At 72.8% G+C, this 112,841-nt stretch carries 100 protein-coding genes, 1 tRNA gene and 2 pseudogenes (1 of these 103 running past the window's edge); 32 read left to right on the top strand and 71 right to left on the bottom strand.

Annotated features, from left to right (window positions below; all coding sequences use genetic code 11):
- Positions 1-175 precede the first annotated feature (175 nt).
- Positions 176-1,537 (bottom strand): Pup--protein ligase, encoded by a 1,362-nt coding sequence (pafA, locus tag ACIQ9G_RS26875; RefSeq protein WP_403614278.1) that lies wholly within the window; start codon positions 1,535-1,537, stop codon positions 176-178.
- 9 nt (positions 1,538-1,546) lie between these two features.
- Complete coding sequence (locus tag ACIQ9G_RS26870; RefSeq protein ID WP_403614275.1) at positions 1,547-2,806, bottom strand: MFS transporter; 1,260 nt, start codon at positions 2,804-2,806, stop codon at positions 1,547-1,549.
- A gap of 125 nt (positions 2,807-2,931) precedes the next feature.
- Here ACIQ9G_RS26870 and ACIQ9G_RS26865 point away from each other — a divergent pair, with 125 nt between their 5' ends.
- Positions 2,932-3,948, top strand: coding sequence for a LacI family DNA-binding transcriptional regulator (locus tag ACIQ9G_RS26865; protein ID WP_403614272.1), 1,017 nt, complete (start codon positions 2,932-2,934; stop codon positions 3,946-3,948).
- 146 nt (positions 3,949-4,094) lie between these two features.
- On the opposite strand, the gene prcA is transcribed toward ACIQ9G_RS26865, so the two are convergent.
- The 6 genes from prcA to arc form a co-directional block, all read right to left on the bottom strand.
- A complete protein-coding gene (gene prcA, locus ACIQ9G_RS26860; RefSeq protein ID WP_403614269.1) occupies positions 4,095-4,847 on the bottom strand; it encodes a proteasome subunit alpha in 753 nt (250 codons plus the stop codon).
- Between the two features lie 59 nt (positions 4,848-4,906).
- A complete protein-coding gene (prcB, locus tag ACIQ9G_RS26855) occupies positions 4,907-5,752 on the bottom strand; it encodes a proteasome subunit beta (RefSeq protein ID WP_403614267.1) in 846 nt (281 codons plus the stop codon).
- On the bottom strand, positions 5,704-6,309 hold the full coding sequence (locus ACIQ9G_RS26850; protein ID WP_403614265.1) for an endonuclease VII domain-containing protein: 606 nt from the start codon (positions 6,307-6,309) through the stop codon (positions 5,704-5,706). The genes prcB and ACIQ9G_RS26850 overlap by 49 nt, the downstream gene beginning before the upstream one ends.
- Before the next feature lie 49 nt (positions 6,310-6,358).
- The gene (locus tag ACIQ9G_RS26845) at positions 6,359-6,577 is read right to left on the bottom strand and encodes a ubiquitin-like protein Pup (RefSeq protein WP_121888496.1); all 219 of its coding nucleotides are present in this window, start codon (positions 6,575-6,577) and stop codon (positions 6,359-6,361) included.
- 189 nt (positions 6,578-6,766) lie between these two features.
- Entirely contained in the window at positions 6,767-8,278 is a 1,512-nt protein-coding gene (gene dop / locus ACIQ9G_RS26840; RefSeq protein ID WP_403614262.1) for a depupylase/deamidase Dop, read from the bottom strand.
- Positions 8,279-8,511: 233 nt separating this feature from the next.
- Positions 8,512-10,278, bottom strand: coding sequence for a proteasome ATPase (arc, locus tag ACIQ9G_RS26835; RefSeq protein ID WP_356189955.1), 1,767 nt, complete (start codon positions 10,276-10,278; stop codon positions 8,512-8,514).
- A 250-nt stretch (positions 10,279-10,528) separates the two neighbouring features.
- Between arc and ACIQ9G_RS26830 the strand changes: the two genes are divergently transcribed.
- A complete protein-coding gene (locus ACIQ9G_RS26830; RefSeq protein WP_403614258.1) occupies positions 10,529-10,828 on the top strand; it encodes a ferredoxin in 300 nt (99 codons plus the stop codon).
- A gap of 59 nt (positions 10,829-10,887) precedes the next feature.
- Here the strand turns inward: ACIQ9G_RS26830 and ACIQ9G_RS26825 are convergent, their stop codons facing one another.
- The 3 genes from ACIQ9G_RS26825 to ACIQ9G_RS26815 all read right to left on the bottom strand — a co-directional run bounded on the left by ACIQ9G_RS26825 (position 10,888) and on the right by ACIQ9G_RS26815 (position 14,314).
- Positions 10,888-11,463 (bottom strand): hypothetical protein, encoded by a 576-nt coding sequence (locus ACIQ9G_RS26825; protein ID WP_403614255.1) that lies wholly within the window; start codon positions 11,461-11,463, stop codon positions 10,888-10,890.
- 218 nt (positions 11,464-11,681) lie between these two features.
- Positions 11,682-12,584 carry a tRNA (adenine-N1)-methyltransferase gene (locus ACIQ9G_RS26820; RefSeq protein ID WP_030179604.1) on the bottom strand — a complete coding sequence of 301 codons (903 nt, stop codon included), beginning with the start codon at positions 12,582-12,584 and terminating at the stop codon, positions 11,682-11,684.
- A 194-nt stretch (positions 12,585-12,778) separates the two neighbouring features.
- Positions 12,779-14,314 carry a site-2 protease family protein gene (locus ACIQ9G_RS26815; protein ID WP_403614253.1) on the bottom strand — a complete coding sequence of 512 codons (1,536 nt, stop codon included), beginning with the start codon at positions 14,312-14,314 and terminating at the stop codon, positions 12,779-12,781.
- Between the two features lie 188 nt (positions 14,315-14,502).
- Here ACIQ9G_RS26815 and ACIQ9G_RS26810 point away from each other — a divergent pair, with 188 nt between their 5' ends.
- Together ACIQ9G_RS26810 and ACIQ9G_RS26805 are read left to right on the top strand one after the other, a co-directional pair.
- A complete protein-coding gene (locus ACIQ9G_RS26810) occupies positions 14,503-15,519 on the top strand; it encodes a RecB family exonuclease (protein WP_403614250.1) in 1,017 nt (338 codons plus the stop codon).
- 14 nt (positions 15,520-15,533) lie between these two features.
- Positions 15,534-16,205, top strand: coding sequence for a response regulator (locus ACIQ9G_RS26805; RefSeq protein ID WP_403614247.1), 672 nt, complete (start codon positions 15,534-15,536; stop codon positions 16,203-16,205).
- Between the two features lie 23 nt (positions 16,206-16,228).
- On the opposite strand, the gene ACIQ9G_RS26800 is transcribed toward ACIQ9G_RS26805, so the two are convergent.
- From ACIQ9G_RS26800 to metH, 4 genes are all read right to left on the bottom strand, one after another.
- Entirely contained in the window at positions 16,229-17,809 is a 1,581-nt protein-coding gene (locus ACIQ9G_RS26800; protein WP_403614245.1) for an ABC transporter substrate-binding protein, read from the bottom strand.
- A gap of 92 nt (positions 17,810-17,901) precedes the next feature.
- Positions 17,902-19,509, bottom strand: a complete 1,608-nt coding sequence (locus ACIQ9G_RS26795; protein ID WP_403614242.1) for an ABC transporter substrate-binding protein — start codon at positions 19,507-19,509, stop codon at positions 17,902-17,904.
- Positions 19,510-19,928: 419 nt separating this feature from the next.
- Positions 19,929-20,630, bottom strand: a complete 702-nt coding sequence (locus ACIQ9G_RS26790) for an HAD family hydrolase (RefSeq protein ID WP_403614239.1) — start codon at positions 20,628-20,630, stop codon at positions 19,929-19,931.
- Positions 20,631-20,773: 143 nt separating this feature from the next.
- Complete coding sequence (metH, locus tag ACIQ9G_RS26785) at positions 20,774-24,286, bottom strand: methionine synthase (protein WP_403614236.1); 3,513 nt, start codon at positions 24,284-24,286, stop codon at positions 20,774-20,776.
- A 367-nt stretch (positions 24,287-24,653) separates the two neighbouring features.
- Here metH and ACIQ9G_RS26780 point away from each other — a divergent pair, with 367 nt between their 5' ends.
- The 6 genes from ACIQ9G_RS26780 (at position 24,654) to ACIQ9G_RS26755 (ending at position 32,226) form a co-directional block, all read left to right on the top strand.
- Positions 24,654-25,418, top strand: coding sequence for an IclR family transcriptional regulator (locus tag ACIQ9G_RS26780; RefSeq protein ID WP_403614233.1), 765 nt, complete (start codon positions 24,654-24,656; stop codon positions 25,416-25,418).
- Positions 25,419-25,873: 455 nt separating this feature from the next.
- Positions 25,874-26,668, top strand: coding sequence for an MIP/aquaporin family protein (locus ACIQ9G_RS26775; protein ID WP_403614230.1), 795 nt, complete (start codon positions 25,874-25,876; stop codon positions 26,666-26,668).
- Positions 26,669-26,751: 83 nt separating this feature from the next.
- The gene (gene glpK / locus ACIQ9G_RS26770) at positions 26,752-28,287 is read left to right on the top strand and encodes a glycerol kinase GlpK (RefSeq protein ID WP_403614227.1); all 1,536 of its coding nucleotides are present in this window, start codon (positions 26,752-26,754) and stop codon (positions 28,285-28,287) included.
- An 8-nt stretch (positions 28,288-28,295) separates the two neighbouring features.
- Positions 28,296-29,912, top strand: coding sequence for an FAD-dependent oxidoreductase (locus ACIQ9G_RS26765; RefSeq protein WP_392193658.1), 1,617 nt, complete (start codon positions 28,296-28,298; stop codon positions 29,910-29,912).
- Positions 29,913-30,191: 279 nt separating this feature from the next.
- A complete protein-coding gene (locus ACIQ9G_RS26760) occupies positions 30,192-30,857 on the top strand; it encodes a FadR/GntR family transcriptional regulator (protein ID WP_403614223.1) in 666 nt (221 codons plus the stop codon).
- A 352-nt stretch (positions 30,858-31,209) separates the two neighbouring features.
- Positions 31,210-32,226, top strand: a complete 1,017-nt coding sequence (locus tag ACIQ9G_RS26755; RefSeq protein ID WP_403614221.1) for a PAC2 family protein — start codon at positions 31,210-31,212, stop codon at positions 32,224-32,226.
- Between the two features lie 137 nt (positions 32,227-32,363).
- Here ACIQ9G_RS26755 and mshC read toward each other — a convergent pair whose 3' ends face one another.
- The 4 genes from mshC to ACIQ9G_RS26735 form a co-directional block, all read right to left on the bottom strand.
- Positions 32,364-33,593, bottom strand: coding sequence for a cysteine--1-D-myo-inosityl 2-amino-2-deoxy-alpha-D-glucopyranoside ligase (gene mshC, locus ACIQ9G_RS26750; RefSeq protein WP_403614218.1), 1,230 nt, complete (start codon positions 33,591-33,593; stop codon positions 32,364-32,366).
- Between the two features lie 379 nt (positions 33,594-33,972).
- Positions 33,973-34,791 (bottom strand): SCO1664 family protein, encoded by an 819-nt coding sequence (locus ACIQ9G_RS26745; RefSeq protein ID WP_403614216.1) that lies wholly within the window; start codon positions 34,789-34,791, stop codon positions 33,973-33,975.
- Positions 34,755-35,345, bottom strand: a complete 591-nt coding sequence (locus ACIQ9G_RS26740) for a DUF3090 domain-containing protein (RefSeq protein WP_356189917.1) — start codon at positions 35,343-35,345, stop codon at positions 34,755-34,757. Before ACIQ9G_RS26740 ends, ACIQ9G_RS26745 begins: the two co-directional genes overlap by 37 nt.
- 100 nt (positions 35,346-35,445) lie before the next feature.
- A complete protein-coding gene (locus ACIQ9G_RS26735) occupies positions 35,446-36,132 on the bottom strand; it encodes a histidine phosphatase family protein (RefSeq protein ID WP_403614213.1) in 687 nt (228 codons plus the stop codon).
- Between the two features lie 62 nt (positions 36,133-36,194).
- On the opposite strand from ACIQ9G_RS26735, the gene ACIQ9G_RS26730 reads away from it, so the two are divergent.
- The gene (locus ACIQ9G_RS26730; protein WP_403614210.1) at positions 36,195-37,199 is read left to right on the top strand and encodes a magnesium and cobalt transport protein CorA; all 1,005 of its coding nucleotides are present in this window, start codon (positions 36,195-36,197) and stop codon (positions 37,197-37,199) included.
- Positions 37,200-37,233: 34 nt separating this feature from the next.
- Here ACIQ9G_RS26730 and ACIQ9G_RS26725 read toward each other — a convergent pair whose 3' ends face one another.
- Both ACIQ9G_RS26725 and ACIQ9G_RS26720 read right to left on the bottom strand, forming a co-directional pair.
- Positions 37,234-38,022, bottom strand: coding sequence for a ferritin-like domain-containing protein (locus ACIQ9G_RS26725; RefSeq protein ID WP_403614207.1), 789 nt, complete (start codon positions 38,020-38,022; stop codon positions 37,234-37,236).
- Positions 38,023-38,236: 214 nt separating this feature from the next.
- Complete coding sequence (locus tag ACIQ9G_RS26720) at positions 38,237-39,292, bottom strand: LLM class F420-dependent oxidoreductase (RefSeq protein ID WP_403614204.1); 1,056 nt, start codon at positions 39,290-39,292, stop codon at positions 38,237-38,239.
- Positions 39,293-39,467: 175 nt separating this feature from the next.
- Between ACIQ9G_RS26720 and ACIQ9G_RS26715 the strand changes: the two genes are divergently transcribed.
- Together ACIQ9G_RS26715 and ACIQ9G_RS26710 are read left to right on the top strand one after the other, a co-directional pair.
- On the top strand, positions 39,468-40,451 hold the full coding sequence (locus ACIQ9G_RS26715; RefSeq protein WP_403614201.1) for an aldo/keto reductase: 984 nt from the start codon (positions 39,468-39,470) through the stop codon (positions 40,449-40,451).
- On the top strand, positions 40,448-42,823 hold the full coding sequence (locus tag ACIQ9G_RS26710; RefSeq protein WP_403614199.1) for an ATP-binding domain-containing protein: 2,376 nt from the start codon (positions 40,448-40,450) through the stop codon (positions 42,821-42,823). Before ACIQ9G_RS26715 ends, ACIQ9G_RS26710 begins: the two co-directional genes overlap by 4 nt.
- A gap of 68 nt (positions 42,824-42,891) precedes the next feature.
- On the opposite strand, the gene ACIQ9G_RS26705 is transcribed toward ACIQ9G_RS26710, so the two are convergent.
- Positions 42,892-43,668 (bottom strand): hypothetical protein, encoded by a 777-nt coding sequence (locus ACIQ9G_RS26705; protein ID WP_403614197.1) that lies wholly within the window; start codon positions 43,666-43,668, stop codon positions 42,892-42,894.
- A gap of 47 nt (positions 43,669-43,715) precedes the next feature.
- Between ACIQ9G_RS26705 and ACIQ9G_RS26700 the strand changes: the two genes are divergently transcribed.
- The gene (locus tag ACIQ9G_RS26700; RefSeq protein WP_392193645.1) at positions 43,716-43,904 is read left to right on the top strand and encodes a DUF5703 family protein; all 189 of its coding nucleotides are present in this window, start codon (positions 43,716-43,718) and stop codon (positions 43,902-43,904) included.
- Between the two features lie 107 nt (positions 43,905-44,011).
- Here ACIQ9G_RS26700 and ACIQ9G_RS26695 read toward each other — a convergent pair whose 3' ends face one another.
- The 3 genes from ACIQ9G_RS26695 to ACIQ9G_RS26685 form a co-directional block, all read right to left on the bottom strand.
- On the bottom strand, positions 44,012-44,797 hold the full coding sequence (locus ACIQ9G_RS26695; RefSeq protein ID WP_403614193.1) for a chaplin: 786 nt from the start codon (positions 44,795-44,797) through the stop codon (positions 44,012-44,014).
- Between the two features lie 191 nt (positions 44,798-44,988).
- Positions 44,989-45,222, bottom strand: coding sequence for a chaplin ChpH (gene chpH / locus ACIQ9G_RS26690; protein ID WP_403614191.1), 234 nt, complete (start codon positions 45,220-45,222; stop codon positions 44,989-44,991).
- A gap of 148 nt (positions 45,223-45,370) precedes the next feature.
- Positions 45,371-46,696, bottom strand: coding sequence for a M20/M25/M40 family metallo-hydrolase (locus tag ACIQ9G_RS26685; RefSeq protein ID WP_403614188.1), 1,326 nt, complete (start codon positions 46,694-46,696; stop codon positions 45,371-45,373).
- Between the two features lie 201 nt (positions 46,697-46,897).
- Here ACIQ9G_RS26685 and ACIQ9G_RS26680 point away from each other — a divergent pair.
- Positions 46,898-46,985: transfer RNA gene (locus ACIQ9G_RS26680), tRNA-Leu, on the top strand.
- On the opposite strand, the gene ACIQ9G_RS26675 is transcribed toward ACIQ9G_RS26680, so the two are convergent.
- The 17 genes and pseudogenes from ACIQ9G_RS26675 to ACIQ9G_RS26595 form a co-directional block, all read right to left on the bottom strand.
- The gene (locus ACIQ9G_RS26675; RefSeq protein WP_403614184.1) at positions 46,964-48,700 is read right to left on the bottom strand and encodes a peptide MFS transporter; all 1,737 of its coding nucleotides are present in this window, start codon (positions 48,698-48,700) and stop codon (positions 46,964-46,966) included. The two genes, ACIQ9G_RS26680 and ACIQ9G_RS26675, sit on opposite strands and share 22 nt — an antisense overlap.
- A gap of 5 nt (positions 48,701-48,705) precedes the next feature.
- Positions 48,706-49,524 (bottom strand): SAM-dependent methyltransferase, encoded by an 819-nt coding sequence (locus ACIQ9G_RS26670; RefSeq protein ID WP_403614182.1) that lies wholly within the window; start codon positions 49,522-49,524, stop codon positions 48,706-48,708.
- Positions 49,525-49,631: 107 nt separating this feature from the next.
- On the bottom strand, positions 49,632-50,996 hold the full coding sequence (locus ACIQ9G_RS26665) for a cytochrome P450 (protein ID WP_403614180.1): 1,365 nt from the start codon (positions 50,994-50,996) through the stop codon (positions 49,632-49,634).
- Position 50,997: 1 nt separating this feature from the next.
- Positions 50,998-51,339, bottom strand: a complete 342-nt coding sequence (locus tag ACIQ9G_RS26660; RefSeq protein WP_403614177.1) for an antibiotic biosynthesis monooxygenase family protein — start codon at positions 51,337-51,339, stop codon at positions 50,998-51,000.
- Entirely contained in the window at positions 51,336-51,671 is a 336-nt protein-coding gene (locus ACIQ9G_RS26655; RefSeq protein ID WP_403614174.1) for an antibiotic biosynthesis monooxygenase family protein, read from the bottom strand. The genes ACIQ9G_RS26660 and ACIQ9G_RS26655 overlap by 4 nt, the downstream gene beginning before the upstream one ends.
- A gap of 1 nt (position 51,672) precedes the next feature.
- Complete coding sequence (locus ACIQ9G_RS26650) at positions 51,673-52,422, bottom strand: SDR family NAD(P)-dependent oxidoreductase (RefSeq protein ID WP_403614171.1); 750 nt, start codon at positions 52,420-52,422, stop codon at positions 51,673-51,675.
- Between the two features lie 32 nt (positions 52,423-52,454).
- Positions 52,455-53,165, bottom strand: a pseudogene (locus tag ACIQ9G_RS26645) (SDR family NAD(P)-dependent oxidoreductase); the annotation flags it as partial.
- Between the two features lie 36 nt (positions 53,166-53,201).
- Positions 53,202-53,651 (bottom strand): annotated as a pseudogene (locus ACIQ9G_RS26640) (SRPBCC family protein); the annotation flags it as partial.
- The gene (locus tag ACIQ9G_RS26635) at positions 53,651-53,914 is read right to left on the bottom strand and encodes an acyl carrier protein (protein ID WP_402433643.1); all 264 of its coding nucleotides are present in this window, start codon (positions 53,912-53,914) and stop codon (positions 53,651-53,653) included. The pseudogene ACIQ9G_RS26640 and the gene ACIQ9G_RS26635, both read right to left, overlap by 1 nt.
- A 38-nt stretch (positions 53,915-53,952) precedes the next feature.
- The gene (locus ACIQ9G_RS26630) at positions 53,953-55,239 is read right to left on the bottom strand and encodes a ketosynthase chain-length factor (protein WP_403614167.1); all 1,287 of its coding nucleotides are present in this window, start codon (positions 55,237-55,239) and stop codon (positions 53,953-53,955) included.
- Positions 55,236-56,561 (bottom strand): beta-ketoacyl-[acyl-carrier-protein] synthase family protein, encoded by a 1,326-nt coding sequence (locus tag ACIQ9G_RS26625; protein ID WP_403614165.1) that lies wholly within the window; start codon positions 56,559-56,561, stop codon positions 55,236-55,238. Before ACIQ9G_RS26625 ends, ACIQ9G_RS26630 begins: the two co-directional genes overlap by 4 nt.
- Positions 56,558-56,986, bottom strand: coding sequence for a cupin domain-containing protein (locus ACIQ9G_RS26620; RefSeq protein ID WP_356194449.1), 429 nt, complete (start codon positions 56,984-56,986; stop codon positions 56,558-56,560). The genes ACIQ9G_RS26625 and ACIQ9G_RS26620 overlap by 4 nt, the downstream gene beginning before the upstream one ends.
- Positions 56,983-57,354, bottom strand: a complete 372-nt coding sequence (locus tag ACIQ9G_RS26615) for a TcmI family type II polyketide cyclase (protein WP_392193633.1) — start codon at positions 57,352-57,354, stop codon at positions 56,983-56,985. The genes ACIQ9G_RS26620 and ACIQ9G_RS26615 overlap by 4 nt, the downstream gene beginning before the upstream one ends.
- Positions 57,355-57,877: 523 nt before the next feature.
- Entirely contained in the window at positions 57,878-59,809 is a 1,932-nt protein-coding gene (locus tag ACIQ9G_RS26610; protein ID WP_403614161.1) for a BTAD domain-containing putative transcriptional regulator, read from the bottom strand.
- A gap of 402 nt (positions 59,810-60,211) precedes the next feature.
- Complete coding sequence (asnB, locus tag ACIQ9G_RS26605; protein WP_403614158.1) at positions 60,212-62,086, bottom strand: asparagine synthase (glutamine-hydrolyzing); 1,875 nt, start codon at positions 62,084-62,086, stop codon at positions 60,212-60,214.
- Positions 62,083-62,643, bottom strand: a complete 561-nt coding sequence (locus tag ACIQ9G_RS26600; protein ID WP_403614156.1) for a hypothetical protein — start codon at positions 62,641-62,643, stop codon at positions 62,083-62,085. Before ACIQ9G_RS26600 ends, asnB begins: the two co-directional genes overlap by 4 nt.
- A complete protein-coding gene (locus tag ACIQ9G_RS26595) occupies positions 62,640-63,089 on the bottom strand; it encodes a DUF1772 domain-containing protein (RefSeq protein WP_403614153.1) in 450 nt (149 codons plus the stop codon). The genes ACIQ9G_RS26600 and ACIQ9G_RS26595 overlap by 4 nt, the downstream gene beginning before the upstream one ends.
- A 211-nt stretch (positions 63,090-63,300) precedes the next feature.
- Here ACIQ9G_RS26595 and ACIQ9G_RS26590 point away from each other — a divergent pair, with 211 nt between their 5' ends.
- Positions 63,301-64,905 (top strand): FAD-dependent monooxygenase, encoded by a 1,605-nt coding sequence (locus ACIQ9G_RS26590; protein ID WP_403614151.1) that lies wholly within the window; start codon positions 63,301-63,303, stop codon positions 64,903-64,905.
- Between the two features lie 79 nt (positions 64,906-64,984).
- On the opposite strand, the gene ACIQ9G_RS26585 is transcribed toward ACIQ9G_RS26590, so the two are convergent.
- From ACIQ9G_RS26585 to ACIQ9G_RS26555, 7 genes are all read right to left on the bottom strand, one after another.
- Positions 64,985-66,592 carry an FAD-dependent oxidoreductase gene (locus tag ACIQ9G_RS26585; RefSeq protein WP_403614148.1) on the bottom strand — a complete coding sequence of 536 codons (1,608 nt, stop codon included), beginning with the start codon at positions 66,590-66,592 and terminating at the stop codon, positions 64,985-64,987.
- Entirely contained in the window at positions 66,589-67,635 is a 1,047-nt protein-coding gene (locus ACIQ9G_RS26580; protein WP_403614145.1) for a methyltransferase, read from the bottom strand. The genes ACIQ9G_RS26585 and ACIQ9G_RS26580 overlap by 4 nt, the downstream gene beginning before the upstream one ends.
- Positions 67,636-67,986: 351 nt before the next feature.
- A complete protein-coding gene (locus tag ACIQ9G_RS26575) occupies positions 67,987-69,567 on the bottom strand; it encodes an MDR family MFS transporter (protein ID WP_403614143.1) in 1,581 nt (526 codons plus the stop codon).
- A gap of 230 nt (positions 69,568-69,797) precedes the next feature.
- On the bottom strand, positions 69,798-70,775 hold the full coding sequence (locus ACIQ9G_RS26570; protein ID WP_356194424.1) for a zinc-binding dehydrogenase: 978 nt from the start codon (positions 70,773-70,775) through the stop codon (positions 69,798-69,800).
- Between the two features lie 160 nt (positions 70,776-70,935).
- Complete coding sequence (locus ACIQ9G_RS26565) at positions 70,936-71,913, bottom strand: zinc-binding alcohol dehydrogenase family protein (protein WP_403614140.1); 978 nt, start codon at positions 71,911-71,913, stop codon at positions 70,936-70,938.
- A 304-nt stretch (positions 71,914-72,217) separates the two neighbouring features.
- Positions 72,218-73,219, bottom strand: coding sequence for a methyltransferase (locus ACIQ9G_RS26560; RefSeq protein WP_403614138.1), 1,002 nt, complete (start codon positions 73,217-73,219; stop codon positions 72,218-72,220).
- A gap of 42 nt (positions 73,220-73,261) precedes the next feature.
- The gene (locus ACIQ9G_RS26555; RefSeq protein ID WP_403614135.1) at positions 73,262-74,782 is read right to left on the bottom strand and encodes an FAD-dependent monooxygenase; all 1,521 of its coding nucleotides are present in this window, start codon (positions 74,780-74,782) and stop codon (positions 73,262-73,264) included.
- A gap of 124 nt (positions 74,783-74,906) precedes the next feature.
- On the opposite strand from ACIQ9G_RS26555, the gene ACIQ9G_RS26550 reads away from it, so the two are divergent.
- A complete protein-coding gene (locus ACIQ9G_RS26550; protein WP_392193620.1) occupies positions 74,907-75,398 on the top strand; it encodes a MarR family winged helix-turn-helix transcriptional regulator in 492 nt (163 codons plus the stop codon).
- 133 nt (positions 75,399-75,531) lie between these two features.
- Here ACIQ9G_RS26550 and ACIQ9G_RS26545 read toward each other — a convergent pair whose 3' ends face one another.
- The 10 genes from ACIQ9G_RS26545 to ACIQ9G_RS26500 form a co-directional block, all read right to left on the bottom strand.
- Entirely contained in the window at positions 75,532-77,157 is a 1,626-nt protein-coding gene (locus ACIQ9G_RS26545) for an FAD-dependent oxidoreductase (RefSeq protein WP_403614133.1), read from the bottom strand.
- Positions 77,158-77,202: 45 nt separating this feature from the next.
- Positions 77,203-78,072: an ester cyclase gene (locus ACIQ9G_RS26540; RefSeq protein WP_403614130.1), complete on the bottom strand. Its 870-nt coding sequence runs from the start codon at positions 78,070-78,072 to the stop codon at positions 77,203-77,205.
- Positions 78,073-78,119: 47 nt separating this feature from the next.
- The gene (locus tag ACIQ9G_RS26535) at positions 78,120-79,082 is read right to left on the bottom strand and encodes a GNAT family N-acetyltransferase (RefSeq protein ID WP_403614127.1); all 963 of its coding nucleotides are present in this window, start codon (positions 79,080-79,082) and stop codon (positions 78,120-78,122) included.
- A gap of 80 nt (positions 79,083-79,162) precedes the next feature.
- Positions 79,163-79,357 (bottom strand): ferredoxin, encoded by a 195-nt coding sequence (locus tag ACIQ9G_RS26530; protein ID WP_392193616.1) that lies wholly within the window; start codon positions 79,355-79,357, stop codon positions 79,163-79,165.
- 11 nt (positions 79,358-79,368) lie between these two features.
- The gene (locus tag ACIQ9G_RS26525) at positions 79,369-80,598 is read right to left on the bottom strand and encodes a cytochrome P450 (RefSeq protein WP_403614124.1); all 1,230 of its coding nucleotides are present in this window, start codon (positions 80,596-80,598) and stop codon (positions 79,369-79,371) included.
- Positions 80,599-80,708: 110 nt separating this feature from the next.
- Positions 80,709-81,482, bottom strand: coding sequence for an SDR family NAD(P)-dependent oxidoreductase (locus ACIQ9G_RS26520; protein ID WP_403614121.1), 774 nt, complete (start codon positions 81,480-81,482; stop codon positions 80,709-80,711).
- Complete coding sequence (locus tag ACIQ9G_RS26515; protein WP_403614118.1) at positions 81,479-82,918, bottom strand: FAD-binding oxidoreductase; 1,440 nt, start codon at positions 82,916-82,918, stop codon at positions 81,479-81,481. The genes ACIQ9G_RS26520 and ACIQ9G_RS26515 overlap by 4 nt, the downstream gene beginning before the upstream one ends.
- Positions 82,918-83,286: a hypothetical protein gene (locus ACIQ9G_RS26510; RefSeq protein WP_403614116.1), complete on the bottom strand. Its 369-nt coding sequence runs from the start codon at positions 83,284-83,286 to the stop codon at positions 82,918-82,920. The genes ACIQ9G_RS26515 and ACIQ9G_RS26510 overlap by 1 nt, the downstream gene beginning before the upstream one ends.
- Positions 83,286-83,546 carry a hypothetical protein gene (locus ACIQ9G_RS26505; protein ID WP_403614114.1) on the bottom strand — a complete coding sequence of 87 codons (261 nt, stop codon included), beginning with the start codon at positions 83,544-83,546 and terminating at the stop codon, positions 83,286-83,288. The genes ACIQ9G_RS26510 and ACIQ9G_RS26505 overlap by 1 nt, the downstream gene beginning before the upstream one ends.
- Before the next feature lie 144 nt (positions 83,547-83,690).
- Complete coding sequence (locus ACIQ9G_RS26500; protein ID WP_403614111.1) at positions 83,691-84,248, bottom strand: O-methyltransferase; 558 nt, start codon at positions 84,246-84,248, stop codon at positions 83,691-83,693.
- A gap of 365 nt (positions 84,249-84,613) precedes the next feature.
- Here ACIQ9G_RS26500 and polX point away from each other — a divergent pair, with 365 nt between their 5' ends.
- Positions 84,614-86,341, top strand: a complete 1,728-nt coding sequence (polX, locus tag ACIQ9G_RS26495; RefSeq protein WP_403614108.1) for a DNA polymerase/3'-5' exonuclease PolX — start codon at positions 84,614-84,616, stop codon at positions 86,339-86,341.
- 76 nt (positions 86,342-86,417) lie between these two features.
- Here polX and ACIQ9G_RS26490 read toward each other — a convergent pair whose 3' ends face one another.
- On the bottom strand, positions 86,418-87,548 hold the full coding sequence (locus ACIQ9G_RS26490; RefSeq protein WP_403614105.1) for a CapA family protein: 1,131 nt from the start codon (positions 87,546-87,548) through the stop codon (positions 86,418-86,420).
- Positions 87,549-87,685: 137 nt separating this feature from the next.
- On the opposite strand from ACIQ9G_RS26490, the gene ACIQ9G_RS26485 reads away from it, so the two are divergent.
- Positions 87,686-88,486: a sigma 54 modulation/S30EA ribosomal C-terminal domain-containing protein gene (locus tag ACIQ9G_RS26485; RefSeq protein WP_403614102.1), complete on the top strand. Its 801-nt coding sequence runs from the start codon at positions 87,686-87,688 to the stop codon at positions 88,484-88,486.
- Positions 88,487-88,525: 39 nt separating this feature from the next.
- Entirely contained in the window at positions 88,526-88,768 is a 243-nt protein-coding gene (locus tag ACIQ9G_RS26480) for a hypothetical protein (RefSeq protein ID WP_403614099.1), read from the top strand.
- Positions 88,769-88,926: 158 nt separating this feature from the next.
- On the opposite strand, the gene ACIQ9G_RS26475 is transcribed toward ACIQ9G_RS26480, so the two are convergent.
- Both ACIQ9G_RS26475 and ACIQ9G_RS26470 read right to left on the bottom strand, forming a co-directional pair.
- Positions 88,927-90,225, bottom strand: a complete 1,299-nt coding sequence (locus ACIQ9G_RS26475) for a phosphoribosyltransferase family protein (RefSeq protein WP_403614096.1) — start codon at positions 90,223-90,225, stop codon at positions 88,927-88,929.
- A gap of 65 nt (positions 90,226-90,290) precedes the next feature.
- Positions 90,291-90,602: a dsRBD fold-containing protein gene (locus ACIQ9G_RS26470; RefSeq protein WP_356195389.1), complete on the bottom strand. Its 312-nt coding sequence runs from the start codon at positions 90,600-90,602 to the stop codon at positions 90,291-90,293.
- Between the two features lie 121 nt (positions 90,603-90,723).
- On the opposite strand from ACIQ9G_RS26470, the gene ACIQ9G_RS26465 reads away from it, so the two are divergent.
- Positions 90,724-91,098 (top strand): YchJ family protein, encoded by a 375-nt coding sequence (locus tag ACIQ9G_RS26465; protein ID WP_403614093.1) that lies wholly within the window; start codon positions 90,724-90,726, stop codon positions 91,096-91,098.
- Positions 91,099-91,126: 28 nt separating this feature from the next.
- Here the strand turns inward: ACIQ9G_RS26465 and ACIQ9G_RS26460 are convergent, their stop codons facing one another.
- Positions 91,127-91,828 (bottom strand): FadR/GntR family transcriptional regulator, encoded by a 702-nt coding sequence (locus ACIQ9G_RS26460; protein ID WP_403614091.1) that lies wholly within the window; start codon positions 91,826-91,828, stop codon positions 91,127-91,129.
- Between the two features lie 129 nt (positions 91,829-91,957).
- Between ACIQ9G_RS26460 and ACIQ9G_RS26455 the strand changes: the two genes are divergently transcribed.
- Positions 91,958-92,485 carry a gluconokinase gene (locus ACIQ9G_RS26455; protein ID WP_403614089.1) on the top strand — a complete coding sequence of 176 codons (528 nt, stop codon included), beginning with the start codon at positions 91,958-91,960 and terminating at the stop codon, positions 92,483-92,485.
- 132 nt (positions 92,486-92,617) lie between these two features.
- Entirely contained in the window at positions 92,618-94,015 is a 1,398-nt protein-coding gene (locus tag ACIQ9G_RS26450) for a GntP family permease (protein ID WP_403614086.1), read from the top strand.
- A 124-nt stretch (positions 94,016-94,139) separates the two neighbouring features.
- On the opposite strand, the gene ACIQ9G_RS26445 is transcribed toward ACIQ9G_RS26450, so the two are convergent.
- The 4 genes from ACIQ9G_RS26445 to ACIQ9G_RS26430 form a co-directional block, all read right to left on the bottom strand.
- A complete protein-coding gene (locus ACIQ9G_RS26445) occupies positions 94,140-94,766 on the bottom strand; it encodes a cytochrome b/b6 domain-containing protein (RefSeq protein ID WP_403614084.1) in 627 nt (208 codons plus the stop codon).
- Positions 94,750-95,475, bottom strand: coding sequence for a molybdopterin-dependent oxidoreductase (locus ACIQ9G_RS26440; RefSeq protein ID WP_403614081.1), 726 nt, complete (start codon positions 95,473-95,475; stop codon positions 94,750-94,752). The genes ACIQ9G_RS26445 and ACIQ9G_RS26440 overlap by 17 nt, the downstream gene beginning before the upstream one ends.
- 152 nt (positions 95,476-95,627) lie before the next feature.
- Positions 95,628-97,175 carry an APC family permease gene (locus tag ACIQ9G_RS26435; RefSeq protein WP_403614078.1) on the bottom strand — a complete coding sequence of 516 codons (1,548 nt, stop codon included), beginning with the start codon at positions 97,173-97,175 and terminating at the stop codon, positions 95,628-95,630.
- Between the two features lie 71 nt (positions 97,176-97,246).
- Positions 97,247-98,200 carry a hypothetical protein gene (locus ACIQ9G_RS26430; protein ID WP_403614075.1) on the bottom strand — a complete coding sequence of 318 codons (954 nt, stop codon included), beginning with the start codon at positions 98,198-98,200 and terminating at the stop codon, positions 97,247-97,249.
- Positions 98,201-98,649: 449 nt separating this feature from the next.
- Here ACIQ9G_RS26430 and ACIQ9G_RS26425 point away from each other — a divergent pair, with 449 nt between their 5' ends.
- The 6 genes from ACIQ9G_RS26425 to ACIQ9G_RS26400 all read left to right on the top strand — a co-directional run bounded on the left by ACIQ9G_RS26425 (position 98,650) and on the right by ACIQ9G_RS26400 (position 103,501).
- Positions 98,650-99,543, top strand: coding sequence for a DMT family transporter (locus ACIQ9G_RS26425; protein WP_403614072.1), 894 nt, complete (start codon positions 98,650-98,652; stop codon positions 99,541-99,543).
- Between the two features lie 42 nt (positions 99,544-99,585).
- Complete coding sequence (locus ACIQ9G_RS26420; protein WP_403614069.1) at positions 99,586-100,101, top strand: NUDIX hydrolase; 516 nt, start codon at positions 99,586-99,588, stop codon at positions 100,099-100,101.
- Between the two features lie 222 nt (positions 100,102-100,323).
- The gene (locus tag ACIQ9G_RS26415; protein ID WP_403614066.1) at positions 100,324-100,716 is read left to right on the top strand and encodes a YidH family protein; all 393 of its coding nucleotides are present in this window, start codon (positions 100,324-100,326) and stop codon (positions 100,714-100,716) included.
- Positions 100,704-101,045, top strand: coding sequence for a DUF202 domain-containing protein (locus ACIQ9G_RS26410; RefSeq protein ID WP_403614836.1), 342 nt, complete (start codon positions 100,704-100,706; stop codon positions 101,043-101,045). The genes ACIQ9G_RS26415 and ACIQ9G_RS26410 overlap by 13 nt, the downstream gene beginning before the upstream one ends.
- A 200-nt stretch (positions 101,046-101,245) precedes the next feature.
- The gene (locus ACIQ9G_RS26405) at positions 101,246-102,280 is read left to right on the top strand and encodes a phosphotransferase family protein (protein ID WP_403614833.1); all 1,035 of its coding nucleotides are present in this window, start codon (positions 101,246-101,248) and stop codon (positions 102,278-102,280) included.
- Positions 102,281-102,286: 6 nt separating this feature from the next.
- The gene (locus tag ACIQ9G_RS26400; RefSeq protein WP_356190263.1) at positions 102,287-103,501 is read left to right on the top strand and encodes an acyl-CoA dehydrogenase family protein; all 1,215 of its coding nucleotides are present in this window, start codon (positions 102,287-102,289) and stop codon (positions 103,499-103,501) included.
- Positions 103,502-103,579: 78 nt separating this feature from the next.
- Here ACIQ9G_RS26400 and ACIQ9G_RS26395 read toward each other — a convergent pair whose 3' ends face one another.
- Genes ACIQ9G_RS26395 through ACIQ9G_RS26385 form a run of 3 tightly spaced genes read right to left on the bottom strand, consistent with a single transcriptional unit; the run spans position 103,580 to position 106,664 of the window.
- A complete protein-coding gene (locus ACIQ9G_RS26395; protein ID WP_356190261.1) occupies positions 103,580-104,173 on the bottom strand; it encodes a TetR/AcrR family transcriptional regulator in 594 nt (197 codons plus the stop codon).
- A gap of 26 nt (positions 104,174-104,199) precedes the next feature.
- Entirely contained in the window at positions 104,200-105,918 is a 1,719-nt protein-coding gene (locus ACIQ9G_RS26390; RefSeq protein ID WP_403614062.1) for a class I adenylate-forming enzyme family protein, read from the bottom strand.
- Entirely contained in the window at positions 105,900-106,664 is a 765-nt protein-coding gene (locus ACIQ9G_RS26385; protein ID WP_403614059.1) for an SDR family oxidoreductase, read from the bottom strand. Before ACIQ9G_RS26385 ends, ACIQ9G_RS26390 begins: the two co-directional genes overlap by 19 nt.
- Before the next feature lie 194 nt (positions 106,665-106,858).
- On the opposite strand from ACIQ9G_RS26385, the gene ACIQ9G_RS26380 reads away from it, so the two are divergent.
- Positions 106,859-108,106 carry an exo-beta-N-acetylmuramidase NamZ domain-containing protein gene (locus ACIQ9G_RS26380; protein ID WP_403614056.1) on the top strand — a complete coding sequence of 416 codons (1,248 nt, stop codon included), beginning with the start codon at positions 106,859-106,861 and terminating at the stop codon, positions 108,104-108,106.
- Positions 108,107-108,242: 136 nt separating this feature from the next.
- Positions 108,243-109,571 carry a serine-threonine protein kinase gene (locus ACIQ9G_RS26375; RefSeq protein ID WP_403614053.1) on the top strand — a complete coding sequence of 443 codons (1,329 nt, stop codon included), beginning with the start codon at positions 108,243-108,245 and terminating at the stop codon, positions 109,569-109,571.
- 18 nt (positions 109,572-109,589) lie between these two features.
- Here ACIQ9G_RS26375 and ACIQ9G_RS26370 read toward each other — a convergent pair whose 3' ends face one another.
- The gene (locus ACIQ9G_RS26370; protein WP_403614050.1) at positions 109,590-112,373 is read right to left on the bottom strand and encodes a penicillin acylase family protein; all 2,784 of its coding nucleotides are present in this window, start codon (positions 112,371-112,373) and stop codon (positions 109,590-109,592) included.
- Positions 112,374-112,644: 271 nt separating this feature from the next.
- On the opposite strand from ACIQ9G_RS26370, the gene ACIQ9G_RS26365 reads away from it, so the two are divergent.
- Positions 112,645-112,841, top strand: partial view of a hypothetical protein gene (locus ACIQ9G_RS26365; protein WP_403614047.1) — the beginning only. The gene runs 406 nt beyond the window's last position; only the first 197 of its 603 coding nucleotides appear in the window; it begins with the start codon at positions 112,645-112,647; its stop codon lies beyond the right edge, outside the window.

The following is a 112,841-nucleotide window of genomic DNA, read 5'->3' as shown; positions in this document are numbered from 1 at the left end:
CGTGCGCGCCACCTTACTGATCCACCGGCGCCCATGCGGGTTACGGCCCGCTCGAGTCTCCGCCGGGGGCCCGGGGGTTGTCCCCCGGACCAGCACCGTCGGCGTGAGAAGGGCGCCGCACGTGAAACGTACGGCGCCCGTGTGACGTTCCTGCGACCGGCCGGGAACTCGCCCCTCACATACCGGCGATCAGCTTCTCCACCCGGTCGTCCACCGAACGGAACGGGTCCTTGCACAGGACCGTCCGCTGGGCCTGGTCGTTGAGCTTGAGGTGCACCCAGTCGACGGTGAAGTCCCGCCGCTGCTCCTGGGCCCGCCGGATGAAGTCGCCGCGCAGCCGCGCCCGAGTGGTCTGCGGCGGCACCGACTTGCCCTCGAAGATCTTCAAGTCGTTGCAGATCCGGGCCGCTTGGCCCTTCCTCTCCAGCAGGTAGTACAGGCCACGACGGCGGTGGATGTCGTGGTACGCGAGGTCTATCTGGGCGACCCGCGGGTGGGACATGGTCATGTTGTGCTTGGCCCGGTACCGCTCGATGAGCTTGTACTTCATCACCCAGTCGATCTCGGTGCCGATGCGGTCGAGGTCCTCGGTCTCGATCGCGTCCAGCGTGCGGCCCCACAGCTCCAGGACCTGCGCGACCGTACCGGTGCGGATGCCGCGGCGGTCGCAGAAGTCCACCGCCTTCTCGTAGTACTCGCGCTGCACCTCCAGCGCCGAGGCCTCCCGGCCGCTGGCCAGGCGCACCTTGCGGCGGCCGGTGATGTCGTGGCTGACCTCGCGGATCGCCCGGATCGGGTTCTCCAGCGTCAGGTCGCGCATCACGGTGCCCGCCTCGATCATGCGCAGCACCAGGTCGGTGGCGCCGACCTTCAGCAGCATCGTCGTCTCGGACATGTTCGAGTCGCCGACGATCACATGCAGCCGGCGGTAGCGCTCCGCGTCCGCGTGCGGCTCGTCACGCGTGTTGATGATGGGCCGCGAGCGGGTCGTCGCCGAGGAGACGCCCTCCCAGATGTGCTCGGCCCGCTGGCTGACGCAGTACACGGCCCCGCGCGGCGTCTGCAGGACCTTCCCCGCCCCGCACAGCAGCTGCCTCGTGACCAGGAACGGGATGAGGATGTCCGCGAGGCGCGAGAACTCCCCGTGCCGGGCCACCAGATAGTTCTCGTGGCAGCCGTAGGAGTTTCCCGCCGAATCGGTGTTGTTCTTGAAAAGGTAGACGTCGCCCGCGATTCCCTCCTCGTGCAGGCGTCGCTCCGCGTCCACCAGGAGTCCCTCGAGAATGCGCTCGCCGGCCTTGTCGTGGGTGACCAGTTCGGTCACGTTGTCACATTCGGGTGTCGCGTATTCCGGATGTGACCCCACGTCGAGATAGAGCCGGGCGCCGTTTCGCAGAAAGACATTGCTGCTTCGGCCCCATGACACGACACGGCGGAAGAGGTACCGCGCCACCTCGTCAGGCGACAGGCGGCGCTGTCCCCTGAACGTGCACGTGACGCCGTACTCGTTCTCCAGCCCGAAAATGCGGCGGTCCATGAGGGAACATTACGCCCGATCACCCGAGCTGAAACGGGGTTCGACGGCACGATTTGGATCATTTTCCGATGAAGCCGCAACGACCGCCCGTCCGGCGGGAGCTGCGAGGACCCCTCCGGTGGCCAGCAGAACCAGCAGCGACACCGCCCCCGCCGCCCCCGGCACGGCGAAGCCCCACAGGGCACCACCCGCCTGGACCACCGGGCCCGCGACCCCCGTTCCCACCGAGGCACCCACGGTGAACGTCGTCACCAGCCAGGAGAACGCCTCCGTGACCGTCCCGCCCGGCGCGTGCCGGTCCACGATGACGAAGGCGCAGGCGATGCAGGGCGCCAGGAACACCCCGGACAACGCCGCCAGCAGCACCATGGCCACCACGCCCGGCATCAGCGCCAGCGGCAGATAACACACCGCCAGAAGGGCGACCAGCACCCGCAGTCGCCGCTCCGGCGCCCCGGCCCACTGCCGCGCCCCGTAGACGGTGCCGCCGAGCAGCGCGCCCAGACCCAGCGCCGCCATCAGCCAGCCGTACACCGCGTCCCCGCCGTGCCCGTCCGCGTAGGGCACCGCGGCGACCGTGATGGAGCCCAGCGCGAGACCGACGAACAGGAACGCGCCGAGCAGGACCAGCAGGCCGGGCGAGCGCAGCGCGCCCAGCCAGTGTGCCTCGCGGGGCGCCGAGCGCCAGGCCCGCGAGGGCGGCGAGAGGACCACCGAGAGCGCCCCCAGGACCCCGACGACCTGCAGCACCACCAGCGCGGCCGCCGCCGACCACAGCGACACGCACAGCGTCACCAGCAGGGGGCCGACGGTGAACATGACCTCCTGGGCCACCGCGTCCATGGCGTACGCGGTGTGCACCTGGTCCTCCCGGCTCAGCACACTCGGCCACAGGGCCCGCAGACCGCCCTCCAGCGGCGGCGTGAAGAGCCCGGCGGCCGCCACGGCCGCGCACGCCAGGGCGGGCGGCTCGGTGCCGGCCAGGGCGAACACGGTCATCGCCAGGGCCGACGCGAGCGCGGCCGGCAACTGGACGCGGGGCTGACCGTGCAGGTCGACCAGACGCCCGAGCACGGGCTGCCCCACCGCGTTGGCCACGCCGTACACGGCCGCCAGCGCCCCGGCCAGGCTGTACGTGCCACCCTCGGCACGCACGAACAGCACGATCGCGATGGCCGCGGTGGCGTTGGGCAGGCGCCCCACGAGCGTGCCGGTCAGCAGCCGGGCCGCGTGCCTCGCCCTGAGGATCTCCAGGTAGCCCGTGGCCATCGCCCCGCCCTTCACCGGCTCGTCCGAGACGCTTCGCAGGCCTCGATGGAGTGTTACGTATAACGCCCGTCGTCATACGTACCATGTGCGCTGTTCACACGTCCAGACGAAGGAGCACGCCCCCGGTGGCACGAGGTAGCACGCGCCCGACCAGCCGTGACGTCGCCCGGGCCGCCGGGGTCTCCCAGGCCGCCGTCTCACTCGTCCTCGGCGACAAATGGCGCGGCCGGGTCTCCGAGACCACCGCCGAACGGGTACGCCGGGCCGCCGCCGACCTCGGCTACCGGCCCAACCTCGCCGCCCGCAACCTGCGCCTCGGCCGCACCCGCACGGTCCTGCTCGTCGTCCCCGCCCTCACCACCGAATTCTTCGCCGGCGTCTACACCGGCGCCGCCCGCGTCGCCGCCGAACACGGCTTCGGCGTGGTCCTCTACCCCTCCCCCGAAGGCATCGGCCCCGCCAGGAACCCCTTCGCCTCCGCCCAGGCCGCCCTGGACGGCGTGCTCGCCTCCTCCATGGCCGCCGACGCCCTCACCGCCATCCGCGGCGACCAGCTCCCCCTGGTCATGCTCGACAGCGACCCGGAGGGCAGCCTCGGCGCCGCCACCGTGAACCTCGACATCGCCGACGGAATGCGCCAGATCGCCGAACACCTGCTCGGCCTCGGCCACCGGCGCTTCCTGCACCTGGCGGCCGACGTACCGTCCTGGACCTTCGAGGTACGCGCCCGGGAACTCGCCACACGCGCCGCCGCGGTCCCGGGCACCTCGATCCACACCACCCGAGCCCCCATCTCCATCGAGGGCGCCCGGGCCGCCGCCGAGGCCGCGCTCGGCCTGCCCGGCCCCCGCCCCACCGCCCTGGTCTGCGACGACGACAAGCTCGCCGCCGGCGCCTACAAGGCACTGCGCCGCCTCGGCCTGCGCGTCCCGGACGACATCTCCGTCACCGGCGTCGACGACCTCGCCCTCGCCACCGCCCTCGACCCCGAGCTCACCACCGTACGGCTGGACGCGGAACTCTTCGGCGAACGCGGGATGCGCGCCCTGCTGGCCGTCCTGGAGGGCCGCACACCCGAAGGCGGGGACATCCCCGTGGAACTGGTGGTACGGGCCTCCACAGCCCCGCCGGGCGCCCCCTGAGAGCCATGTCTCCTCAGCCCCCTACCCCCGAGAGCCCTGAGCCCCTCCTGCGGCGCCCCGCGCCCCGCCTCCCCCAGGCCCCCGGCACACCGGTGCCCCGGCCGTGACCCCGGCCGGGGCACCAGACGAACCAGACCGCCAGACGGTCACTCCTCCTCGGAGTCCGCCTCCTCGCCACTCTCCGCACCCGCCGCCGCGCCGTCCGCCCCCAGCAGCCGCGAAAGCTGCCGGCCGACGATACGCCGGAACTTGCGCTTCTGCGGCCGCGTACGGTCAAGCACCGCCACCTCCAGACGCTCCGCGGGAATCTCCCGCTCGCTGCCGTTGGTGTCGCGCGACAGAGCCTGCACCGCCAGCTTCAGCGCCTCGGCCAGCGACATGCCGTCCCGGTGCCGCTGGTCCAGATAACTGCTGATCTGCTCGGCGTTACCGCCCACCGCCACCGAGCCGTGCTCGTCCACGATCGACCCGTCGTGCGGCAGCCGGTAGATCTGGTCGCCCTCCGGGGTCTCCCCCACCTCGGCGACCACCAGCTCCACCTCGTACGGCTTCTCCGCCGCGCTGGAGAAGATCGTGCCCAGCGTCTGGGCGTAGACGTTGGCCAGGCCGCGCGCGGTCACGTCGTCCCGGTCGTAGGTGTAGCCGCGCAGGTCGGCGTAGCGGACCCCGCCGATGCGCAGGTTCTCGTACTCGTTGTACTTGCCGGCGGCCGCGAAGCCGATCCGGTCGTAGATCTCGCTGAACTTGTGCAGCGCACGGGACGGATTCTCACCGACGAACACGATGCCGTCGGAGTACTGCAGCACGACCAGGCTGCGGCCACGGGCGATGCCCTTGCGGGCGTACTCCGCCCGGTCGGCCATGGCCTGCTGAGGTGAGACATAGAACGGCGTCGACACCGGTTATCCGTCCCTTTCTGTCGAAGTCACTGGATCCCCTGGACAAGAACCGCCGCGGACTACAGCAGCGCGGCCCGCGGGCCGTCGGGCTGCTCCAGCCGCCGCTCCAGCACCGCACGGGCGATCTCCGAGCACTCGTCCTCGGAGAGCCGGCGGAAACCGTCCTCGGTGATCACGGTGACGATCGGGTAGATCCGGCGGGCGACATCGGGACCACCGGTCGCCGAGTCGTCGTCTGCCGCGTCGTACAGGGCCTGGACCACCAGCGTGGTGGCCTGGTCCTCGCTCAGGTCGTCGCGGAAGAGCTTCTTCATGGCACCGCGCGCGAAGATCGAGCCGGAACCCGTGGCCGCGTAGCCGTGCTCCTCGGAGCGGCCGCCCGTCACGTCGTAGGAGAAGATGCGGCCCTTGTCGCGGTCCAGGTCGAACCCGGCGAAGAGCGGGACCACGGCCAGGCCCTGCATGGCCATGCCGAGGTTGGAACGGATCATGGTCGACAGCCGGTTCGCCTTGCCCTCCAGCGACAGCTGCGTGCCCTCGACCTTCTCGAAGTGCTCCAGCTCCAGCTGGAACAGCTTCACCATCTCCACGGCCAGACCCGCCGTACCGGCGATGCCCACCGCCGAGTACTCGTCCGCCGGGAAGACCTTCTCGATGTCGCGCTGCGCGATGACGTTGCCCATGGTGGCCCGGCGGTCACCGGCCAGCACGACGCCCCCCGGGAACGTCACGGCCACGATGGTCGTGCCGTGCGGCGCCTCGATCACGCCCTGCACCGGCGGCAGCTGCCGCTTGCCCGGCAGCAGCTCCGGCTGGTGCTCGGACAGGAAGTCCATGAAGGACGAGGACCCAGGCGTCAGGAAGGCAGCTGGTAGACGCCCGGTGCTACGAGTGTTGGCTTCCACGCGTTTCCTTCCACGTATGCAGCAGCCCGCCTTATGGCATCGGGCCGATCCTTGAACTGCCCCAGTGCGGCGTTGCAGCTGAAGCACAGTACGCCACGGACCCTACCCGTCAGATGGCAGTGATCCACATGCTCGGGGAGAGCCGAAAGACAGATACAGCAGACGCCGCCCTGGGCGGCGATCAACTCGTCACGCTCGGCTTCGGTGAGGCCGTAATGACGCTTCAGGTGACCCTGCCGCCCCTGGACCGCTCGGCACGCCTTGCATCGCGTCGAGAGCCCGTCGGACGCCGTGGCGTTGCGGTGCCACTCACTGTGCGGCTTGATGTCACCGCACGTCCGGCAGAGCTTGTGTCCGGCCGGGACATCCACCTTTTCCCGGACGGGCTTCCCCATGGCCTCCCGGCGGCGCCGGTAGTGCGCGGCGCTGTATTCCGCCACGCACTCCCGGCAGTGCACCTGGAGGCCGTCGCGCCGATTCCTGTCCCGCGCAAACGCCGCGGGAGGCAGATCCCGCCCGCACTTCGCGCAGCGCTTCGCGTTCGGCTCCTCAGCCACTCAACTCCCCCGCAACCTTCACTTCGAAGGCGAAGTGACGAATTTGCCTTTACTCGCCGCCTTTTTGCACGAATGAGCGCACGAAATCCTCGGCATTTTCCTCGAGTACGTCATCGATTTCATCGAGGACGGAGTCCACGTCGTCGCTCAGCTTCTCGTGGCGCTCCTTGAGGTCGTCCGTGGCCTGCGCGTCCTGCGCCTGCTCCTCGACCTCCTCCGTGGAACGCGTCGCCTTCTGCTGGCCGCCGCCGGTGTCCTTGGTTGCCATATCCCTCACCCCGCTCAGTTCGCCCGACATGGTCGACGGGTCGGCATTCCTGCCGATCGGTGATGATCAGACCCTACAAGCCGGGTCCGACATCGGCCCCGCAGTTTCTCCAACGTACGGGGGCCATCTCGATGATTCCCTCGCGCCGGGGTTTCCACCCCGGTCGGCCCGCCCGGCCCGGGTACCCGCTCAGCCGCCGGACAGGACCCTGACCAGGTCCTCCGCGGTGCGGCAGCGGTCCAGGAGCTCCTTGACGTGATTTCGCGTTCCGCGAAGCGGTTCCAGGGTTGGGACGCGCTGGAGCGAGTCCCGGCCCGGCAGGTCGAAGATCACCGAGTCCCAGGAGGCCGCGGCGACGTCGTCGGCGTACTGCTCCAGGCAGCGTCCGCGGAAGTACGCGCGGGTGTCCTCCGGCGGCGTGGTGCGGGCCCGGTCGACCTCGGTCTCGTCCAGCAGCCGCTTCATGCGGCCACGGGCCGCCAGACGGTTGTAGAGGCCCTTCTCGGGGCGTACGTCGGCGTACTGGAGGTCGACGAGGTGGAGCCGGGCGGCGTCCCAGTCGAGGCCGTCGCGGCGCCGGTAGCCCTCCATGAGCTCCCGCTTGGCGACCCAGTCCAGCTCGCCGGCCAGGCTCATGGGGTCGTTCTCCAGGCGGTTGAGGGTGTCCTCCCAGCGGGAGAGGACGTCCTTGGTCTGGTCGTCGGCGTCCGCGCCGAACCGCTCCTCCACGTACTTGCGCGACAGTTCGTAGTACTCCATCTGGAGCTGGACCGCGGTCAGGGTGCGGCCGCTGCGGAGCGTGATCAGGCGCTGCAGGCTCGGGTCGTGGGAGACCTGGTGGAGGGTGCGTACGGGCTGGTCGACGGCGAGGTCGACGGCGATGAAGCCGTCCTCGATCATGGACAGGACCAGGGCGGTCGTGCCCAGCTTGAGGTAGGTGGAGATCTCCGAGAGGTTGGCGTCGCCGATGATCACGTGGAGGCGGCGGTACTTCTCGGCGTCGGCGTGGGGCTCGTCGCGGGTGTTGATGATCGGGCGCTTGAGCGTGGTCTCCAGGCCGACCTCGACCTCGAAGTAGTCGGCGCGCTGGCTGAGCTGGAAGCCGTGTTCGTGGCCGTCCTGGCCGATGCCGACGCGGCCGGCGCCCGCGAAGACCTGGCGGGAGACGAAGAAGGGCGTCAGGTGGCGCACGATGTCCGAGAAGGCGGTCTCGCGCTTCATCAGGTAGTTCTCGTGCGTGCCGTAGGAGGCGCCCTTGTTGTCGGTGTTGTTCTTGTAGAGGTGGATCGGCTGGGCGCCGGGCAGCTGGGCGGCCCGTTCGGCGGCCTCCGCCATGATCCGTTCGCCGGCCTTGTCCCAGAGGACGGCGTCCCGGGGGTTGGTGACCTCGGGAGCGCTGTACTCGGGGTGGGCGTGGTCGACGTAGAGCCGGGCGCCGTTGGTGAGGATCACGTTGGCGAGGCCGATGTCCTCGTCGGTGAGCTGGCTGGAGTCGGCGGCCTCGCGGGCGAGGTCGAAGCCTCGCGCGTCCCGGAGCGGATTCTCCTCCTCGAAGTCCCAGCGGGCCCGCCGCGCCCGGTGCATCGCCGCCGCGTAGGCGTTGACGATCTGGGACGAGGTGAGCATGGCATTGGCGTTGGGGTGGCCGGGGACGGAGATCCCGTACTCCGTCTCGATGCCCATTACTCGCCGTACGGTCATGCGGCCCTCCTTGCCCGGCGGAACCCTCGGTCGTGGGTGCCGCTCAGATACCGCTGGTGCCCAGGTGCCTGTGCGGTGCCCGTCCCCGCACTGCGCGACCGGGCGGTACGAAAGAGCCTAGAACGCCTCTGCGCTGGTGGGGAGATCATTTGCGTCATTGCCTGCTCCAGCCGTGGCCCGAAAAACAGGTCGGCTGCGGGTACCCGCCGAGGGCACCCGCAGCCACCCCGCTTTTACAGGTACTGACCGGTGTTCGCCACCGTGTCGATGGAGCGTCCGGTGTCCGCGCCCTGCTTTCCGGTGATGAGGGTGCGGATGTAGACGATCCGCTCGCCCTTCTTTCCGGAGATCCGGGCCCAGTCGTCCGGGTTGGTGGTGTTGGGAAGGTCCTCGTTCTCCTTGAACTCGTCCACGCATGCCTGGAGGAGGTGGGAGACCCGGAGGCCCTTCTGGTTCTTCTCGAGGAAGTCCTTGATGGCCATCTTCTTGGCGCGGCCCACGATGTTCTCGATCATGGCGCCGGAATTGAAGTCCTTGAAGTAGAGGACTTCCTTGTCGCCGTTGGCGTAGGTGACTTCCAGGAAGCGGTTCTCCTCGGATTCGGCGTACATGTGCTCGACCGCGGTCTGGATCATGTTCTGGACCGTGCTGTCCTTGGCACCGCCGTGTTCCGCGAGGTCGTCCGCGTGCAGGGGCAGACGCTCGGTGAGGTACTTCCCGAAGATGTCCTTGGCCGCCTCGGCGTCCGGACGCTCGATCTTGATCTTCACGTCGAGCCGGCCGGGCCGCAGGATGGCTGGGTCGATCATGTCCTCGCGGTTGGAGGCGCCGATCACGACCACGTTCTGCAGGCCTTCCACGCCGTCGATCTCGGCGAGCAGCTGCGGGACGATGGTGTTCTCCACGTCCGAGCTGACGCCGGAGCCGCGGGTGCGGAAGAGGGACTCCATCTCGTCGAAGAAGACGATGACGGGGGTGCCCTCGCTGGCCTTCTCCCGTGCGCGCTGGAAGACGAGGCGGATCTGCCGCTCGGTCTCGCCGACGTACTTGTTCAGGAGCTCGGGGCCCTTGATGTTGAGGAAGAAGCTCTTGCCTGCGGCCTGGCCGGTGACCTCGGCGACCTTCTTGGCCAGCGAGTTCGCGACGGCTTTGGCGATGAGCGTCTTGCCGCATCCGGGGGGCCCGTAGAGGAGGACGCCCTTGGGCGGCCGCAGCTCGTGCTCCTTGAACAGGTCCGGGTAGAGGTACGGGAGCTCGACGGCGTCGCGGATGGCCTCGATCTGGTTCCCGAGACCGCCGATCTGCTCGTAGCCGATGTCCGGCACCTCTTCGAGGACGAGCTCCTCGACCTCGCTCTTGGGCACGACCTCGTAGACGTAGCCCGACCTGGGTTCGAGCAGCAGGGCGTCGCCGGGGCGGATGGTGACGTCCAGCAGCGGTTCGGCGAGCCGCACCACCCGTTCCTCGTCGGTGTGCCCGAGCACCAGGGCGCGCTCGCCGTCCTCGAGGATCTCCTTGAGGGTGACGATGTCGCCGACGCGCTCGAACTCCATGGCGTCGACCACGTTGAGCGCTTCGTTGAGCATGACCTCCTGGCCGCGCCGGAGCTCGTCGAGGTCGACGCTGGGGCTGACGTTCACCCGGAGCTTGCGGCCGCCGGTGAAGATGTCGGCCGTGCCGTCCTCGTTCGCCTGCAGGAAGACGCCGAAGCCGGCGGGCGGCTGGGCGAGCCGGTCGACCTCTTCCTTGAGGGCCACGATCTGGTCGCGGGCCTCGCGGAGCGTGTTCGCCAGCCGTTCGTTCTGCGCGGACACGCCGGCCAGGTTGGTCTGCAGCTCGACGATCCGCTCTTCGAGAATCCTCGTGTGTCGCGGAGAGTCGGCGAGCTTGCGGCGCAGGACGGCGATCTCCTGCTCAAGGTAGGCGATCTGCCCGGCCGGGTCGTCGGACCCGCGTCCCGGGCGGATGCCGCGGTTAATGTCGTCGTCGTGGGCTGCCACGGTCCTCACCTCCTCCAAGGGGAGCTGGACGCTTCCAGACCCTACCTGGGTGGGTGTCGATTGAAACCCCTAGATCACAAAGACTGTAGGGGTGTGTCCGATCTTCACCCTTGCGCTCTCCCTCACGCCAGGGGAATACCCACCGAACATGATTGGAAAGCGGACGGAGGTAGGGTCGAAGCGTTCAACACCCGCCGGAGCTGGCCGGATTCCCGCAGGGCTCGGCACGAATACGTCAGGAGAGAGAACCGTGCAGCAGCAGGCCCCGGGCAAGGGCGAGGCACTGGAGGTCTGGATCGACCAGGACCTGTGCACCGGCGACGGCATCTGCGCCCAGTACGCACCCGAGGTGTTCGAGCTGGACATCGACGGCCTGGCCTATGTGAAGGGGGCGGACGACGCGCTGCTGCAGGCGCCGGGCGCCGCAACGCCCGTACCGCTGCCGCTTCTCACGGACGTGGTCGACTCGGCCCGGGAGTGCCCGGGCGAGTGCATCCACGTACGGCGGGTTCAGGACAGGGTCGAGGTGTACGGCCCGGACGCGGAGTGACCCTTCGCTTTCCCTGAGTTACGGATGTCTGGTTGCTCACATCCGGGCGGCATATGCGGTCAGACGCCGAGCGCCTGGGAGGGCGTGGAGCGGATGAACGCGCCGTTGCGCCACTGCCATTTCGCGCCGTTCTTCAGGTCGGGGCAGCAACTGGGCACGTCCGGCGAGGAGTAGCCGAGCAGGGTGGCGGTGACCGCGCCGGCGCGCACCGCGAAGTCGGTCACCGTGAGGCGGTCCTTGGGGTCGACGAGGGTGGCGACCACGCGGGGTTTCTTCGCGTCGGCGGCCTGGGTGAGGACGTAGACGCCGTCGGGCGGGGTGCCCATGGGTGCGTCGCAGTGCACCACGGCCACGGTCTCCGGCCTGCCGTCGCCGTCGAGGTCCCCGGAGGCCTTCTTCACCACCACGGCCCGTACGGGTCCGCACTCGACGGGGAAGGTCACGCCCGTGGTGGCGGGTGCCGGGGCGGCGGGGGCGGACTCCGCCCGGGTGCCGGAGGGCTGGGCGGCGGTCGCGGAGGCGGGTTGCAGGACCGAGGACAGGGCGACCACGCCGGCGACCGCGGTGGCGGTGGCGACCCAGTGGATCGGGCGGGTGTGCGTGTGGGCCAGTTCCGGAACGGCGGAGTACTGCACTAGGAGTGTCTCCTGCGAGGGCTGTGCCGGTGGGGGTGGCCTGCATCGTGCCACACGTCACAGTGCGGGGGAACGGCGGGGTGGGTACTCGGAGCCGTTTCGGTGCGGTCGGCTCGCGGGCGGGGGTGCCGGGTCAACGAAAGGGCGCCGTGGCGCAGTTCCGGATTCGTCCTTGGGAACTGCGCCACGGCGCCCCTGTGTTGTCCTCGGGGGCGGCCTCAGCGGCCGGTGCCTCCGTCGGCGTTGGGGCCCTCGTAGTCCTCGCCGTAGGCGCCCTTGGCGGGGCGGCGGCGGCGCATGGGCGGCTCGACGCCGTCCGCGAGGCGGCGGGCGGTGAGCAGGAAGCCGGTGTGGCCGATCATCCGGTGGTCGGGGCGGACGGCCAGGCCCTCGATGTGCCAGTTGCGGATCATCGTCTCCCAGGCGGTCGGCTCGTTGAAGCAGCCGATCTCGCGGATGGACTCCACGGTCCGGGCGAGCTGGGTGGTGGTGGCGACGTAGCAGCACAGGATGCCGCCGGGGACGAGTGCCTTGGAGACGGCCTCCAGGCACTCCCAGGGGGCGAGCATGTCGAGGATGACTCGGTCGACGTCGGTGTCGGACAGGTTGTCCTGGAGGTCGCCGACGGTGAGCTGCCAGGCGGGGTGCGGGCCGCCGAAGTAGCGCTCCACGTTGGCCTGCGCGATCTCGGCGAAGTCGGCGCGGCGCTCGTAGCTGTGCAGCATGCCCTGGTCGCCGATGGCGCGCAGCAGGAAGCTGCTGAGCGAGCCGGAGCCGACGCCGGCCTCCACGACGCGGGCGCCGGGGAAGATGTCGGCGAAGGCGAGGATCTGCCCCGCGTCCTTCGGGTAGACGACTGCTGCCCCGCGGGGCATGGACAGGACGTAGTCGGGGAGCAGGGGGCGCAGCGCGAGGTAGGCGACGTTACCGGTGGTGCGGACAACGCTGCCCTCGGGTGCGCCGATCAGCTCGTCGTGCGGGAAGGAACCCTTGTGGGTGTGGAAGTTCTTCCCGGCCTCGAGCGTGAACGTGTAGTGGCGGCCCTTGGGGTCGGTCAGCTGTACCTGGTCCCCGACCTTGAAGGGCCCGCGTCGGCGGGCGGCACCGGTCGGTTCGGACATGTGACCAGCCTACCGGTCCCGCGGAGGGCCTTGGACCACCCGGGAAGCGGGCGCCGGGGCGGGGCCTCGTCGTGTGCGGGGTCCGTGGCGCGGGAGGGGCGCGGGGCGGGTCCTGGTCGCCGTCGCGGTCACGGCCGCAGTCGTGGTCGGGGTCGCGGTCGCGGTCGCGGTCGCGGTCGCGGACGCGGGAGGTTCTAGGAGGACGTGGCCGGGGGGCGGGCCATGGCCTTCACGAAGGCCCGCTCGACGTCCGCGGCGGACAGCACGCCGTAGATCTCGCCGGTCTCCTCCACCACGAGGTACTCGGTCGCCGGGGTGGCGCGCAGCACGTCGAGGAGGTCCTCGCCGGCGAGCTCGGCGGAGACGCGCATGCCGTCGGTGAGGTCCTGGGCGAGTTCGCTGGCGAAGACCCAGGGGCGGCGGTGCTCGGGTACGCCGACGATGGCGGACTCGCGGACCAGGGACAGGGGGCTGCCGTGGCCGTCGACGACGACCAGGGCACGGGCGCCGGCGGCGTTGGCGCGGCGCAGGGCCTCGGACAGGGAGGTGTCGGCCTCGACGGGGACCGCGCGCCGGGTGAGGGTGCGGGCGCGCAGTTCGGGGAGGTGCTCGCGCAGCCGGGCCATGCGCAGGCTGTTGCCGGCGCCGGTCCAGATGATCGCCGCGAGGATGGCGGCGAGCAGGGCGTCGGTGACGGTGTCCATGCCGACGCTGTCCTCGGCGGTGGTGCCGAGGGCGCCGGACTGGGTGAGCAGGGGCAGCCCGATGAGGACGGAGACCGCGAGCGCGCGGCCGACCCAGGCGGCGGCGACGGTGCCGGTCATCGCCCGGCCGGAGATCTTCCAGACGACGGCGCGGAGCATCCGGCCGCCGTCGAGGGGCAGGCCGGGCAGCAGGTTGAAGGCGGCGACGATCAGGTTGGAGATCATCAGGCCGGCCAGCAGGACGCCGGGGACCGAGGCGGGCTCGACGGGCTGGAGGGCGAGGTAGAAGACGCCGGCCAGGATCAGCGACAGCAGGGGGCCGACGAAGGCGAGGACGAACTCGCGGCCGGGGGTCTCGGCCTCCTTCTCGATCTCGGAGACGCCGCCGAAGAACTGGAGCTGGATGCGGCGGACCGGCAGCTTGAAGCGGAGGGCGGCGACCGTGTGGGCGAGTTCATGGACGAGGACGGAGGCGTAGAAGGCGACCGCGAAGAAGAGGGAGACGAGGTAGCGGGCGGCGCCGAGTTCGGGCAGCACGCGGTCGAGCTGGCCGCCGAACACCCAGGTGATCAGCGCCGCCACCAGGAACCAGCTGGGCGCCACGTACACGGGCACGCCGAAGGGCCGGCCCATGAGCAGCCCGCCGCCGGGTTCCCGGGGCCGCCGGGGCGGGGGGCCCTGGCGTGTGCCCGAGTGCGCCAGGGCGCGGTCGGGGTGGGTCAAGTGGGCGTCGTGGGGGTGGCCGGTCCGCGGCTGCTCCGCCGGTCCGGGCCGGCCCTGGTCCCCGTGGGCCTCGGCATCGGTTTCGGCATCGGCATCGGTTTCGGCTTCGCCTTCGGCTGCTACGGCGGTGTCGGCGTCCGGGTCCGGCCCGGCCGGGGCGTCGGACGTCACGGGTCGGTGGCCGTCGTGGGGGGCCGGGCCGGGGCGCGGGGAGCCGGGGGCCGGGGCCGGGGGGCCCGGGTGGCGCTCGGCCGGCTCGTCGTCGCCGGACCGCGGCTGTCCGCTGCCGCCGCTCACGTCCACGGTGTCCCCTCGATCGAAGCGCGTCTCCCGCACCGGGCGGCCGGAAGGTCTCGGGTCGATGGTATGCGGCCGAGCCGAACGCTTCCGCCTCGGCACCCCTTGTGTTCGCCCCCTGTGTCTGCCCCGTCGTCGCCCGTTGCGCACCGTGCCCTGCGTCACTGTCGGTGGCGGCCCGTATGGTCTGTGGCATGGAGACCAGCACCGAGGGCGACGCGGCGGCCTACAGCGGCGGTGAGGTACCCGCAGGGACCCCGGCCGGGGCGGCGGACGGCACGTCAGGGGTGGCCGCCGGGACGCCGGAGGCGGTGACCGGGACGTCCGGGACGGGGACCGGGGGCGTGAGGAAGCCGGTGGTCGTGGCGCCCGCCTCCCTGTCCCCCTCCCGTGCCGGCGACTTCATGCAGTGCCCGCTGCTGTACCGCTTCCGGGTGATCGACCGGCTGCCGGAGAAGCCGAGCGAGGCGGCGACGCGGGGCACGCTGGTGCACGCGGTGCTGGAGCGGCTCTTCGACGCCCCGGCCGCCGAGCGGACCGCGCCCCGGGCCAAGTCGCTGATCCCCGGTCAGTGGGACCGGCTGCGGGAGAACCGGCCGGAGCTGGTGGAGCTGTTCGCCGACGATCCGGACGGCGAGCGGCTGGCGCGCTGGCTGACGGAGGCGGAGCAGCTGGTCGAGCGCTGGTTCAGCCTGGAGGACCCGACGCGTCTGGAGCCGGCCGAGCGCGAGCTGTCCGTGGAGGCCGTGCTGGACTCGGGGCTGCGGCTGCGCGGGATCATCGACCGGGTCGACGTGGCGCCCACCGGCGAGGTGCGCATCGTCGACTACAAGACGGGCAAGGCCCCCCGGCCCGAGTACGCCGAGGGCGCGCTGTTCCAGATGAAGTTCTACGCGCTGGTGGTCTGGCGGCTGAAGGGGGTCGTGCCGCGGCGGCTGCAGCTCGTGTACCTCGGCAGCGGCGACGTGCTGACGTACGACCCGGTCCTCGCGGACCTGGAGCGGGTGGAGCGCAAGCTGCTGGCGCTGTGGGAGGCGATCCGGCGGGCCACCGAGACCGGCGACTGGCGGCCGCGCCCCACCAAGTTGTGCGGCTGGTGCGACCATCGGGCCCGCTGTCCGGAGTTCGGGGGCACTCCCCCGCCCTACCCGCTGCCGGTGAGGGCGCCCGTCTCCGGCGGCGGCGAGCAGGGCAGAATGGGCGCGGACTAGCGAAGGAGACTCCTGTGGCCATCCGTGTCCTACTGGTCGACGACCAGCCCCTGTTGCGCACCGGGTTCCGGATGATCCTGGAGGCGGAGCAGGACCTCGCGGTCGTGGGCGAGGCCGGGGACGGCCTCCAGGCGCTGGACCAGGTGCGCGCCCTGCAGCCCGACGTGGTGCTGATGGACATCCGTATGCCGCGGATGGACGGTGTGGAGGCGACCCGGCAGATCACCGGGCCGGGGCGGGACGGCCCTGCGAAGGTGCTGGTGCTGACCACCTTCGACCTCGACGAGTACGTGGTGGAGGCGTTGCGGGCGGGCGCGAGCGGCTTCCTGCTGAAGGACGCGCCGGCGAACGAGCTGGTGCAGGCGATCCGGGTCGTCGCGGCGGGCGAGGCCCTGCTGGCGCCCAGCATCACGCGGCGGCTGCTGGACAAGTACGCCACGCATCTGCCCTCCGGTGAGGATCCGGTGCCGGACACGCTGCACACCCTCACCGACCGCGAGGTGGAGGTGCTGAAGCTGGTGGCGCGGGGGCTGTCGAACGCGGAGATCGCCGCCGACCTGTTCGTCAGCGAGACCACCGTGAAGACGCATGTGGGGCATGTGCTGACCAAGCTGGGTCTGCGGGACCGGGTGCAGGCCGCGGTGTACGCGTACGAGAGCGGGCTGGTGCGCCCCGGCGCGCAGTAGCGCCGGGGCGGCGGTGGCCGGGGTCAGCCCTTGCTGAGTTCCCAGAACCGGAAGACGGTCGAGGCGTCCAGGCAGTACTCGAGGCCGTAGACGCCGTCGCGGACGACCGCGTACTGCTTGGCCTGCCACACCGGCAGGACGGGCAGTTGTGCGGCCACGATGTCCTGGAGCCGGCCGAACTCCTCGTCGGTGGCGGCGCGGTCGCTCTCGGCGGCGGTGCGCGGGATGAGCGTGCCGGTGATGGTGTCGTTGGCGTAGTGGTTGCCGAGCACGTTGCCCTTGCCGAAGAAGGGGGCCGTGAAGTTGTCGGCGTCGGGGTAGTCCGGGACCCAGCCCTTGACGTAGACGCCGTACTTGCCCTTGGCGATGTCCTTCTCGTACTGGTCGAAGGGCACGGAGCGCACGTCGGCCCGGAACAGGCCGCTGGCGTTGAGCTGGGCGGCGATGGCCCTCAGTTCCTCGTCGGTGGCCGGGCCGTAGCGGGACGGGGTGGACCAGAGGGTGAGTTTCACCTTGCCGGTGATGCCGTCGGCGCGCAGGGCCTCGGCGGCCCTGGCCTTGGAGGGGCGGGCGCCGTAGGTGTCGAAGAAGGCCGTGTTGTGGCCGGCGATGCCGGCCGGGATGATCGAGTACAGCGGGGTGGCGGTGTCCTGGTAGACCTGCTTGATGAGGGCGTCGCGGTCGAGCAGGTAGGCGACGGCCTTGCGGACGCCGAGCTTTCCGGCCACCGGGTCGTCCATGTTGAAGACCAGGTGCTGGACCTCGGCGCTGCTGCCCTCGACGACCTCGACGCCCTGGCTGTCGTCCTGCTGGTCGATGCCGCTGATGTCCCGCGCGGTCAGGCCGCGGTAGGCGATGTCCACCTTGCCGGCGAGCAGGTCCCGCTTCAGGGCGGTCTGGTCGCCGTGGAAGAACTTCAGGGTGACGCCGGCGTTCTTGGTCCTGGCGGTGCCCCGGTAGTTCTTGTTGACCGAGAAGACGGCCTCGTCCTTGCCGAAGGTGTCCAGCTTGTAGGGGCCGGAGCCGACGGCCTGTTCGTCCTTGCGCAGCCCGGCGGCGTCGTACTGCCGGTGGTCGACGATGGAGCCGGCGCCGGAGGCTATCTTGCTGGGGAAGGTGGCGTCGGGGACCTTCAGCTGGAAGACGACGGTCCTGTCGTCCGGGGTGCGGACCTTGTCGAGCATGGGGAACATGATCGCCGGACCGGCCGGGTCGTTGATCTTCAGCATCCGCTCGAAGGAGAACTTGACGTCCTCGGCGGTGAGCGGGTCGCCGTTGCTGAACTTCAGGCCGTCCTTGAGGGTGCAGCGGTAGACCTGGGCCCGGGTGTCGGTGAAGGAGCACTGCTCGGCCGCTTCCGGCTGCGGCTCCGTGCCGCCCTTGGGGAAACTCAGCAGCGACTGGAAGACGTTGTTGAACAGCAGCCACGAGCCGGGGTCGTAGCCGGAGGCCGGGTCGGTGGCCAGGACGTCGTCGGACATTCCCACCACGAGCCGGGAGCCGTCGCTCTCCGATCCGCCGGTCTCGGTGCCGCATCCGGTCAAAAGGCCGGAGGCCAGTCCCGCCACGATGGGCAGGACCGGCCACTGGTTGCGCATGTTCACTGCATGTGCCTTGTCTTTGGTTCTCGGGAAGCCCGGGATGCAGTCCCGTGCCCCCGGGCGAGGACCCGGTGCCGACGGGCCCTCAAGAACCGTTAGCTTTTCACACCGCGGCCGAGCTCCCACAGCTGAAGGGTCGAGGTGGAGTTGATGGCGTACGCGGTGCCGGTGATGTCGTCCCGGGCCGCGACGTACTGCTTGCCCTGCCACAGCGGCAGCATCGGCACGTCACCTGCGACGATGTCCTGGATGGAGGTCAGGCTGGAGACGGCGGAGAGCCGGTCGGCCTCGCGGCGGGACTGCGGGATCAGCGAGCTGCGGATCTCGGAGTTGGCGTACGGCGAGTTGAGGGTGTTGTCCTTGTCGAGGAACGGCGCGAGGTAGTTGTCCGCGTCCGGGAAGTCGGGGAACCAGCCCATACCGTAGACCTCGTAGGAGCCCTTCTGCTCGGCCGGGCGGAAGGCCGCCCAGGGCGTGCCCTGGATCTTGGCGTCGAACAGGCCGCTGGCGTTGAGCTGCTGCTGAAGGACCTGGAACTCCTTCTTGGTGGCCGGACCGTAGTGGTCGGTCGTGTAGTGCAGCGTCAGCTTCACCGGGGTGGTGATGTCCGCCTTGGCGAGCAGCGCCTTGGCCTTGGTGACGCTGGGGTCGCCGTACTTGTTGAAGAACGAGTTGGAGTGGCCGGTGACGGTGGCCGGGACCAGCGAGTACAGCGGCTCGGCCTGGGAGCCGTAGACCTTGGAGACGAGTTCGCTGCGGTTGACGAGCTGGGCGATCGCCTGGCGCACGGCGCGGCTCTTCACCGACGGGGCGGCGGTGTTGAAGGCCAGGTAGCGGATCTCCAGGCCGGGCATCTCGACCAGGTCGACGTCGCCGCCGCTGCCGGCGTTGCCGAGCTTCTGGATCTGCTGCGGCGACATCGTGCGGGTCATGACGTCGATGTCCCCCTTCTCCAGCGCGGCGCCCATGGCGTCGGCGTCCGGGAAGGAGCGCATCTCCACCTTGTCGTTGTGGAGCTCCAGCGTCCCCTTGTAGTTGGGGTTCTTGGTGAAGACGGCGTCGACGAGCTCGCCGTTCTTGACGTCGGCCTTGAGGCTGTACGGGCCGGAGCCGTCCACCGCGAAGCCCTCGCGCAGCTTGTTCTTCTCGTAGTCCTTGGGGTCGACGATGCCCGCGACCGGCGTCGACAGCTTGAACGGGAAGGTGGCGTCGGCGGTGTTGAGGTGGAAGATGACCTCGCGGTCGCCCTGGGTCTCGACGGTGTCGACGGTGGACAGCAGTCCGGCGACGCCGCTGTCGGCCTTGATGGCGAGGGCGCGGTCGATGGAGAACTTCACGTCGGAGGCGGTGATCGGGTCGCCGTTGGTGAACTTCAGGCCGTCGCGCAGGGTGCAGGCGTAGCGCTCGTTGCCGCTGTCGGTGAAGCCGCACTTCTCGGCGGCCTCGGGCACCGGGTCGCCGTCGCCCTTGGGCTGGGTCATCAGGGTCTGCACGGTCTGGCGCAGGATGTTCCAGCTGCCGACGTCGTAGGCGTACGCCGGGTCGAGGGGCGCGGGGGCGTCCTTCGAGGCGGTGAACCGGTCCGTGGTGCCGACGACTATGGCGTCGCCGCTGTTGCTGCCGCTGTCGGACCCGCCACAGGCGGCGAGGACCGGCGCCAGCAGACCGGCGACGGCCGGCAGCACCAAAGTCTTGCGGTTCATGCTCGAGTTTCTCCAGGCGTCAAGTCCGTGTATCCGGCATGCAGGGGTGTCGCGGCGGATCACGGGGGTAGTGGCGATGTTCTCGCGCTGAGATTAATCCGCCCCCGCAGGAAGGGTCACAGCGACCGGAGTTGAAACACCATCACGCTGTGGAACCGGGTGCGGACGGTGCGGAGAAACGGCTCACGGAAGGATTCGTGCAGCGTCCCACCAATCGGGACACAAGGGCACACGAAAGCGGCCCGAAGGGGGGTGGAGAGCAGACCCCGGCTCTCCTGTCGACCCCTTCACGGGTGGCGAACATCACACCTCCAACCGGCTTGCGCCGCAACGGAATTCAGTCACCGTTACGTATTAATTCATTCTTCCGAGCGGCCGGAAGTAATAGATCTATTCACGGTGCACGCTCGGTGAACGGTTCAGCGCATTTGTGTCATCAGTCCGCGCAGAAATGCGAGATCCACGTGTTCGAGTGATGGAACGACTGTGCGCCGGTGGGCCGGGGCGATGGGGGCGACGGACGGAACGGCGACCACGTGGCAGCCGGCGGCCTCCGCCGCCGCGACACCGGTCGCGGTGTCCTCGACCACCGCGCACCGGGCGGGGTCGGCGCCCAGGCCGGCGGCGGCCAGCAGATAGGGGTCGGGGTGCGGCTTGGTGCGTGCCACCTCGTCGCCGGCCACCGTCAGGGCGAAGTGCTGCGGGCCGAGCGAGGTGAGCACCCGGTCGATGATGCGCCGGTGCGAGGCCGAGACGAGGGCGGTCGGGATCTCCTGCTCGGCCAGCTCGGCGAGGAGCCGGGCGGCGCCCGGCATCAGGGGCAGAGCGCTTCCGATGCGCTCCTCGAAGCCCGCGTTCAGCAGCACCGTGACCTCGGCGAGGGTGATGTCGGCGCCGGTGGCCTCGATCAGGAAACCGGCGCTGCGGGTCATGGGGCCGCCGACGACGACGTGTCTCCAGGACTCGTCGAGCGTGTGGCCCAGGGCGGCGAAGACCTCGACCTCGACGTCCCACCAGAAGCCCTCGGTGTCCACCAGGGTGCCGTCCATGTCGAGGAGCACTGCCTGAAGGGCGGAGCCTTCGGCCGTACGGGTTCCGAGCGCGGGGACCGTGCTGGTCATCCGGGCGCACCTCCTTGAGGGACGATCAGGCCGGTTCCCGTGCGGGGAACCGGCCTGCAGTGGACCGACCAGTGTACGTCGTGGGCGGACGAAACGCCTCATACGACCGCCGCCGGGCGCGCGGCGCCCGGCGGAAGCGCACGTCAGCGGGCGTTGAAGTACTTCGCCTCCGGGTGGTGGATCACGATCGCGTCGGTGGACTGCTCGGGGTGCAGCTGGAACTCCTCCGACAGGCGGACGCCGATGCGCTCCGGCTGGAGCAGCTCGGCGATCTTGGCCCGGTCCTCCAGGTCGGGGCAGGCGCCGTAGCCGAGGGAGAAGCGGGCGCCGCGGTACTTGAGGGCGAACATGTCCTCCATGGCGCCCGGGTCCTCCCCGGCGAAGCCCAGCTCGGCGCGCACCCGCGCGTGCCAGTACTCGGCGAGCGCCTCGGCGAGCTGCACGGACAGGCCGTGCAGCTCCAGGTACTCACGGTAGGAGTCGGCGGCGAACAGCCGCGCGGTCTCCTCGCCGATCCGGGAGCCGACGGTGACGACCTGGAAGCCGACCACGTCCGTCTGCCCGGACTCCTCCGGGCGGAAGAAGTCGGCCAGGCACAGCCGGCGGCCGCGGCGCTGGCGCGGGAAGGTGAAGCGGGTGCGCTCGTTGCCCTGCTCGTCCAGGACGATCAGGTCGTCGTCCTTGGACACGCACGGGAAGTAGCCGTGGACGACGGCGGCCTCAAGCAGGCTCTCGGTCTGCAGCCGGTCCAGCAGGCCGCGGAGCCGGGGCCGGCCCTCGGTCTCGACGAGTTCCTCGTAGGTCGGGCCGTCGCCGGTGCGGGCCTGCTTCAGGCCCCACTGGCCCTTGAACAGGGCGTCCTCGTCCAGCCAGGACGCGTACTCCTTGAGCGGGATGCCCTTGATCACGCGGGTGCCCCAGAAGGGCGGCTCGGGCACCGGGTTGTCGGTGGCGACGTCGGAGCGCACGTGGCCCTCCTGGGGGCGCTCCTCGATCTCGACGGCCGCCGCCCGCACCCGGCGCTGCCGCAGCTCGGGCAGCTTGGCCCCGGGCACGCCCCGCTTCACGCCGATGAGGGCGTCCATCAGGCGCAGGCCCTCGAAGGCGTCGCGGGCGTAGCGGACCTCGCCCTCGTACAGCTCGTGCAGGTCCTGCTCGACGTAGGCCCGGGTCAGCGCGGCGCCGCCGAGGATGACCGGGTAGTCGGCCGCCAGCCCGCGCTGGTTCAGCTCCTCCAGGTTCTCCTTCATGATCACCGTGGACTTGACCAGGAGCCCGGACATGCCGATGACGTCGGCGCGGTGCTCTTCGGCCGCCTCCAGGATCGCGGAGACCGGCTGCTTGATGCCGAGGTTGACGACGTTGTAGCCGTTGTTGGACAGGATGATGTCGACGAGGTTCTTGCCGATGTCGTGGACGTCGCCGCGCACGGTGGCCAGCACGATGGTGCCCTTGCCGGCCTCGTCGGTCTTCTCCATGTGCGGTTCGAGGTGGGCCACGGCGGCCTTCATCACCTCGGCGGACTGGAGCACGAACGGCAGCTGCATCTGGCCGGAGCCGAACAGCTCGCCGACCACCTTCATGCCGTCGAGCAGGGTGTCGTTGACGATGTCGAGGGCCTTGCGGGTGGTCAGGGCCTCGTCGAGGTCGGCGTCCAGGCCGTTGCGCTCGCCGTCGATGATGCGCCGCTTCAGGCGCTCCTCCAGCGGCAGCGCGGCCAGTTCCTCGGCCCTGCCCGCCTTGAGGGACTTGGCGGTGGCGCCCTCGAACAGCGCCATCAGCTTCTGCAGCGGGTCGTAGCCCTCGCGGCGACGGTCGTGAATCAGGTCCAGGGCGGTGGTGACCTGCTCCTCGTCGAAGCGGGCGATCGGCAGGATCTTGCTGGCGTGCACGATCGCCGAGTCCAGGCCGGCCTTGACGCACTCGTCCAGGAAGACGGAGTTGAGCAGGATGCGGGCCGCCGGGTTGAGGCCGAAGGAGATGTTGGACAGGCCGAGCGTGGTCTGCACCTTCGGGTGGCGCCGCTTCAGCTCGCGGATGCCCTCGATGGTGGCGGCGCCGTCCTTGCGGGACTCCTCCTGGCCGGTGCAGATGGTGAAGGTCAGGCAGTCGACGAGGATGTCCTCCTCGTGGATGCCCCAGTTGCCGGTCAGGTCGGCGATCAGCCGCTCGGCGATCTCCACCTTCTTCTCGGCGGTGCGGGCCTGGCCCTCCTCGTCGATGGTCAGCGCGATCAGCGCGGCGCCGTGCTCCCGGGCCAGCGCGGTGACCCGGGCGAACCGGGACTCGGGGCCGTCGCCGTCCTCGTAGTTCACCGAGTTGATCACGGCGCGGCCGCCGAGCTTCTCCAGGCCCGCCTCGATGACGTCGACCTCGGTGGAGTCCAGCACGATCGGCAGTGTGGAGGCGGTGGCGAAGCGGCCGGCCAGTTCGGCCATGTCGGCGACGCCGTCCCGGCCCACGTAGTCCACGCACAGGTCGAGCATGTGCGCGCCCTCGCGGATCTGCTCGCGGGCCGTCTCCACGCAGTCGTCCCAGCGGCCCTCCAGCATGGCCTCGCGGAACTTCTTGGAGCCGTTGGCGTTGGTGCGCTCGCCGATGGCCAGGTAGGAGGTGTCCTGGCGGAAGGGGACCGTCTGGTAGAGCGAGGCGGCACCGGGCTCGGGGCGCGGGTCGCGCGCGGGCGGGGTGAGGCCGCGGACCCGCTCCACCACCTGGCGCAGGTGCTCGGGCGTGGTGCCGCAGCAGCCGCCGATCAGGGACAGGCCGTAGTCGCGGACGAAGTTCTCCTGCGCGTCGGCCAGGCCCTCCGGGCCGAGCGGGAAGTGGGCGCCGTCCTTGGTGAGGACCGGCAGGCCGGCGTTCGGCATGCACAGCAGCGGGATGCGCGAGTGCCGGGTGAGGTAGCGCAGGTGCTCGCTCATCTCGGCCGGGCCGGTGGAGCAGTTCAGGCCGATCATGTCGATGCCGAGCGGCTCCAGCGCGGTGAGCGCGGCGCCGATCTCGGAGCCGAGCAGCATGGTGCCGGTCGTCTCGAACGCCATCGAGCACAGCAGGGGCACGTCGGTGCCGGTGGCCTCCATGGCGCGCCGGGCGCCCAGGATCGAGGCCTTCGTCTGGAGCAGGTCCTGGGTGGTCTCCACGATCAGCGCGTCGGCGCCGCCGGCGAGCAGGCCCTCGGCGTTGGCCTGGTAGCCGTCGCGGATCGTGGTGTAGCCGACGTGGCCGAGGGTCGGCAGCTTGGTGCCGGGGCCGATGGAGCCCAGCACCCAGCGGACGCGGCCGTCCCGGTCGGTGTACTCGTCCGCCACCTCGCGGGCGATCCGGGCGCCGGCCTCGGACAGCTCGTGCACCCGGCCGGAGATCTCGTACTCGGCGGCCGCGGTGTGGTTGGCGCCGAAGGTGTTGGTCTCCACACAGTCGACGTCGGCCGCGAAGTAGGCCTCGTGGACCGAACGGACGATGTCGGGCCGGGTGACGTTCAGGATCTCGTTGCAGCCTTCGAGGTTCTCGAAGTCCTCGAGTGTGGGCTCCTGTGCCTGGAGCATGGTGCCCATCGCTCCGTCGGCTACCACCACACGGGTGGCGAGTGCCTCGCGGAGGGCGGACACACGGGTCCGGCTGTCGGCGGAAGGGGTCGGCGGCAACGAGGCCATGTAGGGGCTCCCTGTGGTGCGACGGCTGTCGGCTTTGCGCCTTCCCCCGGGGACTCCGCGCGGAGCTTCCCGTGGCGGGCGCACGCGGCCAGGGTAGCCGGGACCGCGCACCGACGGTCAGGGCGTCCACGACCCGGGACGGACCCGGCCGGGAGGCCCGTGGCCGAGAAGGGCCCGGTCCGGGGGCCGGGAGCGCCGTCGTCGCGTGGTCGGGAGGGGTCTGTCGTGACATCCGGACGTCGTGAGGTGTAACAGGTGTCGACCGACCATTAGCGGGGAGTCGCCATGGACCGGTAGTGTTCGGCATTGCCGAACGGTGGCGCCCCCATCGCCGCCGGCGGTTCAAGGGGACGGAGGCAGGACGGCGATGGCACGGAACATCCAGTCGCTCGAACGGGCGGCCGCGATGCTGCGACTGCTCGCGGGCGGCGAGCGGCGACTCGGACTGTCGGACATCGCCTCGTCACTGGGCCTGGCCAAAGGCACCGCCCACGGCATACTCCGCACCCTCCAGCACGAGGGCTTCGTCGAGCAGGACGACGCCTCCGGGCGCTACCAGCTGGGCGCGGAACTGCTGCGCCTGGGCACCACCTACCTCGACGTGCACGAGCTGCGGGCCCGCGCCCTGGTGTGGACGGACGACCTCGCCCGCTCCAGCGGGGAGAGCGTCTATCTGGGCGTGCTGCACCAGCAGGGCGTGCTGATCGTGCACCACGTCTTCCGCCCGGACGACAGCCGGCAGGTCCTGGAGATCGGGGCCATGCAGCCGCTGCACTCCACTGCGCTCGGCAAGGTGGTGTCGGCGTACGACCCGGTCGCGCACAGCGAGGCGCTCGAGGCCGACCGCAAGGCGTTCACCGACCGGACCGTGTGCGACCTGGAGGGGTTCGAGCACATCCTCGACCTCACGCGCGCCCGGGGCTACGCGGCCGACGTCGAGGAGACCTGGGAGGGCGTCGCCTCCATCGCGGCGCCCGTCCACGACCGGCGGCGGATGCCGGTGGGCGCGGTCGGCATCACCGGCGCCGTGGAGCGCGTGTGCCGGGACGGTGAGCTGCGCCAGGAACTGGTCGCGGCGGTACGGGACTGCGCCCGCTCGGTGTCGCGGGACCTGGGCGCCGGGCGGTTCTGAGCCACGCGGGAAAACGACCGGAACGCCGAACGGCGTTCCGGCCCGCGGCGTGTCCGTGCGCCCGCGCCCCCGCGCCCGGACGGCCTCCGCACGCCCCTCGCACGCCCCCGCACCGACGTCGGATTCCACGCAGAACCGCTCGCGATCCCACATGACCGACCAGGAAGGAACGGACCTTGGCGTCATGGGGCACGACCAGCAGGTTTCCGCGGGCCGGGTCGGCGCCGGCAGGCGATCAGTAACGATCGGGCTACCGGCAACAGAACTCTTGACGCCCAGGTGAAGCCGAAGCAAGACTCCCGTCCATCGGTCGGCATTGCCGAACACCTAACGGCAATAAGCGCTAGAGTGTGGCAGTGCCAGTGGCCGATTCCGCTCTCACCCCCTGAGGGCGCCAGACCCCCGGAGGGACCCGGGGTTCGGCTACCCCTGGACGAAGGACAAAGGAGTCGCGGGTGTCCAGCTCCGACATCTTCATCGGCGAGACCATCGGTACCGCCATACTCATCCTGCTCGGCGGCGGCGTCTGCGCCGCCGTGACGCTCAAGGCCTCCAAGGCACGCAACGCCGGCTGGCTCGCCATCACCTTCGGGTGGGGCTTCGCCGTGCTCACCGCCGTCTACACCGCGGCGCCGCTGTCCGGCGCCCACCTCAACCCGGCGGTGACCCTCGCACTCGCGATCAAGGACGGCGACTGGAGCAACGTCCCCACCTACTGGGCGGGACAGCTCCTCGGCGCCATGATCGGTGCGGCCCTGGTCTGGCTCGCCTACTACGGCCAGTTCCACGCCCACCTCACCGACAAGGACATCGTCGGCGGTCCTGGCGCGCAGGCCACCACCGCCAAGGCGGTCGAGGCCCAGGAGGCGGGCGCGGGTCCCGTGCTCGGCGTCTTCTCCACCGGTCCCGAGATCCGCAACGTGGCGCAGAACCTGGCCACGGAGATCATCGGCACCATCGTTCTCGTGCTCGCCGTCCTCACCCAGGGCCTGAACGACAAGGGCAACGGCCTCGGCACGCTGGGCGCGCTGATCACCTCGCTGGTGGTCGTCGGCATCGGCCTCTCGCTCGGCGGCCCGACGGGCTACGCGATCAACCCGGCCCGTGACCTCGGCCCGCGTATCGTGCACGCCCTTCTGCCCCTGCCCAACAAGGGCGGCTCCGACTGGCGCTACGCCTGGATCCCGGTGGCCGGTCCGCTGATCGGCGGCGCGCTCGCCGCGGGTATCTACAACGTCGCATTCGCATAGGCACGCATGGCTCTCCCGAGCACCGGGCTTATCAGCACGCGTACGTACCGCCCCCTTGACCACGGAACCCTCAGGAGCACACAGTGACCGACGCCCACGCCGGCCCCTTCATCGCCGCCATCGACCAGGGCACCACCTCCTCCCGCTGCATCGTCTTCGACCGGGACGGCCGTATCGTCTCCGTCGACCAGAAGGAGCACGAGCAGATCTTCCCCAAGCCGGGCTGGGTCGAGCACGATGCCACCGAGATCTGGACCAACGTCCAGGAGGTCGTCGCCGGAGCCATCGAGAAGGCCGGCATCACCCGCGACGACATCAAGGCCATCGGCATCACCAACCAGCGCGAGACCACCGTGCTGTGGGACAGGAACACCGGTGAGCCGGTCCACAACGCCATCGTCTGGCAGGACACCCGCACCGACGCCCTGTGCCGGGAGCTCGGCCGCAACGTCGGGCAGGACCGTTTCCGCCGCGAGACCGGCCTCCCGCTGGCGTCGTACTTCGCCGGCCCGAAGGCCCGCTGGCTGCTCGACAACGTCGACGGCCTGCGCGAGCGCGCCGAGGCGGGCGACATCCTCTTCGGCACCATGGACACCTGGGTCATCTGGAACCTGACCGGCGGCGTCGACGGCGGACGGCACGTCACCGACGTCACCAACGCCTCCCGCACCCTCCTGATGAACCTGCACACCATGGAGTGGGACGCCAAGATCGCCGAGTCGATCGGCGTGCCGACCCAGATCCTGCCCGAGATCCGCTCCTCCGCCGAGGTCTACGGCGAGATCACGGGCGGCAAGCTGGGCGACCTGCTCGGCGGCATCCCGGTCGCCTCGGCGCTCGGCGACCAGCAGGCGGCCCTGTTCGGCCAGACCTGCTTCTCCGAGGGCGAGACCAAGTCGACCTACGGCACCGGCACCTTCATGGTGATGAACACCGGCGACAAGATCATCAACTCCTACAGCGGGCTGCTGACCACCGTCGGCTACAAGATCGGCGACCAGGACACGGTCTACGCCCTGGAGGGCTCGATCGCCGTCACCGGCTCCCTGGTGCAGTGGATGCGCGACCAGATGGGCCTGATCTCCACCGCCGCCGAGATCGAGACGCTCGCGCTCTCGGTCGAGGACAACGGAGGGGCCTACTTCGTGCCGGCCTTCTCCGGCCTGTTCGCCCCGTACTGGCGCTCCGACGCCCGCGGTGTGATCGCGGGCCTGACGAGGTACGTGACCAAGGCGCACCTCGCGCGCGCCGTCCTGGAGGCCACGGCCTGGCAGACGCGGGAGATCGCGGACGCCATGACCAAGGACTCCGGCGTGGAGCTGACCGCCCTCAAGGTCGACGGCGGCATGACCTCCAACAACCTGCTGATGCAGACGCTCTCGGACTTCCTGGACGCGCCCGTGGTGCGCCCGATGGTCGCCGAGACCACCTGCCTCGGCGCCGCCTACGCCGCCGGCCTGGCCGTCGGCTTCTGGAACAGCACCGACGACCTGCGCGCCAACTGGCGGCGGGCCGCCGAGTGGACCCCCCGCATGGACGCGGACATCCGCGACCGTGAGTACAAGAGCTGGCTCAAGGCCGTCGAGCGGACCATGGGCTGGCTCGAGGACGAGGAGTAAGAAACCGCATGACCAGTCAGTCCACCCTGCAGTCCGTGCCTGCCCTGGGAACGCACCCGGCCTCCGGCTCCCACCCGAGCCGGGCCGAGACCCGGGAGCAGCTCTCGAAGGCGACGTACGACCTCCTCGTGATCGGCGGCGGCATCCTGGGCATCTCCACCGCCTGGCACGCCGCGCAGTCCGGCCTCAGGGTGGCTCTGGTCGACGCCGGCGACTTCGCCGGCGCCACCTCCTCCGCCTCCTCCAAGCTCCTCCACGGCGGTCTGCGCTACCTGCAGACCGGCGCGGTGAAGCTGGTGGCGGAGAACCACTTCGAGCGCCGTGCGGTCTCCCGCCAGGTGGCCCCCCACCTGGCGAACCCGCTCACGTTCTACCTCCCCGTGTACAAGGGCGGGCCGCACGGCGCGGCGAAGCTCGGCGCGGGCGTCTTCGCCTACTCCGCGCTGTCCGCCTTCGGCGACGGCGTCGGCCACCTGCTGAGCCCGTCGAAGGCCGCGCAGGACGTGCCCGAGCTGCGCACCGAGAACCTCAAGGCCGTCGCGGTCTACGGCGACGACCAGATGAACGACGCGCGCATGGCGCTGATGACGGTCCGCGCGGCCGTCGAGGCGGGCGCGGTCGTCCTCAACCACGCCGAGGTCACCGGCCTGCGGTTCACCCAGGGCCGGGTCACCGGCGCCGAACTCAAGGACCGGCTGTCGGGCGACGAGTTCGGGGTCGCCGCCCGCCTGGTGCTCAACGCGACCGGCCCGTGGGTCGACCACCTGCGCCGGATGGAGGACCCCGGTGCCGCGCCGTCGATCCGGCTGTCGAAGGGCGCGCATCTGGTCCTGAAGCGCACCTCCCCGTGGAAGGCCGCGCTGGCCACGCCGATCGACAAGTACCGGATCACCTTCGCCCTCCCCTGGGAGGACATGCTGCTGCTCGGCACGACCGACGAGGAGTTCGAGGGCGACCCGGCCGATGTCGCGGTCAACGACAAGGACATCGCCCAGATACTCGACGAGGCCGCGTTCTCCATCCGCGACCAGCAGCTCGACCGTGACCTGATCACCTACGCCTTCGCCGGGCTGCGGGTGCTGCCGGGCGGTCCCGGCGACACCGCCAAGGCCAAGCGCGAGACCGTGGTGACCGAGGGCAGGGGCGGGATGCTGTCCGTCGCGGGCGGCAAGTGGACCACCTTCCGCCACATCGGCCGTACGGTGATGCAGAAGCTGGAGTCGCTGCCGGGCCGCCCGCTCGGCGAGGACTTCGAGCCGATCTCCTCGCTGCCGAAGAAGCTGCCGCTGCCGGGCATCGCCAACCCGCGCGCGGTCGCGCACCGGCTGCTGGTGGACCGCCCGGCGCCCGGTCCGCGCATGGCCCCCGACACCGCCCGGCACCTGGCCACGCACTACGGTTCGCTCGCCTTCGACATCGCCCGGCTGGCCAACGAGAACCCGGAGCTGGGCGAGCGGGTCCACCCGGACGCGCCGGAGATCTGGGCACAGGTGGTCTGGGCCCGCGACCACGAGTGGGCCGAGACGCAGGACGACGTGCTGCGCCGCCGTACCACGCTGACGATCCGCGGCCTGGCCACGGACGAGGTGCGGGCGAAGGTACAGGACCTGCTCGACGGGAAGTGACCGTCGAGCGGACGACGGCCCCGTCGACGACGGGACCAGCCGGCCGGGCCCCCACCGCACGGGGGGCCGGCCGTGCGGAAGGGGGCGGCTCCACCCCGACGGAGCCGCCCCTCTTTCGCATCCTCGGCCGCGCGGGCCCACGGGCCGTAGGCCGTGCGCCGGGCCCGCAGGCGGCGGGGCGGCGGGTGCGCTGAACTGTGCGTTCTCCTCCCCGGGCGGCGCGGTGCGCCCCCATACTGGGCTCAGACATCCGATGTCTGAACGCCCGGGAGGACGGCCATGGCGGTGACCGACGCGGCGATCGGGAAGATCAAGGCGATGATCGTCTCCGGTGCGCTGGGCCCGGGCGACCGGTTGCCGAAGGAGGGCGAACTCGCCGCCGAACTCGGCCTGTCCCGCAACTCCCTGCGGGAGGCGGTGCGGGCGCTGTCCCTCCTCGGGATCCTGGACGTGCGGCAGGGCGACGGGACGTACGTCACCAGTCTGGACCCCCAACTGCTGCTGCGGACGCTGAGTTTCGTCGTGGACTTCCACCGCGACGACGCGGTGCCGGAGTTCCTGGCCGTGCGCCGCATCCTGGAGCCGGCCGCGACCGCGCTGGCGGCCTCCCGCATCACCGAACGTCAACTCGACACGCTCTCGGCCCGGTTGGACGCGCTCGGCCCCGACCCCTCGGTGGAGGAAATGGTCGCGTGCGACCTGGAGTTCCACCAGGGCATCGCGCTGAGCTCCGGAAACTCGGTGCTCTGCGCCCTGCTCGACGGCCTGTCGGGACCCGCCGCCCGGATCTGGCGCGGCCCGGCGCGGGAGGACGCGGTCGCCCGCACCCTGCGTGAGCACCGCGCGATCCTCGCGGCCCTGCGCGACCGGGACGCGGAGGCGGCGCGCTCCTGGGCGACCGTGCACCTCGCGAGCGTGGAGCGTCGGCTGCGCGACGTCCCCTGAGGGGCGTGGAGCGGCGGCGGTCCGGCGTGCGGGGCACCGCACGGTTCGCTCATGCGTGCCTCTTGTCCCTCGGCGCGCGCGTGTCGTGCAACGCCTGCCGCACACCCGCGCCGCAGGTCATCGGAGCTCTTCGGTACATCGGACCTATGAAGGATCCCCCTGGTCCTGTCCTGGTCGTATACAAGGCGGCAGGCCGCGTCCGATGGGGACAGCTCCGATGAATGAGGGGTGTTCCCGGGTGGCGAACGGGGCATTGATCCGGTCACTCCCCCGTGCAAGGGGGCTGCGGTCGCCCCCGCCGCACGCCGTAAGGTTGGGACGTACGCGAGGGCACGTCGGAAGGAGGCACTGGGTGATCGAGCTCGAGGGGGTTCCCGAGCTGATCGACCCGGTCATGGTGGCCGCGTTCGAGGGCTGGAACGACGCCGGCGACGCCGCCTCCACCGCGGTCGCGCATCTGGAACGGGAGTGGAAGGGCGAGGTGTTCGCGGCGCTGGACGCCGAGGACTACTACGACTTCCAGGTGAACCGCCCCACGGTGTTCATGGACGGCGGCGTCCGCAAGATCACCTGGCCGACGACCAGGTTGTCGGTGGTCCGGATCGGCGGCGAGAAGCCGCGCGACCTGGTGCTGGTCCGCGGCATCGAACCGTCCATGCGCTGGCGCTCGTTCTGCAACGAGCTGCTCGGCTTCGCGCACGAGCTGGGCGTGGAACTGGTGGTCATCCTGGGCGCCCTGCTCGGCGACACCCCGCACACGCGCCCGGTCCCGATCAGCGGCACGACGTCCGACTCGGACCTGGCCCGCCGCATGGACCTGGAGGAGACCAAGTACGAGGGCCCGACCGGCATCGTCGGGGTCCTGCAGGAGGCCTGCACGCACGCGGGCGTCCCGGCGGTGTCGCTGTGGGCGGCCGTCCCGCACTACGTCTCTCAGCCGCCCAACCCCAAGGCCACGCTGGCCCTCCTGAACCGTCTGGAGGACCTGCTGGACCTGCGCATCCCGCTGGGCGAACTGGCGGAGGACGCGCGCGCCTGGCAGGTGGGGGTGGACCAACTGGCCGCCGAGGACAGCGAGGTGGCCGAGTACGTCCAGACGCTGGAGGAGGCCCGGGACACCGCTGAGCTGCCGGAGGCGTCGGGCGAGGCGATCGCCCGCGAGTTCGAGCGCTATCTGCGCCGCCGCGACGGCGGTTCCCCGGGCGGGCACGCCACCGCGGACGGCGCCGAGGGCGGCTCGTACCTGCGGGACAGCCCCGGCGGCCGCGGCCGGCCCCCGAAGCCGCCGAAGCCGGGGGCGGGCCCGGGGCCGGGGTCCGGGTCGGGACCGGCATCGGGACCGGACGACGAGGACTCCTCCGAGGACTGAGGGCGGCCCGGCCAAGGTCTCGGGGCCGGAAGGCCGGGAACGGGTCAGGGGCGGTGCGCCTGCCGCGCACCGCCCCTGACGACGTCTCGGGTGCCCTCGTGGGTCAGAGCCCCGTGTGGATCAGGGCCCCGCCCGGGTCAGAGCGCCACGCCCAGCAGCGCGTCGACGGCTCGGGAGACCAGGCCGGGCGCGCCGATGTCCGTACCGCCCCGCTCCTGCTGGAGCGCCGCCCAGCGGTCGACCGCGGCGAGGGCGGCAGGCGCGTCCAGATCGTCGGCGAGCGCCTCGCGGATCTCCTCGACCAGCGCGTCGGCGGGCGGGCCGTCCGGCCGGGAGACGGCCGAGCGCCAGCGGCCGAGGCGCGCGACGGCGTCCTGGAGCACCTGGTCGGTCCACTCCCAGTCGGACCGGTAGTGGTGCGCGAGGAGCGCCAGCCGGATGGCGGCGGGGTCCACGCCGTCGTACCGCAGCCGCGACACGAAGACCAGGTTGCCCTTGGACTTGGACATCTTCTCGCCGTCCAGGGCGACCATGCCGGCGTGCACGTAGGCCTTGGCCATGGGGAACTCGCCGGTCAGCACCTGGGCGTGCGAGGCGCCCATCTCGTGGTGCGGGAAGGCGAGGTCCGAGCCGCCGCCCTGCACGTCGAAGCCCATGCCGAGGTGGTCGAGGGCGATGGCCACGCACTCGATGTGCCAGCCGGGCCGGCCGCGGCCCAGCGAGCCGCCGTCCCAGCTCGGCTCGCCCTCGCGGGCGGCCATCCACACGATCGGGTCGAGCGGGTTCTTCTTGCCGGGCCGGTCGGGGTCGCCGCCGCGCTCGGCGGACAGCAGGCGCATGGCGGCGGCGTCCAGGTGGGACACCTTGCCGAAGTTCGGGTCGGACTCGACCGAGAAGTAGACGTCCCCGTCGAGCTCGTAGGCCGCGCCGAGGTCCCGAAGCCGCTCGACCAGCGGGACGATCCCCGGTATCGCCTCCACGGCGCCTATGTAGTGCCGCGGCGGCAGCATCCTGAGGGCGGTCATGTCCTCGCGGAACAGGGCCGTCTCCTGCTCGGCCAGCGCCACCCAGTCGACGTCGTCGCGCTGCGCCCGCTCCAGCAGCGGATCGTCGACGTCGGTCACGTTCTGGACGTAGTGGACCTGCCGCTTGGTGTCGAGCCACACGCGCTGTACCAGGTCGAACGCGTTGTAGGTCGCCGCGTGACCCATGTGGGTCGCGTCGTACGGGGTGATGCCGCAGACGTAGATACGGGCGACGGGACCGGGGTCGAGGGTGACGAGGCCGCCGGTCGCGGTGTCGTGGATCCTCAGGTCGCGGCCCTGACCAGGCAGGGCGGGGACCTCGGAAGCGGGCCAGGCATGCATGTCATGAGCCTAACCGGACCGGAGTTCCGTATACGAACCGGATCGCGCCGGACGGCCGCGAAGGCGCTCTCGCGCCGGACCCGGCGGTGTGCCGTCAGGGCGCGGGCGGTGTGGCGGCGGCGCGCGGCGGGCCGGTGGAGCGGCCAGGGCACGGCAGGCTGGTGGAGCCGAGCCGCCAGGCACGCGGGCCGGTGGGGCGGTCGGGGCGCGGCAGCCGGGGCGCGGCGGACAGATGTAGCAACCAGAGCGCGGCGGCCGGGGCGCGGCGGCCGGTGGGGCAGCCGGGGCGCGGGGGCTGTGGGCCCTGTGTGCGCCGCGGGATGTACGGGGCCGGTAGGCCCCTTGCGTGGGTCGAGGCACCCAGGCCCGCCGGGGCGCTCTAGACCGGTGGCCAGGGAATGGCCGGCCATTCCCCGTTCGGCTCCGGGTGTCTGCCGGAGGCGAGCAGGGCCTCGACCCGCGCGCGGGTGGCGTCGACCTCGGCCGGGGTGATCAGGGCGGCCAGCCGCAGGGCGAGGCCCCCGCCCTCGCCGAGGGCGTCCCGCAGGCCCTTGAGGACGCCGACGGACTCCGGGGGCAGGGGCTCGCCCGCCCACCCCCACAGCAGCGTCCGCAGCTTGTTCTCGGCGTTGAAGGTGACCCCGTGGTCGATGCCGTACAGCCGTCCGTCCGGGGTCGGCAGCAGATGGCCGCCCTTGCGGTCGGCGTTGTTGATCACCGCGTCGAGCACGGCCAGCCGGCGCAGCCGCTCGTCGTCGGCGTGCACGAGCAGGGCGGTCCGTCCCTGGCCGACCTCGGCGAAACCGATCGCCTTCCAGCCGGGGCCGGGCTCCTCCTCGTCGACGAGCGCGAGCAGCTCGGCGTCCGGCGTGGCCTCGATCCACAGCTGGCACATGCCCTCGCCGTAGGGGCCGTCGCGGAGCACGGTGGGCGGCACGAGGCCCCAGCCGGTCACCTCGGAGACCTCGTACGCCGCCACCTCGCGCCCGGCGAGCGTGCCGTCGGGGAAGTCCCACAGCGGGCGCTCCCCGGCGACCGGCTTGTACACGCAGGACGCCTCCCGCCCGGCGTACGCCACCGTGCAGAGCAGCGCGGCGTTGGAGGCGTCACGGATGCGGCCGCGCACCGTCAGCTCGCCCTCGGCGAGCAGCTCGGCGGAGGTCACGCTCCGCGGCGGTATCCGTTCTGGCGCGGACATACGTGTCCTTCCGGATCGAGCGGGAGGCTGCACAGCGGGCACGGCGGCCGCCCGGCGTTGACGACGTCGAGGGCGCGCTTGGCGAAGGCCCGTGCCTGCGCGCCGGTGAGCCGGACCCGCAGCATCGGGGGGCCGTTCTCCTCGTCCTGCAGCAGGCGCTCCTCGGCCTCGGCGAGGTCCTCCTCGGACTCGGCGTCGAGCTCGACCAGGGCCTGCGCCTCGACGATCATGCGCTGCTCCTCGCCGTCCCAGGCGAGCGCCATGGTGCCGACCCGGAACTCCTCCTCGATGGGGGTGTCCAGGGGGCCGGTGTCGGAGACCTCGGTGGGGGCCACGGCCGGGACGGAGGCGCTGCCGCCGCTGCGGCGCAGCACCTCGTCCAGGAGTTCGTCCATGCGCTCGGCGAGAGCGGCGACCTGGGTCTTCTCCAGGGCCACGCTGGTCACCCGGGAGCCGGCGGTGGCCTGGAGGAAGAACGTACGGCGCCCGGGCAGTCCGACCGTGCCGGCCACGAACCGGTCCGGGGGGTCGTAGAGGAACACCTGACGGGACACGTCCTGTCTCCATGGGATCGAGGGGGGAGCTGGTGGAGGGGAGGGGGGTGGTGACGGCCGCTGCGTCACCGTGACCGCTTCACCCTACTGCGGCCGACGATCACGGTGCGCCCGCGCCGCCCCCGACCGGTGCGTCGTCGCCCGGGGGCTCCTCGCGCGGCGCGAGGGACGCGAGATCGCCCGTGTCGCCGAGCCGCACGAGGAAGGGCCGCAGCCGGGTGTACCGGATCGCGGTGACCGAACAGGGTTCCACGGAGATCCGCTGGAACAGGTCGAGGTGAAGTCCGAGCGCGTCCGCGACGAGCGACTTGATGATGTCGCCGTGCGAGCACATGAGGTAGACCGCGTCGGCGCCGTGGTCGCGCTCCACGCGCGCGTTCCACTCGCGGACGGCCTCCGCGGCGCGGGTCTGCATCGCGCGCATCGACTCGCCGCCGGGGAAGGCCGCCGCCGAGGGGTGCGCCTGCACCACCTCCATCAGCGGCTCGTCCTTGAGCTCGGCGAGCTTGCGTCCGGACCAGTCGCCGTAGTGGCACTCCCCGATCCGCTCGTCGGTGTGTGCGGTCAGGCCGGGCCGGGCGTCGAGCAGCGGGCGCAGGGTCTCCTGGCAGCGCTGCAGCGGGCTCGTGACGACCTCGGCGACGGGCAGCTCGGCGAGCCGCGCGGGCAGCGCGGCGGCCTGCGCGGCCCCGCGTTCGTCCAGGGCGACGCCGGGCGTCCAGCCGGCGAGCAGTCCGGCAGTGTTGGCGGTGGAACGTCCGTGCCTAACGAGGATCAGCGTGGGCATGCGGCCCAGGGTAGGCGTAGGGGGAACACCGGCGGCGGCCGGGCGAAAGGAGGACACGCTCTGTGATCGTCGACTGTGCCATCTATCACGACGGGCACCGGACGGAGGGCCCCGAGGACTTCTCCGACGCACTCGACACGGCGCGGGCGGCAGGCGGCTTCGTCTGGATCGGCCTGCACGAGCCGAGCGAGAAGGAGTTCGAACACGTCACCGACGAGTTCGGGCTGCATCCGCTCGCCGTCGAGGACGCCCTGAAGGCGCACCAGCGGCCCAAGCTGGAGGTGTACGACGACTCGCTGTTCGTCGTGCTGAAGCCCGTGCTCTACGAGCCGCACAGCGACACGGTCTCCACCGGGGAGATCATGGTCTTCGTCGGCGACTCGTTCGTGGTGACGGTCCGCCACGGCGACGGCGGCGGGCTGGCCGCGGTGCGGCACCGGCTGGAGCAGGAGCCGGAGACGCTCGGCCGGGGCCCCACGTCCGTGCTGTACGCGATCTCCGACAGCGTGGTCGACCACTACCTCGACGTGGCGACCGAGCTCCAGACGGACCTGGAGGAGCTGGAGGCGGAGGTCTTCTCGCCGGACGGCGGCGGCTCGCGCCACACCGCGTCCCGGATCTACAACTTCAAGCGGCAGATCACCGAGTTCCGCCGGGCCACCGGACCGCTGGCGCTGCCCATGTCGCGGCTGGCGGGCACGGGCGCGGGCAGTACGTTCGGCACGGGCGTGCCCTTCGTGGAGGACCGGGCGCGGCCCTTCTTCCGCGACGTCAGCGACCACCTGACGCGCGTGAACGAGTCGGTGGAGAACCTGGACCGGCTGGTCTCCGACATCCTCTCGGCGCACCTCGCGCAGATCAGCGTCCAGCAGAACGACGACATGCGGAAGATCTCCTCCTGGGCCGCCATGGCCGCGATCCCCACCATGCTCGCCGGCGTCTACGGCATGAACTTCGACCACATGCCCGAGCTGCACTGGGTCTGGTCGTATCCGGCGGTGATCACGGTGATGGCGGTGATGGAGGTCCTGCTGTACCGGCTGTTCAAGCGGCGGGGCTGGCTGTGAGGAGTGCCGGGCCGCGGGGGTGTGCGCGGCGTGCTCAGACGAATTCCGGCGCCGGTGCGGCGGGCCCGCCGAGGGCGTCGCGCCGGTCCGGCATGGTCAGGCTCACCATGCGGTGCCAGCCCGCGAACCGCTCGTAGGCGTAGACGGCCCGGATGCCCGCCGCGAGCAGCGCCGACTTCGCCCGAGGCCAGCCGAGGATGCGCCCCATACGGGCCATGACGGCGAGGCTGACGTCGCGGTGGATCCGGATCTCGGCGAGCGCGCACACGCGCAGCGCCCGCTGGATTGTCCGGCCGTGCCCGGCGGCCGCGAGGCGCAGCAGTTCCTCGTGGCAGTAGGCGAGGTGGCTGTCCTCGTCGTGGGAGATCATCTTCACCGCGCGGCCCACGTCGGGGTGGTCGGCGAAGTACCGGCACAGCAGTTCCATCTGCTCCGAGGCGCGCTGTTCGGTGACCCGGCTGTGCGCCAGGTACACGACGATGTCCTCCTCGCTGAGCGGAGTGTCGCCCTTGAGCTTCTCGTGCGCGAGGCCGATGCCGTGCCGCTCCAGGAGCATCGTGTAGTCGGTCTCCTCGGGCACCGGGACGGGCTCCAGGCCGCGCTTGCGCAGCAGGGCCCGGAAGATCCTCCCGTGCTTGTCCTCGTCCGCCCCGTGGCGGGCGATCCTGGGCGCGAGGTCGCGCTCGGCGGGAGGCACCAGTGCGGCGATGCGTCCGTTCTCCCAGCCGCCCTGCGCCTCCCCGCTGGCCGCGATCGAGCAGAACAGCCGGAACGACTCGTCGTTGTCGAGGATCTCCTGGAACAGACTCTTCGCCGAAAGCATCGTGGCACCTCTCTGCCGGGCTCCGCGAAGAACGAGTCAAGTGCGGCCGGCAGGACCTCGCAACAGCACTGCCGGACCACTGCGCCGAACGGGGGAAGCACGAACTCGCGCCGGGGGCGTAACCGACCGGGGCCGCGGGCGTTGTTCTCCGTGACGGCCGTGGCGGGGAAGACCCCCGAGCCCCCACCACGGCCGCGGAAACCTCCCGCGCGGATCAGGCCAGCCCGGCGCGCTCCAGTGCCTCGGTGCCGGCGCGGAGCGCGGCCAGCCGCTCGTCCAGCGTGAAGCCGGCCGGGGCAAGCGTGAGGGTGGTCACCCCGGCCGCCGCGTAGGCCTTCATCCGGTCCGCGATCCGGTCCACGGACCCGAGCAGCGTGGTCCGGTCGATCAGCTCGTGCGGGACGGCGGCCGCGGCGCCCTCCTTGTCGCCGGACAGGTACTTGTCCTGGATCTCGGCGGCCTCCTTCTCGTACCCCATGCGCCGGGCGAGCTGGTTGTAGAAGTTCTGCTTGCGGCTGCCCATGCCGCCGACGTACAGGGCGGTGTAGGGGCGGAAGGTGTCGGCGAGGGCGGTGACGTCCTTGTCGTCGCCGAGGGCGAGCGGCAGGGTCGGGCAGACGTCGAAGCCCTCCAGGGTCTTCCCGGCCTTCTCCCGTCCGGCGCGCAGGTGCTTGACCGCCGTCTCCTCGAGGTGCTCGGCCGAGGGGAAGATGAGCAGCGCGCCGTCCGCGATCTCGCCGGTCTGCTCCAGGTTCTTCGGGCCGATCGCGGCGATGTAGAGGGGGATGTGCTCGCGCTCCGGGTGCACGGTCAGCTTGATCGGCTTGCCCGGCCCACCGGGCAGCGGCAGCGTCCAGTGCTCGCCCTCGTAGGTCAGCCGCTCGCGGGTCATCGCCTTCCGTACGATCTCGACGTACTCGCGGGTGCGGGCGAGCGGCTTGTCGAACTTGACGCCGTACCAGCCCTCGGACACCTGCGGCCCGGAGACGCCGAGGCCCAGCCGGAAGCGGCCGCCGGACAGCGAGTCCAGCGTGGCGGCGGTCATCGCCGTCATCGCGGGCTGCCGGGCGGGGATCTGGAAGATGGCCGAGCCCACGTCGATGCGCTCGGTCTGCGCCGCGACCCAGCTGAGGACGGTGGCCGCGTCCGAACCATAGGCCTCGGCCGCCCAGCACACGGCGTAGCCGAGCCGGTCCGCCTCCTGCGCCACCGCCAGATTGTCCGCGTCCATCCCGGCACCCCAGTAACCGAGGTTGATCCCGAGCTGCATCCGCATCCCCTTACCGATCAGTAACGTCCCTGTGCGGGGAACACTAGCGCGGGGTCCCCGGATACGGCAGGCCGTGGCCGGGCCGCGCCGTGTATCGAACGGCCGTCGCCCGGGAGGGAAATCGGTTGTCCACAGGCAGCCCACGGCCCACCACTGGCCAGTAATCTCGGCGTTCATGGAGCAGAGGCATCTCGGCCGTACGGGTCTGCGCGTGTCCCGCATCGGCCTCGGCACCCTCACCTGGGGCCGGGACACCGACGAGCACGACGCCGCGGACCTGCTGAAGGCGTTCTGGGAAGCGGGCGGCACCCTGGTCGACACCGCCGACGTGTACGGCGACGGCGAAGCCGAGTATCTGCTCGGGCGGCTCACCGAGGGGCTGGTCCCCCGCCGTGACCTGGTCATCTCGACGAAGGCGGGCGGTGTCGCGGACCCGGACCGCCGTTTCGACGGCTCCCGCGGCCACCTGCTCGCCGCCCTGGACGCCTCCCTCGCCCGGCTGGGCACGGACTACGTCGACCTCTGGCACGTCCACGCCTACGACCCCCACACGCCCCTGGAGGAGACCCTCCAGGCGCTCGACCTGGCCGTCAGCAGCGGCCGGGCGCGCTACGCCGGGGTGTCCGACTTCTGCGGCTGGCAGCTCGCCAAGGCGGCGACCTGGCAGCTCGCGGCGCCGGGCACGCGGACCCGGCTGGCCGGCACGCAGATGGAATATTCGCTGCTGCAGCGGGGTGTGGAGCGCGAGGTGCTGCCGGCCGCGCTCGACCTGGGCATCGGCCTGCTGCCCTCCTCCCCGCTCGGCCGCGGGGTGCTGACCGGCAAGTACCGCAATGGCACGCCCCCGGACTCGCGCGGCGCCTCGGACCATCTGGCGCCGTTCGTCGAGCCGTATCTCGACGACGCCGCGAGCCGCATCGTGGACGCCGTGACGACGGCGGCGGACGGGCTCGCGGTCAGCCCGCTCCAGGTGGCTCTCGCGTGGGTCCGGGACCGGCCCGGGGTGACCGCCCCGATCGTCGGCGCGCGCAACGCGCAGCAGCTCACGGCGGCGTTGTCAGTGGAGGCGCTTAGTCTTCCTGACGAGATCTGCCGGGCGCTCGACGACGTGTCGGCGCCCGTGCACCGCTATCCCGATCACGACTGGAGCACGCTGTGAGCACGGACCCGGAGACCACGGAGCAGGCCGAACCGGGGACCCCGGACACGGACTCGGCGGCCGAGGGAGCGGACGTGGCGGAGCCCGGTTCGGTGGCCGAGGGAGCCGAGTCGGCGGACGCCGGTAGGGCGGCCGAGGGAGCGGACGTGGCGGGCGGCCGTCCGGCGGCGGGAGACACCGCCCCCTCGGACACCGACCCCGAGCCCGAGGGGGCGGACGAGGCGGAACCCGGTACGGCGGCCGAGGGAGCGGACGTGGCGGGCGCCGAACCGGCGGGCGGGGACGCCGGGGGGCCGTCCGAGGCCGAGGCCGAGCTCGCGGCTCAGCGGGTCGAGCGGGAGCGGATCGCGCGGCGCAAGGCCGAGAAGAAGGGGCCGGTCGAGAGCGGGTCGAAGCTCAGCGGCAAGGCGGCCGACCTCCTCGCCGCGGTGCGGGCCGTGGAGGGCGGCGAGAAGTCCGTGGCCGGCGTCTTCGCCGAGCCGGAGCCCACGCCGCGCCGTGCCGCCCCGGAACCGGCCCGGCGTCCGAGGCCGGTCCCGGCCGAGACCGCCGCCGTGCCCGCGGCGCCCGCGGCCGTGTCGCCCGAGGCGGTGGACGTGGTGCGCCGGGTGCTCGCCGAGGGCGGCGCCCCGGAGGCGCTCGCCCCGCAGGCCGCGGCGGTCCTCGGTGCGGGCGCGGACGACCGGCTGCGCGCCGACCCCTGGCTGCTGCTGCGCGTGACCGGCGTACGGCCCGAGCAGGCCGACGGGTTCGCCCGGGCCCTGCTCGGCGCGGAGTGCGGCCCCGGCGACGAACGGCGCGGGCGGGCCTTCACCCTCTGGCTCCTGGAACAGGCGGCCCTCGCCGGGCACACCGCCCTGGAGGCGCCCGCGCTCACCGCCGCACTGGCCCAGCGGGGCGTCCCCGATCCGGACGCGGCCCTGCAGAGCACCCTGGCCGAGGGCGAGGCCCTGGTCTTCCAGGACGCCCTGGAGGAGCCGGGCACCCCGGCGCGGCAGCGGGCGGCGGCACCGGACGAGGAGGACGACGCCGGCGGCGAGGCGGAGGAGGACCGCCCGGTGCGCGTCCTGGTCGGCCTGGAACGGTACGCGCTGGCAGAGGAGAGCCTGGCCGACGGACTGGCCAGGCTGGTCAACTCCGTGCCCAAGGAGGACGGTTCGGCCGAGGGCTGGGAGCGTGCCGCGTCCGCCGCGCGCGGTTCCGCCGCCGAGCTGATCCGCGCGGTCGCCGGCCACGGCCTGGTGCTGCACACCGGCGGCGAGGCCTCCCGCGCCGAGCCGGCGCGGCTGGTCCACGAGGCGCACGGTCTCGGCCTGCGTGCCTGGGCCGCCGTGCACGGCCCGCTCGGCCGGGACGCCTTCGCGGCGCTCCTGGCGCCGTCCGGCCGCCCGGACGGACCCGCGGAACCGGCCGCGCACCCCGTCGCCACGGTGGCCGGCCTCCTGTCCGGCGCCGAGGGGCCCGGCCGGGACACGGACGGCGCGCTCGACCTCGACCTCCTCGTCGTACTCGACGCCCCTCAGCTGGACGTCGAGACGGCGGCCCTGCTGGTGGAGTCGCTGCCGGACGGGGCCCGGCTGGTGCTGGCCGGGGATCCGGCGGTGCTGTGGTCCGTGGGGCCCGGGCGGGTCTTCGCGGATCTGCTGGCGGCGCGGGTGTCCCCGCAGATCGCCTCGCGGACGCCGGACCCGGGTCCGCTGGGCGAGCTGGTCTCGGGCATCGGCGTCGGTGAGCTGCCCCAGGTGGCGGCGCCCGGCAAGGAGGTCGTGATCGTTCCGGTGCGGGACGCGGGCGAGGCCGTGCACCGGACCGTGCAGCTCGTCGCGGACTCGGTGCCCCGGGCGATCGGCGTCCCCGCCGGGCAGACGGTGGTGATCACGCCGGGTCACGGCGGCGCCGCGGGTACCCGCGCGCTGAACGCGGCGCTCAAGGAGCGGCTCAACCCGGGCCCCGGCCGCTTCGGCGGCTTCGACCCGGGCGACCGCGTCGCCTACTCCCCCGCCCCCGGCCGCACCCTGCCCGGTGAGGTGGTGGGGGCCGACACCGAGGGGCTGCACCTGTCCTGCGCCGGGGCCGCCGTGGTCGTACCGAGGGAGCGGGTCGACGGCTGCGTGCGGCACGGGTGGGCGCTGACCGCCCATCAGGCCGCGGGGGGCCGGTGGCCGGCGGCGGTCGTGGTGCTGCCCGGGGACGCGGCGCAGGCGCTGAGTCGCCCGTGGGTCTACACGGCGTTCAGCCGGGCGAGCCGCCATCTGTCCGTGGTGCAGGGCGTGGAGCAGGCGCTGCCGAGAGCCGTGGCCGAGGTCCCGGCCCGGCCCCGCACGACCCGGCTGCCCGTGCTGCTCGCAACGCAGGTGCCCGCGGCCGGCTGAGAGCACGGACGAGGGCGGTGGCCGCGGGACGCCCTCCCGTGGCCACCGCCCTCGTCGGGCACCCGGACTCAGCGGTCCGCGTCGAGCGGCTCCAGGTCCTCGTCCTCGTCGAGATGCGTGTCGAACTCGGTGTCGAGGTCGTCAACCAGGTCGTCGGGCGCCTCGTCGTCGATGTCGTCTTCCGGGTCTTCCGGGTCGTCCCCGTCGTCCTCGTCGTCCTCGTCGTCGGCGTCCGGATCCTCGTCGAAGACCGCGCTGACGTCGAAGCGGCACACCACCGCCTCCGGGTCGACGTGCTCGAAGGGCGCCTCCAGCCAGTCGCCGGGGTCGGCGGGCTCGTCCGAGGCCGTGACCCAGAGGGTCGAGTCGCCCTCCTCCAGGCCGAACTCCTTGTGTCTGGAGGCGATCTCGTCCGGTTCGAACTCGCCGAACAGTATGCCGAGCGCCCCGTGGACCGTGTCCGAGGCATCCCCGCCGAGGCTCGCGCCGACCTGGGAGTCGGCCGCCTCCACCCGCTGGGCCTGGGCCCGCAGCCGCTGCGGCTCGACCACGGCGTAGTCGCGGCGGATCAGCACACTGATCGCGTTCGGTTCCTCGGGGCCCGCGTACGGCGGCAGCGCGTCGTCACCGGGGATCTCGAAGGGCGTGACCTCGTCGTAACGGTCGTAGAGCAGTTCGTCGTACACCTCTGCGGCCGCGGCCAGCTGGTTGAACGCCTCGTAGACGGCCGGGTCGTCCTCTCCCGACCTGCGTTCGACCGCGGCCAGGTGGCGGTCGAGCGCGGTCTTGACCGCCTCGGCGGCGGCGCGTACCTCGGCAGCGGTGGGCTGCGCAGCATCAGACATAGTGCAGACGCTATCCGTACCGGGCCCCAGCCCGCACAATAGATGCGATGCCGGAATACGAATTTGTCGACGTGTACCTACCGCGCGGGGTGTCCCGCAAGGAGACGACCCGCCTGCTCACGGACCGTGCCGAGTACGGGCACTGGGAGTTGTACCGTCTGAGCCTGCTGCGCGACGGCAGCCGCAGGGTGCGGCTGCGTCGGCGGATCATCCGCCAGGTGCGCGCCACGTGGTGAGCCGAGACGGTCCGGACACCAGCGGGCCCCGCCTGACGCGGGGCCCGCTCTGTCATGTGCGCCGCGACCCGGTCGGGCCGACGCGGCCCGGCTAGGCCGAGGCCCGGTCAGACCGAAGCCCGCCGCGCCCTGCGGTACAGCACGACGCCGGCCAGCAGCGCCCCGGCACCCGCGGGCAGCGCGACGCCCATCGGCAGGTCGCTGCCGGTGTGGGCGAGCTGCGCGCCGCCGTGCGGAGCGGCGACGGACTGCGCGCCGGGGTGGTTGACGTGGGACGACGAGCCGCCCGGCGTCCGGCCGCCCGTGCTGGGCGGGGTGCCCGGGTTCCCTGGTGTGCCCGGGTTCCCGGGCTGTCCCGGCTGACCGGGGTTGCCGGGCTGTCCCGGGTTGCCCGGCTGACCGGGCTGACCCGGCGTCCCGGGCGGGTTGCCGGAGCCGCCGCCGGGGGGCGTGTGGTGCCCGCCGCCCGCGTTGCCGCAGGTGTTGCCCGCGGCGGCGTTGCCCACGCCGATCACGTCGGCGCTGTTGCCGCAGACGTTCACCGGCACGTCGATCGGCGCCTGGACGTGATTGCCGGAGCCGACGCCCGGCGAGCCGCCGGTGTGCCCGCCCGCGTGCGCTCCGCCGCCGGAGTCGCCGTGCCCGGCGTCGCCGTGGTTGGCGCATGTGTTGCCTGCCGCCGGGTTGAGCAGCCCGACGATGTCGACGGTGTTGCCGCAGACGTTCACCGGCACGTGCACCGGTGCCTGCACGGTGTTGCCGGACAGCACGCCCGGCGAGTGGGACGCGGCGCCGCTGGCGCCCGCGTCGGCGTGGGCGTAGCCGCCCGCGGCGGCGAGCACGCCGGTGGCGGCGGCCACGGTCATCAGGCCCTTGCGGGTGACCTGTCGCATGGTGATGAAATCCCTGCCTTCGACCTTTTTCACGAACCTTCCGGAAACGCGCGCCGCACCCTGATAGAAGGGAATGCCGTCGCGCGACAGACCGGTCGGCCCCGGAGCGCATGGCGCGCGCTCCGGGGCCGACTGGTTCAGACCCCCCACGGAGCCGATGGAGTCAGACCCTCACGGGGCGGGGCACAACGTCAGCCGTTGATGCAGGTGTTGCCGAAGGTGGGGTTCAGGAGCCCGATCACGTTGACCGTGTTGCCGCAGACGTTCACCGGCACGTGGACGGGCACCTGGACGACGTTGCCGGAGAGGACACCCGGGGAACCCACGGCGGCACCCTGGGCACCGGAGTCGGCGACGGCCAGGCCGGCGCCCGCGAGAACCAGTCCGCCGGTGACAGCCGCGGCGGCGGCGATCTTCTTGATCATTATTCCTCCTCGTTGACAAAAGCGATCTCTCTCACTGATCGCGATACCTGTAACGAGGAGGGAGTAATGGAGCTACGAGCTTATGGTCGCATTCACTCTTCTCAAGTAACTCCCGCACACGCGGGCGATTACCGGGCAGGTCACGGCGTCACGACGCGTCGATGAAGCGGTCGAGGACGCGGACGCCGAACTTCAGGCCGTCGACGGGCACCCGCTCGTCGACGCCGTGGAACATGCCCGCGAAGTCCAGCTCCGGCGGCAGCTTCAGCGGCGCGAAGCCGAAGCCGCGGATGCCCAGGTCGTCGAAGGACTTGGCGTCCGTGCCGCCGGAGAGCATGTACGGGATGGCCTTGGCGGCCGGGTCCTCGGCCAGCAGCGCGGACTGCATCGCGTCCACCAGCGCACCGTCGAAGGAGGTCTCGACGGCCTTGTCGGCGTGCACGTCCTCGCGCCGGACCCGGGGGCCCAGGATCCGGTCGAGGTCGGCCAGGAACTCCTCCTCGAAGCCGGGCAGGAACCGCCCGTCCACGTGCGCCGTGGCCTCGCCGGGGATGACGTTGACCTTGTAGCCGGCGCCCAGCTGCGTGGGGTTGGCCGTGTTGCTCAGGGTCGCGCCGATGAGCTTGGCGATGCCGCCGAGCTTGGCGAGCGTCCCTTCCATGTTCTCCGGGTCCAGCTCGGTGCCGAGCGCGTCGCCGAGCTCGTCCAGGAAGGCCCGGGTCGTCTTGGTCACGCGGACCGGGAACCGGTGCCGGCCCAGGCGCGCCACGGCCTCGGACAGCTCGGTGATCGCGTTGTCCCGGTGGATCATCGACCCGTGCCCGGCGGTGCCGGCCACGGTCAGCTTCATCCAGTGCATGCCCTTCTCGGCCGTCTGGATCAGGTAGAGCCGCCGCTGCTCGCTGACCGTGAAGGAGAACCCGCCGACCTCGCTGATCGCCTCGTTGACGCCCTCGAAGAGGTCCGGGTGGTGGTCGACGAGGTACCGGGCGCCGTACGTGCCGCCGGCCTCCTCGTCGGCGAGGAAGGCCAGCACGATGTCCCGCGGGGGCCTGCGGCCGCTGCGGAGCCGGTCGCGCACCACCGCGAGGGTCATCGCGTCCATGTCCTTCATGTCGACCGCGCCGCGGCCCCACACGCAGCCGTCCGCGACCTCGCCGGAGAAGGGGTGGTGGGTCCAGTCGGCGGCGTTGGCCGGTACGACGTCGGTGTGGCCGTGGATGAGCAGCGCGGGCCGCGAGGGGTCCTCGCCCTCGATGCGGGCCACGGTGGAGGCCCGGCCCGGGTGGGACTCGAAGATCCGCGGTTCGAGTCCCACCTCGGCGAGCTTCTCGGCGACGTACTCGGCGGCCCCGCGCTCGCCCGGGCCGGAGTGGTCGCCGTAGTTGCTGGTGTCGATCTGGATCAGCTCGCGGCAGAGGTCCACGACCTCGTCCTCGCCCGATACGCCCCTGGCCGTGTCCGTCTCGCTCACGCCGCTTCCTCCCGCTGGGTGCTGGTGGTCCACCTCGCGTGCCGGTGGTCCTCCTCATCCTCCCCCTCCCCCGCCGTCTCCCCAAGGCTGCCCCCGGCCCGTTCCGCGCCGTTCAGGCGGGGACGGGGGGTGATCGGGGCGGCCGGAAAGCCTGGTAATGTTTCCTTCGTCGCCGGGGAGAGCCCGCGCGGCAGACACCTTGTCCGGGTGGCGGAATGGCAGACGCGCTAGCTTGAGGTGCTAGTGCCCTTTATCGGGCGTGGGGGTTCAAGTCCCCCCTCGGACACCAGCTGAGACCCCTGTTGAGCAGGGGTCTTCTGCTTTTTGCGGCGATGGTGCGGCGAGCCCGCGTTCCAGCCGTCCGGCGGCGAGCGCGACGGCCGCGCCGACGGCCAGGACGAAGCCGCCGACGAGCAGGAAGTAGACGGAGAGCGGCAGTACGGCGGTGAGCCGGTAGAGCTGGCCGCCCACCACGACGCCGACCGCGCCGAAGAGCCCGTTCACCGCGAGGAAGCGGCCGGTGCTGCCGGGCGGGGCGACCTCCGCGGCCAGCGCCAGACCGGCCGGGGCGAGGGCGATCTCACCGCACGAGTACAGCAGGTAGACCAGCACCAGCCAGTACGGTCCGACCGGTCCGTCCTCGGCCAGGGACGCGGCGACGGACATCAGCAGGAAGCTCGTCCCCGCGGCGGCGAGGGCGCCGGCGAACTTCACCGGCGTCCGCGTGCCCGGGCCCGCGCGCCGCGCTAGCCGGGCCACGAACGGGGCGGCGAGCAGGACGAACAGCGGGTGCAGGGACTGGAACCAGCTGGCCGGGACCTCGAAACCGAGCAGCTCGCGGTCGGTGTCCCGCTCGGCGAACAGGCTGAGGGCCGATCCGCTCTGCGCGAAGATCATCCAGAAGGCGGAGGAGGCCGCCATCATGACGGCGAAGGCCCCGAGCCGCGCCCGCGCCGCGGAACCCGCTCCGGAGTCCCCCGCGGACCGGACGGCGGCCTGACCGGCCCCCTCCTGGGCCCCGCGGAAGCCCGGAACCACCCCGCCGCGGGCCCCGCGGGACGCCGGACCGGCCCCGCCGTCGCCGCCGCGGACCGCGGGAACCGCCCCGTCGTGGGGCCCGCCCTCGCCGGTGCCCAGGGTGGTGGGCGCGGGGCCCTCGCGGTCGAGGGTGCGGCGGAGGGTGCGGAGGTACGCGAAGGGCAGCGTGATCGTGGTCAGGCCGAGCGCGGCCAGTACCGCCTTGAGTGGCAGGGCGCCGAGGAGCGCCGGGGGTGCCAGCACCGCGCAGAGCACCGCGGCGGCGAGGGCGACCCGGCGGCGCACGGTCGCGGCCTCGGCCCGGGTGACCGGGCGGGCCGGCCGCGAGCCCACCGACCCCAGGCCGCGCAGCCCCAGGGAGAACTGCGCGAGCCCGGCCAGCATCCCGACGGCCGCCGCCGCGAAGCCCAGGTGCCAGGCGATCCGCTCGGCGAGCAGCCCGGTCACCACGGGCGCGATCAGCGCGCTCACCTGGATGCACACGTAGAACAGCGAGAAGTCGGCCTCGCGGCGGGCCCGCCCCGCGCCGCCGGCCTCGGCCACCATGGCGGCCAGGGCCGGCTTGACGAGGCCGGTCCCAGCGACGACCAGCAGCAGACCGGCGTAGAGCGTGCCCCGCGCGGGCGCCGCGAGCACCAGGTGGCCGCAGGCGATGAGCGCGCCGCCGAGCAGTACGGCCCGGCGCGCGCCCAGGACCCGGTCGGCGAGCCAGCCCCCGGGCAGCCCGGCCAGGAAGCACAGGGACATGTACGCCGCGAAGACGGCGGCCGCCGACTGCGACGCCATGCCCATGCCGCCCCGGTCCGCGGGCGCGGTGAGGTAGAGCACGAGGATCGCCGCCATCCCGAAGAAGCTGAAGCGCTCCCACAGGTCGACCGCGAGCAGGGCGCCGAACCCCCGGCGCCTTCCGCCGTGCCCGGACACGGATCCCGCGGCCGCCGGCGGCTCGGTGGAGGAACGGCGCACGCGGCTCACCCGGCCGGTTTGAGGGCCACTCCGGCCAGCATGGCGAGGTCCGGGTCGGGGCGCTCGCCGGGCTCGGGACGCCACAGGGGGGCGCGCACCACGCCGGGCGAGAGCAGGTCGAAGCCGTCGAAGAGGGCGGTGAGTTCGGCCGTGCTGCGCCAGATCACCTGGCTGACCGCGCCCCGGTACTGCTCGGCCGCCTCGGGGGCCGCCTGCGGCACCTCGTCGGCGCCGGCGTGGGAGAGGACCAGCGCGCTGCCGGGTGCCAGCGGGCCGGTGTACTGCCGGACCAGCTCCAGCGGGTCGTCGCCGTCCGGCACGAAGTGCAGTACGGCGGCGAGGATCAGCGCGACCGGGCGGTCGAAGTCGATCAGCCGGCGGGTGTCGTCCGCGTCCAGGATCTCCCGGGGCTTGTGCAGATCGCCCTGGAACACCGCCGCCCTGGGCTCGTCGGCGAGCAGGGCCCGGCCGTGGGCGACCGCCACCGGGTCGATGTCGACGTAGACGACGGTGCTGTCGGGGTGGGCGGCGAGCGCGACGTCGTGCACATTGCCCTCGGCGGGGATGCCGGAGCCGATGTCGAGGAACTGGCGGATGCCGAGGGCGGTCAGTTCGCGCACCGAGCGGCGCAGGAAGGCGCGGTTGGCCCGGAGGGTGGCCACGAGTTCCGGGTTGCCGGCCGAGACCCGGTCGCCGAGTTCGCGGTCGGCCGGGAAGTTGTGGGTGCCGCCGATCCAGTAGTCGTACACCCGGGCGATGCTCGGGGTGTCGATGTCCACCTCCGGCGGCGCCCAGCTGGGGCGTTCGGTGTCCAGACGTTCCACGTGTGTCTCCTGAGGTCGTTGGTGCGTCGGTGCGTCGGGGTGCGGGGGGGCGGGCTTCTCGGCGGCGGACGTCCGGTGCGCGGACGTCCGGTCGGACGGCGCCCGGGTCAGACGGTGTCCTCGCCGGTGAAGACGGGCAGTTCCTCCAGACCGCGCATCATCAGGCTGCTGCGCCAGCGCAGCCGGGAGGCGTCGGTGGCGAGCCGCAGCCCGGGGAAGCGGGCGAACAGGCGGCTGATGACGATCTGCCCTTCGAGGCGGGCCAGCGGGGCGCCCAGGCAGTGGTGGATGCCGTGGCCGAAGGCGACCGAGGCGCTGTGGGGGCGGCCGATGTCCAGCCGGTCGGGGTCGGGGTAGCGGGCCGGGTCGCGTCCGGCCGCGCCGAGCGAGATGGTGACGAACTCGCCCTCGGGGATGACCACGGAGCCGACCTCGACGGGTTCGGTGGTGAAGCGCCAGGTGGCGTTGGTGACGGGTCCGTCGTAGCGGAGGAACTCCTCCACGGCGGCCGGCCACAGCGAGGGGTCCGCGGCGAGCTGCTCGCGCACCCGGGGGTGGCCGAGCACGGCGAGGGTGCCGTTGCCGATGAGGTTGACGGTGGTCTCGTGGCCTGCGACGAGCAGCAGGAAGGCCATGGAGATCAGTTCGTCGTCGGAGAGCTGGTCGCCCTCGTCGCTGACCTGCACGAGGTCGCTGAGCATGTCGTCGGCGGGCTCGGCGCGCTTGCCGTCGATCAGCGCCCGCAGGTAGGCGATCATCGAGACGCTGGCGTCGCGCACCTCCTCGGTGCCCGCTCCGGAGACCAGCAGGTTGGACCAGCGGCGGAAGGAGGCCCGGTCGTCCGGGGGCACGCCGAGCAGCCAGCAGATGACCGTGAACGGCACCGGGAAGGCCAGAGCCTCCATCAGGTCCACAGTGCCGTCCGCCGCGATGTTCTCCAGCAGTTCGTCGGTGAGCCCGGTGATCCTCGGCCGCAGCGCCTCCACCCGGCGCGCGGTGAAGGCCCGGCCGACCAGCCGGCGCAGCCGGGTGTGGTCCGGCGGGTCGCTGTCCAACATGTGCATGCTGAGGACCTGGGGGAACTGGGCGTGGTCCCCCGCCTCGGCGAGGAAGGCCCGCTGTTTCTCCGGGTCGGCGAAGTTGCGCGGGATGAGGTCCTTGCCGACCCGCATGTCCTTGCTGAGGCGGGGGTCGGCGAGCAGTTCCCTGGCGTGCTCGTACCCGGTGACCAGCCAGGTGCGCAGGCCGTTGGGGGTGACGACGGGCACGGCCGGGGCGGTCTGCCGCAGCTCGGCGAGCGCCCGGTGCGGGTCCTGGTGGAAGGCCGGGGTGAACAGTTCGGCGGGCGGCGGGGGCGGGCTCTGCGCGGAGCTCTGTGCGGGGCTCTGCGCGGAGCTCTGGGCGGGGCTCTGCGCGGAGCTCTGGGCGGGGCTCTGGGCGGAGCTCTGGGCGGGGCTCTGGGCGGCGGGCATCTCAGGCTCCTTCCGGGGCGGACCGCGGGTGGCCGCCCTCGTAGCGGGCGAGCTCCCGGTAGATCTCGAACGGCCGGTCCCGCTCCAGGTCCCGGAACGGCCGCAGGGGCGCGGTCTGCTGCTTGTGGGCGGCGCCGCCCTCCCAGGCCGCGAAGGCGTCCCAGTCGGACCACCGGCTGACCACCACCAGGGCGCGCGGGTCGCCGACGGCGCGCAGCAGCCGGTTGCCGAGCAGTCCGGGCGTGCCCGCCATGCGCCGGCTGGCCTCGTGGTAGGCGCTCACGACCTGCTCGGCGTCGTCGCTGAGGTGGTGCAGCACCACTTCGACCGGGGCGGCGGTCACCGGATGTCCCGGGCGGAGCCGGCCGCGCCGGCGAGGGCGGCGACGACGTGCATCGTCGTCATGGAGCCGCCGCTGCGGTACGGGTGGAGCTTGCGGCGGTGCTCGACGTGGCGGTCGCTGGTCTCGAACTCGCGGAACAGCGGCTCGTTCACCCAGTCGCTGACGATGTAGTAGATGCCGTTCTCCTCGGCGCTGCGGGACAGCCACTGCCCGAGGTTGGCGGGGTGGTCGGTGACGGAGTCGCCGACCTCCAGCCACACCTTCTCGAAGTCGTCCTCCATGCCGGGCCGGATCTCCATGCGGAGCATGACCCGGAAGACCTGGTCGGCCATGTCAGATGCCCCCGTCGACGTTGAGCGTCTCGCCGGTGATGTACGCGGCGTGCTCGCTGAGCAGGAACAGCACGGGCCCGGCGAGTTCGTCGACGGTGCCGAGGCGGGCGAGGGCGGTCTTCTGCGCGTAGGTGGCCCGCAGACCCGCGGCGCGTTCGGCGGGCATCGCGTCGAAGGCCTCGGTCTCGATGACGCCGGGCGCGACGACGTTGACCCGGATGCCGCGGGGGCCGAGTTCCTTGGCGAGGGAGCGGGTCAGGCCGGTCATGGCCGCCTTGGCGGCGGTGTAGTGGGCGCGCAGCGGTATGCCCGCGGCGGCGCCGCGCGAGCCGATGTTCACCACCGAGGAGCCGGCGCCGAGCAGCGGGAGCGCCTGCTGGATGACCCGGTAGGCGGCGGTGAGGTTGGTGTCGATGATCCGGGACCACTCCTCGGCGGGCAGGTCCGCGAAGGGGATGTGGCTGATCACGCCCGCGTTGTTGACGACGCCGTCGAGCCGGCCGTAGCGGTCCTTGACCTCGCCGAGGAGCCGGTCGACCTCGGCGGTGTCGCCGACGTCGGCGCGCAGTACGTGGTGGTCGCCGGCGGTCTCCTTCAGGGCGGCGGTCAGCGTGTCGACGGCCTCGCTCTCCTGCCGGTGGCAGGTGATGACGTCGGCTCCGGCGCGGGCGGCGGCGAGCACGATGCCGCGGCCGATGCCCCGGCTGCCGCCGGTGACGAGGAGCTTCTTGCCGTGCAGTGCGAATTCCACGGGATGTCCCTTCCGTTGCTGGGGGTTGCGGGTCACACGCAGCCGTCGACGTGGATGTTCTGGCCGGTGACGTAGGCGGCTTCGTCGCTGACGAGGAACAGCACCGTGCGGGCGATGTCGTCGACGGTGCCGAGCCGGCCGAGTGCGGTGAAGGAGGAGAAGGTCCGGCGCTCCCGCTCGGCGTCCTCCTCGGGCAGGTCGTCGAGCGCCTCGGTGGCGATGCGGCCGGGTGAGACGGTGTTGACGCGGATGCCCCGCGGGCCGAGTTCGCGGGCGAGGGAGCGGGTCATGCCGACCAGGGCGGACTTCACCGCCGTGTAGTGGACGCCTCCGGCCATGCCGATGAAGGCCACCGTGGAGCCGATGTTCACCACCGAGGAGCCCTCGCCCAGCAGGGGCAGGGTGCGCCGGGTCACCAGGTGGGTGGCGGTCAGGTTGCCCTGGAGGGTGGCGGCCCACTGGGCGTCGTCCAGGTCCGCGTATGGCGCGGGCCGGAAGGCGCCCGCGTTGTTGACGACCGCGTCGAGCCGGCCGACGCTCGCCTCGCACTCGGCGATCAGCCGGTCCACGTCCGACGGGTCGGCCGCGTCGGCCCGCACCACCTGGTGCTTGCCGGGGGTCCGGGCGAGTTCCTGCTCCAGGGAGGCGACGGCCGGGCCGGGGGTGCGGTAGCAGGTGACGACGTCGGCTCCGGCGCGGGCGGCGGCGAGCACGACGCCGCGGCCGATGCCCCGGCTGCCGCCGGTCACCAGCAGCCGCCTGCCCTCCAGTTGCCGGGCGGCCCGGGCGGCGGCCTCCACCTTGGCCTTGATCAGCCGCATCTGCACGGCGGTGTTGCGGTTGAGGCGCTCGGTCATCCCGGCGTCGTCGACGGGGGCCCCGGGCTTCATCGCGAAGTCCTGGATCCAGCGCATCCGGACGCCGTCGGGCCGCTGCTCGTACTCCCAGCGGATGTTCATGTACGCGAAGGGCCCGGTCTCCACCCGGCGGGCGGTGACGGTGCGGGTGGCGGGGTCCGGGGTGCGTTCGGAGACCCAGCTCCAGACCGTGCCGTTCTCGTCGGGGTGCAGGGCGAGGCGGAAGGTGACCGTGTCGCCGTCGCGTCCGAGGATCTCGGCGGACGCGTACTCGCTGAACAGCCGCGGCCAGGAGGCCACGTCGTTGGTCATCGACCACACCAGGTCCATGGGCGCGTCGACGACGATCTCGTTGTCGGTGTGTCCGGCCATCAGACGCGCACCTCCGCGAGCCGGGCGTGCACGTAGGCGAGGGCCTCGCGCGGGGTCTGGGTGTGCTCGAGGTCGCCGTCGGGGATCTCGATGCCGTACTCGCGCTCGATGCGGTTGGCGAGTTCCAGCAGGGCGAGGGAGTCGTATCCGAGGTTGGCGAACGCGGTGTCGGCGAAGTCCGCGCCGTCCAGGTCGGTCTGTTCGTCGACGCCCGCGCTCGCGCGCAGGATGCGCCGGATGTCGTCGAGGGTGAACTCGGCCATGGTGGGCCGCCTTCCGGTCGTCGTGGGGTGGTCGTCGGTCACTTCTTGGGGTCGTCGCGGTCACCCGCGCCGACGATGAGCGCGGAGGTGAATCCCCCGTGGCCGCGGGCCAGGACCAGGGCGGTCCGCGGAGCGGTCGGGCGCGGGCGGTGGAGCACGAGGTCGATCTCGCAGCCGTCGGCGGTGCGCCCGAGGCCCGCGGTGTGCGGGACGACCCCGGCGGTCAGCGCGAGCAGCGCGGTCGCCACGTCCAGCGCGGCGCCGCCCGCGTACAGCCGTCCGGTGAGCGTCTTCGGCGCGGTCACCGGCACCCCGCGGGGGCCGAAGACCTCGGTGATCGCACGGGCTTCGGCGAGGTCGGCGGCGGGCACCCCCGCGGCGTCCGCGAAGACCACGTCGATGTCCGCGGGGTCCAGCCGGGCGTCGGCGAGTGCCCGCCGGACGACGGAGGCGAGCACGGTGTGCCGGGGGCGGCCGGTGGCGGCGGCATCAGGGGCGTCGGCCGCCGGGTCGAAGCCGGCCGCGTAGCCGAGGAGTTCGCCGTAGTGCGCCACCCCGCGCGCGCGGGCCGAGGCGGGGCTCTCCACGACGAGCATGGCGCCGCCCTCGCCCGGGACGAAGCCGGATGCGGCGGCGTCGAAGGGCAGGTAGGCGCGGGCCGGGTCGTCCTCGGTGGACAGGTGCCCCGAGGAGAGCTGGGCGACCAGGCCGTACGGGCAGAGGGAGGCGTCGGTGCCGCCGCTGAGGACCAGCCGGGAGCCGGTGTCCAGCAGCCGGCGGGACTGGCCGAGGGCGTCGAGACCGCCGGCCTGCTCGCAGCAGATCACCCCGCAGGGGCCGCGCATCCCGTGCCGGATGGAGACCTGGCCGGTGGTGGCCGCGTAGAACCAGGCGATCGACTGGTACGCGCCCACCCAGGAGGACCCCTGCTGGTAGAGGTTCTCCATCTCGTGCTGGCCGAACTCGGTGCCGCCGGAGGAGCTCGCGGTCACCACCGCCATCTCGTACTCGGGCAGCTCGGCCGGATCGGCGGCGGCGTCCGCGAGGGCGGCCTCGGCGGCGGCCAGCGCGAAGTGCGTGTACCGGTCGGTCTGCGGTACGAGCCGCCCCGGGATCTGCTCGCCGGCCCGGAAGCCGGGCACCTCGCCGGCGATCCGGACGGGGTAGCCGGTCGGGTCGAAGCGGGTGATCCGGCCGAGGCCGCTCTTGCCCGCGAGGACGGACTCCCAGTGCCGGGCCGCGCCGATGCCGGTCGGCGCGATCACGCCGAGCCCGGTGACCACGGCCCGGCCGCGCGGGCCGGGGCGTATGCCGGAGGCGCTCATGCCGCCTCCTTCCGCGCCGGGGAGGTGTTCCGGGCGGCGCGCGGCGTGGTCCGCGTGCGCCCGGGCCGGCCGAGCACCATCGCGGTCTGGAAGCCGCCGAAGCCGCTGCCCACGCTGAGCACCCGGTCCATACGGTGCTCGCGCGCCGTCACCGGTACGTAGTCCAGGTCGCACTCCGGGTCGGGGACGGCCAGGTTGGCGGTGGGCGGGACGACCTGGTGGCGCAGCGCCAGGGCGCACGCGGCGATCTCCAGGGAGCCGATCGCGCCGAGGGAGTGCCCGATCATCGACTTGATGGAGCTGACGGGCACCTCGTGGGCGCGGCTCCCGAGGCTGCGCTTGAACGCGGCGGTCTCGTGCCGGTCGTTCTGCTTGGTGCCCGAACCGTGCGCGTTGATGTAGTCGATGTCGCCGGGGTCGAGCCGGGCCCGGTCTAGGGCGACCCGGATGGCCTCGGCCATCTCCCGGCCGTCCGGCTTGAGTCCGGTCATGTGGAAGGCGTTGCTGCGCCCGGCGAAGCCGAGGATCTCGGCGTACACGGTGGCGCCGCGGCGCCGGGCGGACTCGGCCTCCTCGATCACCATCACCGCCGATCCCTCGCCGAGGACGAAGCCGTCGCGCCGCCCGTCGAAGGGGCGGGAGGCGTGCTCGGGGTCTTCCTTGTTGGGGGTGGTGGCCTTGATGGCGTCGAAGCAGGCGGAGGTGATCGGCGAGAGCGGGGCGTCGGTCGCGCCGGCGAGCACGACGTCCGCGGAGCCCTCCTCGATCAGCTGGACTCCGTGTCCGATGGCGTCCAGGCCCGAGGTGCAGCCGGTGGAGATCAGCGCGACCGGCCCCTCGGCGTGGGCCTGCCGGGCGACCTCGACGGCGAGGGTGCTCGGCACCATGTAGCCGTACAGGTGGGGTACGCCGTAGCTGTGGTCGACCAGCCAGTGGCGTCCGCCGTCGGAGAGGACGGCGTACTCCTCCTCCAGGCCCATGGTGCAGCCGACGGCGCTGCCGATGCTCACGCCGATCCGGCCCGGGTCGGCGGCGGCCAGGTCGAGCCCGCTGTCCTCGACGGCCTCGCGGGCGGCGACCACCGCGAACTGGCCGGCCCGGTCCATTCGGCGGGCCTCCTGCGGGGTGAGCCCGGCGGCGAGCGGGTCGAAGTCGCACTCGGCGGCCACCTGGGAGCGGAACCCGGCAGGGTCGAACAGGCTGATCCGGCGGGTGGCGGTGCGCCCGGCGGTGAGCAGGTCCCAGTAGGCGTCGCGCCCGTGGCCGCCGGGGGCTACGGCACCCACACCGGTGATGACCGCGCGCCGCTGCTGGCGGGTCACCGGGCCTCCCCGACGTCCGGGTTGCCGGCGGCGGCGTCGAGCGGCTGCTCGGTGTCGACGTGGCCGAGCTCGGGGCGGGGCGCGAGCGGGGAGAGGTGGAAGACCACCTCGGCGGGCACGGTCCCGGTGTTGACCAGGCGGTGCCGGACGCCGATGGGCACCAGCAGCGAGTCGCCGGGGCCGAGTTCCACGGGGACCCCGTCCAGCCGCATCTCCAGACGGCCCTGGACGACGTGCAGGAACTCCTCGGAGTACGGGTGGAGGTGCTCGGTGACGTACTCGCCGGGGGCGAGGCGCAGCACACCGCCGAATCCGGAGGTGCAGCCGACCGTGCGGGGGCTGAGGGTGACGCGGATGTCGCCGCCGCGCTTGGTGTTGGCGGCGACCGTGTCCGCGTGGACCTTGGTGGTGACGGGGGCGCTCATCGGGCACCGCCCAGGTTCGCGGCGGTCGGGGCGGTGATGGCGGGGCCCTGCTCGGGCGTCCAGGAGTAGAACGGGACGGCCATGGCGTCCTTGGGCTCGCGCCAGTTCGGGTCGTAGGGCGAGATGAACTGGCCCAGGCGGGTGTTGATCTCGCCGTAGAGCGGGTGGCTGCGCGCCTTGTAGAGGTTGGGCGCGATGTCCTGGTCGGCCTCGACCAGGTGGAAGTACAGGTCGTGGAAGGCGAACAGGGTCCGCCGTGACACACCGACCATGTGCGGCAGTTCGGTGCTGTCCGAATCGGCGAAGACCTCGGCGACGCCCTGGGCGTCGGCAAGGCTCATCCTGGCCACGATCAGTGTTCGGTGCACGGTGTCCTCCCGGGCTTGGCTCCTCTGCGTTCACCCTGTTCGGCACGGGTCGAGGCAGTCTGGAGGGCGCCTGGAGAACCGCTCGGCGCGCGGGCGGGGGGGCACGAGCGGGGGGGCCGGACGGAGGGCGCGGTGGCCGACGGGGGCGGATCGCGGACGGTGGCCGGACGGCGAGGGCGGCGCGCGGACGGAGGGCGCGGTGGCCGACGGGGGCGGATCGCGGACGGTGGCCGGACGGCGAGGACGGCGCGCGGACGGAGGGCGCGGTGGCCGACGGCGACGGCGCGCGAACGGTGGGCGCGGTGGCTGACGGGGCGGCGCGCGGACTGTCGCCGGGCGGAGGGGACGGCGCGCGACGGTGGTCGGACGAGGGCGCCGTGGTCGGCCGACGGCGGGCCGTCGCCGGCCGGGAAGGCGCGGGGGCCCGGCGGAGGGGCCGCGCAGCGGTGCGGCCCGCCGCACCTGGGGTGCGACGGGCCGCTGGGTGGCGTGACGCCGTGGGTCGGGTAGGGGTGGACGGGTGCTAGCCGCGGGGCACCGCGGTCTTCAGCAGCGTGACCCGCCCGTTGTGGCGGGTCCCCACGTTGGCCGGGGGGCCGGTGTGGACCGTGCCGCCCTTCTGCAGGCCGCCGGGCAGCAGCTGGAGCAGCGCCTGCCGGGTGAGTCCCGGCACCGCGTACACCGGTTCACCGCCCGGGGGCAGGACCTCCTCCACCAGATGGACGTCCACCAGGTACTCCAGCAGCGTCTCGCTGTCGGCGGCGCGTCCGGGCAGCAGGGCCCGCACCTCCTCCAGGTGCCAGCGCGGCTGGCTCCGGGTGAGCAGCAGGTGCAGCAACTCCCGGTAAGGGGCGGACAGATGACGGTAGCTGGACTCGACCGTGCTCATCAGCGACTGGGTGCCGGCCGGCAGTTCCAGCAGCAGGCGCTGGTTGGTGCGCAGCCGGTCGACCAGGCGCCCGGCCGACCAGCCGGGCCGGGCCGCCAGCCGCCCGGCCACCGCCCGCACCGCCAGCGGCAGCCCCTCGCACATCCGGATCAGTTCCTTCACGGCGGCCCGGTCCTCCCGCTGGGAGCGGTCCTGGGCGACCTTGCTGTAGAGCTGGAGGGACTCGGTGTCGGAGAGGGCTGACAGGACGACCTTGCGTCCGGTGGACAGGCTGTGCGCCCGGTAGCGGTTGGTGGCGATCACCGCGCAGCCCGCGCCCCCGGGCATCACGGCGCGCAGCTGGGAGGCGGCGAGCACGTCGTCGACCACCACCAGCACCCGGCGGTCGGCGGTCCAGCTGCGGAAGAGCCGGCTGAGCTCGTCCAGGCCGGACGGCTGCTTCTCCCGTCCTATCCCGCAGGCGCCGAGGGCCGCGGACAGCACGTCGGTGAGCTGCTCCGAGCCGTCGCCGACCGTGGACAGGTCGATGAAGAGCTGCCCGTCCGGGAAGTGCGGCCGCAGCCGGTGCGCGGCGCGGATCGCGAAGGCGCTCTTGCCCACCCCGGGCGGGCCGTGCACCTCCACCACCCGCATTCCGGTGCCGGCCCGGTCTCCGCCGAGGAAGGCCTCCAGCTGGGCCAGTTGGTGCTCGCGTCCGACGAAGTCGCCGATGTCGTGCGGGAGTTGTGCCGGGCGGGGCGAGGGCGGCCGGGGTCCGGCCGCGGCGGTGGAACCGGCCCTGGTCCGGCCGGACGCCGACGTGAGCGCGCCGCGGTCGGCGAGGACCTCCTGGTGCAGCCGCTGGAGCTGGAGCGAGGGCTCCAGGCCCAGTTCGTCGACGAGGTGGCCGCGCAGGGTGCGGAAGACCTCGAGGGCGTCGGGCCGGCGGCCGCAGCGGTGCAGGGCCCGCATCAGCTGTCCGGCGAAGGCCTCGTGGGTCGGGTGGGCGCCGAACGCCTCCGCGAGTTCGTCCAGGACGACCTGGTGGCGGCCGAGTTCGAGTTCGAGGGCGAAACGTTGTTCCTGGACGTTCTTGCGCCGCTCCTCCAGCTGGGTCGACCAGGCCGACAGACGGCGTCCGGAGCTGACGTCGACCAGGGCCGGGCCCCGCCAGACGCCGAGTGCCTCCTTGAGGGTGCGGGCCGCCTCCTCGTGCGCTCCGCCGCGCTGATGGGCCTTGCCGCGCTCGACGAGGAGCTCGAAGCGGTAGGCGTCGACCGACTGCTTGTCGTGCAGGCGCAGTTCGTACCCGCCGACCCGGGTGAGCAGGGCCGGGAAGCCGTGGGGCGGCCGGGAGCCGAACGGAGCGCCGTGCTGCCCGGTGGCCAGGAGCAGCCTGCGGCGCAGTTGATAAATGTAGGTTTGCAGGGTGGTCAGCGCGCTGAAAGGTGGGTGGTCCTCCCACAGTTCCTCGCACAGCTGGTCGACGCTGACCAGCGAGTTGGCATTGAGCACCAGCAGGGCCAGCACTTGACGCAGTTTCGGGGCCGACGGCGTCACATCGTCCCCGTCCCTGCAGACTCGCATGGAGCCCAGCAGACCGATCTCTATCACTACGTTCCCCCTGATGTTGCCGCCTGGTCCGCGCCAGCCGCCGGCTGGCGCGGTAGTCCGGCAATCGTGTCGGCTGTTCACCTTCCTACACCAAAGCGTCATTCGCGAAACGCCGCCATGACGCACAACAAGCGCCGATATTCGGACAATTACATGGTCTTTTGCGTAGCCGTGCGGGCTATATGAAACGCGGAAAACTAATGCTTCAACAAACTTCGCCGGGGGAGGCGGAAAACGGGCGCGGATCGAATTCGCGGGGCCGGACGCCCAGGAGGGCGTCCGGCAAAACTGTATGACTTCCCGCACCTTATTCCATCTCGCACATGCGTGACAAGTGGCACATGTCTCCTCCCGGCGGGAACTTTCGCGCCGGGCTCACAGCCGCAGCTCGACCCCGTACTCGGTCAGCCAGGTGTTGAGCTGGAGCACCATCTCCATGCTGGCCCGCTCCACCCAGGCGAAGGCCCCGCTGGGCGCGCCGGCGGCGTCCAGGGCCGCGCTCGTCGCCCGCGCGTCCAGCAGCGGGGCGACCGGCGCCGCGGTGTCCTTCGCCAGTTCGCCGAACCGGTGCCGCACGAACTCGCCGTACGCCGCCTCCTGCACGGTCGGGTAGGCGCTCTTGGGCCGCTCCAGGACCCGCCGGGGCAGCAGATCCGCCACGGCGGACCGCAGCAGGCTCTTCTCCTGCCCGTTCACCCGCTTCAGCTCGGCCGGCACGTTGTACACGTACTCCACCAGCGCCCGGTCGCAGAACGGCGGGCGCAGCTGCACCCCGTGCGCCATGCTCATCCGGTCCGCCCGGTCCAGATGGGTCGGCGCCCACCGGGTCAGCGCCAGGTACGTGATCTCGCGGGCCCGGCGCTCCGCCGGGCTCTCGCCCGCCACGTGCGGCACCTCGGCCAGCGCGTCCCGGTAGTGCTGGTCGGCGTACTCCATGAAGTTCAGCTCGCGGCGCAGCGAGTGGTCCACCAGGGAGCAGCCGAGCCCGCCGGCGGCGGCGTCGTGGCCGCGCTCGAAGGAGATCCAGGGGAAGGTCGTCGAGTTGCTGTGCCGGGGGTCGTACGACCAGAAGTAGCCGTTGAACACCTCGTCCGCGGTCTCCCCGGAGAGCACCGCGGTGACCCCGGCGCCGCGCAGCGCCTCGAAGAAGAGCAGCAGCGAGACGTCCATGTCGCCGAGCGGGGAGGGCGTGTCCTGGCAGCGCAGTGCGGCGGCGTGCACCTTCGGGTCGGCGAGCGCCGCGGTGTCCAGCAGGATCTCGGTGTGCTCGGTGCCGATGTGCTCCGCCGCCAGCGCCGCGTAGGGCGCGTCGGGGGTGGCGCGCATCGTGGGGTGCGGCTCGAAGTTCTCCGCGTAGCCGGTGAAGTTGACCGAGAACGACCTCAGGCGGCCGGCACCCGAGGCGGTGACCGCGCGGGCGGCGAGCGCGGTCAGCGCGCTGGAGTCGATGCCTCCGGAGAGCATCGCGCCGACCCGGACGTCGGCCCGCAGATGCGTGGCCACCGCCTCGCCGAGCAGCCGGCGCACGGTGGCGACGGTGGCCTCCGGGGTGTCCTCGTGCCGCCGCGCGGGCAGCGACCAGTAGCGCCGCCGGCCGGTGCCGCTGTGCCGGACGGTCAGCACATGGCCCGGCAGCACCTCGCACATCCCGTGGAACACGCCCGTGCCCGGCTTCCGGCTGTGCGCGAACAGTTCGCGCAGCCCGTCGGCGTCCACCAGCGGCCGCACCGCCGGGTGGGCCAGCAGCGCCTTGGGCTCGGAGCCGAACAGCACACCCGAGGGCGTCAGGAAGTACGCCAGCGGCTTGACCCCGAGCCGGTCGCGGACCAGGTGGAGCTCCTGCCGGACGACGTCCCACACGGCCAGGGCGAACAGCCCCTCCAGCCGCGCCGCGAAGTCCGTGCCCCACTCCAGGAAGGCGTGCACCGCCACCTCGGCGTCCCCGCGCCCGGTGAACCGGTGGCCCCGGGCGGCCAGTTCGCGCCGCAGCTCGGGCTCGTTGGTGATCGCCCCGTCGAGCACGAGCACCGCCAGCGGCTGCCCGGACGCGGACTCGGCGACCGCGGGCTGCTGCCCGTGCGAGCGGTCGAGCAGCGCCAGCCGCCGGTGGGCCAGCGCCGCGTGCCCCTCGATCCACTCCCCCGGGCCGTCGGGCCCGCGATGGGCCAGGGTGTCCGCCATGGCGCGCACGGTGGGCGCCTCGGGCACCAGGTCCCGTTCGAAGTCCACCCAGCCGGCCAGTCCGCTCATCGTGGGGTCCTCTCGTTCGCTGTCTCGGATGCTTCCGGTGCGCCGGGCCCGGCCGTGGCGGCGGCCGCACCGGGCGCGTCGCCGGTCCCCGCCGTCTCGACGGTCACGAGGGACAGGCCGCGGCGCACCACCGCCTCGCGGAACGCGCCGAGGCCGGGCGCCTGCCCGCCGCGCACCGCGATGCCCAGCCGGCGCGGTGCCGCCTCCCCGTACCTGCGGTACAGCTCCAGATAGCCGCGGGCGGTCCGCTCCACGTCGGTCACCAGCGCGAAGCGGGCCGGGACGTTCCGGCCGCGCCAGGTCAGCGCCCCCGTCGCGCCGCCCTCGAAGTTGTGCCGCCAGCCGCTGCCTGTGGCCACCACCAGATCGCCGCCGAGCGTGTGCACCCCGGCCGGCACCGTGTACGGCCGTCCCGTGCGCCGGCCGGTGAAGTGCAGCAGCGCGATCCGCTCGGCGAGCGGCCCCGGGTTCGGGCGGGTGAGCAGGTCCCGCATCCGGGCGTCGGCGGCGGCCCGTTCCTCGCCCTCGGGCAGGTCCCGTACGATCTCGGCGCTCACGACAGCACCACCGCGGCCGCCGTCAGCGCGCAGCCCGCGACCGCGCAGCAGGTGCGCACCAGGTGCCAGTCCCGCCAGGCCGGGCGCGGGTCCCGCCAGCCGGGTCCCAGATCCTCCGGCCGGGTCTGCTTGACCCTCCGGTTCATGGGGACGTTCCGGGTCTGCGACACCACCGCGACCCCGGCCATGCACAGCGCCGCCAGCGCGAACAGCAGCCGGGGGGCGCCGGAGGCGCGGATCGCGAGACCCACGTCGACGGCGGTGGAGCCGGTGACGATGAACGGCATGATCCGGTCGTAGCGCCGGCCGAGCAGCCGGTGGGTGTCCACGTACCGCTCGGGGGTCATCGCGATCAGCGCGGGCACCACGCTCAGCGCGACCGCGAACAGCACCCCCGCCACCAGGCCGGTGCCCAGCAGCACCAGCACACTCAACGCCTCCACCATGGTTCCGGTCCTCCTAGGCGTGCCAGTCGCACATGTCGGTCGGGCTCGGGCGACTCGAAACTGTCAGCCGCGCCTCGGGCACCACTCGAATCCGCCTGGGGTCGCCCTGTGCCCCGGATGACCGGTTCGCACCGGCCACGAGCCCCCTTCGAGGGGGCGGAGGTTGCATCGGGCCAACTGTCCGAGCACACGCACCTGTCCGGGAGCCGGTATGGCAGAAGAGACGACCGACGTTCTGATCGTGGGCGGCAGCATGGTGGGGCTGGCCCAGGCCCTGTTCCTGGCCCGGCAGGGCATCCGCCCGCTGCTGGTCGAGCGGCACGCGGAGATCTCGGCGCACCCGCGCGCCCAGGCGGCCAGTCCGCGCACCATGGAGCTGATGCGCGCGCTGGGCCTGGAGGACGCCGTACGCGCCAACGAGAACCCGCACGCGCACTACGGCGACGTGCTGCAGGCCGAGTCGCTCGCCGGGCCCGAACTGGGCCGGTTCGACGGGCCGTTCCGCCACGACCCGAACGACGTGGGCGGCACCGGCTGGACCCTGATCGGCCAGGACCGCTTCGAGCCGGTGCTGCGCGACCGCGCCGTGGAGCTCGGCGCCGACCTCCGGTTCGGCACGGAGATGACCGGGTTCACCCAGGACGACGACGGGGTCACCGCCGTACTGCGCGGACCGGGGGACGACGGCAGGCCCGTCGAGTACACGGTGCGGGCCGAGTACCTGGTCGCCGCGGACGGGTTCCGGGCGCCGGTGCGCTCCTCGCTCGGCATCGGCCGGCACGGGCAGGGCGTCTTCGGCCGGCAGATGAACGTCGTCTTCCACGCCGATCTCGACCCGTACGTCGCGGGCCGGACCTTCTTCCTCTGCTTCGTGAACAACGACCGGATCAAGGGCGTGCTCGGCAAGCTCGGCGGCGACGGCTCCGGCCGCTGGGTCCTGGCGCCCAGCCTGCCGCCGGGGGCCCGGCACCAGGAGTACGGGACGCGGGAGTGCGTCGAACTGGTGCGGGCGGCGGTGGGGGTGCCGGACCTCCCGGTGCGGATCGAGTCGGCGACGAGCTGGGAGATCGCCGCCTGGGTGGCCGACCGCTTCCGCTCCGGCCGGGTGCTGCTGGCCGGGGACTGCGCGCACGTCATGCCGCCCACCGGCGGCTTCGGCGGCAACATGGGCGTCCAGGACGCGCACAACCTGGCGTGGAAGCTCGCCCTCGTCCTGCGCGGGCAGGCGGCCCCCGAACTGCTGGACAGCTACGAGCAGGAGCGGGCGCCGGTCGCGGAGTTCACCGTCGACCAGGGGGTGATCCGCTATCTCCAGCGCAGCGGGCTGGACGAAGCGGCCGCGGCCCGGCACCGCCCGGAGACCACCGTGCTCTTCGGCCATGTCTACCGCTCCGGCGCCGTGATCGCCGAGGGCGGCCCCGACGACGGCGCCCCCGTCGAGGACCCGACCGCCCCCTCCGGCCGCCCGGGCACCCGGGCCCCGCACCTGCCGGTCGTCAGGGCGGGCAAGGAGATGCCGCTGCACGACCTGTTCGACGGCGGGTTCTGGCTGCTGGCCGGGCCCGAGGGCGCGGCCTGGGAGAGCGCCTGCGCGGCGGACGCCCTGCCGGCCGGCGTCTCCTTCCACCGCGTCGGGGCGCAGGAGCCGGGCGCGACGGTGGAGCGCTTCCTCACCCGGTACGGGGTGGACTCGTCCGGCGCGGTGCTGGTCCGGCCGGACGGGTTCGTCGCCTGGCGTTCCCGGGACCTGCCGGCGAAGCCCGCCGAGGCGCTGCTGACGGCCCTCGGCCGGATCCTGGGGCGCGCCTCGGCGTGAGGCGCCTCCTCACCACGGACGTCCGCGGTGTGCCCCGAGCCGGGTGCACACCGCGGACGTCCGTACGTGCAAGGGCTCTCTAGGCGCGGTCCAGGATGGCGCGCAGGGCGGCGACGGCCGAGCGGTCGACCGGGCCGGAGCGGCCCGCGGTGACCCGCCAGCCGACGAACCCGTCCGGGCGGACCAGCACCGCGCCGCCGGGCAGGACGCCGTAGCGCTGCCGGAACTCGCCGTCACGGTCGGCGAGGCGGGCCCCCGGCCCGATCCGTACCGACTTCAGGGAGACGCCGAGCGCCTCGGCCTCGCGCTCGACCGCGGCCTGCCACGGCCCCGCCGCCTCGTCCACCAGCAGGGTGAACCCGTCGCCGAACAGGTCGCCCACGGGCAGGGGTCCGTCGGGGCCGTCCAGGACCAGGTGCGGGGCCCGGGTGCCGGGGGCTGCGCTCGGGTGCTCCGGGTCCTCGACGACCGTGCCGGGGGTGCCCTCCTCCGCGGCGAAGGCACCGGACCGGTAGCAGTAGCCGAAGGTCATCGTCGTCTCGCTGAGCAGTTCGTCGGCGACCTCGTGGTACTGCTTGCCCTCGCGGACCGCGAACCGCAGCATCGCCTGCCGTACGGTCTCCTCGGCGACCGGACGCCGTTCCTGGTCGTAGCTCTCCAGCAGGGCCGGGCCCGCCGCGCCCGACAGCACCAGGGCCAGCTTCCACGCCAGGTTGTACACGTCCTGGATGCCGGTGCTGGCGCCGAACGCCCCGGTGGGCGGCATGACATGGGCGGCGTCCCCCGCGACGAAGACCCGGCGGGTGGCGAAGCGGTCCGCGAGCCGGGCGGAGATGTCCCAGGCCGGCATGTCCACCGACTCGATCTTCAGCGGCAGGCCGGGCACGCCCACCGCCGCCCGGACCAGCTCGATGCAGCGCTCCTCCGTGAAGTCCTCGGCGCTCTGCCCCCGGTCGGGGAAGAAGGAGACGTTGATGACCCAGCGGCGGTCGTTGTCGAGGGGGATGATCGTGCCGCGCACCTCGGGATTGTTGACGTAGGCGGCGATGATCCGCCGTCCGCGGAGCGCCTCGTCGAGGTCGGCCTCGAAGAAGAAGCTGACCAGGTTGGTGATCGTGCCGCGCCCGTGCGCCCCGATGCCGAGCATCCCGCGCAGCGGGCTGCGGCTCCCGTCGGCGGCGATCACGTATTGGCTGCGGATCTCCGACTCGGTGTCCGTGGAGAGGTCCCTGATCCGGACCAGGACGCCGTCCGCGTCCTCCTCGACCGCCTCCACACGGGTGTGGAAGCGCACGTCGGCGCCCGCCTCCACGGCGCGGGCGCGCAGGATGGGCTCGAGCTGGTTCTGGTCGATGAGCGTCCACTGGGCGGGGCTGATCCGGCCGATGTCCTCGATGGACGCGTTCGGCATCCGCACCCGTTCCTTGCCGGCCAGGGTCTCCACGTGCACCAGGTCGGTGTTGCCGGAGATGGGTGACCGGCCGGCCCGCACCCGCTCCTCCATGCCGACCGCGCGGTACAGCTCCATGGTGCGCGGGTTGATCGCGCGGGCCTTGGGGTGGGTGGAGGTGTCGGCGTGCCGTTCCACGAGGGTGGCCCGTACGCCGTGCCGGGCCAGGAAGACGGCCGCGGACAGGCCGGTGAGGCCGCCGCCGACGATGAGGACGGGAGTCTGCTCCTGCTTCATGCCGCTGCCTCCTTGTGGGCCGTGACGAGGGTGTGGGTGCCGAGCAGCGGCTCGGCACCGGCGCCGGTGAAGCCGGCCTCGCGCAGCCAGGTGTGGCAGTCCGCGATCCGGTACTCGGAGCCGTCCTGGCTGACCAGCCTCATGTGCAGGCTGCTGAGCAGCCGTTCGGGGTCGCTGCGGTCGTCGTCGATCATGCGGTCGTAGACGAGCACGGTGCCGCCGGGGCGCACCGCGTCGTGGACCCGGCGCAGCAGCTCGACGCGCCGCTCTGTGTCGAAGCCGTGCAGGATGTGGCCGAGCACGACCACGTCCGAGGCGGGCAGCGGGTCGGCGAAGAAGTCGCCGCCGGCGAAGGCGATCCGGTCGGCGAGGCCGAGTCCGGAGATGTGCTCGGTGAACAGCGGGCGGGTGCGCTCCAGGTCGAAGCAGGTCGCCGTGAGGTGGGGGTGGGCCTGGACCAGGACGGCGGCGAGGTTGCCGCGGGCGCCGCCCAGGTCGGTGAAGGAGGAGTACCGGCTCCAGTCGACGCGGCGGGCCAGTTCGGCGCCCATCCGGTCGCTGTAGGCATCGAGGCCGGCGAGGAACCGCTTCATCTTCGCGGGGTCCTGGTGCCGGTCGCCCACGAACCCGCCCTTGTCGGGGTCGAGATGCTGGGGTTCGCCGGTGCGCAGCGCCTCGGTGAGCCGGCCCCAGGTCCCGTACAGGGTCTCGTTGGTGAGCTCGATGAAGCCGCCGAGGTAGGAGGCCGAGTCGGGCACCAGGTAGGTCTGCGCGAGGGCGGAGTTGCGGTAGCGGCCGTCGGTGCGCTCCAGCAGGCCGAGCCCGGCGAGGGCGTCCAGGAAGTCGGGGAGCATCCGGTGGTGCGTACCGGTGCGCCGGGCCACCTCCGCGGCCTCGCGGGGGCCGTCGGCGAGCGCGCCGAACACACCGAGCGCGACGGCGCTGTGCAGCACCTTGGCGGCGCAGTCCGCGATGGTCAGTTTGATCAGCGGCCCCGGGTCGACCGCCGCTGCCGTCGTGGTGGGGTCTTCGGTCGTCGTCACACAAGCCTCCAGGTCGCCCTCGGCGTCTTCGTACGGTGCGGTGCTGCCGACGATGGCCGCGGGGTGTCGAGGGGGGCTCGAAGAGCGCTGAAGCGTCCGGGCGCGCTCGGCAGGGGCGTACGGCAGGGGCGTACGGCGGGCGCGCGCCGGGGACGTCGGGTAGGCGGGGGCGCCCCGGGGACGCTCGGCGGGGGTGCGTACGGAACCGGCGTACGGCGCGGGCGCGTACGGAACCGGCTTACGGCACGGGCGCGTTCGGGTCCGGACGCGCGGACCGCCCTCCCGCGGGCGTGTGGTGACGCCGGCGCGGGAGGGCGGTTCGGGGCGGCCCGGAGCGGGGCCGTGGTGCGGTCAGTGTTCGGCTGCGGGGTGCTCCCGGGCCTTCTCCTCCCCTCCGTGGTGGTCCCACGAGCGCAGCGGCAGGTTCCTCATCCGCAGGGCGACGGCCAGGCCGACCAGGAGCACCGGCACGGCGGCCAGGAAGACCGGGGTGAGCGCGGTGACGTAGGACTGCTCGACCGCGTCCCGCACGGGAGCGGCGAGCTTGTCGAGGACCTCGTGCGAGGTGAGCGAGTTGTGGTCGACGCCGCGGAGCGCGCCGGCGGGCACCCGCTTGCCGAGTTCCTCGGTCAGCCGGTCGTAGAAGATCGCGGCGAAGACCGAGATGCCCAGCGTGCTGCCGAGCTGGCGGGAGAACGACACCGTGGCGTGGACGGCGCCGATGTCGTCACGCGGCGCGGTGTTCTGCGCGGCCATCGTCAGGACCTGCATGTTGAGGCCCGCGGCGATGCCGAACAGCAGCATGTAGGCGACGACGACGACCCGCGGGGTGCCGGTGTCCATGGTGGCGAACAGCAGCGCGCCACCGATGCCGGTGACCATGCTGAGCACCGGGTACCACTTGTAGCGCCCGGTCTGGGTGATGACCCGGCCGCTGACCACCGAGGAGGCGACCAGGCCGAACATCATCGGCAGCAGCACCACGCCGGACATGGTGGGACTGGCTCCGGTGACCACCTGCACGTACAGGGCGAGGAAGTTGACCGCGCCGAGGAAGACGACACCGGCCGCGAGGCTGACCACGACGCTGATGGTGAAGGTGGAGTCGCGGAACAGGTGGAGCGGGATGACCGGTTCCGGGGCGCGCCGCTCGGCGGCCACGAACAGGACGCCCATGACGACGGCGGCGAGGCCGAGCCCGAGGATCTGCGGCGACGTCCAGTCGTACTTCACCCCGCCCCAGCTGGCGAGCAGGGTGAGCGAGACGATGGCGAGGCTGAGGGTGGTGAATCCCGCGTAGTCGATGTGCGCGCGCCGCGACTTGGGCGGCAGATGCAGGCCGGTGGCGATCATCCCGAACACCACGAGCCCGATGGGCAGGTTGATCAGGAACACCCAGTGCCAGCTGAGCAGGTCGGTGAGCAGTCCGCCGATCGCGGGCCCGGCGAGGGCGGCCGCGGCGAAGACGATGCCGAAGAGGTTGAAGTACTTGGCGCCCTCGCGGGGGCTGAACAGCTCGCCGATGATGGCGAGCACGGAGACGAACAGGCCGCCGGCGCCGAGCCCTTGGAGGACGCGGAACACGATGAGCTGTTCCATGGACTGCGCGGCGCCGGCGGCGGCCGAGCCGGCCAGGAACAGCACGATGGCGATCAGGAAGACCTTCTTGCGGCCGAAGAGATCGCCGAGCTTGCCGTAGACCGGCGTGGTGACGCTGCTGGTGATGATGTACGCCGTGGTCACCCAGGCGAACACGTCGAGGCCGCCGAGGTCGGCGACGATGCGGGGCAGCGCGGTGGCGATGATCTGCGCGTCGAGCATCGCCAGGAAGATCGCCAGCATGCAGGCGGTCATCACGGTCTTGATCTTCGTCTGGGGTGCGAGCGGGGCACCCGTTCCCACGCTGTGGGACCCGGTTGTCGGGGATGACACGGAAGTGACCTTTCGGTGAGGATCTGAAATCCGCATGGGGCGGCGCCCCTACGAGTGGTGTTCCGTCCCCGTCCCGCCGGCCGCGCGGGGCGGCCGGCGTCGTGAGCTGTCCGAAAAGGGGATCTTCACTTCACTGTGCGGGTGGGTGGAGCAGTGGCCGGCCGCACCCGGGGGACAGCGCGGCCGGCCACCGTCTGGGAGAGGCGGTCGGAGCGGCCCGGCCGGCCCGGTCAGGGAACCAGGACGACCTTGCCGAGCTGGGCGCGCGCCTCCATCAGTTCGTGCGCCTTGACGGCGTCCGTCAGGGGCAGTCGCTCGTGGACGACCGGGCGCACCTTGCCGCTGCCGATCATGTCGAGCAGGTCGCGCTGTCCCGCGGCGATGGCCTCGGGCTTGTTGTAGAGCATCGCGTAGAGCGCGAAGCCGGCGACGGTCTTCATCCGGCTGAGCATCAGCGGGTTGACCGGCTGGATGTCGCCGCTGGCCGAACCGTAGAAGACCAGCCGGCCGAACTGGGCGGTCAGGGCGATGCTCTTGGTGAGGATGTCGCCGCCGACGGTCTCGAGGACGACGTCGGCGCCGCGGCCGTCGGTGGCGGCCTTGACCTGCTCGTCCCAGTCCTCGTCGGTGTAGTTGACGGTGACGTCGGCACCGAGTTCGCGGACGAAGTCCAGCTTGGCCCGGGTGCTGGCGGTGGCGATGACCTTGCCGGCGCCCATCGCCTTGGCGATCTGCACGGCGAGGTGGCCGACACCGCCGGACGCGGCGTCGATCAGGACCGTCTCGCCGGGCTTGAGCTGACCGGCCTCCTTGAGCGCGTGGTACGCGGTCTGGGCCGGGCTGGGCAGCAGGGTCGCCTCGGCGGCGTCCATGGTGGCCGGGATGGAGATGGCCCAGGCGGCGTCGGCGACGACGTGGTCGGCGTAGGCACCGCGGTCCACGTCGACGACGACACGGTCGCCGACGCGGAGGTTGGTCACGCCCTCACCGAGCGCCTCGACGGTGCCGGCGACGTCGCCGCCGGGGGCGCCGGGCAGCTCGGCGTGACCGCCGATCGGGATGCCCTGGCGCCGCTGGACCTCGGCGAAGGTGACACCGACGGCCTCGGAGCGGATCAGCACTTCGCCCGGTCCGGGCTGCGGCTTCTCCGCCTCTTCGACACGCAGCACCGACGGGGCGCCGTGCTCGTAGTGGCGGACGATTCGCATGGTGTTCTCCCAACTAGGAAGTGACTTTCGAGCCGCGGCCGTGCCGCGGCTCCGCCCAGGGATCCGGGTTACAATTTACATGCACTCATGCACGTGTATGAGAGTCTACATATCGGTGCACGGTGCGCAAGCCCTTTGGACGCGGAAAAGCGCCTACGGCTCAGGGAACGAGGACCACCCGCCCGAGCTGGGCGCGTGCCTCCATCAACTCGTGGGCGGCGGCGGCCTCTTCGAGCGGCAGCTCGGCATGCACGACGGGCCGGACCTTGCCCGACGCCACCATGTCCAGCAGCTCCCGCGCACCCTCGGCCATGGCGTCGGGCCGGTGGCGCATCACGCCCCACATGCTGAAGCCCGTGACGGTGCGGTTGTCGAAGATGTCGCGGACCTCGACCGCCGGCACCTCTCCGCCGGCGGTGCCGTAGACCACGGTCCGGCCGAAGGCGGCGGTCAGGTTGACGCTCTTGGTGAGGACGTCGCCGCCGACGGTCTCCAGCACCAGGTCGACGCCCTGCCCGCCGGTGGCGGCGAGGACCTTCTCCTCCCAGCCGTCCTGGCTGTAGTCGACGGTGACGTCGGCGCCCAGCGAGGCGGCGAAGTCCAGCTTGTCCGGGCTGCTCGCGGCTGCGATCACGCTGCCCGCCCCGAGCGCCTTGGCCATCTGCACCAGCAGGTGGCCGATGCCGCCCGCCGCGGCGGTGATGAGCACCGACTCCCCTTCCCGGAGCCGTCCGGCCGTGACGATGACGTGGTAGGCGGTCTGCGCGGGGATCGGCAGGGACGTGGCCTGGCCGGCGTCGATGCCCTCGGGAATGGCGAACAGCCAGTCGGCGCGGGTGACGACGTACTCGGCGTACCCGTCGGCGCCGACGCCGGTGACCACCCGGTCCCCGGGGCGGACCTGGGTGACGCCCTCGCCGACGGCCTCGACGGTGCCGGCCACGTCGCCGCCCGGGGATCCGGGGAGGACGGCGGGGCCGCCCACCGGGATGCCCTGGCGGCGCTGACACTCGGCGAAGTTGACTCCGACGGCTTCGGTGCGGATCAGCACCTCGCCGGGGCCGGGCGCCGGTTTGTCTGCCTCCTCGACTCGCAGCACCGACGGGGCGCCGAACTCGTGGTGACGGACGATACGCATGAACGTGCTCCTCTTGCTGATGGGGGGAATGGTGCTCGTGGTACGGGTCGTGCTCGGGTCGATCGCGCGGTGCGCGTGGGGGTGGGGTCGTGCGGGGCCGCAAGGGCCCGTACGGGTTCGTGCGGGTCGGTTCGTGCGGGTCGGTTCGTACGGGTCGGTTCGTAGGGGTCGGTTTGTAGGGGTCGGTTCGTAGGGGTCGGTTCGTACGGGGCTGGTGCGGGTGGTCTCCGGTGGCGGCCGGGGGTGCGGTGGACGGGGGGCTGCGGGTCGGTGGACCGGGGGCGGCAGGCCGGTGGGTGGGGGCTCAGGCCCGGGTGAACTCGGCGAGCGACCGGACCGGGCCCAGGCTGGTGACCCGGCGCAGCGCGAGCCCGGCCGCGGCCCCCAGCTCGCGCAGCCGGCCGGTCGTGCGCATCTGGCCGCCCAGATAGACGAGCATCCGCAGGTCCAGGTCGGTCTGGTCGGTCTGCATGTCGAGCAGGCCCTCGACGACCATGACCCGCCCATCCGGGGCGACGGCCTCGGCGCAGCGCCGCAGAATGGTCCCGGCCCGGTCGTCCGGCCAGTTCAGCAGCACGTTGGCCAGCAGGTACACATCGGCGCCGGGCGGCAGCGGCTCGAAGAAGCTGCCCACGACCGCCCGGCAGCGCTCCCGCAGACCGGCCGCCTCGAAGTCCGACTCGGCCGCCCCGGCGGGTCCTTCGAGGTCGACGAGCGTGCCCCGGGCGCCGGGCGCGGCGGCGATCACGGCCGCGAGCAGCGCGCCGCTGCCGCCGCCGACGTCGACGACGTGCCGGACGCCCCGCCAGTCGCCCTGGGCCAGCAGCGCGGGGGTCACCCACTCCATGCTCGCCGCCATCCGCCGGCCGAAGGACTCGGCGGCCGCGGGGTCCGCCTCGACGTCCGCCCAGAAGTCGCGGCCGTAGAGCTCCGCGTAGACAGGGGCGCCGGTGCGGACGGCGTCGAGCAGACGGAAGAAGGCGAGTTCGCCCCGGCCGGTCGGCCCGTCCAGGCCGAGCCAGTCGCGGCCCGAGCCCTGGGCGTCGCCGCGCAGCAGGTCGCCGAGCCCGGTCGTCTCGTAGCCGCCCTCGGGGAGCTCCCGGTAGAGCCCGGCCGTCACGAGGTGGCCGAGCAGGCGGCGCAGCGCGTCCGGGTCGGCGTGGGTCTCACGGGCCAGCGCGTCGACGGTGACCGCGCCGGCCGCCAGGTGGTCGGAGAGCCGCAGGGTCGCGGCCACCCTGATCGCCATCGGAGTGATGAGGTCACTCTTCCGCAGCAGTTCCTTCGACCAGGGCGGCGCGCTCACGATGCTCCTCTCGGGTAATGACACGACGGGACCGGAGGCCGGTCAGACGGTGCCGAACCACGCGGCCAGCGCGGTGCCCAGCGACTCGCGCAGCTCCGCCTCCGGCATGTCCCGGTCCGCGGCCCAGGCGACGTACCCGTCGGGGCGGACCAGCAGGCCGGACAGCTCCCGCTCCTGGCCGCACTCGGCGCGGACGTGACGGACCCGGCCCGCCCAGGAGACGCCGGCGCCCCACTTCTCGTAGACCTGGCCGATCTCCGGACGGCCCGTCAGGTCGAGCAGCACGCCGGTGCCCCGCTTCAGGTACTCCGGCAGGGTCTTCTCGCCGTCCTCCGTGCGCAGCGGCAGGTCGCGGGCGAAGTCGCCGAGCATCGGGTGGGCTGGTCCGTCGAGTTCGTAGCGGACGGTGACGCCGCTGAGCATCTGGGCGAGGTACAGGTTCACCTGGTCCTTGCGCATGAGGTCGGTGAACAGCTCGCGCAGGGGGGTGACGTACGGGTCCGGGTTCATCAGCGCGATCTGGGCGCGGGTGTTGGCCAGCACCTTGCGGGCCGGGGCCTGGCGCTCCCGGTCGTAGGTGTCGAGCAGCCCTTCGGGCGCCCAGCCGTGGACGGTGGCGGCGAGTTTCCAGCCGAGGTTGAAGGCGTCCTGGAGGCCGAGGTTGACCCCCTGGCCGCCGACCGGGAAGTGGGTGTGGGCGGCGTCGCCCGCGACCAGGAGCCGGCCCTCGCGGTAGCGGTCGGCCTGGCAGGCGGAGTCGGTGAAGACGGAGAGCCAGCGCGGGTCGTGCGCGCCGAGGTCGCTGCCCCAGATCTCGCGCAGGCTCGCGGTGAGCTCGTCCAGGGTGAGCTCCGTGCCGGGCTCCCGCTCGGCATGGAAGTCGAAGGTGGACACGCGGTGGTAGGTGTCGTCCAGCGGGACGCAGAAGAGCAGGCCGCGCTCGGTGCGCTCCATGCCCATCGGGGCGTTCTCCCGGTCGGCGAGCTTCACGTCGCCGAGGCGGGCGGTGACGCGGCCGCCGGTGCCGGGGAAGGCGATGCCGGCCTCCCGGCGGACCAGGCTGCGCCCGCCGTCGCAGCCCACCGCGTAGCGGGCGCGCAGCGTGTAGGCGCCGTCGGGGCCGGTCACGTCCGCCTCGACGCCGTCGGCGTCCTGGCGCACGGCGGTGACCTCGTGGCCGCGCCGGATCTCCGTGCCGACCTCGGCGGCGCGCTCCTCCAGCAGCCGCTCGGTCCTGGTCTGCTCCGAGAGCAGCGCGTAGGCGTGGGAGCTGTCCAGGGCCGAGAAGTCGACCCATTCGTCGAGGCCCGCGAAGTGGCCGTTGTTCCAGGACCGCGCGCCCTCGCGGAAGCGCCCGACCAGGCCGCGCCGGTCGAGGGACTCCAGGGAGCGGGCGTGCAGGCCGAAGGCCTTGGAGTGCGGGGTGCGCTCGGGCAGGCGCTCGAGCACCACGGCCCGGACCCGGGAGATGCGCAGTTCCGCGGCGAGCAGCATGCCGACGGGCCCGCCGCCGACGACGAGCACATCGAAGTCGTGGTCCCGCTCAGTCTTCCCCGTTGACACGGCGAGTTCCTCTCGCTCGGCGCCAGCTTATGTGCTGGCGAGCAGATATATGTTTTCACACATGCAGTAGATTGATAGCATACAGATGCTCGCTCGACGTAATCAAGTCGCCTAGAATGCGTGCATGGAGACTTCGACACAGAGTCCGCCGCGGGCATCGGAACTGCTCGACGCCGTGGGACCCGCGTTCTCGCGCCTGCGGCGGACCCAGGCCCTGAATGTCGAAAAGCAGGTGTCCCGCAAGGACATGACGAGGACACTCGTGCTCAACATCGTCCAGGACGGCCCCGAGCACGAGGGCCAGGAGATCACCGTCGGCGTGGTCGGCGAGCGGCTGGCCGTCGACCCCTCCGTGGCCAGCCGGATGGTCTCCGACTGCATCACGGCCGGCTATCTGGTCCGCGCCGCCTCGCAGCGCGACGGACGCCGGACGATCCTCCAGCTCACCCCGGACGGACACGAGATGCTCGCCCGCTTCCGCAGCCACCAGCGCTCGGCGTTCGAGCGCATCACCCGGGACTGGCCGGATGAGGAGCGGCTGGAGTTCGCCCGGCTGCTCATCAAGTACGTCGACTCCATCGGCGAGTTGCAGCAGGAGGCCGCCGAGTCGGCCTGACCCCCGGCGGCACCCGGCGACCAGGGCGTGAGGCACCCGGCGCCGGACCCGAGGGCACACGGCGAACGGGCCGCCCGCACACGGCGAACGGGCCGGGGGCGCGGCGGGCGTGCCGTTCCCCCGGCCCGAAGTGTCAGCCCCGTGCCAGCACCGTCCGCAGCACCGCCGTCAGGACCGCGGCCTCCTCCCCCGCCGGGTCCGCGCCCGGCGAGCGCCAGGCGACGACCCCGTCCGGCCGCACCAGCACCGCGCCCTCGGCCGCCAGGCCGCCGTAGCGCTCCGCCCACTGGCCGTCCGGGTCCGCCAGGGTCCCCGACCCGCCGCCCGTGCCCGGCACCACCCGGCGCGCGGTGAGCTTGAGCCCGAGCGCGGCGGCGGCCGCCGCGGCCGCGGTCAGCCACTCCCCGCCCCGCTCCCCGGCCAGCAGCACGAAGCCGCCGCCGAACAGGTCGAGGGTCGGGACCGGCGCGCCGTCCCGCGCCAGCACCACGTACGGCGCCCGGGTGCCCGCCCGGCCGCGCAGCGTCCGGGGGTCGGCGGGCGCCGGGAGCGCCTCGGCGCCCGGCTCGGGGACCACCGCGGTGGACCGGTAGGCCTGGCCCATCGTCACCGTCAGCGCGTCCGCCGTGGCCGCCTGCTGCTCCGGGGGGGCGCTGCCGGACCGCACGGCCAGTTGCAGGGACCCCTGCTCCGCCGTGTACGCGGCGACCGGCCGGCGCTCGGCGTCGTACGTCCGGAGCAGGTCCGCTCCGGCGACTCCGTCGACGACCAGGGCGAGCTTCCAGGCAAGGTTGTGGGCGTCGGCGATGCCGGTGTTGGCGCCGTACCCGCCGGTGGGCGGCACGACGTGCGCGGCGTCCCCGGCGAGCAGCACCCGTCCGTGCACGAACTCCTCGGCGACCTGCTCCGCCATGTCCCAGGGGAAGCGGGAGCGGATCGTCACCTCCACCTCGGGCGAGCCGACGGCGGCGGTGACCAGCTCGGCGCAGCGGGCGTCGGTGAAGTCGTCCAGGCTCTCGCCGTCCTCGGGGCGGTAGCCGACGATCAGGGTGCCCCCGGTCAGGGTGTCGTCGTGCACCAGGATTCCCGTGACGTCGGGGTTCTTCACATGGACGACGCTGTAGCGGCGGTCGCCGAGCACCGGGCGCAGATCGGCGCCGAAGGCGATGCTCACATGGCGGGACAGCACCCCGCGGCCCCGCCGCGGCACCTTGAGCGCCTCGCGCACGGTGCTGCGCGGCCCGTCGCACGCCACCAGGTAGTCGCTGCGGAAGGTGCGGGTGCCGCCGTCGCGGTCGGCGAGGACGGCGGTGACCCCGTCCGGGTCCTCCGCGAAGGACAGCAGCTCCGTGCCGAAGCGCAGGTCGGCGCCGAGCTCCACGGCACGGTCGCGCAGCAGCGGCTCCAGCCGGTCCTGCGGGAGCAGCAGCAGCCGGGACGGGGTGAGGTCGCCCAGCTCGTCGCCGCCCTCCAGCTCCTCCTTGCTGAACAGCACCTCACCGGCCAGGGAGGTCACGCCGGCGCGGGTGCGGTGCGCCTCGAAGCCCGCGGCCTCCCGCCGGGCGGCGTCCTCGACGCCGGCCTGGCGCAGCAGTTCCGCCGTGCGGGGGTAGTAGCCGACCGCGCGCGGATGGACGGAGGTGCCCGGGTGGCGCTCCACCAGGGTGCAGCGGACGCCGTGGTGGGCGAGGAAGACGGCGGCGGACAGGCCCACCAGGCTGCCGCCCACGATCAGTACGGGTGCGTCACTGGAAGTCATCGCGGAGCCCTCTCTAGTCGGTCTCGGTCGGGACGGCGGGGGCGCTCACGGGGTCGGCAGCCCTGCCCGGCGCAGCGCCAGGTAGTCGACGACCTCCCAGTGCTCGGCCACCTTGCCTGCCTCGATCCGGAACTGGTCGCAGGTGCGCATCCGCAGCGGCAGGTCGGAGGGACCGCCGCCGCTCCACGCCCCGGTGAGGGTGCCCGTCCAGGTCACCAGGACCATCACCCGGTCCTCGGCGGCGACGATGTGGTCGACGGTGGTGACCAGGTCGGGGAAGGCGGCGATGTTGTCCGCGAAGAACGCCTTGAAGGCGTCGAGCCCGTCCGGCACCGCGTCGGTGCGCATGTTGTGGTGCCGGTAGTCGTGGTGGTAGTAGCGGTCGGCGAGCTCCAGCCGGTGCTCGCTGAAGACCTCGCGGTAGGCCCCGAGCACCAGCTCGGCGTTGGCCTGTTCGGCGGCGCTGTGCGGGCCGTGCAGGCCGGGCGCGGCGGGCTGTTCGCCGTCGCCCTCGAGTCCGGGCACGCCGTGCGCCGCGAGCACGTCGCGGTCGGCCACGTTCCAGTGCTCGGCGATGCGGCCGTCCCGGGTACGGTACAACTCGGCTGTGTGCAGCCGCAGTTCGTCACCGGAGGGGGTCCGCCCGGTCCAGGTCGCGAACAGCATCACCCGGTCGTTGTCGGCGACCATGTGGTCGATGTCCGCGCGCAGGTCCGGGAACCGTTCGGTGAGGGACCGGAAGTGGCCGACCGGGCCGCCCGCGGCGGGCCCGGCCAGTTGATCGTGGTCGGCGTGTTCCGCGTGGAAGAGGCGGCCGGCCTCCTCGAAGCGGTGATCGCGGTACAGCACTTCGTACAGATGACGTACCAGGTCCGCGTTGCGCGCGCGCTGCCCGACAGGGCTCACAGTGGTCATGGGTTCCTCTCGCATCAGCGGGGACCGGTGGGTGGTCCGCCGGGCGCTCAGACCTTGAGCGCGTACGTCGTCCAGTGGGAGTCGGCCTCGAAGCCGAGCTTGCGGTTGAGGGCGACGACGGCGGTGTTGCCGGTGTCGTTGAACACCTGGACCAGCGCGAGGTGTTCGTTCTCCCGGTCCGCCCGCAGCAGCAGCTCGGCCTTCAGCCGGGTGGCGAGGCCCCGCCGCCGGTGCTCCGGCAGCACCAGCGTCTCGCCGGCGTCCGCCATCGGGCTGTCGCGCACGAAGAGGGTGCTGTAGGCGACGACGCCGCCGCCGTCCTCGGGCAGCGCCGCCACCGCGTGGGGCCGGTGTCCCGCGCGGGCCGCCTCGGCCTCCCGCGCCCGTACGTCGGCGGCCGCCGGACGGCGTACCCGGGCCTGGCCGTTGACCCGCTCGTCCAGGGCGCTCCAGGCGCGGGCGTAGGAGTCGACGAGGTCGTCGGGGCAGGGGCCGGTCCAGTGCACCAGGCGGTAGCCGGGCACGGGGCGGGCCGCCGCGGCGCGCAGCGCCTCGCGGGCGGGCCCGGCCGGCCGCAGCCGGTTGCGCACGGTCTCGCCGGTGCGTTCCGCGCCGAGCGCCGCGGCGAAGCGCTCCGCGGCAGCCCCGGCGGGAGCGTCGGCCAGGAGCAGGTCGCGTCCGCGGTCGCGCAGCGCGAAGCGGCCCGCGGTGGCCAGCGCCCGGCCCGCGCCGCGCCGGCGGAAGCCGGGGAAGACCCAGAGCGAACCGTGCCCCGGGCCGGACGGGTCACCCAGGTCGAGGCCGAGTTTCAGCACTCCGGCCGGGGTGTTCCCGTCGTAGGCGGCGAGCACGATCCGCTCCGTGCCGTGGCGGCGCTGGAACAGCCGCGCGAGGAGCGCCTCGGTCACCGGCGGGTCCGCGGGCAGTTCCAGGCGCATGGTCTCCCGGAACCCGGGGAGCAGGGCGGCGAGGGTCGCCGGGTCGTCACCGTCGAGGCTGCGAATCTCCATGTCCGTCACCCTGTCCCGCCGCTCTCGAAGCGCCGTCGAGACCGGCTCGACACCGGTTCACCGGCGGCGGGGCGGGCGGCTCAGGCCTCGTGGACGGTGATGGCCTGGACCGGGCAGGCCCGGGCGGCCTCCCGGACCCGGCCGTCCGCGGCGCGGTCCGGCGCGCCGGGGAGCAGCCGGCTCACGCCGTCGTCGTCCTGGGTGAAGACCTCGGGCGCGGTCAGGGCGCACATGGCGGCGCCGATGCAGCGGTCCGTCGCGATGCTGATGGTCACCTGGTCCTCCGTCACCACTCGACGGGGAGTTCGGCGACGCCCTGGAGCACGTACGGGGCGTTCAGCGGCAGCCGGTCGGCGCGGACCGGCACCCGCAGCCCCGGGATGCGCCGGAAGAGGGTGCGGAAGGCGATCTCCATCTCGGCCCGGGCCAGGTTCTGGCCGATGCACTGGTGGATGCCGTAGCCGAAGGCGACGTGCCGGCCGGCGGAGCGGGTGATGTCGAAGGAGTCGGGGTTCTCCCAGGCCCGCGGGTCGCGGTTCATCAGCATGGTCGACATGGCGACGCCGTCCCCGGCGCGGATGGTCTGCCCGGCGATCTCGATGTCCTCGACCGCCACCCGCATCAGCACGTCGCCGATGGAGGTGAACCGCATCAGCTCCTCGACGGCGCCCGGCAGCAGGGTGTCGTCCGCCCGCAGCATCGCGAGCTGGTCGGGGTGTTCGAGCAGGGTGACGGTGCCGAGCGCGATCATGTTGGACGTGGTCTCGTGGCCGGAGACCAGCAGCAGCGAGCAGATCATCGCGAGTTCGTGGGTGTCGAGGGCGCCCTCGGCGAGCTGGTGGGCGATGAGGTCGTCGACGAGGCCGTCGCCCGGCTGCTTCTCCTTCCGCTGGATCAGGTCGTGCAGATAGGTGAGGATCTCGGTGAAGGCCGTCCGGGCCAGCTCCGCCTCTCCCTCGCCGGAGGAGGACAGCACGTGCCGGGAGCGCTCGTCGAAGTAGCCGCGGTCCTCGTACGGCACGCCGAGCAGCGCGCAGATCACCGCGGACGGCAGCGGAAGCGCGTACTGGGAGAGCAGTTCGGCGGGGCTGCCCCGGTCGAGCATCTCGTCGACCAGCCCGTCGGCGATCCGCTCGATCTCCGGGCGCAGCGCGGCGATCCGCCGGATCCCGAAGCCGGGGATCACCATGCGCCGCTGCCGCCCGTGCTCGGGGTCGTCGACGCCGACCAGCGGCGGCGCGGCCCGCTGCTGCGTCTGGGCGGCGATCCGGGGGGCGAGGAAGGGGAAGTTGGGGTGCAGGACGTCGGAGGACAGGCGCGGATCGGGGAACAGGGCCCGGCCGGCCTCGTTCCCGGCGACCAGCCACACCTGGCGTCCGTCGTACAGGGTGACCTTGGTGAGGGGCCCGCGCTCCCGCAACTCCTCGTAGCCGACGGGCATCTGGTACGGGCAGCGCCGGGTCATCGGGTAGGCCGGCGCCTCGCTCCCGGTGGGTGGGCTGGTGGTCTCCGTCATGGGTGCCTCCTCAAGTCGTATCGCGGCGGACGCAATTGAGCCCCGCCGCTCTCGAGGGCGCTTGGAAGATCCCTGGAGAGCGACGGGGCCGGGCGAGGGGGGCGGGAGGGTCAGGCTCCGCCGGTGACGCGGAGGGTCTCGCCGTTGGTGTTGCCGTTGGCCGCGGAGCCGAGGAAGACCACGGCGTTGGCCACGTCCCGCGGCTCGGACATCCGCCCGGAGGGCAGGCTCCTGCCCTTCTCCTCCAGGAAGGAGGCGGGCACGTTGGCGCGTACCGTCTCGGTGGCCGTCTGGCCCGGGACGGCCATGTTGACCAGGATCCCCTCGGGTCCCAGCTCCCACGCGAGGCTGCGCGTCAGCCCGAACAGCGCCGACTTGCCGGCGCCGTAGGCTCCGGCGCCCGGCTTGCCCGCGTCCGCGAGGCCCGCGCCGATCAGCACGATGCGGCCCCAGTCACGACCCCGCATCCACGGCAGCACGGCCTGGACGGTGTGGAAGACCGCCTCGACGGAGGTGTGCAGCACCTCCTGCCACTGTTTGGCCGGTACGTCCTCGAAGCGCGGGACCGGCCGGCCGGGGCGCGGGATCGCCTCGCTCCACACCACGGCGTTGGCCACCAGGACGTCGATGCCGCCCCACTCCTCGGCGACCCGGCCGACGGCGTCCCGAATCGACCGCTCGTCGGCGAGGTCGTAGCGCACGACGAGCGGCGTGCCGCCCGCCTCGGCCACCAGCCGGGCCGTCTCCCGGGCGCCGTCCTCGTTGCTGTGGTAGGTGATCGCGACGCGGGCGCCCTCCTCGCCGTAGGCCACGGCCGTCGCCCGGCCGATGCCCGAGGAGGCGCCGGTGACCAGCACCACCTTGTCCTTCAGATCGGTCCTCATGAAGCCACCTTGGTCGTCGGGGGCCGGCCGCCGATGCTCTGTGCGTGCCGGAAGAAGTTCTCCGGGTCGTACGCCCGCTTCACCTCCAGCAGCCGGGCGCGGTTCTCGCCGAAGCAGTCGGTCTCCCAGTCCTCGCTCACCCGGGAACTGGGGAAGTTGATGTACGAACCGCAGGCGAGCGGGGCGAGCGCCCCGGCCGCGCGGTCGGCCCAGGCGGTGAGCCGGGCCTGGGCCCCCGGGTCCGCCGTCACGTCCCGGCAGGCCATCTGATAGCCGATCAGGAAACGGGCGTCCCGGTGCACATAGGCGGTCTCCGTCCGCGGGACCCGGTTGGCCGCGCCGCCGACCGCGATGCACAGCAGGTACCTCTCCCGGCCCTCCCGGTCGAGCGAGGCGTCCCAGGCGTCGAGCAGCGCCGCGGACTGGGCGCGGGTGGCGGCCCGTGCGGTCAGCCGGTAGCTCTGCCGGGTGTACGGATGGCGGTGTCCCTCGGCCTCCGGCCCCGAACCGGTGCGGTGGCACTGCGCCACGGTCTTCGAACCGCACAGTGCCTCGTGCATCACGTCGGCGTACACGCCCCGGGGCCCCACGGTCCGGCTCAGCGGCTTGGCCGCGGCCCGCTCCGCGAGGGCGTCCAGCTCGGCCGCGAGCTGTTCGGTCGGGCCCAGGTGCACGCCCCACACCCGGACCACGGGACGGCCGCCGGGACCGAACATGCCGGGCAGCACGACCAGGGAGGTGCCCAGTTCGTCGGGACCCTCGACGCACCACTCCTGCCAGGCGGTGAGGACGTCCACGGCGTCCTCGTACGCCCAGAGCGTCTCGAAGCCCGTCATCACCGGGGCGTCGACGGGACGCACCGCGAACTCCGTGACGACGCCGAAGCTGCCGCCACCGCCGCCGCGCAGCGCCCAGTACAGGTCCGGTTCCTCGGTCGCGGAGCAGCGCACGGTGCGGCCGTCGGCCAGCACCACGCGGGCCGCGGCGATCCGGTCGCTGCCCACCCCGAACTTCCGTGTCTGCCAGCCGATTCCGCCGCCGGTCAGGAAGCCGCCGACGCTCACCGTGGGAAAGGTGCCGGTGACGATCTGGCGGCGCTGCGGCTTCAGCGCGTCCAGCGCGTCCAGCGACTGCGTGCCCGCCCCGAGCCGGACGAGGGGGCCCTCGGACACGGCGTGGTTCATCCGGGACAGGTCCACGACCAGGCCCTCGCCGGTCGACCAGCCGTTCATGCTGTGGCCGTTGCCCCGCACGTGCACCCGCAGCCCGTGCTCGCGCGCGTGCCGCAGGCAGGCCACGACGTCGTCCTCCGACTCGCAGTAGGCGACGGCGTGCGGCCGGACCGTGTCGTACTCGGTGTTCTGCAGCTGCCTGGCCAGTGGGAAGCCCGGGTCGGCGGGTTCCACCAGCTCCCCCCGGAGACGGTCGCGCAGCATCAGTCGTCGACGCCGAACTTCGCGGCGGTCACCTTGGACCCGGAGTGGCCGCGCAGCTCGGTGCCCTGCGGGTCGAAGAACTGGGCGCCGCCCGTCCCCTGCCAGGCGGTGCCGGAGACGAACTCGCCCTCCACCCGGACGTGGGCCTCGCCGACGTGGTTGCCCTCGGGGTCGGCCGCGAGGATGTGGAAGCCGTACTCGAAGGTGTCCGGGCCGGTGGAGCGCCAGGTGCCCAGGCCGATGTTCTTGGTGTTCAGCTGGGTCGAGACGACCCCGCCGTCGGCCGAGAAGGAGACCAGCCCGGGGACCGCCTTGCCGTCGTCGTCCAGCTGAGTGGTCCAGGTGCCGACCAGACGCTCGTCGCTCATCACAACTCTCCTCGGAAGGGTCGCGGGGTGGGTGTCGTCGTCAGGCTTTCGGGCGTGTCTGGAACGGCGCTCGAGCCTGCCTGTAGGAGGCGCCGCAGCTCCTCGGTGCCGTCGTCGCAGAACCACGGCAGGGGCGGGGAGCCGAGCTCGGGGTGCCAGAAGGTGGCCACGTGCATGCTGCCGAGCGCGATCAGCGCCCGCAGCGCGGGCCGCAGGAGGTGGCTGACCAGCACCCGCCGCACGGGTGAGGTGGTGTACACGCGGGGGGACACATCGTTCCCTTCGGTTGCGGTGCGCGGTGGAGAGACTCGTGCGCGGTGCGATGCGCCGGGGCGCGGTGTGCGCTGCGCCGGGGCGCGGTGCGTCGGTGCGCGGTGCGCCGGGGCGGGAGGCGGCGCGGCGGTTCAGCGGGCGCAGACGGCCATTTCCAGGCCGGCGCCGAACGGGAGGGGCAGCGAGACGTAGCCGCCGCCGGGCAGACGCAGGTGCGCGAGGAACTCCGCGCACCGCCGGGCGACCTGGCGCACCCCGCAGGCCACGACCACGGCCCCCGGCAGCATCCGGGGTTCCAGCAGGCTCAGCAGTGGAAGGTACGACTCCGGCCGGCCGTCGAGCAGCAGGAGGTCGACCGGTCCGGGCACGCCGGGAAGCATCCGCTCGGGGCTGCCCGCCCGCACCTCGGCGTACCGCCCGAGTCCCGCCGCCTCGATCGCCGCGGCCGCCGCGGCCGCCCGCGCGCCCTCCGGCTCGCAGCACACGACCCGGCCGCGCCCGTTCTCGCTCAGCGCCTGGGCGAGCCGGACGACGGTCGACTCGTGCGGGCAGCCCGCCTGGAGCACCGTGAGCGGTCCGGTGGCCAGCACCAGCTGGCGGAGCAGGGTTCCCACGGCGGCCTGGGCGCCCTGCGGGGCCGCCGGCGCGGTCTCCGGGAGGTGGTCGACGGACGATGTGGTGTTGGGCATGCGCAACTCCCCCGTGCAGAGTGTCGAGAGACCGTCGCCGGTCTCTCCTGGCCCGTGGAACCTCTCGGCCGAGCGTTACAGACCGGGCCCCGCCGGGCCACGGCCGTGGACGGCCCCCCGAGCGAGACTCCAGCCGTCCTCCACCCCGCGCACCCGCCCACGGCTCGCCCGCCGGGCGCCTCGCTTCCTGGGGGGTTTCGTTTGGATCAGCCCGGGTCCGCGACGCCCGGCACGGCGCCTCGCCGCGTTGTCGGACCACCCGAGTACATCCAAGTACGCGGGCGGTCCTCCGCCTTGCGATCCACCGCACCGGACGCCGCGGCCTGATCCGGCCTGATCCGAACGAACCCCCCTAGACTTGAGGTGTGGCCCGGCCCAACGAGGAGGTCGAGGCGCTCCTTCAGGAGTACGCGGACCTCGTCGCGATCACGGGAGGCGACGCCTTCAAGGTGCGCGCCTACGAGAAGGCCGCGCGCGCGATCGGCGGGTACCCCGTCGACATCTCCCATCTGGACGCGCACGGGCTGCGGGAGATCCCCAACGTCGGCCGGTCGATCGCCGACAAGGTGCTCGAGTACCTGCGCACCGGCAGCGTCGCCGTGGTCGAGGAACGCCGCGCGAAGATCCCGGCCGGGGTGCGGGAACTCATCGCCATCCCCACGCTCGGCCCGAAGAAGGCGCTGCGGCTCCACCAGGACCTGCACATCTGCTCGGTGGACGAGCTCGCCGCGGCGATCGCCTCGGACGCGCTGCGCGACCTGAAGGGTTTCGGCGCGAAGACCCAGGAGAACATCCTGCACGGCATCGAGCTGCTGCGGCGGACCGGTGACCGCATCCCGCTGCACGTCGCCCTGGACACCGCCGAGGAGATCGTCGGCGAGCTGTCCCGGGTCACCGGCTGCCGGCGCTGCGCGTACGCCGGTTCGCTGCGCCGGATGAAGGAGACCGTGGGCGACATCGACGTGCTCGTCGCCGCGCGCGCGTCCGCCCCGTTCATGGACGCGCTCACCGCGCTGCCGGTGACCGCCGAGGTGATCGCGCACGGACCGAAGAAGACGTCGGTGCGCACCTCCCGGGGCGTCCAGGTCGACCTGCGCGTGCTGCCGCCGGCCTCCTGGGGCGCGGGCCTGCAGTACTTCACCGGCTCCAAGGCGCACAACATCCGTACCCGCACCCTCGCCGTCCGGCAGGGCCTGAAGCTCTCCGAGTACGGCCTGTTCGACGTGGAGAGCGGGGAGTCGGTGGCCTCGCGCACGGAGGATGAGGTCTACGCCCGGCTCGGCCTGCCGTGGATCCCGCCCACGCTGCGCGAGGACCGCGGGGAGATCGAGGCCGCCCAGCGCGGCGAGCTGCCCGAGGTGGTGACCGAGCGCGGCATCCGCGGGGACCTGCACACCCACACCGACCTCACCGACGGGCTCGCGCCGCTGGAGACCATGGTCGCGGCCGCCGCCGAACGCGGTTACGCCTACTACGCGGTCACCGACCACGCGCCGCGCCTGTACATGCAGCGCATGACCGACGAGAAGATCCTCGCCCAGCGGGAACGGCTGCGGGCCCTGGACGGCACCCACCACGGGATGCAGCTGCTGCACGGCACGGAGCTCAACATCGGTCCCGACGGCGAGCTGGACTGGCCCGACGACTTCCTGGCCGGCTTCGACCTCTGTGTGGCGTCCCTGCACTCCCACTTCGACCTGGACCGCAAGGCGATGACCGAGCGGCTGGTGCGCGCCTGCGAGAACCCGCACGTGCACGTACTGGGCCATCCGACGACCCGGCTGATCGGCCGCCGGGCGGGCGTCGACGCCGACTGGGACGAGGTGTTCGACGCGTGCGCCCGCTCCGGCACCGCGCTGGAGGTCAACGCCCAGCCCGACCGCCTCGACCTGGGCGACGAGGACATCCTGCGGGCCAGGCGGTACGGCGTGAAGTTCGCCGTCGACACCGACGCCCACTCCGTGCCGCAGCTGGGGTACCTGCGCTACGGCGTGGGCACGGCGCAGCGCGGCTGGCTCACCCCGGACGACGTCGTCAACGCCTGGCCGCTGAGCCGGCTGCGGCGCTTCCTGCGCGGGAGCGGGCGGTCCTGAGCGCCGCCCGGGGTGTCCCGGTCCCGCGGCTGCCCCGCCCTGGCGCCCTCGCGGCCGGCGCCCCCGCGTCCCGCCGCTACGGCGCCGCGCCCGCCGGGACGGACCCGAGCGTGAGGGTGCCGTCGTCCCCGAGGCCGACCCGGGTGCCGAGGTCCCGGCCGCACCGGTCCAGGACGGTGCGCAGCCATGCGGTGTCCTCGGCGGACGCGTGCTCCAGGCGCATCCGGCGCGCCTGGAGGGGCACCATCCGCAGACCGGTCAGCCGTCCGGTGCCGGACTCGACCGACGCCAGGTACAGCAGCCGCAGGTCGTCGCGGTAGCTCTCGTAGCCGCCGATGCCCTCGTAGTCGTCGACGAGGTCGCCGCAGCCGTACAGGACGAGCCTGCCCCGGTAGAGCTCCAGCGGGCGCGGGTGGTGCGAGGAGTGCCCGTGGACGACGGCCGCACCGGCGTCGACGAGCGCGTGGGCGAAGCGGACCTCGTCGCGGGAGAGCGCGTAGCCCCAGTTGGAGCCCCAGTGGACCGAGGCGACCACGAGGTCGCCGGGCCGCTCGATCTGCCGCAGGCGGTCGGCGAAGGCGGCCGCGGCCTCGGCCGTCGGCGCGGCGACGAGATCGACCCCGGCGCGCTCGCCGCCGGCGGCCCAGCCGTGCGGGATCCCGCTGGACGGCATGCCGAAGGAGAAGACCAGCACCCGCCCGCCCGCCTCCAGCGGGACGATCGCCGGCTGCCGCGCCGCGACGAGGTCACGGCCCGCCCCCGCCGTGCGCAGCCCTGCCCCGGCCAGCGTGTCCAGCGTCTCCAGCAGGCCGAGCGGGCCGAAGTCGAGCACGTGGTTGTTGGCCAGCGTGCACACGTCGGGGCGGGCCATGGCCAGGCAGGGCAGGTTGTCGGGGTGCATGCGGTAGTGGACGGCCTTGCCGGGCGCGAAGTCCCCGTCCCGGGTCACGGCGGTCTCCAGATTGACCACCCGTACGTCGGGGGCGGCACGGTCCAGGACGGCCAGCGCCTCGCCCCAGGGCCAGGAGAAGTCCACCGGCCGGGGGATCGGCCCGTTCACGGCCTCCGCCAGGCGGACGTAGTCGCGGGCGTCGTGCAGGTAGTCCTCCCGCAGGACGGGAGCACCGGGGTGCGGGAGGATCTGGTCGACGCCCCGGCCGAGCATGACGTCACCCGCGAGGAAGAGGGTGACCGTGCCCTGCTTCATGCTTCCAAGCTAACAAGCCGCGGGCCGCCGGGCGTGGCGGGCGGCCGTCCCGGGAGTCCCGGGACCTTCGGCCCTCCACATCCCACCGCAGGACGACAAGCCTGGAGAGACGACACCTTCCGGAACAGGAGGCTGCCATGAAACCAACGGCACCACAGCGCGCTCCGGAGATTCAGGTGGAGGCCCGGGGAGGGGTACCGCGGTCCGCCCTGGAGTACGCGCAGGAGAAGGTGGGGGCGATCCTCGGACACACCCGGGAACCCATCCTGTACGCCCGGGTCAGACTGACCCTGATGGAGAATCCCGCCCTGGAACGGCCGGCGCTGGCCCAGGTCAACGCGGACGTCAACGGGCGCCAGGCGCGGGCCCACGTCGCCGCCACGACCCTCACGGAGGCGGTCGACCGGCTCCAGGACCGGCTCGCCGAACGGCTGGAGCGGCTGGAGCGGCACTGGGAGGCCCGGCGCGGCCGGACATCGGCCGTGGAGCCGCACGAGTGGCGGCACGGCGACGAGCCCACCCAGCGCCCCGACCACTTCCCCCGCCTTCCCGAGGAGCGGCGGGTCGTGCGGCACAAGTCCTTCTCACTGGACCGGGAGACGCCGGACGAGGCCGCGTTCGAGATGGAGACGATGGACTACGACTTCCAGTTGTTCACCGACCTGTCCAGCGGCGAGGACAGCGTGCTGTACCGGGGCGGCCCGACCGGCTACCGGCTGGCCGCCGTACGTCCTCCCGCCCCTCCCCCGGGCGACGCGGCCGTACCGCTGACCGTCAGTGAACTGCCCGCCCCCCGGCTGACGGTGGACGAGGCCAAGCAGCGGCTCGACGTCACCGGGTTCCCCTTCGTCTTCTTCAGCGACGCCACCACGGGACGCGGGAACGTCCTGTACCACCGCTACGACGGCCATTACGGCCTGATCACCCCCGCCGAGTAGCCCTGCCCGGTCGGCCAAGACCGAGAAAGAAGGCCCGACATGACGCCGAACCAGTCCGGCGAGACGGACACCGAGGTCCGCCCCGCCCCTTCCGCCGCGCAGACCGCCAAGAGCCCGGAGGAGCGGCTGAGTCAGCTGGAGTCCCAGGTGGCGACCCTGGCCGGCGCCGTCCGGGCGCTCGCCCGGGGCCTGGAGAGCGTCCCCTCCCAGGACACCCCTCCGGAGGAGGCGGCCAAGGGCGCCCGCCTGGCCCACGAACTCCTGCTCTCCCAGGGGCTGTAGCCCCGCTCACCGGGCCCGCGGCCCGGAACTCGGCACCTCGCCCCGCGCGTTCTCGGCGCGGGGCGAGGTGCCGGACACAGGCGCCGGATGCCGGGGCCGCCGGATGCCCGGGCTGCCACACCTGGGCCGGGGGCCGTCACACATGGGCGCGGGGGCCGTCACACGTGGGCCGGGGCCATGTGGTCGGTGAACCAGTCGCGGGCCAGTTCGGTGACCGCCTCCAGGGTGCCGGGCTCCTCGAACAGGTGGGTGGCGCCCGGGACTACCGCGAGCCGGTTCTCGCAGCGCAGCAGGGCCTGTGCCTGCCGGTTGAGCTCGAGCACGGTCAGGTCGGCGCTGCCGACGATGAGCAGCGTGGGCGCGGTCACCGCGCTCAGGCGCGGCCCCGCCAGGTCGGGCCGGCCGCCGCGGGAGACGACCGCGGCGGGACGCGCGTCCGGTTCCGCGGCGGCCCACAGGGCGGCGGCCGCGCCGGTGCTGGCGCCGAAGTAGCCGACGGCGAGCCCCTCGACGTCGGGCTCCTCACGCAGCCAGGCGGTGGCGCCGACCAGCCGCTCGGCCAGCAGATCGATGTCGAACACGTTGGCCCGGTCGCGCTCCTCGGCCTCGGTGAGCAGGTCGAACAGCAGGGTGCCGAGTCCGGCCCGGTTCAGCCCCGAGGCCACGAACCGGTTCCGCGGGCTGTGCCGGCTGCTGCCGCTGCCGTGCGCGAAGACGACGACGCCGGTCGCGCCCGCGGGCACGGTGAGCCGCCCGCGCACCCGCACGGCACCGGCCGTGATCTCCGCCTCCCGGTCCACCCGCCCGGCGGCGGCGCCGGACCGGGCCGCCACCCGCCGGAGGACGGCGGTGACCTCCTCGTCCTCGACCTGGGTGAAGTCGTCGTAGAACTGGCCGATGGCGTAGAAGCCCCGGGGGGTGTCCACGCAGACCAGTTCGTCGGCCTCCCCGGCCAGCCGCACGGTCCAGTCCCGCGGCGCGACGGGCACCGCGAGCACGATGTGCGCCGCGCCCCGGGCCCGGGCGATCCGGCAGGCCACCCGCGCGGTCGACCCGGTGGCCACGCCGTCGTCGACCACCACGACGGTCCGCCCGGCGACGCTGACCGGCTCGCGCTCGCCCCGGTACCGCGCGGCCCGCCGCTCCAGCACGTCGCGCTCGCGCTCCTCGACCAGCGCCAGGTCGGCCGGCGAGACACCGGTCTCGCGCACCACCTGGTCGTTGATCACGCGCACGCCGTCCTCGCCGATCGCGCCCATCCCCAGCTCCGGCTGGTAGGGCACGCCCAGCTTCCGCACCAGGCAGACGTCCAGGGGCGCGTCGAGCGCGGCGGCGACCTCGGCGGCCACCGGCACGCCTCCCCGGGGCAGCCCCAGCACCACGATGTCCTGGCCCCTCAGGTATTCGAGGCGGGCGCCCAGCCGCCTTCCCGCTTCCAGACGATCCGTGAACAGCACGGTGCAGCTCCTTCGTTCCCTGGGCGACCGTCACGGCCCGGGCGACGACGCTCCCCCCGGCGACGTCATTCCCTGGGCGACCACAGGGGCATGGGAGGGGTCGCCTCGGGCGCTCCCACCGCCTTGATGTCGCCCGCGGCGGCGCGCAGCAGCCGGCGGCCCAGCGCGATCAGGGCGCGCCCGGCGGCGAGTTCGTCGCCGATCTCGGGCACCGCCCGGTCGTAGGGGTTCCGGCGCGCCTCCGCGCGGCTCTCCAGCACGTTGTCCCCGGTGTCCAGAATGATCCGGGCCGTGGTGTCCGGATCGTGCTCGGACAGGTACAGGTTCAGCCGCCACTCCTTGACGGACGCGGGCCGGCTGCCGACGGGTCGAGTCATCGTCCGTCTCTCCTCACTCCGGTGCGAAGCAGGGGACCCAGGGGCGGCGACGGAACACGAGTGCGACACCCCCTTCCACTGTGCATCCGACCCGCGTGCGCCGCACGGGCAGAATGGGCCCATGACCACGCGTTCCTGCCCCTGCGGACTCCCCCGTCCCTACGACGCCTGCTGCGGCCGCCACCACACGGGCGCCGCCGCCGCGCCGACCGCCGAGGCCCTGATGCGGTCGCGCTACACCGCCTTCGTGCGGCAGGACGCCGGCTATCTGCTGCGGACCTGGCATCCGCGGACGCGGCCCGCGCGGATCGACTTCGACCCGGCGATGCGGTGGACCGGGCTGGAGATCCTCGGCACGACGGACGGTTCCGCGTTCCACACCGCCGGGACCGTCACCTTCCGTGCCTCCTACCGCGGGGGCGCGCTGCACGAGCGCAGCCGCTTCGAGCGGGTGGACGGGGCGTGGACGTACGTGGACGGGGACTTCCCGGACTGACGTCCGGGGCGCCACACGCCCGCTCGTGCTACGGCGCCAGGATGTCCAGCTCCTGCAGCGCGCCCTCGGTGATCTCGCGGGTCAGCTGCTCGGCGCGGGCCGCGTCCCTGGCCCGTACCGCCTCGGCGACCCGCACATGGAGGGTGACGGCGGCCGGGTCGGGGTCCTCGAACATGACCTCGTGGTGGGTGCGCCCGGCCAGCACCTCGGCGACGACGTCGCCGAGGCGGGCGAACATCTCGTTGCCGGAGGCGGTCAGGATCACGCGGTGGAAGGCGATGTCGTGGACCAGATACCCCTCCAGCCGGTGGCCGCGTGAGTTGGCCACCATGCCGAGCGCGCACTCGGTGAGTTCGGCGCACTGCTCGGACGTGGCGTGCTTCGCCGCGAGGCCCGCGGCGACCGGCTCGACGGCCGAGCGCAGCACGGTCAGCGAGCGCAGCTGCCGCGGGCGGTCGGCGCCCGCCAGACGCCAGCGGATGACCTGCGGGTCGTAGACGTTCCACTCGGACCTGGGCTGCACGGTCACGCCGACGCGGCGGCGCGACTCGACCAGGTGCATGGACTCCAGCACCCGGACCGCCTCGCGCATGACGGAGCGTGAGACGTCGAAGCGCTGGGCCAGCTCGTCGGTGCGCAGCACGCTGCCCGGCGGGTACTCCCCCGCGGTGATCGCGGGGCCGAGGGTGTCCAGTACATGGCCGTGCAGCCCCCGGCCCGGTGTGCTCATGCACTCAGAGTACGGGGTGATCACGGACTCAAAAAGTCAGACTTATTTGTCACAGACTCTTGAATTCGTCGTACCTAATCGGTTTCAGTTGCGTCGACATCACGTGTCGACGAAGACAGCGAGGCAGCAATGAGTACCCCCCGAGTCGTCGTGGTCATGGGGGTCGCAGGCACCGGCAAGACCACCATCGGTCCCCTGCTCGCGGCCCGGCTCGGCGTCCCGTACGCCGAGGGCGACGACTTCCACCCCCTGGCCAACATCGCCAAGATGACGGCCGGCACTCCGCTCACCGACGACGACCGCTGGCCGTGGCTGGACGCCATCGGCGCCTGGGCGCACGGACGGGCGGGGCTCGGCGGGGTGGTCAGCAGCTCGGCGCTGAAGCGGGCCTACCGCGACCGGCTGCGGGCCGCGGCTCCCGGCATCGTCTTCGTGCACCTCACGGGCGACCGCACGCTCATCGAGGACCGGATGGCACACCGGCAGGGGCACTTCATGCCCAGGGCACTGCTGGACTCCCAGTTCGCCACGCTCCAGCCGCTGGAGCGGGACGAGACGGGGGTGGAGGTGGACGTCTCGGGCAGCCCCGAGGAGATCACCGCCCGCGCCGTGGACGCGCTGCGCGGCCTCGGCCGTTCCGCCGCCCGGACCTCGTAGGAACCGGCCCTCGCCGGAAGCAGCCCTCTCCCCACGGACGCGGCCCCCTGCGGCCGTCTTCCGAGGGCGCGGGCCCGTAGGACCCTCCCCAACCCGAAACCGAGAGTTCCTCTCCTCATCCAAGGGAACACCGTGACCAGACTCAGCGTCGAGATGCTGGCAGCGGACGCCGTCCAGCCGATCACCTCGGCCGGCCACGCCCAGCTGGGCATCGCCGTACTGGCGGGCATCGCCGTCATCGTCGTCCTCATCACCCAGTTCAAACTGCACGCCTTCCTGGCGCTGACCATCGGGTCGCTGGCGCTCGGCGCGATCGCCGGGGCGCCGCTCGACAAGGCGATCCTCAGCTTCACCACCGGCCTCGGCACCACGGTCGCCGGCGTCGGTGTCCTGATCGCCCTCGGCGCGATCCTCGGCAAGATGCTCGCCGACTCCGGCGGCGCCGACGAGATCGTCGACACCATCCTCGCGAAGGCCGGCGGCCGCGCCATGCCGTGGGCGATGGTGCTGATCGCCTCGGTGATCGGCCTGCCGCTGTTCTTCGAGGTCGGCATCGTGCTGCTGATCCCGGTCGTGCTGATGGTCGCCAAGCGCGGCAACTACTCCCTCATGCGCATCGGCATCCCGGCGCTGGCCGGCCTGTCCGTGATGCACGGCCTGATCCCGCCGCACCCCGGCCCGCTGGTCGCGATCGACGCGGTCAAGGCCAACCTCGGTGTGACGCTGGCGCTCGGCATCCTCGTCGCCGTTCCCACGGTGATCATCGCCGGTCCGCTGTTCTCGCGCTTCGCGGCCCGCTGGGTGGACGTCCCGGCCCCCGACCGCATGATCCCGCAGCGCCCCTCCGAGGAGCTGGAGCGCCGCCCCGGCTTCGGCGCCACGCTGGCGACCGTCCTGCTCCCGGTCGTGCTGATGCTCGCCAAGGCCCTGGTCGACATCGTCGTGGACGACCCGGCCGACGCCACGCAGCGCGTCTTCGACGTGGTCGGCTCCCCGCTGATCGCCCTGCTCGCCGCCGTGCTGCTCGGCATCTTCACGCTGCTCCGGCCGGCCGGGTTCGGCAAGGAGCGGATATCGGGTCTCGTCGAGAAGGGCCTCGCGCCCATCGCCGGCATCCTGCTCATCGTCGGCGCGGGCGGCGGCTTCAAGCAGACGCTGATCGACTGCGGTGTGGGCCAGATGATCCTGGACGTGTCCAAGGACTGGTCGATCCCGGCGCTGCTGCTGGGCTGGCTGATCGCGGTGGCGATCCGGCTCGCCACCGGTTCGGCGACCGTGGCGACCGTCTCGGCGGCCGGCCTGGTCGCGCCGCTGGCGGCCGACATGTCCACCACGCACGCCGCCCTGCTGGTCCTCGCCATCGGCGCCGGCTCGCTGTTCTTCAGCCACGTCAACGACGCCGGCTTCTGGCTGGTGAAGGAGTACTTCGGGTTGAGCGTCGGCCAGACGATCAAGACGTGGTCGGTGATGGAGACCGTCATCTCGGTGGTCGCCGGCGGTCTGGTCCTGCTGCTGTCCCTGATCATCTAGGGCTGGGTACGGCCGTCCTTCGAAGGCCGGGTACGGCTGTCATCGAGAGCTGGGCGGCGGCGCCTCACCCACCACGGTGAGGCGCCGCCGCCTCGTCGCCCCGCCCTCCGGTGCCCGGGCAGTGTCACGGCCTCCACAGCGGGTGTTCGCTCTCCGCCCACTCCCGGCTCACCGAGCCGGTGCGCAGGCCGCGCCGGGCCTCCGGGTCGCCGAGGGCCATGCCGATGTGGCCGGCCAGCACGATGCCGATGGTCAGGGCCAGCCAGTCGTGCACGAAGGTGGCGCTGGTGCGCCACATCAGCGGGGTGAGGTGGGTGAACCACATCAGCAGGCCCGTGCCCAGCATCACCAGCGCGGCCCCGGCGATCCAGGCCGCGTAGATCTTCTGCCCGGCGTTGAACTTGCCCGCCGGGCGGGAGGCGGGGCGCCGGTCGCGGCGCAGCGCGGCCCGCAGCCAGATCCGGTCGTGCGGCCCGAAGCGGTCGAGGAGCCGCAGGTCGGCGCGGAAGGCGCGGGAGGCCAGGCCCAGCAGGACGGGCACCGGCAGCGCCAGCCCGGCCCACTCGTGGACGCGGACCACCAGCTCGCGGCGGCCGACGAGTTCGGCGAGCTGCGGCACGTAGAGGCAGCCCGCCGTCAACACGCACACCCCCATCAGCGCGGCGGTGGTCCGGTGCACCCACCGCTGGGCCGGGCCGAAGCGGTGGACCTCCGCGTCCGGCGGGGCGGGGGTCTCAGCTCGTAGGCTCATCGTCGCGTCCGTTCGACCGGCCGACCCAGGCGTCGACGTCGTAGCCCCGCTCCTCCCAGTAGCCCGGCCGCACCTCGTCGGTGACGGTGATGCCGGAGAGCCACTTGGCGGACTTGTAGAAGTACATGGGGGCGACGTACAGACGGACCGGGCCGCCGTGGTCGTGGCCGAGGTCCTCGTCCCGCATCCGCAGCGCGACCAGGACGTCGGCGCGCCGGGCCTGGTCGAGGGTGAGGCTCTCCGAGTAGGCGCCGTCGAAGCAGGTGAAGCGCACCGCCCGCGCCGAGGAGCGCACACCGGCCGCGTCCAGCAGCCGGGACAGCCGCACCCCTTCGAAGGGGGTGCCGGGCACCCGCCAGCCGGTCACGCACTGCACGTCGCGCATCACGCGGGTCTGCGGCAGGGCCCGCAGGTCCGCCAGCGTGTACGTGGCCGGGTGGTCGACCAGGCCGTCGACGGTGAGCCGGTAGTCGGCCGGGCCGCGGTGCGGGACGGAGGCGGCGACCGAGTAGTAGCGGAAGCCGCCGCCGTTGGGCAGCAGGCCGGTCAGGCCGGTGGGGTCCTTGTCGGAGGCGGCGCCGAGCACGGCCTCCAGGCCGCGTTGCAGGGTGGGCGCGGTGAGCACGCCGAGGGCGCCGAGGCCGAGGGTGCCGAGCAGGACGCGGCGGCCGATGGGCCGGCCCCGCTCCTCGGGTGGTCCGGAGTTCACCCCTTCATTCGAGCACCCGCGACCCCCGCGCGGCCAGGGATCACGGGTACTCGTCAGACTTCCGTCATCACTTCCGCGTGACGCGCGGCGGGACCGGTCCCGCGCCTCTCCCAGCGGCGGGGCCGGTCCCGCGCCGTCCCCCGGAAGACTCCCTAGGAGGCCGCCTCGGCCGCCTTCTCGAGCTGGAACGCCTCGTTGCCGAGTCCGATACGGGCGTGCGCCCGCGGTCTGCGGGAGCGCAGCACGGCGCCCTGGACGAGCCCGGCCACCAGGGCGAGGCCGATGATGCCCCGCAGCACCAGGCTGAGCGAGGAGCCGGGGCCGACGCCGACCAGGATGTCGAAGTCCTTCACCGTGTAGACGGCGATCACGAGCAGCGCCAGGCCCGCCAGCGCGGAGGTGACCAGCCGCCAGGCCTGCGCGGCGGCGGCGCCGCGCCGCGCGAAGAAGACGATCACCGACAGGGAGGCCGCGGCCATCAGGACGATCACGCCGAGGGCGCCGACGTTGCCGAACCAGGTGAACAGGTGCAGCACGGGCGCGGTCGGGTCGCCGGCCGGCCCGCCGTCGAGGAGCGCGAACGCCGCCACGACCACCAGCGAGACCACGGTCTGGGAGAGCGACCCGGTCGCGGGCGCCCCGCTGGCGGTGGAGGTGCGCCCGAAGGGCGCGGGCAGCAGGCCCTCCCGGCCCATGGCGAAGGCGTACCGGGCGACGACGTTGTGGAAGCTGAGCATGGCCGCGAACATGCCGGTGACGAACAGCACGTGCAGCACGTCGGTGAAGGTGGTGCCGAGCCGTGACTCGGTCAGCGCGAACAGCAGCCCGGCGCTCTCCTTGCGCGCCGCGCCGACGATCGCCGAGGGCCCCGCGGCGACGGTGAGCGCCCAGGAGCTGAACGCGAAGAAGACGGCGACGCCGGCGACCGCCAGGAACATCACCCGCGGCACCAGGACGTGCGGGCGGCTGGTCTCCTCCGCGTACACGGGGGCCTGCTCGAAGCCGAGGAAGGCCGCGATGCAGAAGCACAGCGCGGTACCGATGCCCGCGCCGCCGAGCGTGTCCGGGTTGAAGGCGTGCAGGGACAGGCCCTCCTTCGCGGGGTCGGCGACCGCGGCCACGTCGAAGATCACGACCAGCGCCACCTCGACGACCAGCAGCACGCCGAGCACGCGCGCGTTGACGTCGATCTTGAGCCAGCCGAGCGCGCCCACGACGGCGACGGCCGCGAGGGCGGGGATCCACCAGACGACCGTGACGTCCGCGTAGGTGGCGAGGAGGTTGGACACCTCGAAGCCGAAGAGGCCGTAGATGCCGACTTGGAGGGCGTTGTAGGCGACGAGGGCGACCAGCGCCGCGCTCGCCCCGGCCGTCCCGCCGAGCCCCCGGGAGATGTACGCGTAGAAGGCGCCCGCGTTGTGCACGTGGCGGCTCATCTCCGCGTATCCGACGCCGAAGAGGACGAGGACCGCGCCGAGGGCGACGAAGAGCAGCGGCTGGCCGACGATGCCCATCACCGCGAATGTGGTGGGCATGACACCCGCGACCACCATGAGGGGAGCGGTCGCGGCGAGCACGGAGAGCAGCAGGCCGCCCGTGCCGAGGCGGTCGGCGCGCAGGGCTCGCTCCTGCCCCTTGAAGGTGCTGATGCCGCCGCCGTCCGCGGTGGATCCGCTCGTGTGCGAACTGCCCGTCGTCATCGGGGTGGTCCTTTCGGGCTCGGGTTCCGGGTGCTTTCCGTCGTGCTGGTGCGTTCAGGTGCGTACAGGTGTCACGCCGCGCCGAGCGCGGCGGCGCGGGCGGCACGGAAGGCGGTGAACGGGTCCCGGTCGGGGTACGACCAGGGCGCCGGGGTGCCGTGCTCCCCGATGCGGTGGAACAGGGCGGCGGCCTCGGCGCCCCGGCCCTCGCAGTACTTGGCGTGGGCGAGGAAGTTCAGGTCGACCAGGCGCCGCGGATGGTCCTCCTGCTCCCACTCCAGCCACCAGTCGAAGGCGGCCTTCAGGACCTGCCGGGCGCGGCGGCCCGCCCAGTGCCCGGACGCGGCCGGATCGGCGGGCTCGTGCCCGGCGGCGGCCAGCACGCGGTACCGCTCGGCGTGCGCGACCACCGGCAGGACGGCGAGCGGCGAGTCGGCCGGCGCCTGCTCGGCGGCCCAGGCGGCGAAGTCGTAGACCTCGTGCAGCGGGTCCCGGCCCGCCCCGGCGTGGCGCTCGGCGAACCGGGCCACCATCAGGTGGTGCGCGTGGTGGTGGTCGGGGTGCCGCCGGCGGACCTCCTCGAAGAGGCGGACCGCCTCCCGCGCGCCACCCGGCCCCCGCTCCAGCAGGAGCAGCCCGAGCCACGGGGTGGGGTCGGCGGGCGCGAGCGCGGCCGCGGCCCGGCAGGCCTCGCGGGCGCCCTCGGGCTCCTCCTTGCCGCGCAGGGCCCGCTGCACCAGGGCGGCACCGAGCAGCACCGAGGCGTCGGCGGACTCCGGCTCGGCGAGCAGCCAGTCGCGGGCCCAGGCGGCGGTGTGGGACTCCTGGGCGAGGACGGTGACGCGGTGCCCGCGGCGGTCCCAGTCGTCGCCGGTGTGGACGAGCAGCGAGCGGACCGCCTGCCAGCGCCCCTGCGCCAGCGCGGCGCGCGCGGTGGCGAGCGGGGCGTCGTCGAGAGCGGCGTCGAAGGCCCGCGCCGCACGCCTGCGGCCGCGGCCGAGCGGAGGCGGGGGTGGTGGGGGCACCGCGGCACTTCCTCACACGCTCTTCGTTCCGTGGCGCGGCTTCTGCGCCGCGGCCGGGCCGCCGGTCATCGGCCCGCCACCGACTGATCACGGACAGCAAACCCGCGGCCGCTACGTGACGTCAAGGGCCGGCCGGGCATTACACGCGTCAACTGACCGAAAACGAACGGGACTTGAAGCGAGCCCGGCCGCGCGTCCCGCCCGCCCGGCCCTCGCCCGCGGGTTCCACCTGTGGCGTACGCCATGGCGCGCCCGGTCCCGGGCGTCCCACCATGGCCGTACGGCCGTACCGTCGCCCCGGTCCGCGGGGCGACGTGGCCGGGCCGGCTGCCCGATCCGGGTGCTCCCCGGGGCGGACACCGCCCCGGTGCCCGGGGCAGGCACCGCCCCGGGCTACAGTCGGCCCCCTACGCACCCCGTAACCCAGCCGGACGATCGAGGTACGCAGCGTGTCGCTTCTGGTTCTGATTCTCGCCGTGAGCGCCGCCTGCTGTGTGGGCCTCGGCTTCGTGCTCCAGCAGAACGCGGCCCAGCAGGCACCGCTCAGCGACTTCCTCTCCCCCCGGCTGCTCCTGGACCTGATGCGGGTGCCGCGCTGGCTCGGCGGCATCGCCCTGATGGCCGCGGGCATGGGCCTGGGCGCGGTCGCGCTGAGCCGGGGCGAGGTCTCCCTGGTCGAGCCGCTGCTGGCGACGAACCTCCTCTTCGCCCTGACCCTGTCCCGCAGACAGACCCGGCAGCCGCTCGGCCGCCAGGGCTGGACGGGCCTGGCGCTGCTGGCGGGCGGGGTGACGGCGTTCATCGTGGCGGGCCGCCCGCGCTCCGGCAGCGCGGTGACGGACCCGCTGCGCCACTGGCTGATCGTCGGCGCCCTGGTGGGCCTCGCGCTGCTGCTGACGGCGTACGCCAAACGGTCCCGGCTGAGCTGGGGGCCGGTGCTGCTGGCCACCGCCGCCGGGCTGCTCTACGGCGTGCAGGACGCGCTGACCCGGGTGAGCGGGCAGCGGTTCGCCGCGGGCGGCTGGACGGAGCTGCTCACCGGCTGGCAGCCGTACGCGGTGCTGGTGCTCGGGGTGACCGGGCTGGTCCTCGTGCAGAGCGCCTTCGAGACGGCGCCGTTGCGCATGTCGCTGCCCGCGCTGACCGCGGCCCAGCCGCTGACCGGGATCGCCTGCGGGGTGGGCTTCCTGGGCGACCGGCTGCGCACCGACACCGGCGCGCTGGCCTGGGAGGCGGCGGGGCTCGCGGCGATCGTGACCGGCATCGTGCTGCTGGGCCTGCACCCGGCGATGCCGTGCGGGGCGACGGCGCCGGCACCCGCCCGGGACCTGCAGCGGCGCTGACCGGCGGCCCGCCGCCGCGGCGGCCCTGCTTGGATGGGCACCATGAGCGCCGCAGAGGAGATCCTCGACATCGTCGACGAGAACGACCGCGTCATCGGGCAGTGCCCGCGGGGCGAGGTCTACGCCCGGGGGCTGCGCCACCGCTGCGTCTTCGTCGAGGCCCGGGACACCGACGGCCGCGTCTTCGTCCACCGCCGTACCGCGACCAAGCTCGTCTTCCCCTCGCACTACGACATGTTCGTCGGCGGGGTGGTCGGCGCGGGCGAGTCCTACGACGACGCGGCCCTGCGCGAGGCGGAGGAGGAGCTCGGCGTGCGCGGGCTGCCCCGCCCCGAGCACCTGTTCACGTTCCTCTACGACGACGGCGACGGCCACAGCTGGTGGTCGGCCGTGTACCAGGTCCACTGCGACCTCCCGGTGCGGCCGCAGGCCGAGGAGATCGCCTGGCACGACTTCCTGCCGGACGCGGAGGTGCGGCGCCGGCTGCACGAGGGTGAGTGGGTACCGGACGGCCTGGCCGCGTACGAACGGCTGCGCGCCCACCGGGCGGCGAGCTGAGGCCGCACGGGGCGGCGGGCGCCAGGCGGACCTGCACGGAGGGACTGGCGCCGGACCGGCGGGCGGAGGCCGGACCAGCGGGCGGAGGCCGGACCAGCGGGCGGAGGCCGGACCAGCGGGCGGAGGCCGGACCAGCGGGCGGAGGCCGGACCAGCGGGCGGCGGACTGACACCGGCCCGGCCCGCCGCGCCCCGGACGTGGCCGCTGGGTAAGGTCCGTGACGTGATCGAGCTCGTACGGAACGCCCGCCTGTGGTTCGCCCCCGGGGAGATCGCCAAGGAGGGGCACACCCCCGACTACCGCTTCTCTCTCGCGAACGAGCGCACCTTCCTCGCCTGGCTGCGCACCGCCCTCGCCCTGATCGGCGGCGGCTTCGCCGTGGACCAGTTCCTGCCGCACCTGCCCAGGGCCTGGCGCGTCGGTCTCGCGCTCGCGCTGCTGGCCGCGGGCGTGCTGTGCTCCCTGCGCTCGGTCAACCACTGGGTGCGCTGCGAGCGGGCGATGCGCCGCGGCGAGGACCTGCCGACCTCGCGCTTCCCGGCGCTGCTGGGCGTCGTGGTCGCGGTGGTCGCCGTCGCCATGGTCGTCGTCGTACTCGTCGGCTGGGAGGGGTGAGCGTGGGCGCGGACCCGGACGCCCCGCCGCGGGACCCGGGGCTCCAGCCGGAACGGACCCGGCTGGCCTGGCGGCGCACGACCCTGTCCTGCACCGTCGCCGCCGTCCTCGCGGTGCGCGCGGTGCTGCACGGCGGCGCCACGCCGGCCGCCCTCGCCGTCTGCGCCCTGATCGGCGTGCTCTGCCTCGGCTTCCTGCTGGTGGCCCAGCACCGGATCCGCGCCCTGGACGCCACACCCGTACCCGAGGCACTGGCGCCGCGCCACGCCAGGGCCGCCGCCCTCTGCGCGGCGGCCCTGGCGCTGTGCGCGGCCACGCTGCTCGTGTGAGGCCCGCACGACTGCACCGGGACAGGCAACCGACTCGCTCGGAGCGGGGAGAAAGGAAAGGATCGGGGCGGAGACGGGCAGGACGGAGAGGTCTGCGCCTATCGTGGCTCCGATCACGTTGGGCTCGCGCACTGGACGACATACCGACCGGTCGGCATCATGGTCGCGTCCCGTTCGTTCCTCCGTCCGTAGGAGCAATGATGAGCCCCGACCATCCGCCCGGACTCGATCTCGACCGGCTGCGCGGCCTGCTCGACCGTGAGCGGCCCGGCCTGGCGCAGGGCCCCCTGACCGGCCGGCTGATCGAGGGCGGACGGTCGAACCTCACCTACGCGGTCTCGGACGGCACCTCGAAGTGGGTCGTGCGCCGCCCCCCGCTCGGCCATGTCCTGGCCACCGCGCACGACATGCGGCGCGAGCACCGGGTGATCAGCGCGCTGCACCCGACCGACGTACCGGTGCCCCGCCCGGTCCTGCTGTGCGAGGACGAGGAGGTCCTCGGGGCACCCTTCTACGTCATGGAGTTCGTCGAGGGCACGCCCTACCGCACCGCGGACCAGCTCGCCCCGCTGGGCGCCGAGCGGACGCGGAACGCGGTGCTGTCGCTCGTCGACACCCTGGTCGAGCTGCACGCGGTGGACCCCGCCGAGGTGGGACTGGCCGACTTCGGCCGCCCCGAGGGCTTCCTGGACCGCCAGCTCCGGCGCTGGGGCAAGCAGCTGGACGCCTCCCGCAACCGCGAGCTGGCCGGCATCGACGAGCTGCACGCGGCGCTCGGCCGCGCGCTGCCCGCCTCCCCCGCCCCGGCCGTCGTGCACGGCGACTACCGGCTCGACAACGTCCTGATCGGCGCCGACGACACCATCCGGGCGATCCTCGACTGGGAGATGTCGACGCTCGGCGACCCGCTCACCGACCTGGGCCTGCTGGTGATGTACAGCATGCCGCTGGGCACCGCCGACTCCCCGGTCGCCACCACCGCCGAGGCCCCCGGGCACCCCGACCCCGCCGAACTCGTCGAGCGGTACGCCGCGCGCTCGGGGCGCGACGTCTCCGACGTCTCCTGGTACACGGCGTTCGCCTGGTTCAAGCTCGCCGTGATCCTGGAGGGCATCCACTACCGCTACACGCTCGGCCAGACGGTCGGCCGCGGGTTCGACCGCATCGGCGATCTGGTCCCCGTCTTCATCGAGCACGGCCTGACCACGCTGCACCAGGGCCTACAGGAGGGCTGATCCGTCATGGACTTCGCGTTCGACGCACGCACCGAGGAGCTGCGCGCCAGGCTCCTCGCCTTCATGGACGAGTACGTCCACCCGGCCGAGCAGGTCGCGCACGAGCAGCGCGCCCGGCTGGCCTCGCCGTGGGACACCCCGGCGGTGGTCGAGGAGCTGAAGGCCGAGGCCCGCCGCCAGGGGCTGTGGAACCTCTTCCTGCCCGACGCCGAGTACGGTGCCGGGCTGACCAACCTCCAGTACGCCCCGCTCGCGGAGATCACCGGCCGCAGCCCGCAGCTCGCGCCCACGGCCACCAACTGCGCGGCCCCCGACACCGGCAACATGGAGGTGCTGGCGCAGTTCGGCGACGAGCGGCAGAAGAAGCAGTGGCTGGAGCCGCTGCTGGCGGGCGAGATCCGCTCGGCGTTCGCGATGACCGAGCCGGAGGTCGCCTCCTCGGACGCCACGAACATCACCACGCGCATCGAGCGGGACGGCGACGAGTACGTCATCTCCGGCCGCAAGTGGTACATCTCCGGGGCGATGGACCCGCGCTGCGCGATCTTCATCGTGATGGGCAAGACGGACCCGGACGGCCCGGACATCCGCCGCCAGCAGTCCATGGTGCTGGTCCCCCGCGACACGCCCGGCGTCACGGTGAGGCGCGCGATGCAGGTCTTCGGCTACGAGGACCACTACCACGGGGGCCACGCCGAGGTGGTCTTCGACCAGGTGCGGGTGCCGGTGGCGAACCTGGTCGGCGAGGAGGGGGGCGGCTTCGCCATCGCCCAGGCCCGGCTCGGTCCCGGCCGGATCCACCACTGCATGCGCCTGATCGGCATGGCGGAGCGGGCGATCGAGCTGATGTGCCGCCGGGCCGTCTCCCGCACCGCCTTCGGCAAGGCGCTGGCCCAGCAGGGCGTGGTGCACAACTGGATCGCGGACGCGCGGGTCACCGTCGAGCAGCTGCGGCTGCTGGTGCTCAAGACGGCCTGGCTGATGGACACGGTCGGCAACCGGGGCGCCCACACCGAGATCCAGGCCATCAAGATCGCCACGCCGCGCGCGGTGGTCGACATCATCGACCGGGCGATCCAGCTGCACGGCGCGGGCGGCGTCAGCCAGGACTTCCCGCTGGCCGAGCTCTACGCCGGCGCCCGCACCCTGATGCTCGCCGACGGGCCGGACGAGGTGCACCAGCGCTCGCTGGCGCGGCGGGAGCTCAAGAAGTACCTGTAAGCCGCAGACGTACCCGTGGGACACGGACGAGGGGCGGCCGCGCCGGGCGGCCGCCCCTCGTCCGTGCACCCGGCGCGGCTACGGGCGCAAGGCCCGCAGCAGCAGGTCCGCGAGGTGGTCGGCGACCTCCTGCGGGCTGAGCGGTCCGTCGGGGCGGTACCAGGTGGACAGGTGGTGGACGGAGCCGAAGTGGTAGTCGACCACCAGGTCGGCCGGGGTCGCCCGGGAGAAGACGCCCGCCTCCTGGCCCTCCTCGATGAGCGCACGGAAGCGTTCGTGGTAGCGCCGGCGCTCGGCGCGCACCTGCTTGTTCTTCTCGGGGCTCAGGTGGTGCATGGAGCGGAAGAAGATCGACGCGTCGTCGAGGTTGTCGATCGTGGTGACCACGACGTCGGCGGCCGCGTCCCGCACCCGCTTCTCGATCGGCTCGTCGGCGTCCGCGAAGGCGTCCAGGCGCTCCTGCTGGACGCGCAGCACACGCGCGTACACCTCGTGCAGCAGGTCGTCCTTGGAGCCGAAGTAGTGGTAGAGCGCCCCCTTGGTGACGCCGGCCGCCTCGACGATCTCCTGCACCGAGGTGCGGTCGTAGCCCTGCTCGGCGAAGAGCCGGGTGGCGGCGGCCAGGAGCCGCTGCGGCACGGGAGTGCCGTCCGTGTCCGTCGTTCTGGGCACTGCCGCCACCTGCCTTTCCTCGATGTCTACTGGCTTTCGTGGGCCTTCTGCGCGTCACGGGAACGCAGCTCCCGACGCAGGATCTTCCCACTTGCCGTCTTGGGCAGGTCGGGCAGGATCTCCACCTGGCGCGGGTACTTGTAGGCCGCCAGTCTCTCCTTGCACCAGGCGGCCAGCGCACCGGGGTCCGCCTCGGCGCCCGGCCGCAGGCTGATGTACGCCTTGACGGTCTCCCCGCGGTAGCCGTCGGGCACCCCGACCACGGCCGCCTCGCGCACGGCCGGGTGCGTGTAGAGCACGTCCTCCACCTCGCGCGGCCACACCTTGAAGCCGGAGGCGTTGATCATGTCCTTCTTGCGGTCGACGACGTACAGCCAGCCCCGCGCGTCCATGAACCCGATGTCGCCGGTGCGCAGTTCGCCGCCGGGGAAGGTCTCGGCGGTGGCCTCGGGGCGCCGCCAGTAGCCGGGCACGACCTGCGGGCCGCGTACGACGATCTCGCCCTGCCCGCCGAACGGCACCTCCCGCCCCGCGTCGTCGACGATGCGTACGACCGTCTCGGGGCCCGGCAGGCCCACCGCCAGCGTCCCGGAGGCCGGGTCGACGGGAGCCTCGAGGTGGGGCGGTACGGAGGCGCAGGGCGCGGTGCACTCGGTGAGTCCGTAGCCGTTGCGGATGTACGGCCCGAAGCCGGCCCGGAACTTCTCCACCAGCGCGGGCGGCAGCGGGGCGCCGCCGGAGGAGATGACGTGGAAGGAGGAGAAGTGGTCCGCCGTGGCGGAGGGGTGGGCGGCCAGGGCCATGAAGGCGGTCGACGGGCCGACGGTGTAGTGCGGCCGGTGCTCGGCGAAGGCGTCCAGCACCACGCCGGCCTCGAAGCGGTACGCCAGCACCAGGGTGCCCGCGCTGTTCAGGCAGGCGCCGAACTGGCAGACCATGCCGGTGATGTGGAACAGGGGCGCCATCGCGAAGTAGACCGGCGCCTCGGGCAGGGCGAGCCCGGTCCCCTGCCGTTCGGCGTTGTACATGATGTTGCCGTGCGTGTTGGTGGCGCCCTTGGGGGTCCCGCTGGTGCCCGAGGTGTAGCTGATCAGCGCGATGTCGGCGGGGGCGGGGTCGCGGCCCTCGGGTGCCTTCAGCCCCTGCCGGGCGACGGCCACCAGGTCGTCGGCGTCGGGGGCCTGCGGGAGCCGCTCGAAGGTCAGCACGCGGGCGTCGTCGCGGGTCTGGAAGTCGCGCTCGCACCCGGTGAGCACGATCCGCACCGGCGAGCCGGCGGCGGTGTCCCGCAGATACGCCTCCCAGGCCCGGTCGGAGCAGATCAGCGCCGCCACCTCGCCGTCCCGCAGGACGTGCCCGACCTCCGCCGACTTGTACATCGGGTTCACCGGGACGACGGTGGCGCCCGCCTTCCAGGCGCCGAGGACCGCGATCACGAAGTGCGGGGAGTTCTGCAGCAGGACGGCGACCCGGTCACCGCGTTCCAGGCCGCGCGCGGCGAGGTGGCCGGCGACGGAGTCGCTCAGCTCGTCGACCTCGCGGTGGGTCAGGCGCGCGTCGAAGTAGGCGAGGCAGGTGCGGTCCGGGGCCTCGGCGACCGCGCGGCGCAGGGCGTGCACGAGGGAGTCGGCGGGGTCCACGGGGGCCCGCTGGGCGTCGGTGAGCAGGGCCAGCCAGGGCTGGTCCCCGTAGGCGGAGGGGGCGTCGGGCGTGGCGTCGGAGGCGGTCACCGGGCGTCCTCCCATGTGCGCTGGATGTGGTTCATGCCCGCCAGCCAGCGGTCGGGCTCAGCGGCCCGGGCCTTGTAGTACCCGGCGACCTCGGGGTGCGGCAGGATCAGGAACCGCTCCTCCTCGATGCCCCGGAACAGGGCGTCCGCCACGTCCTCGGGCTCGATCGCGGTGGGCCGCAGGACGATGTCGCCCGCGCTGCCGGTGGCGGCCAGCATGTCGGTGCGCACGCCCTGCGGGCAGATGGCGTGCACCTTGAGGCCGCGGTGGCGGTAGGTCAGCGACAGCCACTCGGCGAAGGCGTACGCGCCGTGCTTGGTGACGCTGTAGGGGGCGGCGCCGATCATGGTGAGCAGTCCGGCGGCGGAGACGGTGGAGACGAACCGGCCGGCGCCGCGCTCCAGCCAGGCCGGGAGCAGCGCCTGCGCGGCGCGGACATGGGCCATCACGTTGACGTCCCAGGCCTGCGCCCAGACCTCCTCGCCGGCCGTCTCCGAACCGCCCGAGCCGACACCGGCGTTGGCGCAGTAGACGTCGACCGTGCCGCCGAGGGCGGCGCGGGCCTCCTCGACCACGGCGGAGGCGTCGCCCGGGACCGGGATGCCGCCGATCTCCGCGGCGACCGCCTTGGCCCGCTCGGCGTCGAGGTCGTTGACGACGACCCGGGCCCCCTCGGCGGCGAACCGGCGGGCCAGCGCGGCGCCGATGCCGCCTCCAGCCCCGGTCACCACGACTCCGGCACCCTGCACGGCTTCCACCATCGGTCTCCTTCGACACGGCGTCGCGGGCGCACGTCACCGTACGCCCCGGCTCTGCTGGATAGTCAGACTAACCGGTCGGTATGTGGCCACGGAAGGGGTCCGCGCGACGCGGCCGCGCCGCTTCGTTCCCCTGTGCCGGGGCCCGCGCTAGCGTGCGTGTGCATGACACCCGCTGCGATCACGGAGGTCCTCGCATGAAGCTGACCAGACGGAGCCTGCTCGCCGGGACGGCCGCGGCCGCGGTCACGACGGTCCCCGCGGCCCCGGCGCGGGCGGCCGGCCGCCGGCCCGGCGAACGGCTGCGCACCGGCTTCGAGCGCCTCGCGGCGGACGGCTACGCCCCGCTCGCCGGGCAGCGCGTCGGCGTCGTCACCAACCCGACCGGCATCACCCGGGACGTGCGCCACATCGTCGACGTCATGCACGCCGACCGCCGGGTGGACCTGGTCGCCGTCTTCGGCCCCGAGCACGGCTTCCGCGGCACCGCGCAGGCGGGCGGCTCCGAGGGCCGCTACGACGACCCGGCGACCGGGCTGCCCGTCTACGACACCTACCTCAAGAGCGGGCAGCCGCTCGCCGACGTCTTCACCGCCTCCGGCGTCGACACCGTCGTCTTCGACATCCAGGACGTGGGCGCGCGCTTCTACACGTACATCTGGACGCTGTACGACTGCATGGAGGCGGCGCGGCTCGCCGGCAAGCGGTTCGTGGTGCTCGACCGGCCCAATCCGGTGACCGGGCGCGCGGCCCTCGGGCCGGTCCTGCACCGGGAGTTCGCCACCTTCGTCGGGCGGCAGCCGGTCTCCCAGGCACACGGGATGACGGTCGCGGAGCTGGCGCGGCTGTTCAACGGGGAGTTCCTGAGCGCGCCGGTGCCGCTGGAGACGGTCCTGATGACCGGCTGGAGACGGTCGGAGTTCTACGACGCCTCGGGCCTGCCCTGGGTCCCGCCGAGCCCGAACATGCCCACCCCCGACACCGCCCTGGTGTACGCGGGGACGTGCATGTTCGAGGGGACGAACCTGTCCGAGGGGCGCGGCACCACCCGCCCCTTCGAACTGCTCGGCGCGGACGGCATCGACGGGCGGTGGGCGGCCGAGGCCGGCCGGCTCGCCCTGCCGGGCGTGCGCTTCCGCGAGGCGTACTTCGCGCCCACCTTCTCCAAGTTCCAGGGCACCACCGTCGGCGGGGTGCAGGTCCATGTGCACGACCGGGCCGCCTTCGACCCGGTGCGGACCGGCATCGCCCTGCTCGTCACCGCGCGCAAGGTCTGGAGCGGCTTCGCCTGGCGCCCGGACCACTGGATCGACAAGCTGACCGGCTCCACATGGGTGCGCACGGCGATCGACTCCGGGGCGGACACCGACGCGGTGGTGGCGGGCTGGCAGGAGGAACTGGCCGCGTTCCGTGCGGTGCGGAGGAAATACCTCGTCTACGGATGAGGCCCGTCGCCCGTCGTCCGCTCGTCCGCGGATGAGGCCCTTCCTCCGCGGATGAAGCGTGACCTATGGCCAACTCCGCCCGTTGGCAGGACGATGCGCCCACATCGTGCCGCCGTGGGGGACGAGGGAGTCGGTCATGACGGATCCGGGGATGAGTGTGGCTCCGTACTGGGAGCTGACCTTCGACGCCGACGGGGACGTGGACGGCCGGGAACGGGACCGGCTGCTGGAGGGGGTCACGCGGGAGGGCGTGCGTGACCTGATCGTCTTCGCGCACGGCTGGAACAACGACCGCAGGCGCGCCACCGACCTGTACCGGCGCTTCTTCGCCCCGATCCCGGGCCTCGGACCGGCGGCCCGGATCGGGTACGTCGGCGTGGTGTGGCCGTCGATGCGGTTCTGCGACGAGCCGGTCCCGGACTTCCCGCGCGCCACGGCCGCCGGGCCGCCGCCGGGCCCGGCGCTGGACAAGGACACCCGCGTCGCGCTGCTGGCGGCGTTCCCGGGGCGGGCCACGGTGATCGACCGGATCGCCCGGCTGCTGGACGGGCCGCCGCCCGGGGCGGCCGCACTGGACGAGTTCGGGCGGCTGGTGCGGCTGCTCGTGGAGGTGGAACCGAGCTCCCCGCGGACGCTGTTCGCGGCGGACACCGTGGCCGAGGGGGAACCGCCGGACGAGCCGGAGATGTTCTCCCGGCCCGCGGCGGAGGTCTGCGCGGAGTTCGCCGGGGCGCTGGCGGGTCTTCCGGCCGCGGCCGGCGAGGAGTCCTTCGCGCTGCCCGGGGCGCTGGGCGAGGCGCGGTCCGGGGCGCTGGAACTGCTGCGCCAGGCGACGTACTTCGAGATGAAGCGGCGGGCGGGCACGGTCGGCGAGCGCGGTCTCGGCCCGGCGGTCGGCCGGCTCGCCGCGGCGGCCCCGGACGTCCGGGTGCACCTGGTCGGGCACAGCTTCGGGGGCCGTCTGGTCTCGTTCGCGCTGCGCGGCCTGCCCGAGGGCGTGCGCACGGTGAAGTCGGTGACGCTGCTCCAGGGGGCCTTCTCGCACCACGCGTTCGCCGACCGGGTGCCGGACGACGCGCGCGCGGGAGGGGTCCTGCGGGGCCTGTACCGCCGGGTGGACGGTCCGGTCGTGTGCTGCTTCTCCCGCTTCGACTCGGCGCTCGGCACGATCTATCCGATGGCCTCGCGGTTGGCGGGCGACGACCGCTCGCTGGCGGGCTTCGACCTCGGGCGCCTGCTGGGCGCGCGGTGGGGCGCCATGGGGCACGACGGGGTGCAGGGGGTGCCGGCCACGCACGCGTGCACCCTCGCCGACGCCCTGCGGGCACCGCTGCCCGCGTCGGGCTGCGTCAACGTCGACGCGGCGGAGGTCGTCCGGCGCGGCGGGCCGCCGAGCGGGGCGCACAGCGACATCCTGCACCCGGAGCTGGCCCGGGTGGTACTGGCGGCGGGCCGCATCGGCTGACCCGCCGCCGCGCGGGTGTCACCGGTGTGACGTGTACTCCACCACCTGCTGGTAGGTGGGCCGGTTCTGCCAGCCGATCCTGTCGTGCTTGATGCCGCCCAGGGGGCGCTGCACGATCGAGTCGGCGCACCACTGGTCGCCCGCCGAGCACTGGTCGTCGCCGGGGTAGACCTGGGACGCCGTCTTGCCGGCCGCCTCCTTCAGGGTGCTGATCAGGAGGTCCCGGCAGGAGGTGAGGCTGCCGTCGCCACAGTACTTCCGCGCCAGTGGGCCCCGCACCGGCTCACCGAGCACCGACCGGAGGTCCTTGTCGACATAGCTCCACCAGCCGTACTGGAAGGAGCTTCCGGCGTGCGCGCCGGTCGGGCCGTGACCGGCCGAAGGCGCCTCGTCGACGGGCAGGTTGGCGGTGAGGGCGGTGTACAGGTCGCTGCCGAGCCCCGGTTCGAACTCGGCCTTCACCAGCAGCGGCCACCAGGCGTCGAGTATCCGGATCGCCTCGGCGTCGGCGTACGTCTTCGAGCCGGCCGAGGTCTCGGTGCGCCGGGCGCCCGCCGTGACCCACGCCTGGAGCCTGCTCACCGCCGCGGCGGCCGTCGGGTCGGTGACCGCCGAGGTGGTGACCACCCGCAGCAGCTCCGGCAGCACGTCCTCCGCCCGCAGGTCCGCGAGCGCCGCGTCCGCCATCGCCTTGACCAGGGACGCGCGGGTCACTCCGCCCGCCGCGACGAGCCGCTTGACCCGGTCGTCCAGCAGATCGCCGCGGTGCACCGAGCCCTCGCCCCAGGGCGCCGCCGTGTACTCCTCGGCCTGCTTGTTGTTCCAGGAGATGTAGTAGTCCTGGTCGACGGAGTTCGGATGGGCGGAGGCGGGGGTGTAGTCGGCGGTGTTGGCCGCCGGGTCCCAGCCGCGCCACTCGTACGCCGGCCGCGCCCACACCGGGAACTCTGCGTCCACGCCGTCCGCCCGGACCGGGTTGTCGCCGCTGTTGTAGTACGCGGTGTGCTGGGAGTCGGCGTAGAACCAGTTGAAGGTGAAGTTGATGTGCTGCGTCGCGCTCTGGAAGCTCTGCGGTCCCTTGACGTAGTCCGGGTCGTTGAGCATCTGGAAACCGATGATCGAGTCGGTCTCGTGCAGGTAGGAGGAGCGCAGGGTGGTGTAGGCGACCTTCTTGCCGCCGACGGTCGCCCGGTACGCGACGGGTCCGTACGCGGTCCGCCACACGCGCATCGTGTAGGAGCCCTCGGCGGTGCCGTCGGCCACGGTCGGCTTCCAGGCGTTCCTCTGCTCGACGCGCTCCATGGCCGTGCAGGTGCCGTGGTACAGGTAGTGGTGGTCGTCCTGGCACAGTTCGACGGCGTAGGTGTCGATGATGTCCTGGCCCGAGGTCGTGGCGCTCCACGAGTAGTCCTGGCCGCGGCCGAGTTCGACGTACATGCTCAGGCCCGCGAAGGAGGCGCCGCGGGCGCTCAGGCCGGGTCCCTGGATCTCCTGGAGCATCAGCAGCTGGGGGGCGAAGTACCCGGTCTGCGGGCCGAACACGGCGACCGGGTGGCCGCTCGCGGTGTGCTTGCCGCTGACCACGAGGGCGTTGGACATGCCGCGCCGGGCGGAGCTCAGCGCGGTCGTGGCGGCGGTGGCCGAGGCGCCGGCCGCGGCCGAGCCCGTGGCGCTGCCGGTGCGGTCGTAGACGAGCTGTTCCCGGGTCACCGAGCCGGGGTCGGGCAGGGCCTCGCCCTGTGGGTCGTCCGGCCTGGTGGCGTACGGGAACTTCTCGCCGTTGTGGACGGTCAGGACGGCCTCGGGGTCGTTGCGCTCGCGGAAGGACTCCCAGACCCGGGTGCCCTCCGTCACCCCGTACTTGGACTGGGCGGCGAGCAGTGAGAGCGCGTTGCCGACCTCGCCGCCGCCTCCGGAGCCGAACAGCGAGCCGACGACGGAGGCCAGCGCGACCAGGTCGGTGACCTTGAAGTGCTCGATGGTGCCGGCGTTGGTGATCGCGTCCTTGTGGCCGGTGAGGACGTACTCGCCGGGGAAGTAGCGGCCGGAGTCGGAGGCGTCGATGTAGGCGTTGACACCGGCGAGGTAGGCGTTGACGTCGGCGAGGGCCTGCTGCCCGCGGGCGCCGCCGCGGGCCACGGCGCTGTCGATCTGGGCCTGGAGGTCGGCCTCGGTGTACGGGGCGTTGCGGTAGAACTCCTGTTCCAGGCCCTGGTTGGCGGGGGCGCCGCCCGCGAAGGAGGTCAACTGGCCGCGGCCGACGTGCCGGAAGACGTCCATGAGCCACAGCCGGTCCTCGGCGGCGGCGTACCCGGCGCCGAACTCGGTGCCGTACCGGGTGGTGCCCGTGATGTGCGGCACACCGGTCTTCCTGTCCCGGACGACGGTGACGTCGCCGCGCCCGGCCGGCTTCTCCGTGGACGCCACCTGGTCCGGGGGCACCCCGAACGAGGCGTCCCGGAAGAAGTCGTTGATCTTCGCGTCGGTGAGCGCGGGGTAGCCCTTGGCCAGGCCGGCGTAGGGGCCGAGCTGGTCCTCGGCGTGGCTGGGCTGGGTGCCGAATGCCTGGTTGAGGAGGATCTGGGCGAGGGTGGCGTTGCCGTTCTCGCCGGGCGGCAGGATGTCCGAGCACTGGCCGCCGCAGTAGTCGTTCACAGTGGCCGACTCGGCCGCGGCCGCTTGGGAAAAGGGCGACAAAAGACCGGCAATGAGGACGCATACGGATGCGGTCTTCAGGAACCCGTTGAGTCTGCGGGGAGTTCTCTCTTCGTCGAGCGCGTGATGTGGGGTGCGCCGTGGCATGGGGCGGCTCCTCCGGACGGGGACGGGGCGGGACGTTACCGCCGGTATCCCCGAGTTGGAAGATGAACGTGCGTCACTTTTTGGAGTCAGCGTGTGGAGGTGCGGGGAGGTCAAGCAGGGCGGGCTTATGGCGGGCATCGGAAATCGGATGGAGCCGATTGACGTGTCGACACGTCTACTCGGCGACGTCCGTACGACGACTTCGCACGACGCGTACGACGACGCCGAAGTGACCGAAGTGCAGGTGCAGATGTGACGGAGGTGCAGGGCGATGGCCGGTTTCCGGAGTCTGGCGAGACAGGTGAGGGACCCGCGGTGCGATCTGGCGCTGCGGCGCTACTCGTTGCGCAAGTGCCTTGAGCGGTTCGCCCCTTACGGGCACAGGGCGACCTGGGACCATCTGTGCTCCCGGTGGGGGTTCGACCCCGAGGACCGCTCCCCCGATCCGGCGCGGCTCGTGGCCGCACT

This window comes from Streptomyces sp. NPDC096152, assembly GCF_044763235.1.
Classification (GTDB): Bacteria; Actinomycetota; Actinomycetes; order Streptomycetales; family Streptomycetaceae; genus Streptomyces.
Note: the sequence above shows the minus strand (reverse complement) of the source record. Positions and strands in the feature narration are given on the sequence as shown.

What these genes read in the sequence shown, in the direction of transcription:
- pafA (WP_403614278.1), bottom strand. Translation starts at nt 1,537, where the DNA reads ATGGACCGCCGCATTTTCGGGCTGGAGAACGAGTACGGCGTCACGTGC.
- ACIQ9G_RS26870 (WP_403614275.1), bottom strand. Translation starts at nt 2,806, where the DNA reads ATGGCCACGGGCTACCTGGAGATCCTCAGGGCGAGGCACGCGGCCCGG.
- ACIQ9G_RS26845 (WP_121888496.1), bottom strand. Translation starts at nt 6,577, where the DNA reads ATGGCAACCAAGGACACCGGCGGCGGCCAGCAGAAGGCGACGCGTTCC.
- dop (WP_403614262.1), bottom strand. Translation starts at nt 8,278, where the DNA reads ATGACCGTACGGCGAGTAATGGGCATCGAGACGGAGTACGGGATCTCC.
- ACIQ9G_RS26820 (WP_030179604.1), bottom strand. Translation starts at nt 12,584, where the DNA reads ATGTCCGAACCGACCGGTGCCGCCCGCCGACGCGGGCCCTTCAAGGTC.
- ACIQ9G_RS26810 (WP_403614250.1), top strand. Translation starts at nt 14,503, where the DNA reads ATGGAGACCAGCACCGAGGGCGACGCGGCGGCCTACAGCGGCGGTGAG.
- ACIQ9G_RS26795 (WP_403614242.1), bottom strand. Translation starts at nt 19,509, where the DNA reads ATGAACCGCAAGACTTTGGTGCTGCCGGCCGTCGCCGGTCTGCTGGCG.
- ACIQ9G_RS26790 (WP_403614239.1), bottom strand. Translation starts at nt 20,630, where the DNA reads ATGACCAGCACGGTCCCCGCGCTCGGAACCCGTACGGCCGAAGGCTCC.
- metH (WP_403614236.1), bottom strand. Translation starts at nt 24,286, where the DNA reads ATGGCCTCGTTGCCGCCGACCCCTTCCGCCGACAGCCGGACCCGTGTG.
- ACIQ9G_RS26780 (WP_403614233.1), top strand. Translation starts at nt 24,654, where the DNA reads ATGGCACGGAACATCCAGTCGCTCGAACGGGCGGCCGCGATGCTGCGA.
- ACIQ9G_RS26765 (WP_392193658.1), top strand. Translation starts at nt 28,296, where the DNA reads ATGACCAGTCAGTCCACCCTGCAGTCCGTGCCTGCCCTGGGAACGCAC.
- ACIQ9G_RS26760 (WP_403614223.1), top strand. Translation starts at nt 30,192, where the DNA reads ATGGCGGTGACCGACGCGGCGATCGGGAAGATCAAGGCGATGATCGTC.
- mshC (WP_403614218.1), bottom strand. Translation starts at nt 33,593, where the DNA reads ATGCATGCCTGGCCCGCTTCCGAGGTCCCCGCCCTGCCTGGTCAGGGC.
- ACIQ9G_RS26745 (WP_403614216.1), bottom strand. Translation starts at nt 34,791, where the DNA reads ATGTCCGCGCCAGAACGGATACCGCCGCGGAGCGTGACCTCCGCCGAG.
- ACIQ9G_RS26735 (WP_403614213.1), bottom strand. Translation starts at nt 36,132, where the DNA reads ATGCCCACGCTGATCCTCGTTAGGCACGGACGTTCCACCGCCAACACT.
- ACIQ9G_RS26725 (WP_403614207.1), bottom strand. Translation starts at nt 38,022, where the DNA reads ATGCTTTCGGCGAAGAGTCTGTTCCAGGAGATCCTCGACAACGACGAG.
- ACIQ9G_RS26720 (WP_403614204.1), bottom strand. Translation starts at nt 39,292, where the DNA reads ATGCAGCTCGGGATCAACCTCGGTTACTGGGGTGCCGGGATGGACGCG.
- ACIQ9G_RS26715 (WP_403614201.1), top strand. Translation starts at nt 39,468, where the DNA reads ATGGAGCAGAGGCATCTCGGCCGTACGGGTCTGCGCGTGTCCCGCATC.
- ACIQ9G_RS26705 (WP_403614197.1), bottom strand. Translation starts at nt 43,668, where the DNA reads ATGTCTGATGCTGCGCAGCCCACCGCTGCCGAGGTACGCGCCGCCGCC.
- ACIQ9G_RS26700 (WP_392193645.1), top strand. Translation starts at nt 43,716, where the DNA reads ATGCCGGAATACGAATTTGTCGACGTGTACCTACCGCGCGGGGTGTCC.
- ACIQ9G_RS26695 (WP_403614193.1), bottom strand. Translation starts at nt 44,797, where the DNA reads ATGCGACAGGTCACCCGCAAGGGCCTGATGACCGTGGCCGCCGCCACC.
- chpH (WP_403614191.1), bottom strand. Translation starts at nt 45,222, where the DNA reads ATGATCAAGAAGATCGCCGCCGCCGCGGCTGTCACCGGCGGACTGGTT.
- ACIQ9G_RS26665 (WP_403614180.1), bottom strand. Translation starts at nt 50,996, where the DNA reads ATGCCCGCCGCCCAGAGCCCCGCCCAGAGCTCCGCCCAGAGCCCCGCC.
- ACIQ9G_RS26655 (WP_403614174.1), bottom strand. Translation starts at nt 51,671, where the DNA reads ATGGCCGACCAGGTCTTCCGGGTCATGCTCCGCATGGAGATCCGGCCC.
- ACIQ9G_RS26635 (WP_402433643.1), bottom strand. Translation starts at nt 53,914, where the DNA reads ATGGCCGAGTTCACCCTCGACGACATCCGGCGCATCCTGCGCGCGAGC.
- ACIQ9G_RS26630 (WP_403614167.1), bottom strand. Translation starts at nt 55,239, where the DNA reads ATGAGCGCCTCCGGCATACGCCCCGGCCCGCGCGGCCGGGCCGTGGTC.
- ACIQ9G_RS26620 (WP_356194449.1), bottom strand. Translation starts at nt 56,986, where the DNA reads ATGAGCGCCCCCGTCACCACCAAGGTCCACGCGGACACGGTCGCCGCC.
- ACIQ9G_RS26610 (WP_403614161.1), bottom strand. Translation starts at nt 59,809, where the DNA reads ATGCGAGTCTGCAGGGACGGGGACGATGTGACGCCGTCGGCCCCGAAA.
- asnB (WP_403614158.1), bottom strand. Translation starts at nt 62,086, where the DNA reads ATGAGCGGACTGGCCGGCTGGGTGGACTTCGAACGGGACCTGGTGCCC.
- ACIQ9G_RS26595 (WP_403614153.1), bottom strand. Translation starts at nt 63,089, where the DNA reads ATGGTGGAGGCGTTGAGTGTGCTGGTGCTGCTGGGCACCGGCCTGGTG.
- ACIQ9G_RS26590 (WP_403614151.1), top strand. Translation starts at nt 63,301, where the DNA reads ATGGCAGAAGAGACGACCGACGTTCTGATCGTGGGCGGCAGCATGGTG.
- ACIQ9G_RS26585 (WP_403614148.1), bottom strand. Translation starts at nt 66,592, where the DNA reads ATGAAGCAGGAGCAGACTCCCGTCCTCATCGTCGGCGGCGGCCTCACC.
- ACIQ9G_RS26570 (WP_356194424.1), bottom strand. Translation starts at nt 70,775, where the DNA reads ATGCGAATCGTCCGCCACTACGAGCACGGCGCCCCGTCGGTGCTGCGT.
- ACIQ9G_RS26565 (WP_403614140.1), bottom strand. Translation starts at nt 71,913, where the DNA reads ATGCGTATCGTCCGTCACCACGAGTTCGGCGCCCCGTCGGTGCTGCGA.
- ACIQ9G_RS26550 (WP_392193620.1), top strand. Translation starts at nt 74,907, where the DNA reads ATGGAGACTTCGACACAGAGTCCGCCGCGGGCATCGGAACTGCTCGAC.
- ACIQ9G_RS26545 (WP_403614133.1), bottom strand. Translation starts at nt 77,157, where the DNA reads ATGACTTCCAGTGACGCACCCGTACTGATCGTGGGCGGCAGCCTGGTG.
- ACIQ9G_RS26540 (WP_403614130.1), bottom strand. Translation starts at nt 78,072, where the DNA reads ATGACCACTGTGAGCCCTGTCGGGCAGCGCGCGCGCAACGCGGACCTG.
- ACIQ9G_RS26535 (WP_403614127.1), bottom strand. Translation starts at nt 79,082, where the DNA reads ATGGAGATTCGCAGCCTCGACGGTGACGACCCGGCGACCCTCGCCGCC.
- ACIQ9G_RS26525 (WP_403614124.1), bottom strand. Translation starts at nt 80,598, where the DNA reads ATGACGGAGACCACCAGCCCACCCACCGGGAGCGAGGCGCCGGCCTAC.
- ACIQ9G_RS26520 (WP_403614121.1), bottom strand. Translation starts at nt 81,482, where the DNA reads ATGAGGACCGATCTGAAGGACAAGGTGGTGCTGGTCACCGGCGCCTCC.
- ACIQ9G_RS26515 (WP_403614118.1), bottom strand. Translation starts at nt 82,918, where the DNA reads ATGCTGCGCGACCGTCTCCGGGGGGAGCTGGTGGAACCCGCCGACCCG.
- ACIQ9G_RS26510 (WP_403614116.1), bottom strand. Translation starts at nt 83,286, where the DNA reads ATGAGCGACGAGCGTCTGGTCGGCACCTGGACCACTCAGCTGGACGAC.
- ACIQ9G_RS26500 (WP_403614111.1), bottom strand. Translation starts at nt 84,248, where the DNA reads ATGCCCAACACCACATCGTCCGTCGACCACCTCCCGGAGACCGCGCCG.
- ACIQ9G_RS26490 (WP_403614105.1), bottom strand. Translation starts at nt 87,548, where the DNA reads ATGAAGCAGGGCACGGTCACCCTCTTCCTCGCGGGTGACGTCATGCTC.
- ACIQ9G_RS26485 (WP_403614102.1), top strand. Translation starts at nt 87,686, where the DNA reads ATGAAACCAACGGCACCACAGCGCGCTCCGGAGATTCAGGTGGAGGCC.
- ACIQ9G_RS26480 (WP_403614099.1), top strand. Translation starts at nt 88,526, where the DNA reads ATGACGCCGAACCAGTCCGGCGAGACGGACACCGAGGTCCGCCCCGCC.
- ACIQ9G_RS26470 (WP_356195389.1), bottom strand. Translation starts at nt 90,602, where the DNA reads ATGACTCGACCCGTCGGCAGCCGGCCCGCGTCCGTCAAGGAGTGGCGG.
- ACIQ9G_RS26465 (WP_403614093.1), top strand. Translation starts at nt 90,724, where the DNA reads ATGACCACGCGTTCCTGCCCCTGCGGACTCCCCCGTCCCTACGACGCC.
- ACIQ9G_RS26460 (WP_403614091.1), bottom strand. Translation starts at nt 91,828, where the DNA reads ATGAGCACACCGGGCCGGGGGCTGCACGGCCATGTACTGGACACCCTC.
- ACIQ9G_RS26455 (WP_403614089.1), top strand. Translation starts at nt 91,958, where the DNA reads ATGAGTACCCCCCGAGTCGTCGTGGTCATGGGGGTCGCAGGCACCGGC.
- ACIQ9G_RS26445 (WP_403614084.1), bottom strand. Translation starts at nt 94,766, where the DNA reads ATGAGCCTACGAGCTGAGACCCCCGCCCCGCCGGACGCGGAGGTCCAC.
- ACIQ9G_RS26435 (WP_403614078.1), bottom strand. Translation starts at nt 97,175, where the DNA reads ATGACGACGGGCAGTTCGCACACGAGCGGATCCACCGCGGACGGCGGC.
- ACIQ9G_RS26420 (WP_403614069.1), top strand. Translation starts at nt 99,586, where the DNA reads ATGAGCGCCGCAGAGGAGATCCTCGACATCGTCGACGAGAACGACCGC.
- ACIQ9G_RS26405 (WP_403614833.1), top strand. Translation starts at nt 101,246, where the DNA reads ATGAGCCCCGACCATCCGCCCGGACTCGATCTCGACCGGCTGCGCGGC.
- ACIQ9G_RS26400 (WP_356190263.1), top strand. Translation starts at nt 102,287, where the DNA reads ATGGACTTCGCGTTCGACGCACGCACCGAGGAGCTGCGCGCCAGGCTC.
- ACIQ9G_RS26390 (WP_403614062.1), bottom strand. Translation starts at nt 105,918, where the DNA reads ATGGGAGGACGCCCGGTGACCGCCTCCGACGCCACGCCCGACGCCCCC.
- ACIQ9G_RS26385 (WP_403614059.1), bottom strand. Translation starts at nt 106,664, where the DNA reads ATGGTGGAAGCCGTGCAGGGTGCCGGAGTCGTGGTGACCGGGGCTGGA.
- ACIQ9G_RS26380 (WP_403614056.1), top strand. Translation starts at nt 106,859, where the DNA reads ATGAAGCTGACCAGACGGAGCCTGCTCGCCGGGACGGCCGCGGCCGCG.
- ACIQ9G_RS26375 (WP_403614053.1), top strand. Translation starts at nt 108,243, where the DNA reads ATGACGGATCCGGGGATGAGTGTGGCTCCGTACTGGGAGCTGACCTTC.
- ACIQ9G_RS26370 (WP_403614050.1), bottom strand. Translation starts at nt 112,373, where the DNA reads ATGCCACGGCGCACCCCACATCACGCGCTCGACGAAGAGAGAACTCCC.